The sequence below is a fragment of the Hydrogenophaga sedimenti genome (genome assembly GCF_051857515.1).
Lineage (GTDB): Bacteria > Pseudomonadota > Gammaproteobacteria > Burkholderiales > Burkholderiaceae_C > Hydrogenophaga.
Window position 1 is genome coordinate 385,163 of the sequence record NZ_JBPZHA010000001.1, and the last position, 111,774, is coordinate 496,936.

The window sequence follows — 111,774 nt, forward strand, 5'->3', positions numbered from 1 at the left end:
CGCAATGGCTGCTGGCGGCCGGTGGCGTGCCCACGCTGGGCCTGGGCGCGCTGCACGCGCTGACCATGGGCTTCCTCGGTTCGATCCTGCTGGCCATGGTCACGCGCGTGGCCTGCGGCCACAGCGGCCGCGCGCTGGTGGCCGACGCCACCGTGTGGACCCTGTTCTGGGGGCTGCAGGTGGCGGTGCTGCTGCGCATCGCGGGCACCCTGCCCCATGCCGGCGGCCTCTGGCTGGCCGCGGCCGCGCTGACCTGGGCCGGCGTGGTGCTGGTCTGGGGCGGCCGGCTGGTGAACTGGTTCGGCCGGCCGCGTGCCGATGGCCGGCCGGGGTGACACCCATGGACGCCGGCACGCCCGACCACGCCGCACCCGCCGGCCCCGCCGACTGGGCCGAGTTCGCCGCCGAACTGATGTCGGCGCGCCGCACGGTGCTGCCGTTCCGCCTCGGCGAACCCGGCCCCGATGCGGCGCAGTTGCACAGCATCCTGTCGGCCGCGGCCTCGGCGCCGGACCACCGGAACCTGCTGCCGTGGCGCTTCATCACGGTGCCGGCCGACCGGCGCGAGGCGCTGGCCGAGGTCTTCGTGCAGGCCCTGCTGGAGCGCGATCCGCAGGCCGGGCCGCACGAGATCACCAAGGCGCGCGAGAAGGGTTTTCGCTCCCCGTTCCTTGCCCTGCTGGTGGTCGACGCGACCAAGGGCGACGCCGAGATCGGCCTGGCCGAGCGGCTGATCTCGGCCGGCTGTGCGGCGCAGAACCTGCTGTTGATGGCGACCGCGATGGGCTACGGCTCCGCGCTCACGGCGGGCAAGGCCATCGGGTCGCTGGCCCTGCGCCGCTTCTTCGACCTGGGCGAGAGCGAGCAGGCGGTCTGCTTCCTGAGCCTCGGCACCGCGCTCTCGCACGGCAAATCCAGCGTGCGACCGCAAGTCGGCGACTATGTGACCACCCTGGGCGCCACCGGCGCCCGCTGACCCCCTTTTCCGATCGGACTTTTCATGGACATCAGCACCTTCGACGATCTGCTGGCCGCCGCGCGCGCCCAGCCCCAACCCCAGCGCCTGCTGATGGTGTTCGCGGCCATCGAGCTGCCCGACGACGCCTCGCCCGCCGAGCGCGCCGCCTTCGAAAAAGGCCAGGGCGGCGCGCTGGTGCCGCAGATGTGCGTCGACAAAAGCCCCGACGAGCTGGCCTCGTTCGACCAGCTCAGGCAGGAAGCGGCCGGCTTCGGTCAGCCCTGGGGCATGGTGTTCGCCGCCGCCATGTCGGGCACGGCCGGCAAGCCGCCCACCAGCGCCGATGCCGAGGCGCCACTGAAGAAGATGGTCGAGTCCATCCGCCAGGGCCGCATCCAGACCTACATCCCGTTCGACCCGCAGGGCCGCGCGGTGCTGCTGGACTGACGGCCATGGCCGGCATCCACCTGCACCAGATCACCCAGCCCGGCCAGCAGGCGCCGGGCGTGGGCTTCGAGGCGCCGTTCGAGATGCTCGACGCCTGCCACGAGCGCGTCGAACGCATGCTGGCCCTGCTGGGCAAGCTGCGCGAGCACGTGAAGACGCACGGCCCGGACGCCCAGGCCCGCGACGCCGCGCGCGACGTGATGCGCTACTTCGACCAGGCCGGCCCGCACCACCACGAAGACGAAGAACGCCACGTGTTCCCGCCGCTGCTGGCGCAGCGCGACCCGGCCGTGCTGGCCGTGGTGATCCGCCTCCAGCAGGACCACCGCGAGATGGCGGTGTTGTGGGCGCTGGTGCGGGCGGCGCTGTCGGCGCTGGTCGAGGCCGGCGAAGGCTGGCCGGGGTTTTCACCGGAAGATCAACAACGCTTCGACGCCTACGACGCGCTGTACCGGCGGCACCTGCTGGACGAGAACGGCGTGGCCTATCCGGCGGCGCGGGCGGTCATCCGGGGGGCGGCGCTGGAGGTGATGAGCGCGGACATGATGGCGCGGCGGGGTGTGGTGGGCTGAGACGCGGTCTGGAACTTGCATGTCGGATGCAGGAGCCTTGCCATGACCGACATCGACTTTTCCCGTCTCACCGCCTACCAGCGCTACAAGCTCATGGCCAGCCTGATCGTGCCGCGGCCGATCGCGCTGGTGACCACGCTGGGCGCCAACGGGGTGGTGAATGCGGCGCCGTTTTCCATGTTCAACATGGTGGGCGAGGACCCGCCGCTGGTGATGCTGAGCATCAACCGCCTGCACGACGGGCACCTCAAGGACACGGCGGCGAACATCCTGGCCTCGGGCGAGTTCGTGGTGCACATCGCCGACGAGGCGATGGCGCCGCAGATGCACGCCTGTGGCGCATCACTGCCGCCCGAGGCGAGCGAGCTGTCGGTGACCGGGCTGACGCCGGTGCCGTCCTCGACCGTGAAGCCGCCGCGCATCGCCGAGGCGCCGGTGGCGTTCGAGTGCGTGCTGCACGAGACCATGGAGACCGAGAGCCGCTATGTGTTCTTCGGCCGGGTGCAGTGGCTGGCCGCGCGCAGCGGGCTGGTGGACACGCAGGCCTGGCGCGTGAACCTGCGCGAGTTCCACCCGGTGGGGCGTTTCGGCGCGAGCTTCTACACGCGCTGCGGCGACCGCTTCGTGCTGAACGAGGGCGGCGGGCCGGCCGCGCCGGCCTCGACGCCCATCGACCAGCTCTGATCCCGTCGCGTCGGCCGCTTATTCGGCCGCGCCGATCGTCAGCGCGACCTCGGCCACGCCCGCCACGCGACCGGTGATCTGGTCTCCGGGCACCACCGCGCCCACGCCCTCGGGCGTGCCGGTGTAGATCAGGTCGCCGGGTTGCAGGTGATAGAACAGGGACAGGTCCGCGATGATTTCGCGGATGCCCCAGATCAGCTTGTCCACGCCGGACGATTGCTTCGTCTCCCCGTTGACCTCGAGCGCGATGGCACCGCTCTCGATCACCACGCCTTCCATCGGCACGATCTCGGAGCAGACCGATCCCTGCTCGATGTCCTTGCCCAGGTCCCAGGGGCGGCCCTTGTCGCGCGCGACCAGCTGCAGGTCGCGGCGCGTCATGTCCAGGCCGGCGGCGTAGCCGTAGATCACCTCATGCGCGTCTTCGGCCTTGACGCGGAAACCCACCTTGCCGATGGCCAGCACCAGCTCCATCTCGAAGTGGTAGTTCTTGGACTCGGGCGGGTAGGCCACGGTCGCGCCCGAGGGCGTGAGCGTCTGTGGTGACTTGGTGAAGTAGAACGGGCGCTCGACCGACTTGTCGACCGGCTTGCCCATCTCGACGGCGTGCGCGTGGTAGTTGCGGCCCACGCAGAAGATGCGGTGGATGGGGAAGCGTTCGGTCTTGCCGCGGATCGGCAGGGACTGAATCGCGGGTGGGGTGAAGAGGTAGGTGGGCATGGTCATCTGAGGGAGAGGTGTCTGGGTCGAGAAACACCGCGGAACTGGCTTTGCCAGGCCGCTGGTGTTGCCCCTTGAGGGGTGACGCGCGAAGCGCGGCGCAGGGTGGTCAACGAACTTCGTACACGCCGAGCTTGCGGTGCAGCGGGGATTCGTCGGCGATGAAGACAAACGAGGGCTGGTCGGCCGAGCGGTTGATCAGCGTCACGGGTTCGTAGCCCGGCGTGCAGCAAGTGTCGGCCTCGACCAGCGCGAAGCGCTTGTCGAACACGCACACGTCCACGCCGCCTTCGATCAGGTGGAACACCTGCGAGGGCGAGCGCGCCGGCAGCGTGAGCGTCTGGCCGGGCTTGAGCATCAGTGCGTAGAAGCCCAGGATGTTCTCGGCGTCGTCGCCGGTTTCCGGGTTCACATAGGTCACCTGCACGCCCTCCAGATCGGGCTGGTTGGCGGCCATGGCCAGCAGCGCGGCGCGCGTGTCGACCCAGGGGTAGCGCAGCATGGGGTAGCGCCTGTCGCTGCGGCCGAACACCTGCGTCGGCACCACGCCGGCGCGGGTCCAGGCGCGGTCACCGCTGCCCTGCTTCACTATCTGGCGCGTGCCGTTGATGTGGTAACTCGCTTCCATGTAATAGACCAGCGGCAGGTCCAGCACGTCGAGCCACACCACCGGGTCGGTGCCGTCGTGGCCGTGTTCGTGCCACAGGCCGGTGGGGGTCAGGATCAGGTCGCCGCGGCTCATCGGGCATTTCTCGCCGTCCACCGTGGTCCAGGCGCCTTCGCCCTCGACCACCATGCGCACCGCGTTGGGCGTGTGGCGGTGGCTGGGCGCCCATTCGCCGGGCAGCAGCAGTTGCATGCCCAGGTAGATGGCCGGGCTGGCCTTCATGTTTTCCAGCCCGTGCCCCGGGTTGGCCAGCACCAGCACGCGGCGCTCGGCCTTCTCGATCGGGGTCAGCTCGCCGGCCTTGAGCAGCAGCGGCTTGAGCGTGGCGTAGGGCCAGTGCACGGCCTGCGTGGCGCGCGTCGGCACCCTGGGCGGCAGCACCGCGCGCAAGCTGGGCCACAGCGGCACCAGGTTCAGGTTCTTCAGGTCGTCGCGGTAGTCCTGCGGCAGGTCTTCCAGGCGTCCGAGTTCGTGGCTCATGGGTTGTCTCCTTGCGATCGGCCTGACCCGGCCGCACACTAATAATCAGTGTGCTGATCATAAGAGCGCTGCTAAACTGGGTCAACCGCCGCCCACCCCCCTGTTTTCCCTTGCCATGGACACCCTCGAATCCGCCGGTATCGACATCGATCAGCAGCCCGGCTACGCGATCCGGCGCCTGCACCAGATCTCGGTCGGCATCTTTCTGCAGGAGGCGGGTGAGCTGGGCGTGACGCCGGTGCAATACGCCGCCTTGCAGGTGGTGGGCAACCAGCCCGGCATCGACCAGCGCACGCTGGCCCGCACCATCGCCCTGGATACCTCCACCACCGGCGGCGTGATCGACCGGCTGGAAGCGCGTGGCTGGCTGGAGCGGCGCCTGTCGCCGCAAGACCGGCGCGCCCGCCAGCTCTTTCTCACCGCCGCAGGTGAACAGGCGCTGGCCGATACCATCCCCGCCATGCTGCGCGCGCAGGAGCAGATCCTGGCACCGCTGACCGAGCGCCAGCGTGCGGAGTTCATGCGCCTGCTCATGATCGTCGTGACACAGAACAACGACATGAGCCGCGCACCCGGAGACGCCAGCGTCCGCGCAGCCTGAGTGGTCTCGACCTGGGGGCTGGCGGGCAGGCGCCGTACGCTGTACCGTGGTGGTAACTGGTTTCCTCGATAATTGAAACCAAATTACAGGACGGCGCCACCGACCGGCCTGATTCATCCGCCATCCAGGAGACACACCATGCCCCAACGCGCCACCAAGATCGTCGCCACGCTCGGCCCCGCCTCCAGCGACCCGACCCTGCTCGAAGCCATGATCCGCGCCGGCGTCAACGTCGTGCGCCTGAACTTCTCGCACGGCAAGGCGCAGGACCACATCGACCGCGCCAACCTCGTGCGCGAGGCTGCCCGGCGCGCCGGCCGCGAGGTCGGCATCATGGCCGACCTGCAGGGTCCGAAGATCCGTGTCGGCAAGTTCGCCGAAGGCAAGGTCATGCTCGAACCCGGCCAGCCCTTCGTGCTCGACGCCTCGCGCACCGAGCCGGGCGACATCGCCGGCGTCGGCCTGGACTACAAGGAGCTGCCGCGCGACGTGAAGGCCGGCGACACCCTGCTGCTCAACGACGGCCTGATCGTGATGACGGTCGACAAGGTGGTCGGCGACGCGGTGCACACGACGGTCAAGCTCGGCGGCGAACTGTCCAACAACAAGGGCATCAACAAGCAGGGCGGCGGGCTGACGGCGCCGGCCCTGACCGCCAAGGACATGGAAGACATCAAGACGGCAATGAGCCTGATGGCCGACTACGTCGCGGTGAGCTTCCCCAAGAACGCGACCGACATGGAGCTGGCGCGCCAGCTGTGCAACATGGCCGCCGCCCAGTACAACCACAAGCCTGGCCTGATCGCCAAGATCGAGCGCGCCGAGGCGATTCCCGAACTGGCCAACATCCTCAAGGTGTCCGACGGCATCATGGTTGCCCGCGGTGACCTCGCGGTCGAGGTCGGCAACGCGGCGGTGCCGGGCCTGCAGAAGCGCATGATCAAGCTGGCCCGCGAGATGGACAAGGTGGTGATCACCGCGACCCAGATGATGGAGTCGATGATCGTCAACCCGGTGCCCACCCGCGCCGAGGTGAGCGACGTCGCCAACGCCGTGCTCGACGGCACCGACGCCGTGATGCTCAGCGCCGAGACCGCCGCCGGCAAGTACCCGCTGGAGACGGTGCAACAGATGGCCGCGATCTGCCAGGAAGCCGAGAAGACCGACCACGACCCGCTGGAAGACGACTTCGTCGGCGCGCACTTCACGCGCATCGACCAGGCCATCGCCATGGGCGCGCTGTTCACCGCGCACCACCTCAAGGCCAAGGCCATCGTGGCGCTGACCGAGTCGGGCTCGACCGCACTCTGGATGAGCCGCCACAACGTGCGCATGCCGATCTTCGCGGTGACCTCCAAGCTCTCGTCGCAGCGCAAGATGACCCTCTACCGCAACGTGCGCCCGCTGCTGGTCGACACCAGCGCCGACCGCGACACCGCGCTGGCCGAGGCCGAGGCCGACCTCAAGCAGCGCGGGGTGATGCAGGCCGGTGATGTCTATGCGATCACGGTCGGCGAACCCATGGGCACGCCCGGTGGCACCAACACGCTGAAGATCTGCCGGGCGATGTGACCCTCCCTGCGCCGCTGTCATCGGCGAGCAAGGCGGGGCGCCTTAAAATCCCGAAAGTTACAGACCGGTTACCAACTTTCCCAAGGGGTTTTTCATGGCGCTCGTTTCCATGCGCGAACTGCTCGACCACGCTGCGGCCAACGGCTACGGCATCCCGGCGTTCAACGTCAACAACCTGGAGCAGGTCCAGGCCGTGATGGCCGCCGCCGACGAAGTCGGTGCGCCCGTCATCCTGCAGGCCTCGGCCGGCGCCCGCAAGTACGCGGGTGAAGCCTTCATCAAGCACCTGATCCAGGCCGCCGCCGAGATGTACCCCCACATCCCGCTGGTCATGCACCAGGACCACGGCACCAGCCTCAAGGTCTGCGAAGGCGCCATCGGCCTGGGCTTCGGTTCGGTCATGATGGACGGCTCGCTGATGGAAGACGGCAAGACCCCGGCCAGCTTCGACTACAACGTCGACGTGACCCGCCAGGTGGTGGCACTGGCGCACAAGACCGGTGTCACGGTCGAAGGCGAACTCGGCTGCCTGGGCAACCTGGAAACCGGTGACGCCGGCGAAGAAGACGGCATCGGCGCCGAAGGCAAGCTGGACCACAGCCAGATGCTGACCGACCCCGAAGAGGCGGCCCAGTTCGTCCAGGCCACCCAGCTGGACGCGCTGGCGATCGCCATCGGCACCAGCCACGGCGCCTACAAGTTCAGCCGCCCGCCCACCGGCGACATCCTGGCGATCAGCCGCGTCAAGGAAATCCACGCCCGCATCCCCAACACCCACCTGGTGATGCACGGTTCGTCCAGCGTGCCGCAGGACCTGCTGGCGATCATCAACCAGTACGGCGGCAAGATGAAGCAGACCTACGGCGTGCCGGTCAAGGAAATCCAGGAAGCCATCAAGCACGGCGTGCGCAAGATCAACATCGACACCGACATCCGCATGGCGATGACCGGTGCGGTGCGCAAGTTCATGGCCGAGAACCCCGAGAAGTTCGACGCCCGCGAGTGGCTCAAGCCCGCGCGCGAAGCCGCCAAGGCCGTGTGCAAGCAGCGTTACCTGGAGTTCGGCTGCGAAGGCCAGGGCGCCAAGATCAAGGGCGAGACGCTTTCGGTCATGGCTGCCAAGTACGCCAAGGGCGATCTGGCACAGCAAGTCCGCTGATCCTGCCGCCGGACCGACCTGCGATAATCCGCAGGAATGGTTCACAGCCCGCTGACTGTTCGGTCCGCGGGCTTTTTTCTTGCGTTTTGTCTTCCCGCGACCGACCGATCATGACCACCGCCCTGCACACCTCCGCCCTCAAGTCCCTGCCGCTGCTCGCGCGCGGCAAGGTGCGTGACAACTACGCCGTGGGCGACGACCGCATCCTGATGGTGGCCTCGGACCGCATCAGCGCCTTCGACGTGATCATGGGCGAGCCCATTCCCGGCAAGGGTGCGCTGCTGACCAAGCTCTCGCTGTTCTGGTTCGACCAGCTCGGTCCCAAGGGCCTGAACATCTGCCCCATCCACCTGACCGGCGACGCGCCCGAAAGCGTGGTCTCGGCCGACGAGGTGGCCCAGGTCACCGGCCGTTCCATGCTGGTGCAGCGCTTGAAGCCGATCCCGGTCGAGGCCGTGGTGCGCGGCTACCTGGCCGGCAGCGGCTGGAAGGAATACCAGGAGAGCCGTTCGGTCTGCGGCGTGAAGCTGCCCGAGGGCCTGCAGAACGCCAGCAAGCTGCCCGAGCCGATCTACACCCCGGCGGCCAAGGCCGAGATGGGCGAGCACGACGAGAACATCACCTTCGAGCAGACGGTGGCCATGGTCGGCGCCGACGTCGCCGCGCAGATCCGCGACAAGGCGATTGCGCTGTACAAGGCCGCGGCCGAGATTGCGCTGAAGAAGGGCATCATCATCGCGGACACCAAGTTCGAGTTCGGCCTGGACAAGAACGGCACCGTGGTGCTGATGGACGAGGTGCTCACGCCCGATTCCTCGCGCTACTGGCCGGCCGACCAGTACGCCGTGGGCAGCAACCCGCCCAGCTACGACAAGCAGTTCCTGCGCGACTGGCTGGAGACCGCCAGGGTCAACGGCCAGCCCTGGGACAAGGCGCCGCCCGCGCCGCGCCTGCCGCGCGAGGTGATCGAGAAGACCTCGGCCAAGTACCAGGAAGCGCTCGCGCGCATGCTGGGCTGAGCCTTCCCGCTGCTCCCACCTGCCGCTGATCCGCATGAGCCTGCCCGTCGACGTCGCCTCGGTCACCCACAGCGTGCAGCTGGCGGTGGCGCCGGTGTTCTTCCTGACCGCCGTGGCCGGCATGATCAGCGCGGTGGCCGGACGGCTGGCGCGCATCATCGACCGGGCGCGGATCCTGGAAGAGCGGGTGCGGACTTGCGCCGATCAGGAGCAGATCGGCCGCCTGCTCCAGGAACTGGTGCTGCTGCGCCAGCGCGGGCGGCTGGCGAATTTCTCGATCGGTTGCCTGGCGCTGTGCGGCTTCTTCATCGGCGTCACCATCATCTCGCTGTTCCTGGGGCAGACGTGGGAAATGCAGTGGCCGCTGGTGGCGGTGACCTGCTTCCTGCTGGGCGTGTGCTCGTTCCTCGTGGCCCTGGGCGGCTTCCTGTGGGAAACCGTCCTGGCCACGCACCTGCTGAACTTCAAGGTGCTGGAAATGGACCGCGAGTTCCGCGGCTGAGCGCCGGCTAGGCGCTCTTTCAACCCGCGAAGCCCGCGCCCCAGCGGAACACGCGGTGGGCCCGTGCGCGGGTGGCTTCGATGCGGCGGGCATTGGGCTCGTCGGTCTGCGCCACCCAGCTGCGGGCGTCTTCTGCTGCACGGCCAAAGGCTTCATGTCGCGCGATCAGGCGCTGCAGGCGCAATGCCTCGTCCTCTTCCACATACCAGACTTCGTCGAGCAGGCCGCGCACGTCGCGCCAGCCGGGCTCGTCCATCAGCAGGTAGTTGCCTTCGGTGACGATCAGCGGCACCTGCGGTTCGACCGCGATGGCGTTGGCGATCGGCTCTTCGATTTCGCGGCGGAAGTCGGGTGCGTAGACCGTCACGCCGTCCTCGGGTGCACTCAGCCGCCGCAGCAGCGACACGTAGCCATGGCTGTCGAAGGTGTCGGGTGCACCCTTGCGGTGGGCGCGGCCCAGGCGCTGCAGCTGCACGTTGGCGAGGTGGTAGCCGTCCATCGGCACCAGTTGCGCCGCGCCGCCCAGGTGCTCGCACAGCGCGCGCGCCAGCGTGGACTTGCCCGAGCCGGGAGCGCCGACCAGGCCGAGCAGGAAGCGCCGGCCGGTGTTCAGCCGGGACTTGAGGTGTTCAAGAACCTCGGCCGGGACGGTGACCGAGGGGGGCGTGGAAGGAGTCGTGTCTGGTGGCATGGGCGCCGATTGTCGACCGAGCCACACGGCCCGCCAGCGGCGCAGGGTCTTTACGCGAGTTCGTGACGGTCGGCGGCGGCGTACAGATCTTGCGCGAAGGCGGGATCGCTCTTCTGCAGGTCATCGGCCATGGCGCGCAACTGCTCGGCTTCTTCGAAGCGGGTCAGCGGACGGGCGGGGGTGTTGCGGGTGTCGAACCAGCCAGCGAACATCTCGCGGACGGTGGACAGGAAGTGGGCGGAATGGGAAAAGGCTGCAGTGCTCATGACACGCTCCGGTAGACAACAGTGGGTTTGCTGCACTGCAGTATAGGGTTAACCCTAGGTTTTGTACTGGGGAGTTGCGCCTATTTCCCCGTGCATTTGTCCACCAGGTCACGCTCCGGGCTTCCGAAGCGCCTCAGATTCCGTCGGAAAACCCCGGCGCCAGCGTCTCCCGCAGGTGAGCCACAAAGGCGGTGACCGCCCGGGGCACGTGGGCCGAATACGGGCGGATCGCGTAGAGCTGCTCGGCAAACGCACCCACCGGCTTCCAGTCGGGCAGCACCTGCACCAGCTTGCCCGCCAGCAGGCTGGCCTGGGCCGTGAAGTCCGGCAGCAGCGCGATGCCCAGGCCGCCCAGCGCCGCGTCGCGCAGGGCCTCGCTGTTGTTGGCCGCCAGCGCGCCCGATACCTGCACCGTCATCCGCTCCCGGCCCACCGAGGCTTTCAAGGGCTCCAGCGTCCAGGCCGGTGTGTCCTGCGAGCGCGGGTAGTGCAGGCAGTTGTGGTTCACCAGGTCGGCGGGCGTCTGCGGCGTGCCCTGCCGGCGCAGGTAGGCGCGGCTGGCCACCAGCACCGAGCGCGTGGCGCACAGCGTCCAGGCCACGTGCGTGTCGGGCGGGTGGGCGGTGTGGCGGATGGCGAGGTCGAAGCCCTCGGTCGCCAGCGACGAGAGCCGGTCGGCCATGTCCAGCTCCAGCCGCACCTCGGGGTACTGGCGCAGGAAATCGGGCAGGCGCGGCACCAGCTGCTGGCGCGCAAAGGCCACCGGTGCCGTCACCCGCAGCAGGCCGCGCGGCGCCCCGGCCGCGTCGCGCACCTGGGCGAAGCACTGCGCGATGTGTTCGAACGACGCCCGCGTGTCGTCCACCAGGCGCTGGCCGGCCTCGGTCAGGCGCACGCTGCGGGTGGTGCGCTGCACCAGCGCCACGCCGGCCAGCCGCTCCAGCTCGGCCATGCGCTGGCTCACCGCCGCCTTGCTCACGCCCAGACGCGCGGCGGCGGCTGTGTAGCTGCCCTGCTGGGCCAGCACGTTGAGCCAGTGGAAGTGGCCCCACAGCTCGTTGGTTCTTTCGTGGATCTTCTGCTCGTTCATGGGTTGATTGTTCATCATTCTGAACAATCAATTCAACATTTCGGTCTTGTATCGAACGCCCCCGGTTTCTAGACTGCGTGCATTCATTCACTGGAGACATCCCATGAACGCTCGCCATCCCGCCGTCACCGACATTGCCCACTACATCGGCGGCGCCGTCAGCGCCGGCACCTCCACCCGCGCACAGGACGTCTTCAACCCCGCCACCGGCGCCGTCACCGGCCGCGTGTCGCTGGCCAACGGCGCCGATGTGGATGCGGCCGTGGCCGCCGCGCAGGCCGCGTTCCCGGCCTGGTCTGACACCCCGCCGATCCGCCGCGCGCGCATCCTGTTCAAGTTCCTGGAACTGCTGAACCACCACAAGGACGACCTGGCCCGCATGATCACCGCCGAACACGGCAAGGTCTTCACCGACGCGCAGGGCGAAGTGGCCCGCGGCATCGACATCGTCGAGTTCTCCTGCGGCATCCCCCAACTCTTGAAGGGCGACTTCACCGACCAGGTCTCCACCGGCATGGACAACTGGACCATCCGCCAGGCGCTGGGCGTGGTGGCCGGCATCACGCCGTTCAACTTCCCGGTCATGGTGCCCATGTGGATGTTCCCGGTCGCCATCGCCGCCGGCAACACCTTCGTGCTCAAGCCCAGCCCGACCGACCCGACGCCCAGCCTGTTCATGGCCGAGCTGCTGAAGAAGGCCGGCCTGCCCGACGGCGTGTTCAACGTCGTGCAGGGCGACAAGGAAGCCGTGGACGCGCTGCTGGTGCACCCGGACGTCAAGGCGATTTCCTTCGTCGGCTCCACCCCGATTGCGAATTACATCTACGAAACCGGCGCCCACCACGGCAAGCGCGTGCAGGCGCTGGGCGGTGCGAAGAACCACATGGTCGTGATGCCCGACGCCGACCTGGACCAGGCGGTGGACGCGCTCATCGGCGCGGCCTACGGCTCGGCCGGCGAGCGCTGCATGGCGATTTCCGTGGCGGTGCTGGTGGGTGACGTGGCCGAGAAGATCATGCCCAAGCTGATCGAACGCACCAAGACGCTGAAGGTGCTCAACGGCACCAACCTGGCCGCCGAGATGGGCCCGATCGTGACGCGCGCCGCCTACGAGCGCATCACCGGCTACATCGATGCCGGCGTGATGCAGGGTGCGGACCTGCTGGTGGATGGCCGCCAGTTCGATCCGAAGCAGACCGGCGAAGGCTGCGAGGGCGGTTTCTGGATGGGCGGCACGCTGTTCGACAACGTCACGCCGAGCATGCGCATCTACAAGGAAGAGATTTTTGGTCCGGTGCTGAGCTGTGTGCGCGTGGCCGACTTCGGCGAAGCGGTGCAGCTGATCAACGACCACGAATTCGGCAACGGCACGTCATGCTTTACCCGCGACGGCAATGTGGCCCGCGAGTTCGCGCGCCGCATCCAGGTCGGCATGGTCGGCATCAACGTGCCGATTCCGGTGCCGATGGCCTGGCAGGGTTTTGGCGGCTGGAAGAAGAGCCTGTTCGGCGACATGCACGCGTACGGCGAAGAGGGCGTGCGCTTCTATACGAAGCAGAAGTCGATCATGCAGCGCTGGCCTGAGTCGATAGGCAAGGGCGCCGAGTTTGTGATGCCGACAGCCAAGTAATCCGACTTCTGTCTTTCTGCTGGCCTCGTTGCGCTTTGGCGTGGCGAGGCTTTTTCATTGGCGGCTGGTGTGGCGGGTCTGAGCTGGGGCGGAGGACTGCGCTCATGTCCCCCGGACCGGGCTGTGCCCGGTCCTCCTCCTTTACTTCGCTTCGCCCTCCGCCCCAGTTCAGACCGGGAGACACATTGGCGCGTCCACCGTGGATAGCACGCTTGTCGAGCTTTTGCGGTGTGGCGTTTGGTTCAGTGGGAGGGCTTTGTTTCGGCCCGATGCAGTTGTACGAAATGCCGAACTGTTGTTGCTAGATGAGCCGTTTGGGCTCCCCTTTACCCTGTTTTCCCCGACTGTTTGGCTGCGAGCTGAGCGGCCCTCTTTGCATCCCGCTCTGCCTTTGCCTCCTCAGCCGCTTTCCGCTTCGCGAACTGGCGCACGCCCTCGGCGAAATTCTCTGGGATGTACACGTACTTGATCACCTCATCGATGATTTCGGGATGCAGGAAGAATGGCGAGTTGCCTGCTTCCCAGTCCGGTCGCATCTTCACAGCCTTGCGTCGCGACGGACCGAAGAACAGGTTGTTCCAGATCAGTGCTTCACGCGCCGGGTGATCCTTCTGTTCGATGACCTTTTCCAGGATGCCTCCCGTAATGCATGTTCCCTTTTCATGCTTTTCCTTCGCCCGATGAACGCGATCAAGCTCGTCGGTCAGGAAGTTCACCGTCTTGCCGTACCTGTCAACGGTGTCGTAGTCCAGCGGCTGGCAGTACCTTCTGATTTCCCAGACTGCCCGGTCCAATCGGACAATGTCGAATGGCTCAATGTCGTACGAGACTAGGTAGTACCGATCGTCAGCTCCACAGTCTTCAAGCTTCTGAATGAACTTGACGGTCTCGGCACTGAGATCCAAATCGAACTTGCCGTGCAACTTCATCCTCTCGATGCCGGGAAGCACACTGTGTTTCAACTTTTTGGCATCCACGCGATTGAGCAAGAGAACTCCTTTGACGTATTTCTCAAGGCAGTGCAGGGCCGACCAACGGAAAGGCTGAATCAACCTCGCTCGATACGCCATTCGTGCAGTGATGTAGTCCTTGTCTGCGGTCTCACGAAAACTTCTGATCGCGAAGTCGTTAATCAGGATGTGCATTGGATGAGGCATCGCATCTCTTCTGAAGTCGGTGTCCTAACCAGCGTACAACACGTACATCATCCGCGCCGAAGTGGTTGCTCCAAGCCGAAGTGGGTCAAACCTGAATGGTGAATCTGAGTTCGCGCGAATCCACTCCCGGACCGGCGCGCCAGGGTGTACTGCATAGCGAAGTAAAGGAGGAGACGGCCGAAGGCCGTCGGGGGACATGAGCGGCGCAGGGCACCCTGGTGCATCGGTCCTGCGAACGAAGGGGTTGTTCCCCGCATGTAACCACCAGCTGCGAACGACTGGGTAGAGTCACTGTCCACAACGAACGGAGACCGTCATGTACACCGCCAACGCCTCCCGCTACGACCGCATGCCCTACCGCACGGTGGGCCGCAGTGGCCTGAAGCTGCCCAGCATCACCCTCGGCCTGTGGCACAACTTCGGCAACACCACGCCCATGGAGACGCAGCGCGCCATGCTGCGCACCGCGTTTGACCTGGGCATCACCCACTTCGACCTGGCCAACAACTACGGCCCGCCGGCCGGCAGCGCCGAGACCAACTTCGGCGAACACCTGCGGCGCGACTTCCGGCCCTACCGCGACGAGCTGATCATCTCCACCAAGGCCGGCTGGGACATGTGGCGCGGGCCCTACGGACAGGGCGGCGGCTCGCGCAAGTACGTGCTGGCCAGCCTGGACCAGAGCCTCAAGCGCATGGGGCTGGACTACGTCGACATCTTCTATTCGCACCGCTTCGACCCCGACTCGCCGCTGGAAGAAACCATGGGTGCGCTGGCCACGGCGGTGCAGCAGGGCAAGGCGCTGTACGTCGGCATCTCCAGCTACTCGGCCGGCAAGACGCGCGAGGCCGCGGCCATCCTGCGCAGCCTGGGTGTGCCGCTGCTGATCCACCAGCCGTCCTACAGCCTGCTCAACCGCTGGATCGAGGAAGACCTGCTCGACACCCTGCAGGCCGAGGGCACGGGCTGCATCGCCTTCAGCCCGCTGGCGCAAGGTCTGCTGACGAACAAGTACCTCCACGGCGTGCCGGCCGACGCGCGCATGAACCGCCCCGGTGGCGGTTCGTTCACCGCCGACCACCTGAGCGAGCAGAACCTGGCCCATGTGCGCGCGCTCGACGCGCTGGCCCAGGCGCGCGGCCAGAGCCTGGCGCAGATGGCGGTGGCCTGGGTGCTGCGCCACCCGGGCATGAGTTCGGCCCTGATCGGTGCCAGCAAACCGGAGCAGATCACGGAGCTGGTGGGCGCGCTGGACAAGCTGGACTTCAGCGCCGACGAGCTGGCCGCCATCGACCGCCACGCGGTGGACGGCGGCATCAACCTCTGGAAGAAACCGTCGACCGACCAGCGGCCCTGAGCAGGCGCCTGGCCACTCGCGCCACCGGCACGGCCGTTCAACCTCCTGTAACGTCCGGGCGAAGAACGGTCGGCTATAAGCCGGTCCATGACCTTTTTGACACGGCACCCCCTGGGCCGGGTGGCGCGGCAGGCCCTGCTGTGCGCCTCGGCGGCGCTCCTGGTCGCCTGCGGCGGCAGCCGCCAGGACGCACCGGCCACCGAAACCGCCCAGACGCGGGCGACGGTGGAAGACGGCGCCCGGCTCAACCGGCGGGAACTGGCGGCGGCCGAAGCGCAGGAAAAGCGCAGCGGCCCCATGTTCGCCGCGCTGGACGCCGCGCGCGCCAAGGCCGTGGCCAACGCCGTGCCGGTCTACCGCTTCTTCAACAGCCAGACCAGCGCGCACTTCTACACCACCAGCACGGCCGAGCGCGACCAGATCGTCGCCACCCTGCCGCAGTTCCGCTATGAAGGGGCCGCCTTCCAGGCCATTGCCGCCGCCGGCGCGGGCCTCAGCCCGGTGCACCGCTTCTACAACCTGAACACCGGCGTCCACTTCTACACCATCAGCGAAGAAGAGAAGGCCCAGATCCAGGCCAGCCTGCCGCAGTTCCGCTACGAGGGCGTCGCCTACTACGCGAGCAAGGTGGCGGCGACCGGCTTCATTCCGCTCTACCGCTTCTACCTCTCGGCCAAGGGCTTCCACTTCTACAGCGCCTCGCAGAGCGAGGCGGCGCAGGTCCGCACCACGATGTCGCAGTACGCCGACGAAGGCGTGGGCTATTACGTGCCCGGCACGCCGGAGCAGGTGGCCGGCGTGGCCAACCCGATCCTGTTCGTGACCCAGGTGCCCAACACGGCCGATTTCGCCAACCGCATGTCGAGCTTCGGCAACCACCTGGCCCGGCCCGACCACGCACCGCGCGGCGGCGACCTCTACATCCGCTATCCCGACGGCACGCTGCGCAACCTCACCCGCGAGGCCGGCTACGGCGCCGACGGCATGCAGGGTGCGGGGGCGATCGCGGTGCGCGAACCTTCGGTGCACTGGAGCGGCGGCAAGGCGCTGTTCTCCATGATCGTCGGCGGGCCGTCGGCGCGGTACCAGGTCGGCACCTACTACTGGCAGATCTACGAAGTCAGCGGGCTGGGGCGCAACGAGACCGTCTCGATCCGAAAGATCGCCAACCAGCCAGCGACCTACAACAACGTCTCGCCGTTCTACGGCACCGACGAGCGCGTGCTGTTCACCTCCGACCGGCCGCGTGGCGGCGAGGCGCACCTCTATCCGCAGCTGGACGAATACGAGAGCACGGCGACCGTCACCGGCCTGTGGAGCCTGAACCCCGGAACCGGCGACCTGCGCCTGCTCAACCAGTCGCCCAGCGGTGTGTTCTCGCCCACCATCGACAGCGCGGGCCGCGTCGTGTTCACCCGCTGGGACCACCTTCAGCAGGACCAGCAGGCCGATGCCCAGCGCGCCGGTCAAGCGCAGTACGGCGCCACCACCTACGCCAGCGAAGCGCCGGGCGCGGCCTCGCTGGGCCTGACCGACGAAGCCTTCCCCGAACTGCGCCAGGACCACACCGGCGCGTTCGGCCGGGTCGCCGGCTACACCAACAACTTCTTCACCCCCTGGCAGGTCAACGAGGACGGCAGCGACGAAGAAACCCTCAACCACGTCGGCCGCCACGAGCTCTCGTTCAACTACCTCGGCCAGTCCTTCCTCGACGACCCGGCGCTGACCTACTACGCCAGCTCGGCCTTCCACGCCAACACCAAGAACCTGCGCGGCGACGGTGGCCTGTTCCACCTCCGCGAAGAACCCTCGCGCCCGGGCAACTTCATCGCGACCTACGCGCGCGAGTTCGGCTCGCTGACCACCAACCAGCTGGTGCGCTTCACTGGCGGCGCCGGCGCGAACCCCGACGCGATGGTGGTCACCGACCTCACCGTGCCGTCCCGCAACGACGGCTCGATCGCCGGCGGCCGCTTCCGCAACCCGCTGCCCCTGGTCAGCGGCACCGTGCTGGCCACGCACACGCCGACCGAGGCCGCCACGCCGGCGCAGATGACGCAGTTCCTGATCAAGCCGCTGGTCGCGGGCACGGGCGGCCTGCTGCAGGCCGGCGTCTCGCTCACCGGCGGCATCCGCAAGTCCATCAGCTGGTGGGACCCGGACACGCTGCGCAGCTTCGACGGCCTGGTGTGGGAGCTCGAAGCGGTCGAGGTGGTGGCGCGGCTCAAGCCCGCGACCCGCCAGGCGCCCGCGCTGGCCGCGCCCGAGCGCCAGATCTTCACCGAGGAGGCGGTCGACGAGACCCAGTTGCGCAACTGGCTCAAGGCCAACGACCTGGCCATGATCATCACCCGCAACCAGACCTCGCGCGACCGCGCCGACCAGCAGCAGCCCTACAACCTGCGCGTGCCCGGCGGGGTGAGCACCGTCGCGCCGGGCGGCGGACGGGTCTACGACATCGCGCACTTCCAGCTGTTCCAGGGCGACCAGATCCGCGGCTACAAACACGCCGGCCGCCGCGTGCTGGCCACGCCGATGCACGATCCGAAGGCCAGCCTGCCGGCCAACGCCGGCGGGCCGCTCGGCAGCGTGCGCATCGCCGCCGACGGCTCGACCGCGGCCTTCGTGCCGGCGCGCCGCGCCATGACCTGGCAGACCACCGACGGCGCGGGCAATGCGGTGGTGCGCGAGCGGGTCTGGATCACCTTCCAGCCCGGCGAGGTGCGGCTGTGCGCCTCGTGCCACGGCGTCAACACCAGCAACCAGGCCGGCGGCCTCGCACCCACCAATCCGCCCGAAGCACTGCGCACGCTGCTGCGGTACTGGAAGGCGCTGCCCAGGTGAGGCCCGGGCACCGGCGCTGGCTCCGCGCGCTGCAGGTCTTGCTGCTGTGGTGCCTGGCGCCTTGGGCGCAGGCGACGGTCACGCTCACGCCGGTCTACCGCTTCTACAACCACGGCACCGCAGCCCACTTCTACACCGTCAGCGCCGACGAGCGCGACCGGGTGATGGCCAGCCTGCCGATGTACCAGTACGAAGGCGTGGCCTTCCAGGCCTCGACCACCGCCGACGCCTCGCTCAGCCCGGTGCACCGCTTCTTCAACGCCCGCACCGGCGTGCACTTCTACACCATCAGCGAAGCCGAGCGACAGCGTGTCCAGTCCACGCTGCCCGACTTCCGCTACGAGGGCGTGGCCTATCACGCGGGCACCTCGCCCGGCGCCAACCGCACGCCGCTCTACCGCTTCTATCTGGCCAGCCAGGGTTTTCACTTCTACAGCGCCAGCGCGACCGAGGTCGCGAACATCCGCGCGACCCTGCCGCAGTACGTGTACGAGGGCGTCGCCTACTACCTGCCGGCCAGCGAGGTGATCGCCGGCCTGAACTACCCCTCGAACCACACCTCCTACGACGACCTGCGCTTCAAGTTCACTGGCGCCAGCCTGGTCGACCCGTATCCGGCGACCTACCTCTGGCGCGTCAACCTGCGGCACCAGAACGGCTACTACACGACCTTCTTCTGGGGGCCGGACGGCGGCTTCACCGCGCAGGCCTATTACGGCGCGCACCCGTATCCCGACGGCGGCGGCAGCGAGACCACCACGCACAAGTGGGAGGTGTCGATCGAAGGCGGTGACGACGTGGTCGACCTCAATGGCCACTCCACGGTGGTCAACTACGGCGCCTGGCACACGCAGGCCCTGGTGGTGCGCCGGGTCAACACCGACGAGATCGAAGCGAGCTTCTACTGGAACCTGCCCGACACCAGCAAGGTGATCCGGCACACCACGCTGTATTCGGACTACGCCAGCACCTTCGGCAGCCGGCCCTACGCCGGCATGGCCCTGAGCTTCGGCGACGCGCCCTGGAGCATCGCCAACGAGCGGCTCAGCGGCATCCTGCGCGGCATCCAGATCTATGCGACCGCGCTGTCGACCGCGGACATCCTGGCCGAGGCGGCGGCGCCGCTGAGCACCACCGCCGGCGCTGCCAGCGTCTGGTACCTCAACCTGAACCCGACACCGACCGACATCGCCGACAAATCGGGCCAGGGCCACCACCCGGTCTGGGCCGGCCCGGCGCGCCCGGCGCTGTGGACCGGGCCCTGAGCGCGGGCGCTCAGTTCAGCGCCATGCTGAGCTTGCGGCGGTATTGCGAGACCATCTGCGCCTGCGGGTCTTCCTGCACCGCCGCCTTGCCCGACAGCTCGATGCCGCCGGCGCTCTTGCCCGCGGCGGCCGGGTCGGCCTTGGGCTTGGGCGGGGTCATGAGTTCGAGCAGGCCGACATAGGTCTTGCGCGGGGCCTCGTCGTCCCACTTCTTGTCGCGCATGATGATTTCCAGCAGCTCTTCGAGCGCGGCCGGCCACTCGCCCATGGCGATCAGCACGCGGCTCTTGGCGAAACGGGTCTCGAAGTCGCGCTTGTTCTGGCCGATCAGTTCGTCGAACTTTTCCAGTGGCCACTGGCCCCGCGGGTCGGTGCCGACGAACAGCAGCGCGCTGAGCCACTGGTTCAGGGCGTCAAAACGCAGCGGTACCGGGATGCGCACCAGCGTGGGCGCGAGCGCGGCGTTGGCCTGTTCGAACAGGCCGTGGGCGATGCACTGGCGGACCAGTTCGAAGCGCAGGTCGTCGTTGTCGGGCGCCTGTTCCAGGGCGTGGGCCAGTTTTTCCAGCGCATTGCCGGCATCGGCTTCTTCGCCTTCGCCGCCCTGGGCCAGCATCTGCTGCGCCTCGTCGGCTTCGGCCAGGGCCGCCAGTTCCTCTTCGCTGGGCAGGTGCTTGTCGAGGAAGGCCTTGACCTGGCCCTCGGGCACGGCGCCCATGAAACCGTCCACCGGCTGGCCGTTGATCAGCAGCACGCAGGTCGGGATGCTGCGGATGCCGAAGGCGGCGGCCAGCTGCTGCTCCTGGTCGGAGTCGATCTTGACCAGCTTGAAACGGCCGCCGTAGTCGGCCTCGACCTTTTCCAGGATGGGGCCGATGACCTTGCAGGGGCCGCACCAGGTGGCCCAGAAATCCACCAGCACCGGGGTGTGCATGGAGGCTTCGATGACCTCGGCTTCGAAATTGGCGACGGTGACGTTGATCATGGCGTGGAGCGGCGGAAAGGGCGAAGAGGGGCGCTGACGGGCGCGAAACGTAAAATCCGCACTTTACCGGAGGCGCCTGTCCGCGTCCTCCGGCCTCACCCGAGTCTCCTCCCCACCGCGCCCCGCCGGGCGCATGAGAGCCCTTCCCATGAGCACCCTCCAGGTTGGCGTCGTCATGGGTTCCAGCAGCGACTGGGACACCATGCAGCACGCCGTGCAGATCCTCAAAGACTTCGGCATCGCCCACGAGGCGCGCGTGGTCTCGGCCCACCGCATGCCCGACGACATGTTCGCCTACGCCGAGGCCGCGGTTGGCCGTGGGCTCAAGGCCATCATCGCCGGCGCCGGTGGCGCGGCCCACCTGCCGGGCATGATCGCCGCCAAGACGGTGGTGCCGGTGCTGGGTGTGCCGGTGCAGTCCAAGGCGCTGTCGGGCGTCGATTCGCTGCATTCCATCGTGCAGATGCCCAAGGGCGTGCCGGTCGCGACCTTCGCCATCGGCGCCGCCGGGGCCGCCAACGCGGCGCTGTTCGCCGTGGCCCTGCTGGCCAACGAAGACCCGGCGCTGCGAAAGAAGCTGGAAGATTTCCGCGCCGCGCAGACCGAAGCCGCCCGCAACATGACCCTGCCCGTCTGACCCCATGAGCCTCAAACCCCTCCTGCCCGGCGCCCTGTCCGACCGCGGCCAACAGATGACCCTGGGCGTGATGGGCGGCGGCCAGCTCGGCCGCATGTTCGTGCAGGCCGCGCAGGCCATGGGCTACTTCACCGCGGTGCTCGACCCCGATCCGGCCAGCCCGGCCGGCCTGGTGGCGCATTTCCACATCGAGACCGCCTACGACGACGAACAGGGCCTGGCCCAGCTGATGCAGCGCTGCGACGCCATCACCACCGAGTTCGAGAACGTGCCGGCGCCGGCGCTGATCACCCTGGGCGCGCACCGTCCGGTGGCGCCCTCGGCCAACTGCGTGGCGGTGGCGCAGGACCGCATCCAGGAGAAGGCGCACTTTGTCCAGTGCGGCCCCCTCAGCGGCGTCTACCCGGCGCCGTATGCCGCCATCGAGACGCCCGAGCTGCTCGCCGCGGTGCCGGCGGACCTGCTGCCCGGCATCGTGAAGACCGCGCGCCTGGGTTACGACGGCAAGGGCCAGATCCGCGTGAAGGACCGCGCCGAACTCGCGGCGGCCTGGGAGACGCTGGGCAAGGTGCCTTGCGTGCTGGAAAAGCTGATGCCGCTGCAGAGCGAGTGTTCGGTCATCGTGGCGCGCGGCGCCGACGGCCAGGTGGTTGCCTTCCCGGTGCAGAAGAACACCCACCACGACGGCATCCTCGCCATCACCGAGGTCTACGAAGGCGCGGTGCCGGCCGATCTGGCGGCGCGCGCGCAGGCCAGCACGGTGGCGATTGCCCACCACCTGAACTACGTCGGCGTGCTCTGCGTCGAGTACTTCGTGGTCGACAACGGCGCGGGCGGCAGCGACCTGATCGTCAACGAGATGGCGCCGCGTCCGCACAACAGCGGCCACTACACCCAGAACGCCTGCGACCTCTCGCAGTTCGAGGCGCAGGTGCGCGCCCTGGCCGGCCTGCCGCTGCCCACGCCGCGCCAGCACAGCCCGGCGCTCATGGTCAACCTGCTGGGCGACCTCTGGTTCAAGCCCAACGGCGTGCGCGCCCAAGCCAGCGAACAGCCGGTCGCCCCGCCCTGGGCGCAGGTGCTGGCCCTGCCCGGCACCCACCTGCACCTCTACGGCAAGCTCAGCGCCCGCCCGGGCCGCAAGATGGGCCACCTGAACATCACCGGCGCGAGCGTGGCCGAGGTGCGCGAGACGGCGGCCAAGGTCCTCGCGCTGCTCGGTCTGCAAGGCTTATGACCCCCCCGACGCGCCTGCGGCGCCTCCCCCCGGGGGGCCGCACTGGCGGCCCGGCAAAGCCGGTTCCGCGGTGCGCTGGCCTGTCGTGCCTTTGCCTCTGACGAGACCCTTTCGCTCATGCCTCTTGTTCTGAACGCCAGCGATCCGGCGGCCATCGAAGCGGCCGCACAACGCCTGGCCGCGGGTGGCCTGGTCGGCATGCCGACCGAAACCGTCTATGGCCTGGCGGCCGACGCCGGCCACGCCAGCGCGGTGCGCGGCATCTTCACCGCCAAAGGCCGGCCCAGCGACCACCCGCTGATCGTGCACGTGCCGCCGGCCGACGGCGGCGACTGGCGTGCCGCCGTGGCGCCGCTGGCGCACAGCGTGCCCGATTTCGCCGTGGCGCTCATGAGAGCCTTCTGGCCCGGCCCGCTGACCCTGATCCTGCCGCGCCGGCCCGAGGTGGCAGCGGTGGCGGCCGGTGGCCAGGACTCGGTGGGCGTGCGCTGCCCGTCGCACCCGGTGGCGCAGGCGCTGCTGAAAGCCGCCCGCACGCACGGCGTGCTGGGCGTCGCGGCGCCCAGCGCCAACCGCTTCGGCCGCGTCAGCCCGACGACCGCCGCGCACGTGGCCGAGGAGTTTGCCGACCTGTCGGACGACCAGTTGCTGATCCTGGACGGTGGCGCCTGCCCGGTGGGCATCGAATCGACCATCGTCGACTGCTCGCGCGGCGTGCCGGTGCTGCTGCGCCCCGGCATGGTCACGCCGGCGCAGATCGAGGCCGTGTGCGGCCAGCCGCTGCGCGAGCGCGACGAGGCCGCGCCGCGCGCCTCGGGCACGCTGGAGTCGCATTACGCGCCCAACGCCAGGGTCCGGCTGATGGCGGGCGGGCAGATCCAGGCCGCGCTGGACGTGCTCGGGCCGGACGCGAAACACATTGCCGTGTATGCCCGGACCTCCCTGCGGGCCGCGCGGGCGGTCCTGCAGCGGCGCATGCCGGCGGACGCGGCCGCCTGTGCGCAGGAGCTGTTTGCGGTGCTGCGCGAACTCGACGCGACCGGTGTCAAGCTGATCTGGGTCGAGACGCCGCCCGAAGGTGCCGACTGGGACGGTGTGCGCGACCGGCTGCAACGCGCGGCCGCCTGACGGTCGGGCGGCGCTCAAGAATCCGCGCGGGCGACCGATAGCTCCGGAAAGATGCCCGCAAAGGCGTCGACCGAACTTTCAGAGAGCCCACCGTGAACACGAACACCCATGCCCTGCGCAGCGCCCCGGAGGACAACTTCGTCATCAACGAAGCCACCCGGCACCAGTACTACAGCACCATGCAGGCCGAGGCGTGCGACGAGGACATGCTGGACGCCGCGCTCAACCGCCGCCAAGCGCGGGCCATGATGGCCAAGCGCAGCCACCGGCGGCTGCATGTCTGGCTGGTCCTGCTGTCGCTGGGCGCCCTGGCCGGCCTGGTCTGGGCACTGAACTGAGCTGTCTGGGGCCGGCTCAGTCCTGCCCGGCGGTCCATTCCACCAGCGCATCCAGCGCCGGCCGCGCCGCGACCGCGTTCGGGTGGTTGATGAACCCGACCACCACATAACGCGCGCCGCTGGCCGCGTTCACGTACCCGGCGATGCCGGTCACGTCGCGCAGGGTGCCGGTCTTGAGCCAGGCGTTGCCGTGCGCCAGGCTGTCGGGCGACTTGCCCACGCGCGCGGCCGTGCCCTTGATTCCCGCCACCGACAGCGACTGCACGAAGGTCGCGCCCTGCGGGTGGCGCGCCGCGTGGCGCAGCAGTTCGGCCAGCGAGTCGGCCGTGATGCGTTCGACGCGCGAGAGGCCGGAGCCGTTCTCCATCACCGGTGCCGGCTGGCGGATGCCGAAGGTGTTGCGCCACCAGCGCCCGATGATCTCGCGCGAGCGCTCCAGCCGGCCCTGGCGCTCCAGCGACAGCGGTCCGCGCGGCACGGTCATCGCATCCACCCTGGCCGGTGCCAGCTGGCCCAGCGTGAGGAACACCTGCTGGGCCATCACGTTGTTGCTCCACTGGTTGACGTCGGCAATGATGTCCGACAGTGGCAGCGACCGGGCCTCGTGCACCAGCCGCGCCCTGGCCGGCGTCTGGCCCATCACGACCTTGCCGGTGAGCGCGCCGCCGCTGCTGCGCCAGAGGCCTTCGAGTGCGCGGGCCGCGTAGCTGGCCGGGTCCTGGTAGGCGACCGGCCACTCCTTGTCGCCGCAGCCCTGCGGGTAGCGGCCGGTGAAGCGGATCGCATTGATGTCGTCGAAGCGGGCGCCGATGGATGCGCGCCAGTCGCCGCAGCCGGCGCCGCGCGCCAGCGGCAGCGTGGCGTCGATCGCCAGGCCCGCCATCGGTGGTTCGCTGGTGACGCGGGCCACGCCCGCGGCAGCATCGGCCGAGAACTTCAGCACCACCGACTTGAAGTTGACCAGCAGGGCGTCGGGCACCGCGTTGTAGGGGCGCAGGGCCTCGCCGTCGAAGGCGCCCGGGTCCTTCGGCGGCAGGTCGAAGGCGCTGTTGTCCAGCACCATGTCGCCGAGCACGACCACCACGCCCTTGTCCTGCAGCGCCTGGAAAGCGGCCTGGATGCGTTCAAGCACCAGCTTGGGGTCGCCGCCGCCCTTGATGTAGAGGTTGCCGCGCAGCGTGCCCTTGTCGAGCGTGCCGTCGGTGTAGAAGCGGGTGGTCCAGGTGAAGTTGGGGCCCAGCAGGTCCATCGCTGCGTAGGTCGTCACCAGCTTCATCACCGAGGCCGGGCTGATCACTTCTTCGGCGCGGTGGCGCAGGCGCTCCGGGCCGCTGCCGCTGACCGGCAGCACCAGGGCCGACATGGCGCTGGCCGGCACCTGGGCGCGCTGCAGGGCGGCGGCGACCGGCGGGGGCAGGGTGGTCAGCGCGGGCGCTGCGGCCGCAGACGGTGTCGCCCGCGGGCCGGCGGGCACCTGCGATGGCGCGACAGGGACGGCCTGGCCGCCGGTTGCTGGCACGCCGGGGACGGTCAGCCCCACCTCGGGCTTGAGCCGCAGCTCGCCCGCGCTGAGTTCGCTCTCCTGTGCCGGGGCGGCGGTGGCGATGCACACAAGGATCAGGGACAGGAACGGGAGGCGGGACTGGCTTGGCATGGAGCGGCGATTATGGGTCAGTGACCCTCGCCGATAATCCCCCGATGCCCTCTGACGCACCCCGCCTGCTTGCCATCGATTCCAGCACCGACACGCTGTCGGTCGCGCTGGGTTCGGGCGCACCCGGCGAGGAGCCGCTGGTCTTTGCCGGCCCGGGTGCCGCCCAGTCATCCGCCACCTTGCTGCCGGCCGTGCAGTCGCTGCTGGCGCGCGCCGGCTGGACGCTGGACTCGCTGGACGCCGTGGTGTTCGGGCGCGGTCCGGGCTCGTTCACCGGCCTGCGCACCGCCTGCGCGGTGGCGCAGGGCCTGGCCTATGGCGCGGGTGGCCTGCCGGTGTTGCCGGTGGACACGCTGATGGCACTGGCCGAGGCCGCGCGGGCCATGCGGGTCGGACAGGGTCTGGCGGTGCCGCCCGTGATCGCGGCGCTGCTGGATGCGCGCATGAACGAAATCTATGTGGCGCTCTACGCCTGCGGGCCGGACGGCTTGTCGGCCGAGCCGCTGCGGGCGCCGTGCCTGTGCGCGCCGCAGGAGCTGGCGACCTGGCTGGCCGATTCGCTGCCGCCCGCGCTCTCGCTGGAGAACGGCGACTGCCTGCTGGCGGGCAATGTGTTCGAGGTGTACGGCGAACCCTTGCAGGCCCTGCCCGGCCCCCGGCAGGTCGCCCTGCCGACGGCGGCAGCGCTGCTGTCGCTGGCACCGGCCCTGCTCGCTGCCGGCCGCGCCGTGGACGCGCGCGACGCGTTGCCGCTGTACGTGCGCGACAAGGTGGCGCGGACCACCGCCGAGAGGGAAGCATGAGTGCCGCCGCGCCGTCGCGCGACACCTTCCCGGACCCGGGCGCCGGCTGGCCCGAGGCCGCCGACCGCCAGGGGCAGCGCCGTGTGGCCTTCGTGGGCATGACCGAGGCCGATCTGGAGTCGGTCTGCGAGGTCGAGAAGACCGCCTACGCCCATCCCTGGTCGCGCCGCCATTTCGCCGACTCGTTGTCCAGCGGCTACCCGGCGGTGATGCTGCTGGGCGAGGCCCGGCCCGGCGAGACGCCGTGGCCGGTGCGCGCCGACGGCCGTGTGCTGCTGGGTTATCTGGTGGCCATGCGCGGCGTGGACGAGGTGCACCTGCTCAACATCACGGTCGCCCCGGCGCAGCAGCGGCAGGGCTGGGCGCGCTTCATGCTCGACGCACTGACCCTGTGGTCGCGCGGGCAGGGCGCGCAATGGCTCTGGCTGGAGGTGCGCGCGGGCAATGCCCCGGCCCGCGGCCTTTACAACCGCTACGGCTTCCGCGAGGTCGGCCTGCGCCGCGCCTACTACCCGGCCGGCGGGCTGCAGCGCGAAGACGCGGTGGTGATGAGCCTGGATCTGGCGAACGAACACGGAACCACGGCATGAGCGACACGCAGCCCGACGACACGTTCGAAGACACCTCCTTCGTCCCGCACCTGGACGCGCGCCAGCGCGCGATGCTGGCCGAGATGGGGGTGCGGGTCTGGGCGCCCAGGGCCGAAGCCGCCGTGGCAGGTCCGGCGGCCGAACCTGCGCCGGTGTCTGCACCAGTTTCTGCGCCCGCTGCCGTTGTGCCCGAGCCCGTGGCCGCCCGTGCGGTGCCGCCGGTGACCACCAGCCGCGCGCCGGTTGCTGTGGCGCCGTCACCCGCGCCAGTGCCCGCAGCGGCTCCGGCGGCCGTGCCGGTCGAGCGCCTGCGCCCGGCCGGCGTGGCCGCGATGGACTGGCCCGCGCTGCAGGCGGCGGTGTCGGGTTGCGAGGCCTGCGGCCTGTGCAAGACGCGCCGCAACACGGTGTTCGGCGTCGGCGACATCGGCGCCGACTGGATGATCGTCGGCGAAGCGCCGGGCGAAAACGAGGACCTGCAGGGCGAGCCCTTCGTGGGCGCCGCCGGGCAGCTGCTGGACAACATGCTGCGTGCGGTCGGCCGCAGCCGCGCCGGCGAGGGCGCGAAAGGCGCCTACATCGCCAACGTGCTCAAGTGCCGCCCGCCCGCCAACCGCAATCCGCAGCCGCAGGAGGTCGCGCAGTGCGAGCCCTACCTGGCGCGGCAGGTGGCGCTGGTGAAGCCGAAGATCATCGTGGCGATGGGGCGGTTCGCGGTGCAGTCGCTGCTGCGCACCGACGAGCCGATCGGCCGCCTGCGTGGCCGCGTGCACCGCTACGAAGGCGTGCCGGTGATCGTGACCTACCACCCGGCCTACCTGCTGCGCACCCCGGCCGACAAGGCCAAGGCCTGGGAAGACCTGTGCCTGGCGATGGAGACCGCGGGTCAGTGAACCCCGGGTGCTGCGGCCTTCTGGGGCCACAGCACCGTCAGGATGGCCAGCATCACGAGCACGACGGCCGCCCAGTCCTGCCAGTGCAGCACCTCGCCCAGCCACCAGGCGCCGCTGAACACGCCCAGCACCGGGATCATCATCACCGAGAGCGACGAGGCAATGGGGGGCAGCTCGCGCGCCAGCATCAGCCAGACCACCTGCGCGAACGCGAACACGCCCAGCGCGTTGTAGACGATGGCGCCCCACTGCGCCGGGTTGGGCGCCATCCAGGCGCCGCGCTCGAACAGCACCGACAGCAGGCTCATCCACAGCGTGGTCAGCACCGTCATCCAGAAGCTGATCGTCAGCGTGGGCGCGTCGATGCGCGTGCGGCGCATCAGCTGGGTGCCGATGGCCCAGGTCGCGGCGGCGACCAGCATCATGGCCACGCCCAGCGGCCGGCCCGAGAGCGTGATGAACTCGTGCCAGAGCAGCAGCACCACGCCCAGAGCGGCGGCCGCCACGCCGACCCAGGCGCGCGGGATCAGCCGCTGGCCGAACCAGATCGCGCCGATCACGGCCGAGAACACCGGCATGGTGTAGCCCAGGATGGCCGCGCGCCCGCTGGACAGCGACTGGATCGCCAGGATCGCCAGCGTGTGCCAGAAGAACATGTTGAACACCATCAGCACGGCCAGCTCGCGCCAGTGCGCGCGGGCGATGGTGAACGGTTCGCGCCGCCAGACCATCAGCGCCGCCATCACCGGCAGGCCCAGCCACATGCAGATGGTGCGGAAGGTCAGCGGCGGAAAGCCGGTCACGCCGAACTTCATGATCGGCCAGTTGAAGCCCCAGACCAGCGTGAGCAGGACGAGCAGGATCAGTTGCTGGCGGGACAGGCGCATCCGGGGGATGTTAGCGGCCCGGTTGCGCCGAAGGGGATCAGTTGGGGACAGTGACGGTCGCGGTGTCGCTGTCGGTGGTGTTCGCGTCGGTGTCCACCGCGCGGGCGAAGTACGAGACCGAGCCGGACGCGGTGGTCGGGATCGTGGTCGTGAACTGGTAGGGCGAGGCGTTGAGCGTGCCCAGCAGGGTGTTGGCACTCGAATCGACCCGGTAGAAGCGGACCGCGCTCATGCCCACGTCCGAGCTGGCGACCGCGATCAGCGTGACGGTCGCGCCGGCGGCGGCGCTGGTCGGCGTGACGGCCAGGGTCACGGTCGGGCCGTCGTCGGACGAGCCGCCGCCGCAGCCGGCGAGGGCCAGCGAGAGCATCAGGCCGCAGGCCAGCGCGCCGCGTTGCAGGAGGTGGCGACGGGCCGGGGGAATCGGGTGAGCGGGGGAGGAGGAAAGTGCGGTGTGGGTCATGCGGGCATCGTAGGGAGACGGGCTTCCGTGCGGGTTGCCTCCGTGTATCCGGCCGGTAAACCGGCCGACACGAAAGCGCGACTCCTTAAAATCGCGGCATGACCTTCCTCGACATGCTGGGCGCGGCAGAGCGCCAGAACCAGTCTTTGCTCTGCGTCGGCCTGGACCCCGATCCGGCCAAGTTCCCCGCGGCGATGAAGGGCGACGCCTCGAAGATCTACGACTTCTGCGCCGCCATCGTCGACGCCACGGCCGACACCGTGATTGCCTTCAAGCCGCAGATCGCCTACTTCGCCGCCCACCGCGCCGAAGACCAGCTCGAAAAGCTGATGGCGCACATGAAGCGCGTGGCGCCGCAGGTGCCGGTGATCCTGGACGCCAAGCGTGGAGACATCGGCAGCACCGCCGAGCAGTACGCGATCGAGGCCTTCGAGCGCTACGGCGCCGACGCGGTCACGCTCTCGCCCTTCATGGGCTGGGACTCGGTGCAGCCCTACCTGAAATACGAAGGCAAGGGTGCCTTCCTGCTGTGCCGCACCTCCAACCCCGGCGGCGACGACCTGCAGAACCAGCACCTCGCTTCGGTCGACGGCCAGCCGCGCGTCTACGAACACATCGCCCGCCTGGCCCAGGGACCGTGGAACCTCAACGGCCAGCTTGGCCTGGTGGTCGGCGCGACCTACCCGAACGAGATCGAGCGCGTGCGCGCACTCGCACCGACGTTGCCGCTGCTGATCCCCGGTGTGGGCGCGCAAGGTGGTGATGCGGTTGCCACCATCCGCGCCGGCTACCGCGCCGCGGGCGGCACCACGCAAGGTCCGGTGATCGTCAACTCGTCGCGCGCCATTCTCTACGCGTCCTCGGGCGCCGACTTTGCCCAAGCGGCGCGCGCCGAAGCCCTGCGCACGCGCGACCTGCTGAACGCGGCCAAGGCATGAAGCTCTACATCGCGCCGCGCGCGCCCAACCCGCGCCGGGTGCAGATGTTCCTGGTCGAAAAAGGGATCGATCCGTCCGCGCAGGGCATCGAACTGGTCCACGTCGACCTCAATGCGCAGGAACACAAGAGCGAGGCCTTTCGCGCCAAGAGTCCGCTCGCGCGCATCCCCGCGCTGGAGTTCGACGACGGCCGCGTGCTGACCGAGACGCGCGCGATCTGCACCTGGCTGGAGGGTGCGTACCCCGAGCCCAACCTGATGGGCGCCGACGCGACCGAGCGCGCCTTCATCGAGATGGCCGACCGGCGCGTGGAGTGGTATTTCATGCTGCCGATCGGCAACTGCGTGCGCCACACCCACCCCGGGCTGGCGCCGCTGGAGCAGCCGCAGTTTCCCGAGTTCGGCCGCTCGCAGGGCGAGAAGATGCGCGAGACCGCGGTCTGGCTCGATGGCGAATTGCAGCGCCAGCCCTGGATCGCGGGCGAGCGCTTCACCATCGCCGATATCACGGCGTTCTGCGCGCTGGAGTTCGCGCGCCTGATGCGTTTTCAGGCCGGCGAGCAGGGTTTACCCGCGCTGCAGGCCTGGCGCGACCGGATGGCGCAGCGGCCCAGCGCACGGGTCTGACGGTATTTCTGCACGGCGCCCTGCGGGCTGACGGAAAACCGATCGGGCGGCTGGCTATGATCCGGCCATGTTGTCGACAAAACACCGCTGGGGGGCCGCGTTGCTGGCCGGTTGCATGGGCGCTCCGCTGTGGGCCGCCGACAGGGACTGGCTCACCATCGAGGGCGACTACCTGATCGGCGCCTCGCTGGTCTCGGGCAACGGCCACGTCGGCGATGCGCCGGCGAGCCGCGACATCAAGCCGATGTGGGCCTTCCAGCTCGGTCCGTTCCGCGTCTCGCGTTCGCGTGCCGCCAGCCTCATGCAGGCCGGGCGCGAGAAACTCGAAACCGGCGTGAGTGCCGATTTCGGCATCTTCGACGACTGGCGGGCCAGTGCCTCGCTGCGGGTGGACAACGGCCGCGACTTCGGCGGCGATCCGCGCTACGCCGGCCTGCCGGACGTGCGTTCCACGCTGCGCTGGCGGATCTCCACCGGGTCAGCCATCGGCGAGCGCTGGAGCTGGAGCAGCAGCTACGACCGCGATTTCCTGGGCCGCAATGGCGGTGCGCGCCTGTCGGCCGGGCTCAACTACCGCCTGCCCGTCACCGAAACCAATTACTGGGACTTCGGCATGGGCACCACCTGGGGCGACCGCACCTACCTGCAGACCAACTACGGCATCTCCCAGGACACCGCCGCGAAGACCGGGCGCGCGGCCTACCTGATCGGGGGCGGCTGGGAAAACGTGCGCGCCAGCGCCCAGTACACCCATGTGCTGAACGACCACTGGGTGCTGTTCGGTGGTCTGGATCTCTCGCGCATGGTGTCGTCGCCCGCGAGCAGCCCGCTGGTGGGTCGCAAGACGACCCACTCGATCAGCGCAGGCATCGCCTTCAGAGGCAAGCGCTGATTCTTCAGCGCTTGAGCAGCCGCGCCAGGTAACGCCCGGTGTGGCTGGCCTCGCAGGCGGCCACGGTCTCGGGTGTGCCCTGGGCCACCACCGTGCCACCGCCCGAGCCACCTTCCGGACCCATGTCGATCAGCCAGTCGGCGGTCTTGATCACGTCCAGGTTGTGCTCGATGATGACGATGGTGTTGCCCGCGTCGCGCAGCTGGTGCAGCACCTTGAGCAGCAGCTCGATGTCGGCGAAGTGCAGGCCGGTGGTCGGTTCGTCGAGGATGTAGAGCGTGCGGCCGGTGTCGCGCTTGGAGAGCTCCTGCGCCAGCTTCACGCGCTGCGCCTCGCCGCCGGAGAGCGTGGTCGCGCTCTGGCCCAGGCGCACGTAGGAGAGGCCCACGTCCAGCAGGGTCTGCAGCTTGCGGTGCAGCGTGGGCACGGCGCTGAAGAACCCGGCCGCGTGCTCGACCGTCATCTCCAGGATCTGCGCGATGTTGCGGCCCTTGTACTGGACCTCCAGCGTCTCGCGGTTGTAGCGCTGGCCGTGGCAGACCTCGCAGGGCACATACACGTCGGGCAGGAAGTGCATCTCGACCTTGACCACGCCGTCGCCCTGGCAGGCTTCGCAGCGGCCGCCGGCGACGTTGAAGCTGAAACGGCCCGGCCCGTAGCCGCGTTCGCGCGCGGTCGGCACCTCGGCCATCAGTTCGCGGATGCCGGTGAACAGGCCGGTGTAGGTGGCCGGGTTGCTGCGCGGCGTGCGGCCGATGGGGCTCTGGTCGACGTTGATGACCTTGTCGAAGTGTTCGATGCCTTCGATCGCGTCGTGCTCGGCCGGCTCGTCGTGCGAGCGGTAGAGCGTGCGCGCCACAGCGGCGTAGAGCGTGTCGTTGACCAGGGTCGATTTGCCCGAGCCCGAGACGCCGGTCACGCAGGTCAGCAGCCCGACCGGGAAGGCCACGCTCACGCCCCGCAGGTTGTGGCCGCGCGCGTTGAGCACGCGGATCTCCTGCATGTCGCCCAGGGTCGCTTCGTGCGCGGCCTGCCGTTCGGCGCGGCGTTCGGCGGCCGGGCTCATCGGGAAGCGCGACTTGACGGGGGCGGCCTTGGGCGCTGCCTTGAGCACGGGCAGCCAGGGCGTGCGCCGCGTCGGCACGGCGATCTCCTTGATGCCGCTGAGGTACTGTCCGGTCAGGGAATTCGGGTCGGCCATCACGGCCGCCGGCGTGCCCTGCGCCATCACCTGGCCGCCGTGCACACCCGCGCCCGGGCCGATGTCGATCACGTGGTCGGCGGTGCGGATCATGTCCTCGTCGTGCTCGACCACCAGCACGGTGTTGCCCAGGTCGCGCAGGTGCTGCAGCGTGCCGATCAGGCGGTCGTTGTCGCGCTGGTGCAGGCCGATGCTGGGCTCGTCGAGCACGTACATCACGCCACTCAGGCCGCTGCCGATCTGGCTGGCCAGGCGGATGCGCTGGGCCTCGCCGCCGCTGAGCGTGTCGGCGCTGCGGTCCAGGCTCAGGTAGTTCAGGCCCACGTCGTTGAGGAACTTCAGGCGCTGGCGGATTTCGTTGACCACGCGCGCGGCGATGTCGGCCTTGGCGCCCTGCAGTTCGAGGCGGCGGAAATAGTCCAGCGCCTCGCCCAGCGTGATGTGGCTGACCTTGTAGATCGGCTGGCGCTGTTCGCCGTCGCCGACGAAGACGTGCCGCGCCTCCTTGCGCAGGCGCGTGCCGCCGCATTCGGGGCAGGCCTGGGTGCTGCGGTAGCGCGCCAGTTCTTCGCGCACGTTGACGCTGTCGGTCTCGCGGTAGCGGCGCTCGAAGTTGCGGATGATGCCTTCGAAGGGGTGCTTCTTGGCGACCTTCTTGCCGGCGCGTTCGCCCGATTCGAGGGCGTAGCTGAACTTGATCTCTTCCTCGCCCGAGCCGTAGAGCAGCACCTGCTGGACCCGCTCGGGCAGGCTTTCCCAGGCGGCCTCGGCGTCGAAGCCGTAGTGCGCCGCGAGGCTCTCGATCATCGCGAAGTAGTAGCCGTTGCGGCGGTCCCAGCCCTTGATGGCGCCGCTGGCCAGGCTCAGCGTGGGGAAGGCCACCACGCGCTCGGCATCGAACACCTCGGTGTGGCCGATGCCGTCGCAGGCCGGGCAGGCGCCCAGCGGCGAGTTGAACGAGAACAGGCGCGGCTCCAGCTCGCCCACGGTGTGGGTGCAGACCGGGCAGGCGAACTTGGCGGAGAACGCCAGCTCGGCGCCGGTGTCCATGTCCACCGTCAGCGCGCGGCCCTCGGCCAGCCGCAAGGCGGCTTCGAAACTTTCCGCGAGCCGTTGCCGTTGCGGGTTGGTGCCTTCTTCTTCCGCCGAACGCACCTTGATGCGGTCGATCACGACGTCGATGTTGTGTTTCTCGGTTTTCTTCAGCGCCGGCAGGGCCTCGGCATCGACCACTTCACCACCGATGCGGAAACGCACATAGCCCTGGGCCTGCATCTCGGCGAACAGGTCGGCGAACTCGCCCTTTTTCTCGCGCGCCACCGGCGCCAGGATCATCAGCTTCGTGCCCTCCGGCAGGGCCAGCACGGTGTCGACCATCTGCGCCACGCTCTGTGAGGCCAGCGGCAGGTCGTGGTCCGGGCAGTGCGGCGTGCCGGCGCGGGCGTACAGCAGGCGCAGGTAATCGTGGATCTCGGTCACCGTGCCCACGGTGGAGCGCGGGTTGTGGCTGGTGGCTTTCTGCTCGATGGCGATCGCCGGCGACAGGCCCTCGATCAGGTCCACGTCGGGCTTGTCCATCAGCTGCAGGAACTGCCGCGCGTAGGCCGACAGGCTCTCGACGTAGCGGCGCTGTCCCTCGGCGTACAGCGTGTCGAACGCCAGGCTGGACTTGCCCGAGCCCGACAGCCCGGTGATCACCACCAGCGACTGCTTGGGGATGTCCAGGTCGATGTTCTTGAGGTTGTGTGTGCGGGCGCCGCGCACCGACAAGGTGGTGGCGGTGGGGTGGGCGGCGGGAACGGGGGGCTTGGAATCCACGGGGACGGCGTCAAAAGGGCAACCCGCCATGATAAGCCGCGGAGGATTTTTTTGCCCCCGCGCTGCACCGTCCGGTCGCCGGAGCGCGACCGGACGCCATGCCCGACAATCACGCCTTTGCCCTGTCTGCCAACCCTGCCGTGTCCTCGACCACCGCTTCCCCCGTTTCAACCGACCCGTCCCGCATGACGGGCGACGAGCGCCGCGCCAGTGGTGCACTGGCCCTGGTGTTTGCGCTGCGCATGCTGGGCCTGTTCATCGTGCTGCCGGTGTTCGCGCTCGAAGCCGCGCGCCTGCCCGGCGGTGACGACCCGGCGCGCGTGGGCCTGGCGATGGGGCTGTACGGCCTGACCCAGGCCTTTCTGCAGATTCCCTTCGGCATCGCCTCCGACCGCTTCGGGCGCAAGCGCACCATCGTCGCCGGCCTGCTGATGTTCGCGGCCGGCAGCGCCATCGCCGCCTGGGCGCCCGACCTGACCTGGCTGTCGATCGGCCGTGCGGTGCAGGGCGCGGGCGCGATTTCGGCCGCGGTCACCGCTTTCCTGGCCGACGTCACGCGCGACAGCGTGCGCACCAAGGCCATGGCCCTGGTCGGCGCCAGCATCGCGCTGATGTTCGCGCTCTCGCTGGTGATCGCGCCGCTGCTGGCCGGCTGGGTCGGCCTGCCGGGCATCTTCCTGATGACCTGCACGCTGGCGCTGCTGGGCATCGCCGTGGTGCTGTGGGTGGCGCCGCCGGAACCGGTGGTGCACAAGCCATCGGATATGCAGCAGGTGCGCGGCGGTCTGGCCGAGGTGCTGCGCCACCCCGGCCTGCTGCGGCTGAACCTGGGCGTGTTCGTGCTGCACGCGGTGCAGTTGGCGATGTGGATGGCGGTGCCGGCGTTGCTGGTGGCGGCCGGCCTGCCCAAGGCGGCGCACTGGCAGGTCTATCTGCCGGCGGTGCTGGCTTCGCTGGTCGTGATGGGCGGCGCGCTGTTCCCGATGGAGCGCAAGGGCAGGCTGCGCGCGGCCTTTCTGATCTCGATCGGCCTGATCCTGCTGGTGCAGCTGGGCCTGTGGGCCGTGGCCGGGGCGCAGCCGGGGCTGTGGACCCTGGGCGGCCTGCTGTTCGTGTTCTTTATCGGCTTCAACATGATGGAAGCCAGCCAGCCCAGCCTGGTGTCCAAGCTGGCGCCGGCCCATGCGCGCGGCGCCGCGCTCGGGGTCTACAACACGCTGCAGTCGGTGGGCTTCTTCGCCGGCGGCGCGGTCGGCGGCTGGCTGGCGCGCCACCACGGTCCGACCGGCCTGTTCGCGGTCTGCGCCGCGGCCACGCTGGTCTGGCTGGTGGCGGCCTGGCCGATGCAGGCGCCCGCGCCCGTGAATCCGGCCCGGCGCTGACCGGGCTGGCCCGGCGCCGGGCAGTTGCGGCACAATGCTTGACCGACCGGCGGCCGCTTCTCCCGCGCCGCCCCCCCATTTCTCAGGGCATACCTCATGGCATCCGTCAACAAAGTCATCCTCGTCGGCAATTGCGGCCGCGACCCCGAAATCCGTTACCTGCCCTCGGGCCAGGCCGTTGCCAACGTGAGCGTCGCGACCTCCAGCCGCCGCAAGGACCGCAACAGCGGCGAGACCATCGAAGACACCCAGTGGCACCGCGTCACTTTCTACGACCGCCTGGCCGAAATCGCCGGCGAGTACGTCAAGAAGGGCCGCCCGATCTACGTCGAAGGCCGCCTGAAGTACGGCACCTATGTCGACAAGGCCACCGGCGTCGAGAAGAACACGGTCGACATCATCGCCACCGAACTGCAGTTGCTCGGCGGCCGCGAAGGCATGGGCGGTGGTGACGAAGGCGGTGGCGGTGGTGGCGGCTACAGCCGCCCGGCCGCGGCTCCGCGCGCGGCCGCTCCGGCGGCCCGTCCTGCGCCGGCACCGGCCGCCGCGAAGCCCTCCAGCGGCTTCGACGACATGGACGACGACATTCCGTTCTGAGTCATCCCTGACGCCACGTCCCGATGGCGTGGCCTTCCCAACCCGCCCGGCGCGAGCCCGGCGGGTTTTCTTTCGCCGGTGCGCCAGCCTCAGGCGACGGCCGGTCCGCTTCTGACCGCACAGAGCGGCGGTGAACGCCACACCGCCAGACCGTAGGGGCTGGAGCAGATCGCGTGGCCGGGCTCGGCGCCGCGCTGCAGCGCGGCGTGTCCCCAGGGTGTGCGCCGCACCCGGTCCCGCCGTGCCGCCATGCCCCGGACGTCCATGGCCGCGGCGTGGTCCAGCGCCAGCAGCCATTCGGCGGCGTCGGGGTAGAACGGCGACAGGCTGCTGGCGCGGGCTTCGTCGTCGCCCGCCCAGTCCAGCGCGCGATCGAGCAGGTCCAGCGATTCGCCTGCGCCGGGAATGCCCGCCAGACCGGTGGCGGTCAGCAGCGCCAGCACATTGGTGATCACGGTGCAGTCGACCATGTCCTGCCCTCCGGCCGAACGGCTCCAGGTCGCGAACACGCCCGTGCGCAGCCAGGGTGGGCGCAGGGCGGGCAGGTCGGCGATGCGCCGCGTGCCGATGCGCCGGCAGGCGGTGCGCCGCGCCTCGTGGCGTGTCAGGCGCCCGGCCAGGTACAGCTCCAGCGCCATGATGGCGGTGTCGTCGGCGTCGTCCGGCAGCGGCGGCGCCCAGTGCGGGCGCAGGCCCTGTGGCCAGAACCCGAATCCGCCCTGCGCCGAGCGGCAGCGTTCGAGCACGTCCAGCATGGCGGGCGGCGCGGCCTGGCTCCGGTGCCGCAGCGCGCGCACCGCCAGGGCGGTGGCAAAACCGTTGCGGTCGGGCCGGCGCTGTCCCCGGGCGTGCATCTCGCTCGCGACCAGGCCGGGCAGTGCGGCGGGGTCCGGTGTCATGTGGGTCGCAGGCCGCACTGCAGCCAGCCCGATCCGCCGGCGTCGACTCCCGCCCCCACCATGCCGTTGCGCCAGCGGCCATCGGCCGGGCCGGCGGCCAGGGCCGCATAGACCGCTGCAGGCGCGCCATCCACGGCGGAAAGCAGGGTCTGACGGACCTGCTCGTCGTCGCGGAACACGGCCTTGGCGAAACAGAACCAGGTCAGGGCACGCGGCCGCAGGTCGCCACCGAACACCACGCTCAGGCCGGAGGGGCGCGGCAGATCCTGTCCGCCGCACAGCAGATCCAGGTGCCGCGACAGGGCGGCGCCCGGCACCGGCGTTCCGAACAGGCCCTGGCCAAGGTCCAGCAACCGGCGGCGGTCGAGGTCGGCGCTCTGCGCGTACAGCTCCAGGCTGTGGTCGGCGTTGAGCCCGGCCATGCGCCAGTGCAGGCTGGGGCTGCGCAGCCAGGGCTGAGCCGCGGGCAGCGCGGCGGGCAGGGCCGCACCGGGTGGCACATCGGCATACAGCTTGGTGGCCGGACCGGCGGACGAGAAGCGCGCCCCCAGCCAGGCGCCAAAGCGCAGTTCCTGCCCCTGCTGCAGCGCCAGCCAGGGCGCCAGCGCGGGCAAGGGGTCGTGCGGCCAGCCGAGCTGCCGGGCGGCGAGGGCCAGCCGCCCGGGATCGGGTGCCTCGGGCGGCGCCACCTCCACCGTGTACCGCAGCGCCGTCTCGCGCGAGGACCAGGCGAACTCGATCGGCAGCCCGGTGTTGGTGAGCCGGCTGAAACGCCACGCCACCTCCGGCCAGACCGAGCGGCCGACCAGGCCCAGCTGTGGCCGCAGCGCCGCGCGGGCGGCCGCCACCGCCCCGGGCAGCAAGGGGGCCAGGCGGTCCAGCGTGGCCCCCACCGCGGCGGGGATCGCGGAAGGCGTCGCGGCGGGTCGGGTGGTGGTGGCTGCGGCCGGTCCCATGTCACCGCCTCACAGGCGCACCGGCTGGATCTCTTCCGCCGTGTCCACCCAGGCCCGCTGCTGGAACAGGTTCGGACCGACGAAGGTCAGGCGGAAGCGGTACTGGCGCAGGTTCTTGTCGCGCAAGGCCATGCGCAGCTTCACCGAGTCGGTGGCGGTGCCCGGGATCTCCAGCCGCTCGGTGCGTTCGTACTGGTTGGCGGGATCGCGGTACTCGACGTCGACCAGCACCCGTTGCACGGCGGCGGGGTCGACGGCCGGGATGAACTCGATCCGCAGCGCACCGACGAACAGGTCGTGCACCACGACCTGCGACACCGGCAGGTCGGTGGCGGGCACGCGGGTGACGCTGCCGTCCTTCAGGCGCTGCACCAGCTCCATCGAGACGCCCCGGTCGGCCGGCGCCGGCCTGGCGCCGCGCAGTTTCCAGACCTGCGGCGGGCTGTCGCGGCGCAGCGTGAGCACGGTGCGCGGCTCCGGACTGGCGTAGCCACGGGCCTGGAGGTTGAGCTCCATCGACTCCACCACCTCCCAGTCGATGTCGCCGGCGATGGCGCTGATCTCGCGGAACTCGATGTGTTCGTAGGGGTTCACGAACAGCGTGCGGTCCAGCGTGGCCTGGGCCGGAATGTCGTAGGAGTGGCGGTCGGCGGCCCAGCCCGCCTGCGGATCGAAGTGGAACTGGAAGCCGGCCCGGTAGCCGATGTCGCGCGTGCTGTTGAGAAACACCTTGAAGGTCTCGACCTTGTTCTCGCCCGGCAGGAACACGAAGTCGGCGTGCTTGTGGTCCTGCGGTTTGCCCGGATCGCCGTAGTCCAGCGCGACCTGGGCCGAGGCCAGGCCGATGGGCGCGAAGTCGATCGGCATGCTGGCCTCGACCTTGAACTCGCGGAAGAACGGGTCGTCGAGATCGATCTCCTTGAAGTAGCGCGACTTGTCGCGCAGATCGCCGAGCATGAGGCCGAAGAAGCCTTGTGGCGCGTAGGTGCGGCGGGTCGCTTCGGCGCGGTTGTAGCGCAGGGTGAGCTTCTTGCGCTCTTCCTGGCGCACGAACTTCAGCTTGAAGCTGGCCACCACTGGGAGCGAGCTGCCGCCCTGTGCCGGTGGTGGAGGCGGCGGGGGAGGAGGAGGTGGCGGTGGGGGCGGCGGCGGAGGGGGTGGTGGAGGCACCGTCGACGCGGGCCGCCGCAGCACGCCACGCCAGCGCGAGGGCGTGGTGCCCGCGGTGCGGCCGATGACGTGGGCCACGCGGTTGTCGGGGTCGCCGCCCATCGGGGTGTGGGTGCCGGGGCGGCTGGATGCGGGATGGTCGCCGTTGGCGGTGCCGCCGCTGACCGTGCCGCCGGCGCGCTGCACGACGGCCAGGGCAACCTCGCGGCGGCGCGTGGACAGGCGCAGGTTGTAGGCCTCGCGCTGCGGTTCCGAGAGCCCCGCGGCGTGCTCGTGGCTGGCGTAGGCATCCACCCGCACGTTGCGCGGGGCCGGCAGGCCCTGTATCCAGGCGCGCAGGCGGTCGGCGCCGTGTTCCGGCCCGCTCCAGTTGCCGTCGCCTTCGATGCGCAGGGTTCCCGACGCGTTCTGGAAACGCGGGTCGGTGGTGCTGTTGTCCACGTAGGCGCGGTACTCGGTCGAGGGCGGGTTGACCCGCCAGCCGGCCTCGGCGGGCTTGTCGAAGTCGAAGAACAGGCCGAAGGTCTCTTCGGTGGACTGCGCGGGCCACTCGACCTCGATGGTCTTCTGAGTGGCGGGGTTCACCGTGACCGTGATGCGGCCCGCCGGATCGGGCGCGACCGGGGCGCCGTCCACGCGCACGCTGGCGCCCGCGCCGGTGATGCTGAGCGTCTCGGCCAGACCGCTGGTGGCGGGGGTGTGCGTGACGCCCTGGCCCGCGGGCAGGGGCGTGGGGCTTTGCTGCTCCACGGTGAGCGTGGCGGGCTGCACGCCGCCGGCCGCGGGGCCGGTGCCGGTGGTCGTGCCACCCGGATTGGTGCCGTTGTTTGTGTTGGTGGTGGTGTTGGTGGCGCCGTTGTTCGCACCCCGCAGCAGGTCGCGGCCGGTGGCGATCACCTCGCTCAGCGGGTCGCTGGTGGCCTGCTGTGCGGCGAGCTGGCCCGGGGTCAGCGTGGGCTCGAACCACTTGGACAGCAGGTCGTCCTTGAAGAAATCCAGCGCCCACTTCTCCTGCTCGCGCTCGTCGGCCTCGTCGGTGAAGTTCAGCACCTTGATCTGGATCGCGCCGGTCTGCACCAGCGACTCGAAGGCCGCGTCGATGCCGCCGCGCACGAACTGGTACTGGGCTTCGAGGCTGGCACTGAAGTGGTTGAAGATGCGCTCGAAGTCGGCCGTGATCTCGACGTCGATCGACGGCCGCATCGCCAGGTACTTCATGTTGTAGATCACGCCGATCGGTGCCATGCCGTCGCCGAAGGCCTGCTCCAGGATGGTCGCGCCCTCCTTGGACAGGGCCAGGCTGAAGGCCGCGCCGTTCTCGCTGTCCATCGACGGGACCGACGCGCCCAGGATCAGCTCGACCGCGTTGAAGGCGCCCTCGGGCGGAGCGGTCGCGGCGGTGCCGCCCGAACCCTGCAGGTTCAGCGCCAGGCACTGCACCGTGCCCTCTTCGAACGGCGCCGCCGCCAGGCGCACCGGCGGGGTCACGCCCGGTTCGGCGTTGATGCGGCCGAGGATGCGCGACTCGATCTGCGGCGTGAGCTTCAGTGTGGTCTTGAACATCACGAAGCCGCCGCCGGTCTTCCCGACGTCCACGCTCGCTGCCTTGTATTTCAGGAAGCTGAATTCCGCCAGGTTGTCCGGGCCGGGACGGCGCGCCAGACCGACCGGTCCGGGCAGGTACCAGAACTGGTTCACATCGGCGTGGTCGCGGTAGACGGTGATGCCGTCGACGGTGAGCGGCTTTTCGAGGCTGAGCATGGGAACTCCTCGGTGAGGTTCGGTGAAGCGGCTGGTCGGGTTCAGCGCGAGTCGCGCCAGCCGTCCAGGAAGGTCTCTTCCATGCGGTTGGCCTGGCCGCGCAGCTGCGGCGTCTGCTGCTGGCCGGGGAAGTGCTGGGTCATCAGCGCGGCCACCGAGGTGGTGAGTGAGTCGATCAGGCCGTGGTGGTCGATGCTGAAGTTGCTGGCGTTGACCAGGTCGAGAAAGGACTTGGTCAGCAGGCCGTGGCCGATGGCTTCGGTCTCCATCGCGACCTGGGCGGCCGAGCTGGCGGCGATCAGAGTGGACTTGGCCTGCTGCACCAGGCGGCGCGTGCTGTCTTCCTCCACCACCACGCCGGTGTTGCGGGTGGTCACGCTGCGGATGTTGTTGTCCAGCACCGAGCGGTTGGCCGGCGGCAGGCAGATGCCGCAGGGCAGCAGCGTGCGGCACTGGCCCAGCCGCTGCAGCAGGTCGGTGCTGAACTGCGGCGAGCGGGCGCGGCGCGCGATCTCGCTCTCGTCGTGCATGCCGCCGGAGTGGCAGCTGTCCAGGATGATGGTGAAGTTGGCGACCGAGGGTTCCAGCGAGTCGGCGAGCGAATGGATCTCGTGGTCGCTGATGTGTTGCCCGGAGAACGGGATGATGGTCTCGAACATCTGGGTCGGCACCACGGGATGCGGCGTCCGCCCGCCGTGGCCGGAGTAGTAGAAGCAGATCACGTCGCCCGGCTGCGACTGGGTCACGCAGTAGCGCAGCGCCTGGCGGATGCGGGTCGAGGTGGCGGCACCGTCGGTGAGATAGAAGATGTCCTGCGGCGCGAAGCCGAAGGCGTCGACCAGCATGTGGTACATCGAGGCCGCGTCGGCCACGCAGAAACGCAGGCTGTTGTAGCCCTGCACGGAATAGTCGTTCACGCCGACGACGACGGCTCGCTTGGTGGTCATGGCTGGCTCCTGGATGCGTTGGGGTTCGGGGGGTCTCAGATCACCACGGTGATCACGTCGTCTTCGGTCTCGACCGGTGCCGGGCGCTCGGTGCGCCCGTCGGTGTGGACCACGGTGAGCTGGTGGCTGAAGCGCTTCTTCGACGGATCGGGGGTCGAGAAGCGCACCCGCGCCTCGGTCATCTCGGGCGTCAGGCGCACGCGCTCGTGGCGGGTGTAGTGGTGGGCCGGATCGGCGTAGTTCACGTCCAGCATCGCGGCGCGCACCGTGCTGAAGTCGACGATCGGGAAAATGGTCAGGTCCAGCGAGCCCGGGTAGGGGTCGTCCACGACCACCGAGGTGGCGCGTGTGGTGACCGCGGGCTGTTCGACCACGCTGCCGTCCTTGAGGTGGTGGCGCACCTGGTAGCGCCAGCTGCGCGTGGAGGCCGGCGAGATCCGCAGCTTCCATTCCAGCGCGGCCGGGGTCGCGGCGACGATGCGGCCGCTCTTTTCGCGTTTCCAGCCGCTCGGGTCTTCGTAGGCCATCTCGACCTCGGCGAAGTCGATCACGCCGGGATCGAGGCGGCCGGGTTCGACGCGCAGCTGCAGGAAACCGATCGACTCCATCGGGTTGAGCACCAGGGTGCGGTCGTCGCTGGCCACCACGCGTGGCGCGTCGTGGCTGAAGTGCTCGCCCTCCCAGCCGCTGGTGGGGTCGAAGTGGTACTGCGCCTGCCAGGCGTAGGTCTGGTCCTTGCGCAGGTTGACGACGAACTCCACCGACTTGGCCGCGTGGTCGTCCGCGCTGAACACGAAGTCCTGGCGCCGGTGGTTGTTCGGATCGCCGACCGGTCCGTAGTCCAGCTGCAGGTGGATCTCTTTGAGGCCCAGGCTCTCGAACGCGAACGGCGCCTTGGCCTCGATCTTGAGCGTCTGGAAGAACGGGTCGTCGAGGTCGATCTCCACGAAGTAGGGCGGCCGGTTGAGCTCGCGCGCCATCAGGCCGATGAAGCCCTGCGGTGCGTAGCTGCGCTGCTGGGCTTCGGCGCGGTTGTATTCGAAGGTCGCGGTGCGGCGCTCCTCCTGCCGGATCGAGCGCAGCCGGAACGCGGCCACGGCCTCGTCGCGCCGCGGTGCGCCGGCCGCGGTGCGGTCGGCCGCCGCGGCGACCGGCGTGGCACCGCTGCGCGAGCCGGCGCCGCCGGGCGGCGGGGTGCTGGTCGCCGGTTCGCCCGAACCTTCGGTCGGGCTGCTGCCGGCGCTGGCGCCTTCGGCCGCGCCGGTGGCGCCCAGACCGGTTGCGGCCGGGCCGTGTCCGGTGCCTTCGGTGGGGCTGGGGCCGGGATCGGTGGTGGCGGGTGCCGCGGGCGTGGCGCCCGGGCGTTCGGGGGCCGGCGGTTGTGGCGGGCGCAGCTGCTCGCCCAGGAGGCGCACCTGGTCGAGCGAGGCCGCGGCGGCTGCGGTGGCGGCCAGGGTGCCGGGCGTGAGCGCCGGGGTGAACCAGGTGTTGAGCACCTGGGCCTTGAAGAAGTCCAGCGCTTCCTTGACGCGGGCTTCGTTCTCGGGCGTTCCGGTCATGTCGGCGACCTCGATCTTGATCGCGCCGCTGCGCACCAGCCGCTCGAACCCGGTGTCGATGCCGGCCCGCACAAAGCCCCGCTGGCCGTCGGCCGAGGTGCTGAAGTGGGTGAACACCTGGTTGAAGTCGGCGGTGATCTTGACGTTGAAGGCCGGGCGCAGGCCGGTGTACTTCAGGTCGTAGATCACGCCGATGGGCGTGGTGCCGTCCTTGAGCGCCTTCTCCAGGATGGTCGCGCCTTCGGCCGACAGCTCCAGGCTGAACACGGCGGTGTTGTGGCCGGCCAGCGAAGGTTTTCCCGCGCCCAGGATGCTCTCGACCGCGTTGAACGAGCCTTCGGGTGCGGTCGCCGACGTGGTGGCCCGCGTGCCGCCCGAACCCTGCAGGTTGAGCGCCACGCAGCTGACCGTGCCGTCGTCGAACGGCACCGGCGCCAGGCGGGGCCGGCCGCGGCTGATCGAGGCCAGGCGTTCGACCACCCGGCGCTCCAGGTCGGGGTCCAGCCGGAGCTGGGTCTCGATCATCAGGAAGCCGCCGCCGCGCCGTGCCGAACCGGCGCGGTTCTTGTACTTGAGGTAGGTGAACTGGGTGCGCTGGTCGGCGTCGCGCCGGGCCAGGGTCACCGGTCCCGGCAGGTACCAGAACTGGGACGGATCGGCGTGGTCGCGAAACACCGTGACGCCTTCGATCGAGATCGAACGTGAATCGAGTTGCAGCATGGGAGCCTCGCGGAAGGTCAGTTGGGGATGTGCAGCAGGAGGTCGGTCGCGTTGCTGGCGGTCCAGTCGGTGACCTTGCTGAGGCCGTTCTCGAACAGCCAGCGCACGCTGTACTCGAAGCGCATGCGGTCGGGGTCGAGGTAGTCGTACTCGAACTCGCCCGAGCTCTGGCCGTTCTCGAACACCAGCTCGTCGGCGAACGACAGGCCGCCGGCGAAGTCCTCGAAGCGCAGCGAGACGGTCGCTTTGCGCAGGTGGCGCGGCCCGAAGTCCGCCGGTGCCCGCACGGTGACGATGCGCCGTCCCTTGGCATCGGTCTTGATCGCGATGCGGCTGGCGTTGGTCATCGACTCGGGCAGCTCGACGAAGCGGCTGTCCTTGTATTGCAGGCTGATCCGGTAGAACACCGACTTCAGCGCCGGGTTGCGCAGGTCCACCGCAAAGGCCTTGGAGCTGGCGCCTTCGGTGAAGCTCATCGACTCCTCGACCAGCACGTTGTTGGCCGGGTCCTCGTAGCGGAAGTCGACGAAGGCCTCCTGCACCTGCGTCCAGTCGACGCTGGGCACCACCTGCACCACGCGCCGCGTGGGAAACGGGTTGCGCACCGTGACCTGGGTCTCGTCGCTGGCCTGCCAGCCGTGTTCGACATCGCGGTTGTCGAGCGCGCGGAAGACCTTCTTCACCTCGAAGGTGGTCTTGTCCGGGTCGAGCACGAACATCTTCCAGTTGGCCGAGGGCGCCTCCTTGGTCAGTCGAAGGGTGTCGTGCTGGGCGATCTCGTGGGCGTCGTCGGTGTAGCGCAGCTGCACCTCGACCGAGCTGTAGCGCTCCCAGGGGAAGTTCTCCGCCATCACCGGGACCGTGATCAGGTTGTAGAGGTCGCGCGGCACGATCTCCACGTTGTCGATGTCCACGTTCCAGGGCTTGCTCTTGAGGCGGGCCGGGCGCTTGGTGGCATCGACGTTCTTGAAGGTCACCTCGTATTCCATCGCCACGTCGCGCAGCGGCTTGCCGGCGTCGATCTGGCTGAACCACTCGAACTTGGTCTCCAGCGCCGCGGGCGTCAGCAGCGCGTTCTGCGGCTTGTCGCCGTAGGCCGCCCGCACGTTGATGCTGGCGATGTCGTCGGCGGCCAGGTCGTTGCGCGCGGTGACGCGCAGCTTGCGCTTCTTGAACCATTCGTTGTCGAGCGAGACCTGCTTGACGAAATGGTCCATCGGCACGCGGCCGTCGCGCAGCGTCTTGAACAGCGACTGCAGGTGGCCCTGCGGGTGGATGTGCTTCTTCACCGCCACGCGCTCGGAGAAGTTGACGTTGAGCGCCTTCTTGTCCATGCGCTTGTAGTCCATGCGCTTGTAGCTGAAGCTGGGCATGAGGCCGGCGGCCGGTCCGCCCGCGGCCTGCGCCGACTGGGCGGCGGCGAAGCGGCCCACGGCGTCCATGGCGCGCTCCCAGTCGGGCTTCTTCTCGGGTGTCCAGGGCGGCAGGCTGACGTTGAAGAAGGCCTCGGTGATCATCGAGCGCACCTGGGCCAGCGCGGCGTCGCGCCGGTCGATGATGCCCTTGGTGTCGTCGCCTTCGGCCACGAAGGTGTCGGCTTCGAGCACGATGGCGCGCTTGTCGATCAGCTCGTCGACCGCCTTGCCGATCTCGGTCGAGAAGACCAGGAAGCTGGCCGAGAAGCTCTCGTCCATGTGCTTCTGCACCCGGTCCCAGTCCACCTTGAGGCGGATGTTGTAGGCCGGGCGCAGGCCCAGGAACTCCAGCGAATAGACCACCGCCACCGGCAGGATCTCGCCGTCGAGCACCTGCTGCATGACGGTGAAACCGTCCTGGTCGAGTTGCACCGAAAACGCCGCCTGGTTGTCGCCATAGAGCGAGGGGTTGGCGCTGTGGTCCATCTTCAGCACGAACTGCGGCCCGGCGGCCGTGGCCGGTGTGCCCGTCGGCGGGGGCGCCGCGCTGTCCTTGCCCAGCATCATCAGCCGCACCGTGCCGCCTTCGAGCGGGATCGGGGCGATGCGCGGCGCGTTGCGCAGGTTCTCGGCGTTAGCGATCTCGCGCGCCAGGTCGTCGATCTGGGCCTGGCTCGCGCCCACGTTGCAGTCGAAGTTCAGGAAACCGCCGTTGCCGGCGTCGCCCCGGAAGCCCAGCAGCATGAACTGCGGAATGTCCAGGCCGAGCGCGCTGTCGCGCAGGGTGGTCAGGTGCGGCGCCGTGGGCATGTAGTACCACTGCTCCGGATCGGCGTGGTCGGGGAACACCGACAGGCCGTTGATGGTGCGTGAGCGGGTGTCGAGCAGCAGCATGGCATCTCTCCCGATCAGGCCGGCACTTCGAGGAACAGCGACAGGTCGGACTGGCGGGTCGGCCCCACCACCTTCTTGCTGCCGTCCTTGAGGAAATAGGTGGTGGTGGCTTCGTACTCGGTTTTAGCCGCGTCCTTGAGCGCCACCTTCCAGCTCTTCTCGGTGTCGCCCGCCTTGAAGCGCAGCTCGGTGCGGCTGGTCACGCCGTTGGCCGCGTCTTCGTAGCCGAGCGCCACGTTGACCAGCTTGGCCTTGTCCCAGTCCATCAGGTCGGGCACCACGCTCACCGTGAGGAACTCCACCGTGCCGCTGCCCAGGGTGATGGTGGAGCGCTTGGCCACCGTCTCGGGCAGTTCCTTCATCTTGCCGTCCTTGAACAGCACGGTCGCGGTGTAGCGCACCTCGCCCAGGGCATCGTCGATCACCGGGAAGGTCCAGTCGTCGGCCGGGTTGTCCTTGTTGAGGTTCTTGTTGACGCGCTGGCGGTAGTTGTTGCCCGCGTCTTCGTAGACCGCGTCGACCGTGATGCTGTCGACTTCGTTGACCAGGTCGCCGACCGCGCGGAAGCTGATGGTCTTCATGGCGCTGAACGGGTCGTCGATGTAGAGCTGGTTGGCGGTCTGCTCGCGCACCGGTCCCTTGATCTCGCGACCGTCGACCATCTGGTAGACCACCTGCACCTGGACCGGCCCGGTGCGGCGCTGCTCGATGACCTGGCGCACGCTGAAGGTGTTGCTGGCCTTGGTCATGTTGAACTTGGCCTCGAACGGCCGGGCGCCGCCGGCGTAGCTCACCGTGATCTGGGCGCGGTCGACCTGGCCGAAGTTGATGTCGCCGGGGGCGATGTCCAGGGCCAGGATGCCCAGGTCGTCGACGTTGATGGTGAGGTTGGTGTCGTCGGTCTCGACCTCGGGGCTCCTGAAGACGAAGGCACTGCCCTTGTAGTTGACGGTGTAGGCGTACTTGAACTTGCGGATGCCCTGGTGCACGAAGCACTCGAACTTGGCCACCGCGTCGGGGCTGGTGAAGGTGAACTCCTGCGTCTTGGCGTTGGGGCCGTGCGGGTAGCTGATCTTCACTTCCACGCTGTGGATCGGCAGGTCGGCGAAGCTGGCGTTGACGCGCATGTTGACCTGCACCGTCTTGAGGAACTCGTCGACGCTGAGCTTGCTGTAGTAGTCCTCCCACTTCACCGGCTTGCCGTCGGCGCCCTTGAGCGAGGTGACGGTGGGCAGCTGGCCCTGCGGCGCCTTGTTGGTGATGATGGTCTTGGCCTCGCTCCACTCCACGCGCACGTTGGCGATCTGGCTCTTGTTGATGGTGCGGCGGATGTCCTCGATGTCCTGGCCTTCCTGCAGCGCCTTCACGTTGGGGTCGACCTCGGCGATCTCCTTGAGCAGGTTGCGCTGCACGGCGGCTTCGAGCTGCTTGTTGATCAGCGCACGCACATCGCCCTCGAGCTTGGCGTTTTCCTCGGGCGAGAGGTTGGGGGCCTGGGTGAACTCGAAGTGGGTCTTGGTGACGTCGTTCTTGTAGCGGCTGGAGCTGACCACCTCGGTGTAGCTGTCCTCGCTCCAGAAGTTGTCCTCGGTGTTGATGTCCTGGAAGAAGCTGTAGAACTCGGAGGCGTTCCAGGTGCCCCAGGCGCTCATCTCGGGCAGGCGCACGTAGTGGTCGAGCTTGTAGACCACGGTCACGGCGCTGGCCGATCCGGTGCTCAGGGTCTCCTTGAAGATGGCGGTGCCGAGTTCCGACAGTTCCATCATGAAAGACGCCACGTTGCGGCCGTACAGCGAGGGCTTGCCGGCGCCGCGCACCTTCTCCACCAGGGCGCCGCCTTCGCTCAGCAGCAGCTCCACGGTGCCGCCGGTCCAGAGGATGGGCGCGATCTGGACCTTGGGCGGTGGCACCCCGCGGTTCTTGTATTTCGCGTCGACCTCCTTCTGCAGCTCCGCCGTGATCTTGGCCAGCGCGTCGTCGGGCACGGTGAGCTCGGCGTCGAACGCGACGAAGCCGCCGAACTTCTTGCCGCCGTCCTCGCGCAGCTGCCCGTACTCCACGAAGCGCAGCGCCAGGCCGCCGCTGTCCATGCGCGCGAAGGTGGGGCGGTTGGGGTAGACGTAGAAGGTGTGGTCGTTCTGGTGGTCGCCGTGGACCTGGAAACCCAGCAGTTGGCGAACGTTGTCGAGTTGCATCATGGTGAAAGTCCTCGGTGGGTGGAAGGGACGTGAAGGGGCGGGTCAGGGTTTGGGCAATCCCCACAGCGCGGCATCGCCGAAGCTCTCCGTGGCGGCGGGCCCGGCGGGGCTGGTGGTGTGGGTGGCGGACACGCTGGCGCTGGCTTCGGTGCGCAGGCCGGCGAAGAGGCCTTCGGGGTCGGCGCTGTCGAGGCTGGCCTCGGCGCTGAAGCTCGACTGGGCGTCCAGCGTGCTGTGGTGCACCGGGGCGTGCGCGGCCGTCAGGCGGTAGGCGACGCCCATCCAGCCGGCTTCGCCGGCGGCGGCCTTGAGCAGGCGCTCGGCCTGTTCGGGGCTGAGCATCAGGCTGAACGCGGCCTGGAAGGGGGCGACGCCCGACGAGGCGGTGGTGGCGGCGGTGGTCCACTGGCCGGTGCCGTCACCGAAACGCAGCTCGGCGGTGCCGGCGACCAGGGGCTGCGGCACCAGCGTGATCTGTTCCGGTGCGCAACGCTGCTGCGTGGCCAGCGCGGCGCGGACCCGGTCCTGCGCGGCCTGTGGTGCCTCCCACAGGGCGGTGAACGACAGCATGTTCACGCTGCCGGCCCGGATGAAGCTGAACTGGGCCTGTCCGTCTTCGGTGCGCGCCAGCGAAGGCCGCGCGGGCCGGTAGGCGAAGGTGTTCGGTTCACCGGGCGAGGCGGTGAGGACGAGGCCGTGCATTTCCGCGCTCATGGCGTGCTCCTGGTGGGTGCCTGGCTGCTGCGAAGCTGCAGCGCCTGAGCGGGTGAGAGGGCGGCCGACCAGGCGGTCTGGCCGGCCCAGCGCCAGCGGTAGCCGCTGCGGAACGGGGACAGCGCGGTCCAGCCCCAGTCCGCCGCGGGGGCGACGGGTGTGAGGCGCCACAGGCTGCGCCGGCCGGGCTCCTCGGTGCGGTCCTCGGGCGCCAGCTCGACCAGCACCTGCGGGGCGCCGTCGTCGAATTCGCAGCGCAGGGACAGGGTGCGTGCGCCGCTGCCCTCGAAGCTGAAGGCATCCAGGTAGAGGCCGGCGTCGGTGACGGCCTGTGGGGCGGCGCTGCAGCTGCGGTCGCCGGCCAGGGCGGTCGCGGTCAGCGTGCCGTCCTGCAGGTCGCGGGGCAGGGCGAGGGCCAGGCGGTGGCGCTCACCGTCCACCTGGCCGCGCACGGTCCAGGCCTTGCCGTTGCGCAGCCCCTGGCAATGCACCTCGACGCGCGCCTCGCGCAGCAGGGCCGCGTCGACTTCCACGCACAGCAGGTGCAGACCCAGGGCCTCCGGGCCGATGACCAGGTGGCGCTGGTCGGCGGTCTGCAGCGGTCCCTGCACCAGCTCGGGCTGGTGGCCGTTCAGGACAAACGTGCTGGCCTTCCACTGGTAGTGCAAGGGCTCGTCCGGCGCGAGGCGCAGGTTCAGTGAGAACGGGGCGTCGTCGGCCGGCAGCGGGGCCGACGCCTGGCTGCTGAACGGCCGGGCGGGGGGATGGGGCGGAGCGGTCAGTTCCAGCTGCGTGCGCAGCAGGCCCGCGCGCGGCCCGGGCAGGTTGGGCAATGCGGTGATGGCGTGCCACCCGCTGCCCAGGGCCGGCACGCTGTGGCGGCGCACCAGCGACCCGGCCCATTGCGCCGGCGCCAGCTCGCGCAGCGGCGCCAGCGGGTCGGCCTCGATGGGCAGCAGGCGGGGACAGAGCAGCGGCTCGGCGAGGTTCCACGACACCTGGCCCGGTGGCATGCGGTCGGCGTCGAAGACCAGTCGCGCCCCGCCCGCCGGTTCGTCGGCCGGGCCGGGCCACAGCGCGCCAAAGCGTTCGACCAGCCGGTCCAGCAGCGCCTCGGTGGCCTGCGCCCGGTGGGAGAGCGGCACGTCGCGCAGGGCCGGGAAGCCCAGGGACTCGGGGGCATCGAGCAAGCGGTCGCGCAAGGCGGAGAGCGGTCCGTCGGTTGCCGGCAAGGCGGCACGCAAGGCCGCCGGGTCGACGGCCAGCGTCAGGGGCCAGCGCTCGGCGAGGCCGCGCGCCCGCACCCAGGCCTGCGCGCCCACCGCCAGCAGGCCGGTCTGCAACGCGCCTTCGAACAGCGTGGTGGCCGGGCCATCGAGCCGCAGCGTGAGGCCCATGGCGCGCAGCCCCGCGATGTCCAGGGGCTGCAGGGCCGTCACCTCGGGCGGCAGCGAGAGCGCCTCGGCCGCGTGCAGGCGCAGCCAGGCGGCTTCGGCGGGCAAGGTGCTCAGGCCGGGCGGCGCGTCCGGCGCCAGTTCCCGCAGCGCATCGAGGTCGAAATCGGCCTCGAAGCCCAGCTGCAGCAGCGAGAAGTTTTCCAGGCCGGCGTCGCCGCGGTCCTGCTCGTAGATGTCGAGCCGGAACGAGGCCGTGCGCAGCCGTCGCGGCGCGGCCATGAAGCGCCCGGGCTGTTCGAACACCGCATAGACCGGCCGCCCCGCCCGGTGGGTGGGGGCGTGCCAGTCGGGGCGGCCGGCGAACATCTCAGTTCCCGCCGGTGAAGGGCACGAAGAGCAGACCGAGGTCGCTCTTGCGCCAGCCGTCGCTCTGCTGCGCGCCGGAGCCGAAGACCACGGTCTGGCGGAACTCGTACTGGCCCTCGGTGTCGCGCCGCAGCAGCACGTCCATCAGCGCCACCGGCACGTCCACCGTTTCTTCGAGTTTGGTCGCGCCCAGGCGCACGCTCTTGTTGCCGCGGAACTCGATGATCACCAGCCGGATGGCCTTGTCGGGCGCCTGCGCGCTGGCCAGCACCTCGGCGTCGGTCATGACGGTGATGCTGCGCGCGGTCTCCTGCGCCACGCTGTTGTCGAAGGTCTGTTCGAACAGCGCCTTGGCGTCGGGCACGGCGGTGATGGCCGAGGTGTCGAAGATCGCGTCGGGCACGCTGGCGGGTGCAACGGTCGCCGGCCAGGGCTCGGCCGGAACCACCTGGAACGCGAGTTCTCCGCCGGCGGGCAGCTCGACCGGCTGGCCCAGGTCCAGGCCCTCGGCGCGGGCCGCCACCATGAGGCCGTCGCGGCTCAGCCAGACCGGCAGCGCCGGGATGTGCAGCGTGCCACCGGTCTGGTTCAGCAGCTGCACCGCCACCGATCCGGTGGCCGGGTCGGGGGTCTCGGTGGTCTGGAACAGCTCGCCTTCGAGCGTGTGGAAGTTCAGCTCCACCGGCACCAGGATCTCGCCGCCCAGCCCGGTGGACACGGCCACATTGCCCTGCAGCAGCGCGGCCGACTGCGGCGCCATCAGGGCGGCGAACACGTCCTGGAAGTCGTCGAGGGCGAACCGCTCGCTGAGCTGAAAGCCGTTGGCCAGGTCGACCTGCGCGGCCACCTCGACCGTCTGCAGGCGGCCGCCGCGCGGCAGACCCAGCCGCAGCACCGACGGCGCCAGCAGCGGCTCCAGCGTGATCTCGCCCGGCGGCAGACCGGTGGTGGGCAGCTTGCCCTTCAGAACCTCTTTTGCCAGCAACAGGCGCTTGCCGTCGGTCACGGGCCGCACGTCAGCGATCAGCTCCACGGCCGACTTCGGCGTGGTGGCGGGCGCCGCACCGGGATCGGCCGCCGGTGCGTCGGTCGACTGGTCGACCACGAAGGCCAGCGCGGGCTTGAAGGGTGCGTGTTCGGTGCGCGCCAGCCGGAAGGCGTCGGGCAGGAAGTAGAAGCGGGTGGGGTTGCTGCTGCTCTGCAGGTAGCTGTGGTGGCGCGTGCTGCGCCCCGGGGCGGTGTACGGCACGCTGTGCATCTGCAGGCTGGCCACCGTGCCGGCGCTGGGGCTGCCGCCGGGATAGAGGTAGCCGTGCAGCCCGCTGTCGAACCACAGCGGGATTTCCACCGGCTGGGTCTGGGACTGGGAGCGGAACTGCGGTGGCGGGACGAGCGGCTCGGCGACGATGGTCGCCACCAGCGCCGGATCGATCTGGAACCGCCGGCGCAGCATCACCTGCCGGTCCACGGCCAGGGTCGCGCTGGCCAGGTGCATGGCGGCCCCCGCTTCCATGAGCTGGGGATGGAACACCCCGCCCGGCCGCGGCGGGCGCACCGGTATCGGCCGGGGTGGCCGAGGGGGCGTCGGCACCGGCGGCGCCGGTGGTGGCGGGGCCTCGGCGGGAATCGCGACCGAGACCGTGAAGCTTCTCTGCAGCGTCAGGCTGGCGCCCGCGCTCTGCGCCATGAATGCGCCCAGCAGTTCGTCGCGTTCGGCCAGACCCAGGCGCAGCACCACGACCGGGCCGCGCGCATCGTGGATCAGCTCGCTCGCGGGCAGCCGCCGTTCGATCGACGAGCCGGGCATGCGAAAGTGCAAGGCCGCGCTGAGCTGGTGCGGCAGGACCTGCGCCGTGCGCGCCGCGTCGCCCAGCTCGGGCGCCGCAAAGCCCTCCAGCCCCAGGCTCACCACCCACTGGCCGCTGGCCTGCGGATCGAGCACCACGTTCACGTCGTAGCGTCCCGGGGCGGTGGTCCGCAGCCGGTAGCGCGGCAGGTGGTAGCGCAGATCGCCCGCCGCGCTCTCGAACAGCGTGGTGTCGCCGGGCTGTGCGACGGGGCTGATGGGATTCGGCGAGCTGGCGCGATCAAAGCCGCGCGAGGCCACCAAGTCAAACAGTTCGGGGCGGATGCGGTCCAGGCGCATGCGCGCCATGCCCGGGTCCAGGCGCACGGCGCGCACCACGCCGGCTTCCGGTCGCAGCGGCGCCACCATGACGTGCTGGAGGTCGACAAATCGGTCGGTGGGCATGGCAACAACTCCGGTTGAGAGCACCGCGGGATCAAGCGTGGGCGGATTCTGGAAGTCGTGCCTGTGCGTCACAACCCTACATTGGGGGACGCCGGTGTCAGCGCGTCCACTGGTTGGTGGATGTGGGGCCACCGGTGCGGACCTAGAGTGGCGCCATCACCCACTCCCACGGAGGCAGCGACATGGAACTCTCGGAAATGATTCGCGCCATACAAGACGCCCTGCACATCCAGGTCGACGGCCGCGCGGGCGCGGAAACCTGGGGCGCGATCTACGCGGCCCTGGTCAAACCCACGGTCGATGGCGTGGCGCCCGCAGCGGCGATCTCCAGCGTCGACCCACGCAGCGAGACCAACATCGCGACACTGCAGCCCCAGGTGCAGGGACTGGCCCGCGCCCTGGTGCAGAAGGCCGCGGACAACGGCATCGGCATCAAGGTGCTCAGCGGCACGCGCTCCTACGCCGAGCAGGACGCGCTCTACGCGAAGGGCCGCACCGCACCGGGACCCAAGGTCACCAATGCGCGCGGCGGTTATTCGAACCACAACTTCGGCATCGCCTTCGACATCGGGGTCTTCAGCGGCGGCAAGTTCCTGGCCGACTCGCCCAAGTACAAGGCGGTCGGGGTGCTGGGCATGGAGCTGGGCCTGGAGTGGGGCGGCAACTGGACCTCGATCGTCGACCAGCCGCACTTCCAGCTGCGCCCGGCCTGGGCGGCGGGCATGCCCGAGCGCGACATGCTGGCCGAGCTGCGCGACCGGCAGTCCAGGGGCTCGCCGGTGTTCGCGTAGCGGCAACGGCGTTCGGCCACCCACCTCGGAGCCGGGCGCGGTTTTCTTTTTTTGAGCCACTCGGCGGCGCTGTGCCGAGACCCGTGACAGCGGTGTTTCGGCACAATCGGGCCATGAACGCCACGCCCTCCCTGCTGCCCGCCAACGACCCGCAGCGCGAGCTGCTGCACAACGAGGTGCACGCCCGCCCGCCGGCGCGCATCCGGCTGCCGGCGCTGGTGACCTATGTGGCGCTGTTCAACGAAGGCGTGACGCGCGAGCAGGAGTGCGAACACCTGCGCCGCCTGCCGGGCCAGGAGGCGCTGTCGGCCGATCTTCTGAACGCCAACTTCCTGCGCCTGCGCCTGCCCGGCTACACGCTCAAGTGGGAACGGCACACGGAGTTCACCCGCTACTCGATCGTGCAGCCGCTGCCCGAAGGCGCCGGCCTGGGCGCGAGCAACCCCGACCTGCTGGGCTCGCTGGTGACGCCGCCGGGCTGGCTGGCCGGCCTGCCCGGGCGCACCATCGCGGCCATCCAGCTGGCGATGGTCGAGGGCGAGATCACCTCGCCCCACGACGCACTGGCCCAGGCCCGCCACTGGCTGGGCGACCACACCGTGGTGGCCTCGCTGATGGGCAACCAGGGCCACTCGATGGCGGTGACCGATTTCTGGCTGCGCGCCGACGGCTTCGAGCGCCTGCTGGTGATCGGTCCGCCCGACACCTCCGAGACCCGCGCCGGGCGCATCGCCGCGCGGCTGCTGGAGCTGGAGACCTACCGCCTGATGGCGCTGCGCGGCCTGCCCGCGTCCAAGGCGCTGGGGCCGCTGCTCTCGCGCAGCGAGGGCGCGCTGGCCGACATCACGGCGCAGCTGGAGAACAAGAGCAACTCCGACCAGGCCTTGCTGGACACCCTGATCGGCCTGGCCGCCGGTGTCGAGCGTGCGACCGCCGAACAGAGCTACCGCTTCTCGGCCACGCGCGCCTACGACACCCTGGTGCGCGAACGCATCGCCGAGCTGCGCGAGCAGCCGATCCACGGCACGCGGACGCTGGGCGAGTTCATGCAGCGACGCATGTCACCGGCCATGGCAACGGTGCAGTCGACCGCGCACCGCCTGGCCTCGCTGTCCGACCGCGTCACGCGCACCAGCGCGCTGCTGCGCACGCGGGTGGACATCGCGACCGAGGAGCAGAACCAGCAGCTGCTGGCCAAGCTGACCAAGGGGCAGGAACTGCAGCTGAGGTTGCAGAGCACGGTGGAAGGCCTGTCGATCGCGGCCATCTCGTACTACGTGGTCAGCCTGATCCTCTACCTGGGCAAGGCGGGCAAGGAGATGGGCTTGCCCGTCAAGCCGGAGCTGCTGGCCGGCGCGGCGATTCCGCTGGTGCTGTGGTCGGTCTGGTGGACGACCAAGAAGATCCACGAGAAGCTGCACGCTGAACACTGAACCCCCACGCTCCGCCGCTGCGCGGGTCGCTGCCCCCCGAGGGGGCTGATTCGCCTTGGGGCGGCCCGGCGGCGAATCGTTGTCCCTTCGTCACCGCGTGGGTTTTCCCGGCGGTGCACCGCCGTTCTTCACCCCCGCCCCGCGCACCTCGATGCGCACGCTGTCGAGCAGTTCGCCGCGCGCGTTCACGAGTTCGATGCGGTGCCGGCCCGGCCAGGGCATCCATTGCACTTCCTGCCCCTTGCCCAGCGGCTTGCCGTCCACGCGCCAGCGCACATCGCCGGTCTCGGCCTTGAGGGTCAGGCGCTGGTGGGCCGGCGGAATGTCGGGGTCGATGGCGAGGATGGTGCCGGTGGTCGGGCTGACGATGCGCGGGCGCAGTTCCGGCGCGCCACTGTCTCCGCCCGTGCCCAGCGCGAACAGCGGCTGTTCGGTGCCGGCGATGAACCACTCGCGGCGCGCCGGTTCGAGCTGCTGGCCGAAGCGCACGGTCTGCGCGACCAGCCCGGCGGGTGGCGCCGGCGCGCGGCTGGGCTGGCGCTCGTGCAGCCAGCGCACCAGGCCGGCCCAGACCGGCGCCGCGCCGGTGGTGCCACTGACGTCGCCCATGGGCGCGCCGCTGGCGTTGCCGACCCAGGCGCCCACGGTGTAGCGCTGCGACCAGCCCACGGCCCAGTTGTCGCGCATGTCCTTGCTGGTGCCGGTTTTCACGGCGGTCCAGACGCGCGTGGCCAGCAGGCTGTCGGTGCCGAAGGTGGCGGCGCGGGCGTTGGCGTCCGACAGGATGTCGCCCACGATGAAGGCCGCGCCGGGGTCGAGCACCGGCTCGCTGCGCACCGCGTTGCGCGGGCCGGCCAGCAGCGGCGCGACCGGACCATGGCGGCCCTGGTTGGCCAGGGTGCGGTAGGCGTTGGTGAGTGAAAGCAGGGTGACCTCGGCGCTGCCCAGCGCCAGGCCCAGGCCGTAGTAGTCGCCGCTCTCGCGCAGCGGCAGGCCCAGGCGCAGCAGCTGCGCCGCGAAGTCCTCGGGAGACACCATGGCCAGGGTGCGCACGGCCGGGATGTTGAGCGATGACGCGAGCGCGGTGCGCACCGACACCCAGCCGCGAAAGTTCCGGTCGTAGTTCTGCGGGATGTAGAGGCCGCCGGCGGTCGGGATGTGGGTCGGCGCGTCCTCGATCAACGAGGCCGCGCTCAGGCGCTTCTCGCCGATCGCCTGCGCGTAGAGGAAGGGCTTGAGGGTGGAGCCGGGCTGGCGCAGCGCGGTCACGCCGTCGACCTCGGCCGCCTGGCTCAGCAGGCCCGAGGAGCCGACCCAGGCCAGCACCTCGCCGCTGGTGTTGTCGAGCACGACCACCGCGCCGTCTTCCACGCGCCGGCCCAGCAGCGAGCGCAGTTGCCGTTGCAGCAGCGTCTGCGCCTCGCGCTGCAGCGGCGCCCAGAGCGTGGTGCGGATCTGCGGCGGTGCGGCGCGGGTGCCGGCCTGCTGGCGCCACTCGGCCAGCGCGCGCCGTGTCGCGTGCGGCGCATCGCCTTCGCTGGCGGCCCAGCGCCGTTCGCGCAGCACCGTGCCGCTGAGCAACCGCACCGACAGGCAGTCGGCCTTGGCGCCCTGCGCGCGCGCCATCGCCTGCTGCACCTCGCAGGCGCGTTCGGCCACGCGTTCGGGCGCGGCGTTGGGCGCGCGCACCAGCGCGGCGGTGATCGCGGCCTCGTCGGCATCCAGCCCGTGCGGCGCCTTGGCGAACAGGCTGCGCGAGAGCGCGTCGATGCCCACGAGCTCGCTGCGGAACGGCACCCGGTTGAGATAGGCCTCCAGGATCTGGTCCTTGCGCCAGCGCGTCTCCAGCCACTGCGCCCACACGGCCTGCCCGGCCTTCTGCGTCCAGCTGCGGCCCTGCGTGCCGGCCTTCAGGTCACCGTCCAGCAGGCCGGCGAGCTGCATGGTGATGGTCGAGGCGCCGCGGGTGCGCGTGTTCCACAGGTTGCCCCAGGCGGCCGACGCGACCGCCTGCCAGTCCACGCCCGCGTGCTCGTAGAAGCGCCGGTCTTCGCTGTAGACCAGGGCGCTGCGCAGCGCGGGCGAGACCTCGGACAGCGGAACCCAGGCGCCCTGGCGCACGGAAGGGTCGGTGCGCTGGCGCTGCAGCACCTCGCCGTGGCGGTCGAGAAACAGGGTCTCGGAGGTCGGGTGCGCGGCCTTCACTTCGGCGAAGCTCGGCAGGGCGCTGGCCGGCAGCGCGAAGCTCCCGGCCAGCGCCCCGACCAGCAGCGCCCGTCGTTTCACTTCGCCTCGACCTTCACCGGCGCGTTGGGCAGTTCGCCGAACACCTCGGGCGCGTACATCGCCTCGATGCGCGTCGGCGGCAGCGCGAACGTGCCCACGTTGTTGAGCCGCACCGTGTACTCGGTCTTGAAGCTGCCGGCCGAGAGGTGGTCGTAGTAACTGCGGAAGGCCTCGAAGCTGCGCTCCTCGAACACCGGCCAGCCCTTGCCCGAGCGCTTCTCGCCCGTGGTCGCGATCTCCGAGTCGCGGCCCAGGCCACTGCCCAGCAGGGTCGCACCGCCCGGGATCGGGTCGCTGAGCACGACCCAGGTCATGTCGGTGCTGGCGTTGACCTCGAGGGTGATGCGCAGCACGTCGCCCTTGCTGAACTTGCCGGCGACGGCCTGCTCGACCGGGGTGATGGTCTTCTTCACCGTGTAGCCGGCCGACATCGGCGCCTTGAGCTCGGAGGCCGCGAGCGCCTGCAGCGTGACCCAGGGCTTGCCGCTGCCCTGGTGCGTCACCGCGAGCGACGAGGCGCCGTCCTTGGGCCAGGCGAGGGTCGCGCTGTTGTTGCGCCACGGGCCGGTGGCCACGTTGGGATCGGCCTTGGTCGGGCCGACGGTGGCGAAGCCCGCGGCCACCGGGGCCTTGGGATCGGCGCGGCCGACCTTGCTCCAGTCGACCGCGGCGCTGGTGGCACCGAGCGTGGCGCGCGTGCTGCCGGTGACGGGCACCGCCTCGAAGCGGGCCGAGAACTTCTGCAGCGCCAGGCCGCCCCAGAGGTTGGCGGTGGTGGTCGACCAGGCGCCGCGCTGCTGGCGGCCGATGAAGCCGCTGGCGAGGCGGCCCATGTCGTCCTTCCAGGCCGGGTCGTCCATCACGGCCAGCAGCAGGCGCGCGGTGTTGGCGTCGCTGTTCTGCATCAGCCACCACCACTGGTCGTCGGCCTCGGTGCTGAAGACCAGCTTGCTGCCCTGGTAGGACAGCCGCGCGCGCAGGATCTGGTTCGCTTCGGCCAGCTTCTCGTCCCGCTTGGGAATGTCGTTCACCCGGCGCAGCACATTGAGCCAGTCGATCACCGCGTGCGTGGGCCACTGGTTGGGTGTGATCTCGATGCTCTGCAGCAGGCGCGCATTGGCCTTGCCGTAGCGCGAGAGCGCTTCGACCGCGGCCAGCTTGCGCAGGTTCAGGTCCTTGCGCGGGCTCCAGAAGCTGCGCTCGACCTTGCCGGCGACGAAGTTCTCCAGACCGCGCAGCATGGCCGCGCGCGACGCGTCGGGCAGGGTCCAGGCCGGGTCGAGCGACGCCGCCTCGTGCGTGGCGGCCAGCAGGTAGGCCGTCAGCGTGTCGCTGCCCGAGGGCGCGGCGCCGTCGCGCGGCGGGAAGTAGTTCGCCAGCCCGTCGCTGTCCAGGTAGGTCGGCAACTGCGCGAGCACGGTCTGCCAGAGCTTGGGATCGCGCAGGCCGATGGCCTTGGAGGTCTTCTGCTCCAGGCACAGGAACGGGTAGTTCACGAACCATTCGCGCACCGCCGGCAGGCCTTCGGCCAGCGTCGGCTGCAGGCTCATGCGGATGCCGCCGCGCAGCGCGCCCAGGGCGTCGGTCAGCGCGTCGGCCGGCGTGGCCACTGGCAATGTCAGCGGGCCGTCGAGCTGGGCCAGCGTGGCCTGTCGCACCGTCAGCGGCACGGCCGGCAGCACGCGCTGGCTGAGTTTGACCGCGTCGCGCGCCTTGCCGCCCTGGTCCTGCGCCGTCACTTCCCACAGCAGCGCCTCGAAGCGGCCCAGGCCCAGCGGCACCGGCGCGGTCACCTCCCAGCCCACCTCGCGGGTTTCACCGGCGGGGATCTCGACCGTCTGCGCCGGCGTCTCGACCAGGGTCGCGCGCGCGCTGACGTTGACCTTCATCGGCTGCGCCGTCGTGTTGCGCAGGCTGAACTGCGCCATGAAGCGGTCGCCCTCGCGCACCAGCGGCGGCAGGCCGCTGATGATCTGCAGGTCCTGCGTGGCGCGGAATTTGGTCTGGCCGGTGCCGAACAGGCCCGGGCCCGAGTCGGCCACCGCGACCACCTGGAAGCTGCTGATCGCATCGTTCAGCGGCACGCTCACCGTGGCGCGTCCTTGCGCGTCGAGCACCACCGACGGCTTCCACAGCAGCAGGGTGTCGAACAGCTCGCGCGTCGGGCTGTGGCCGCCGCCACCACCGGCCGAGATCGCCTTGCGGCCGTAGTGGCGCCGGCCGATGATTTCCATCTGCGCGGTCGCCGTCTCGACGGCCCAGTTCCGCCGCTGCCACATGCCGGCCAGCAGGTCCCAGGTCGGGTTCGGGCCGAGTTCGAGCAGGGCCTGATCGACGACGGCGAGCGCCACCTCGGCGTTGGCCGCGGGCTGGCCGTTGGGCAGCTTGGCCTGGATGGTCACCTGCGCCTGGCCGCGCACCGGGTAGGCCTCGCGGTCGGTGCTCACGCTGACCTGGATCTCGTGGGCGGCGGTGCCGATCTTCAGTTCGGCCACGCCCAGGCGGTAGGCCGGCTTGCTCAGGTCGACCATCGCGGTCGGCGCCACGTACTCCTTGCCCTCGTACCAGAAGGCGGTCCACCACTCGCGCGGCGCCTGGTAGCCCCAGGTGAAGAAGCTGTACCAGGGCACCTCGCGCAGCCGCCCGCGCAGCGCCATCACGCTCACGTACACGTTCGGTCCCCAGCCGGGTTCGACCTTGAGGTCGATGGTCGGGTCTTCGCCGTTGAGCTGCACCACCTTGGTGTCGATGATGCCTTCGCGCTCGACGCTGACCAGGGCGGTCGCGAAGCGGAACGGCATGCGCACCTGCAGCCGCGCGGTCTCGCCGGGTTCGTAGCGCTTCTTCTCGGGCACCACGTCCATGCGGTCGTGGTCCTCGCCGCCGAACCAGAGCTCGCCCTGGCGCGTGACGTAGACCGAGGCGGCGCTCTGGTGCGCGTGGCCTTCGCTGTCCTTGGCGACCACGGTCAGCTCGACCTCGCCGGCGTCGTCGAGCTTCGCTTCGCACAGCAGCAGGCCGCGCGCATCGCTCTTGCCCGAGCAGATGCTGCCCAGGTCTTTCGAGGTGGTCTTGTTGTCGTACGTGTAGAAGCCGCCGACCATGCGCTTGCGCGTGGTGGTCGTGGTCTTGACCGAGGCGCGCACCTCCAGCGCCACATTGGCCGCCGGCTTGCCCTCCAGGGTCAGCGCCAGCGCCTGGAAGCGCGCCTGCTGCCGGGTCGAGACCCAGCCTTCGGTCTTGATGCCGGCGACCACGGCGGCGGGCCAGAGCGTGGTGACGTGGCGCAGGGTCTGCGTCTCGCCGTTGGGGTCGGCGTAGCTGGCCTCGATCAGCAACTGCTGCGGCGAGGTGACGGCCGGCAGGTCCTTGATCTCGGTGCGGCCGCGGCCGTTCTTGTCCAGCGTCAGCGGCAGCTTGTCGGCGACCAGCTTCTGCGCCGCGTCGGCGCCGTCTTCGCCATCGTCGTGGCCGTCTTGCGCGCGGTTCGCGGCGCGCGGCGGGTCGAAGCTGAAGCCCTCGTAGCCGGGGAACGAGAGCGACTTGCGGCGCATCAGCGCCGAGACCTGGGTCGCGAGATGGCCCGCGCTGCCGCCCGAGAGATAGCTCACCTGCAGGTCGACCGGCGTGCTGGTCGCCGCCACCAGCGGCTTCTTGTCGTTGGCGCCGAGCTGGCCCTGCAGCACCGGCAGCCGGAACTCCTCGACCCGGAACTGCGCGCTGTCCAGGATCTCGGTGCCCTGGCGGCCCAGCGACTGCGAGAGCTGCACCGTGTAGACGCCCAGCCGCGCCGAGGGCGGGATGGCGAACTCGCTGGTCGCGCTCAGGCCACCGGTCGCGGTCTTGCGCCAGGCCACGGGCTGGCGGAACTCCTGGCCGCTGCCCTGGTGGGTGACGATGAGTTCGCCACTCTTGAGGTCGGGCACATGGAAGCCCTTCATGTCCTCGGTGCGCAGGAAGTGCTTCATCGACAGCGTCTCGCCCGCGCGCAGCAGGGCGCGATCCAGCACGGTGTGGGCGCGCTGGGTGGCGCTGGAGAGGTCGCCGGTCGGCAGGTCGAAGCGCCAGGCCTCGATGCCGCGGTTCCAGTCGCTCCAGGTGAAGGCCAGGTCGTCCACGCCGTCGGCCGATTTCGCGCGCGCGCTGACGAACCAGGCGCCGCCGCCTTCCTCCGCGTCGCCTTCCGCCTGGCCGTTGTTGCACATCGGTGCCCGCGCCGGCACACCGTCGAGCTTCACCACGCCCTGCGCATCGGTCTGGCCCTTGGCGACCAGCTTGCCGCGGCAGTCGGACACCTGCACCGCCGCACCCGCGACCGGCTTGCCCTTGTCCAGCGTCGTGACCCAGGCCAGCGCGTTCTCACGCCCGAGCTTGAAGTGCACGCCCAGGTTGGTCACCAGCGCCGAGCTGCGCACATACATCGTGCGGCCCTCGCCGTGGCGCTCATCGAGCAGCGAGCGGCCCAGCCGCGGCGAGGCGATCTCGACCACGTGGAAGCCCGGCTGCAGCGGGATGCCGACCACCTCCATCGGCCGCGGATCGCCTGCGGGCGCCTTCGGCAGGTCCAGCGGCTTCACATTCGGCAGGCCCTGCAGCAGGCCGAGCATGCGCGACTCGACCCAGTTCTTGTTGTCCTTGTCGATCACCTTGGGCAGGGGCGTCTTCGCCCACTGCGCGGCCAGCTTGCGCTCCACCGTGCCTTCGTGGAAGGTGGTCACGCGTTGGTACCAGGCAATGATCTCGGCGTCGCTGGAGAGCTTGAGGTCGCTGACCTTGCTGCCGCTGACCGCGAGGCCCAGCGCCTTGAGTTCGGGCTCGACGTTGCGCACCGTGATCGGCAGCAGCGCCGCGCCGCCGGGCTCGGCCAGCCGCTCGACCACGCCGAAGGGCGCGGCCGCGAACTTCACCAACGGCGGCATCAGGCCGGTCGCGACCTTGAGCGGGAACTGGCTGGCGTTGGCGGGCGCGCGGCCCGAGGCGTCAACCAGGCCCTTGGGCAGCTCGACCGTGTAGCTCGCCTTCTCGGTCAGCGTGGGCGCGAAGTCCACGCCGTCGACCGCGTCGTCCCCTTGTGCGCCGTCGTCGAGTTTGGGTGTCAGGGCCTCGCCGCCGGCGGCGGGCCTGAGCCGGACCTCCAGCGCCTGTTTCGCGGTGACCGGGGCGTTGAAGCGCAGCGACATGCCACGCAGTGGCAGGCAGGGCGACTGCGCGTTTTCGCGCTCGCAACTGAACGTGACCTTGAAGGGCTCACGCACGGTGAAGTTCAGGCGCTGGTCCTGCCGGGTCGCGACGCCGTTGGGTGTGGCCACGCCCTTGCCCAGCACCAGCCGCAGCTTGGCGGCGGGCGTGAGCTGGCGCTGGCAGGCGAGGGCGACGACCTGATCGGCCGGAATGTCCTTGCGGTCCCAGCCGCGCGCCTTGATCAGTTGCTCGCGCTCGCCGCCGGTGATCAGCTTCACGGCGATGCGTTCGCCCAGCCCGTCCATGCCGCACCAGGCGTTGGCCTGGACGCTCTCGGGCGCGACCGCACCGTTGAAGCGCAGCAGGAAGTACTGGCTCTCTTCGATGGTCTGGCCATCGGACGGCGCGCTTTGGCGCACCGTCGGGCCACCGGTCTCAAAGGCGAAGTGCTGTCTGCCGGCCAGCGGCTTGCCGTCGACCGCGACGAAGCCCGGCGCGACCTGGAGCGTGCACTTCACGCCCGGTGGCAGCGGCTGCTGGAAGTCGTAGACCCAGGCGCGGTCGTTGATCCAGCGGCCCGTGCCGGCCGAGGCCTGGGGTTCGTTGCAGCTCAGCTGCAGCGGCGCGGCCGCGTTGGGGCTGCCGAAATTCACCGCGGAGGCGTCGAACTTCGCGACCACCTGCCGCACCCTGGCGACCTCGCCCTGCGGGCTCAGGTCGGTGATCTGCACCGCCGATGCCGGGCCGGCCCACGCCAGCCCCAGCCCCATCCACACCAGCGCCCTGCGCACCCGGAACACCATGCTGTTTCCCCATCCTGTTTTCGAATGGGCGCAAGCCTAACGCAGTTGCCCGCGCGCGGGCAGGTTCATCGGACCACCCTCCGTGCTGCGCACTGCGGGGCTGAGCGCCTTGGGAACGGCCTGGCGGCGCTCATTCCAGGGACTTGAGCTTGCGGTAGAGCGAGCGTTCGCTGATGCCCAGCTGGGCCGCGAGCGCGGCGCGGTTGCCCCGGTGGGCCGCGACGATGGCGCGCAGCGCCTCGCGGCCGGCGGCACGCACCGTCTCGCCGGCCGAGGCCGTGTCGTGCGCCACCGGCGCCGGCGCGCCGCGCACCGGCAGGCGGCCGGTCGCGATCGCCTCGTCGACGTGCGCCGCCTCGATCACGTCGCCGTCGCAGAGCAGGGCGGTGCGTTCCAGCAGGTTGCGCAGTTCGCGCACATTGCCCGCGAAGGGCTGGGCGTCGAGCCGTGCCAGCGCCGCGGGCGAGATCACCAGCCGGCGCGGCGCCGCGACACGTTCGAGCAGGGCCGGCGCCAGCAAGGCCATGTCGCCGCGGCGCTCGCGCAGCGGCGGCAGCAGGATCGGGAAGGTCGAGAGCCGGTGGTACAGGTCTTCGCGGAACTTGCCCTCGGCGATCAGGCGGTCGAGGTCGCGGTGGGTGGCGGAGACCACGCGGATGTCGGCGTGGCGCAGTTCGGTGCTGCCCACGCGCCGGTAGGTGCCGGTCTCCAGCAGGCGCAGCAGCTTGACCTGCATCGGCAGCGGGATGTCGCCCACCTCGTCGAGGAACAGGGTGCCGCCGCTGGCCGCTTCGACCAGGCCGCCCTTGGCCGCGGTGGCGCCGGTGAAGGCGCCGCGCTCGTGACCGAACAGCTCCGACTCGAACAGGGTCTCGGGCAGGCTGGAGCAGTCGACCGCGACCAGCGGCTTGCCGGCGCGCGGGCTGGCCTCGTGCACGGCGCGCGCCACCAGCTCCTTGCCGGTGCCCGATTCGCCCAGCAGGAGCACCGTGGCGCGCGAGGGCGCGACCCGTGCCACCAGACCCAGCATGCGCTGGAAGGCCGGCGAGCGCCCGATCAGGCCCTGGCTGGCGGGCTGGCTCTGCGCGACCTTCAGCGGCTCCATCTTCTCGACGTAGAAGGCCGGCTGCCCGTCCGCGCCGGGCAGCGGCGAGAGTTCGATGTTCACGTACTCCTCGCCCTGGCGCGTGTGGTGCAGGTGCAGCACGCGCTCGCGCTGGCCCGAGATCTTCGACTGCGCCAGCGGGCAGGATTCGCCGGCCTGGTCGCAGGGCACGGAGAAGTGGTGCGAGACCTCGTAGCAATGCCGGCCGACGATGCTGCGATCGGGGCTGAACTGGCGCCGGTAGGCGGCGTTGGCGGCCAGGATGCGGTACTGCGCGTCGAACAGGATGTGCGGTTCGGGCAGGCCTTCGAGAAAGGCGGTGAGTTCGGGCAGGGGTTTCATCGGGGTACCCGGTGGGGTAGTGTTGCCTGACATTGTCTGCCAGATCTGGCGGACAGGCCATGGCCCGGCGCCCGGTGCGTGACAGGCTTCGACGGGCAAGTGCTTGTCGCCACGGGGTTTTTCCGGCCCGGCGGGGTGGCACGGTTCTTGGACAGCAGATGGCCGTGAACCTGTTCCGCATCCTTCATGACGAACGCCTGGGCGAGCTGAGCTACCTGCTGGCCGACCCGGTGGCGGGCGAGGCGGTGCTGATCGATCCGCACAGCCGCGACCTGCCGGTGCTGAGCGCGATGCTGGGCGAAAGCGGCCTGAGGCTGCGCTGGGTGCTGCGCACGCATGGGCACGATGGTGCGATGCCCGGCGAGTTCGACCGGCTGGCGGCGCTGCGGGTGCCGGTGGTGCAGGGGCTGGCGCGCGAGGGCGCCTGGCGGCCCGCGCCGGACGAACGCCTTCCCTTCGGCGGCGACAGCGTGCAGGTGCTGCAGACACCGGGCCACACCGCCCACTGCCTGAGCTTCGCCTGGCGCGACCGCGTGTTCTGCGGCGGCCTGCTGGCCGGGCTGACCTGTTCGCACCAGCCGCTGCCGGTCGACCCCGGTGCGATGTGGGACAGCGTGACGCAACGCCTGTTCACCCTGCCCGACGAGACCCTGCTGTTCAGCGCCCACGCGCGGCGCGCGCGCGCCGTCGGCACGGTGCTGGAGGCGCGCCGCTGGCACCCCTGGTTTGCCCGCCGCTCGCGCGACGGCTTCCTCTCGCACATCGCCCGTCTGCAAGAACGCGCCGATGCCGCCCGCTGGCCCTTGCCACCCCTGACCCCCGTGCCGACACCATGAGCCTTGCCGCCATCCCCCACCCCGATCACCTGCCGCTGGTGCGCGACGAACTGGACCTGCTGGCCGACCTGGTGCCGCTGGCCGGGCAGCGCATCCTGGAACCGGGCTGCGGCAATGCCCGGCTGGCGCGGACGCTGCTGGAGCGCTTTCCTGGCAGCGAGGTGGTGGGGCTGGAGGTGGATTCGGTGCAGCATGGCAAGAACCTCGCCGCACCACAGGATCGGCTGCTGTTTCTCGCCGCCAGTGCCGAAGCCGTGCCGTTTCCGCGCCGCAGCTTCGACGGCGCGCTGATGCTCAAGAGCCTGCACCATGTGCCCGTTCCGGCGATGGACGCGGCGCTGGCCGAGGTGGCGCGGGTGCTGCGGCCGGGCGGCTGGTTTTACGTGAGCGAGCCGATCTACGGTGGCACGCTCAACGACATCGTGCGCCTCTACAACGACGAGGGCGTGGTGCGCGCGGCGGCGCAGGCCGCGCTGGACCGTGCGCTGGCTGCCGGCAGGGACTGGCTGGCGGTGGAGGAACGCTGCTTCGCCCAGGTGGTGCGCTTCGCCGACTGGCCCGACTTCGCCCGGCGCATGCTCTATCCGAGCTTCGTCGAGCTGCAGATCACACCCGCCATCGAGGCGCGTGTGAAGACGGCCTTCGAGGCGCAGTGCGGGCCGGAAGGGGTGCGTTTCATGCGCCCGATGCACGCGCGCCTGCTGCGCCGCAAGCCCTGACGCCGGGCGCGCGGATCAGGCCGGCGCGTTGGCCGCCTCGGTGTGGATCACGCCACCGCCCAGGCAGACCTCGCCGTCGTACAGCACCGCGCTCTGGCCCGGCGTCACCGCCCATTGCGGCTCGTCAAAGCGCAGCGTGAAGGCGCCGTCCTCGCCCTGGAAGGCGCAGCCGGCGTCGGCCTGGCGGTAACGGGTCTTGGCCGCGATGTGGCTGTCGGCCGGGGCGTGGCCCGCGACCCAGCTCAGGTCCTCGGCGCGCAGGCTGGGCGCCAGCAGCCAGGGATGGTCGTGGCCCTGCACGACCCAGAGGATGTTTTTCTCCACGTCCTTGCGCGCGACGAACCAGGGCGCGTGTTCCGCGCCGCCCTTCTGCGCGCCCTTGGCTTTCACGCCGCCGATGCCCAGGCCCTGGCGCTGCCCCAGCGTGTAGAACGACAGGCCCACGTGCTGGCCAATCGTGCGACCCGTCGGGTCCTTGATCGGCCCCGGTTCCTTGCTGATGTAGCGGTTGAGGAAGTCGCGGAACGGCCGTTCGCCGATGAAGCAGATGCCCGTGCTGTCCTTCTTCTTGGCGTTCGGCAGCTGGATTTCGGCCGCGATGCGGCGCACCTCGGTCTTGGGCAACTCGCCGACCGGGAACAGCGTCTTGGAGAGCTGCGCCTGGTTCAGCCGGTGCAGGAAATAGCTCTGGTCCTTCAGCGGGTCCAGGCCCTTGAGCAGTTCGTGTTTGCCGGTCGCTGCGTTCAGCCGCACGCGGGCGTAGTGGCCGGTCGCGATCTTCTCGGCCCCCAGGCGCATCGCGTGGTCGAGGAAGGCCTTGAACTTGATCTCGGCGTTGCAGAGGATGTCGGGGTTGGGCGTGCGGCCGGCCGAGTATTCGCGCAGGAACTCGGCGAACACGCGGTCCTTGTATTCAGCGGCGAAGTTGACGTGTTCGATGTCGATGCCCAGCACATCGGCCACCGAGGCGGCGTCGAGAAAGTCCTGCCGCGTCGAGCAGTATTCGTCGTCGTCGTCGTCTTCCCAGTTCTTCATGAAGATGCCGATGACTTCGTGGCCCTGCTGTTTGAGCAGGTACGCGCTCACCGCGGAGTCCACGCCCCCGCTCAAACCGACCACCACACGTTGCTTGTTCGCCATCCGGCGATTATCCCGCGCGGGCCTGACCACGCTGCTGCGGACAGGGCTTGACCCCGTGGAGTGTCCGCGCGTTGTCTGCCGTTGGCGCTACTCCGCGGTGAAGGTCTTGGTTTTGGTCTCGGTGCTGCCGTCCGAGGCAACCGTTGTTTGGGTGTTGGTGAGGCGGGTGGGCCAGCCAGACCGGAGGTCCATCACGAACTCGTCGGTGATATGGCCGGACATCGGGAGCCCGCCGGCGAAGGCTTCGCCTGGCATGCCGGTCGGCTTGCCACTGAAGTCCTCTGCAGCCTTGATCTGGTAGGACTGGTCCCATTGGATGGTCGCCAGACCCTTGTCGTTGTCCAAGGACTTCAGCGTGGCCCGTGTCTGGCCCTGGAACTGCAACCCAGGCGCTGCCTCCCTGGTAGGCACTGAGATCTCGATCGGTTCATCGGCGGAATAGTCCAAACCCAGAGGCTGAAACAGCAGCCCGATGTCTCGCAGGACGGTGGCCTTGATGTCTTCTTCTGTCGATAACCGCTGCTTGAGGTGAGCGACTGCCTGGTCGATCATCGGGTCAGGCCCATGCCGCTTTTGCAGGTGATCAGACAGCAGCTCAAGCGCCTTTAGGCCTTCGGTGCGAAGGTCTTCCCAGTTGCGAACGCGCTGGACCTCCCCGTCCGGGCTCACCTCCAGCAGGGCAAGCTTCGTTGTCGAAAGACCATTTCCCGCGATGAACTTCTCGGACTCGATGTCTTGGTCGGGAAACATCGGCTCTTCCACCCGCAGCAGGAAGCCGTTGTCCGAGGCCTCCGCAACACGGATGAGCACCTTGCTGTGGTCTGTGAACACCTTGCCTTGTTTGGCTCGGGTCTTCGTGATGGCGTAGCTCACCTGTGAGCCCGCTGCCCAATGGGGGCGCAGGTTGACTTGTGCATCTGCTGCCTGGGTCGCCGACGCCAACACCGTCAGGCCGACGCCTGCCAGAACTCTGGAGAGGTACGCAAAGGTGCGCGGTGTGGTTGCCATGTGCGATCCCTGAAATTTTTTAAGTTGGAGGCGAGCCGTTGAGGGCTCGCGGTTTGCATTCGCCATTCTGCTGCAGCGCAGACCGGCTGCTTTGTCGTTCACACCGGCCAGAGGGGTGTCTCGAACGACGCCACGAGAAAGTCGATCAGCCGCCGCACCTTGGGAGCGACGTGCTTGCGTGTGGGGTAGACCGCGTGGATGCCGATGTCGAGCGAGCGGAACTGCGGCATCAGCTCCACCAGCGTGCCGGCCGCGATGTCGGGGCCGACCAGGAAGTCCGGCTGCAGGATGACGCCCTGGCCCGCCAGCGCGCCGCTGCGGCAGGTTTCGCCGCTGTTGCTGCGAAAGCGCGGGTTGACGTTGACCACCACCTCGCCCTCGGCACCGGTGAAGCGCCAGTGGTCACCGGTCGAGAGCAGGGTGTAGGTCAGCACCGCGTGCCGGGCCAGCTCGGCCGGGTGCTGCGGTGTGCCGTGCCGCGCCAGGTAGGCGGGCGACGCGCACAGGACCAGGCGGCTGCGGGCCAGCGGCCGGCTGACCAGCGACGAGGCCTGCAGCAGCCCGATGCGCACCGCCAGATCGAAGCCTTCTTCCACCAGGTCCACCGCACGGTCGGACAGCGACACCTCCAGCGACACCCGCGGGTGCTGCGCCATGAACACCGGCCACAGTGGCGCCAGGTGCCGCTCGCCAAAGGTGACCGGCACGCTGAGCTTGAGCAGGCCGGTGGCCTCGCCGCTGCGCGAGCTGACCTCGGCCTCGGCTTCGTCCACCTGCGCCAGCAGCTCCTTGCAGCGCGCGTGGAACACCTCGCCGTCGCCGGTGAGCGAGAGCCGGCGCGTCGTGCGCTGCAGCAGGCGCACGCCCAGCCGGGCTTCGAGTTCGTTCACATGGCGCGAGACCGCGGGCTTGGACATGGCCAGCGCATCGGCCGCGCCGACGAAGCTGCCTGCGTCCACCACGGCGGCGAAGGTGCGCATTTCCAGGAATTTGTCCACGGCAGGCCTCGGTGGGGGGTGTGGGTAATTTGTTCCGAATATCGGAACAGTCAATGACGATGAAGGCAGTTTATCTGCTGATGGTTGATCAATAAAGTACCACCCATGCCCTGCAACACCGCGGGGCCCCACCCCGGGCCAGATGGCCCACAGCCAAGGAAATCGCTATGAAAACCCTCGTCATCGGTGCCGGCAACATGGGCTCGGCCTTCGTCAAACAACTGGCCGCCGCCGGCCACAGCGTCAGCGTCACCGCCCGCGATGCCGTCAAGGCCGCCGCGCTGGCCGCGCAGTTCCCCGGCGTGCGCGCCGTCGCCCCGGCCGGTGCCGCGGCCGACGCCGACGTGGTGGTCCTCGCCACCGGTTACGCCGACGCCGTGGCCGCGCTGCAGGGCGTGGGCGGCCTGGCCGGCAAGGTGGTGGTCGACATCACCAACCCGCTGACCGCCGACTACATGGGCCTGACCCTGGGCCACAGCACCTCGGCCGCCGAAGAGATCGCCCAGGCCGTGCCCGACGCGCTGGTCGTCAAGGCCTTCAACACCTTGTTCGCGCAGGTGCTGTCGTCTGGCGCCGACTTCGGCCACGGCCAGACCGCCAGTGTCTTCGTCGCCAGCGACAGCGCGCCCGCCAAGGCGGCCGTCACCACGCTGGCCCAGAGCCTGGGCTTCGCCACGGTGGACGCCGGCGGCCTGAAGAACGCGCGCTACCTGGAGCCGCTGGCCGGTTTGAACATCTACCTGGGCTACGGCGCCGGCCTGGGCACGTCCATCGCGCCCACCTGGATCCACAAGGTCTGAACGCAGACCAACACCCTCTTCGTTCCCTCACTGAAAGCCCATCATGAACACCCGTTTCACCACCACCGTCGCTGCCGTCCTGCTCGCCTTGTCAGCCACCGGCGCGGCGCAGGCCGAAACCCCCAAGGCCCACGCCCACAAGGCCGCCGCCCCCAGCCCCGCCATGGTCCCCGCCCTGCTGGCCGAACTGGCGAAGTACCAGGCCGACGAGAAGCGCATCGCCCAGAACCTGCAGACCTTTGACAACCTCGACTTCGACGTCTTCACGAACCAGAAGTGGGACCGCCTGCACGAGAGCCACGCCAAGGACATCGTGGTGCACTGGCCCGACGGCCACAGCACGACCGGCATCGACGTGCACATCGCCGACCTCAAGGCCATGTTCGTCTACGCGCCCGACACGCGCATCCAGACCCACCCGGTCAAGTTCGGCCAGGGCGAATGGACCGGCGTCATTGGTGTGATGGAAGGCACTTTCACGAAACCGATGCCCATCGGCGAAGGCCAGTTCATCCAGCCCACCGGCAAGGCCTTCAAGCTGACCATGGCCACCATCGGCCACTGGAAGGGCACGAGCATGGACGCCGAGTACCTGTTCTGGGACAACGCCACCTTCATGAAGCAGCTCGGCCTGGGCCAGTGACGCCCTGACCCGTCAAGGAATTTGACCGCGGCGACCGTGCGTTTCGAACGGTCGCCGCCGGTCCCGCTCTTACAGTTTGTGGAGCAGGCGGCCCACGCCGCCGTTCACGCCTTTCAAGGAATCCACCATGTCTTCCCGCTGGCCCTCCCTGTTCATTTCCCACGGATCGCCGATGTTCGCGCTCGAGCCCGGCCTGGCCGGTCCGGCGCTGACCGCGCTGGGCCAGACGCTGCCGCGTCCGAAGGCGGTGCTGGTGGTGTCGCCGCACTGGATGACGCGCGAGCCGCGCGTGGCGACCACGCCGCGCCCGCAGACCATCCACGATTTCGGCGGCTTCCCGCCCGCGCTCTATCAGCTGAGCTACCCCGCGCCCGGTGCGCCCGACGTGGCGCAGCGCGCGATCGAGGTGCTGCGCGCCGCCGGCTACGCGGCCGAGGCCGATGCGCAATGGGGTCTGGACCACGGCGCCTGGGTGCCTCTGATGCACCTGTTCCCCGGCGCCGACATTCCGGTGTTCCAGGTCTCGCTGCCGGCGCGCCTGGACGGTGCCAAGGCCTATGCCTATGGCCAGGCGCTGGCGCCGCTGGCCGACGAAGGCGTGCTGGTGATCGGCTCGGGCAGCCTGACGCACAACCTGTACGAAGTGCGCTTCGACGACCCCGACGCGCCGGCCGACGACTACGCCGTCGAGTTCGCGCACTGGGTCGGCAACGCCGTCACCAGCCGCGACCACGCGCGCCTGCAGCAGACCATGGCGGTCGCGCCGCACGCGCAGCGCGCCCACCCGACGGCCGAACACCTTTGGCCGCTGATGGTGGCGGCCGGGGTGGCCGGCGATGAAGCCCCGGGTGTGCGCATCGATGGCGGCATCACGCACGGCGTGCTGTCGATGGATGCGTACCGCTTCGGCGTGGTTCCCGAGACGGTGGAGGCCTGAACATGGACACCCGCACCGAAGCGCCCGCGGGCGACATCGTCCTGCACCGGCCCACGGCGCCCGCGCGCCAGCTGGTGCTGCTGTTCCACGGCGTGGGCGCCAGTCCCGAAGGCTTCCAGGCGCTGGGCCCGGCGCTGGCCCGCGACGACCGCTGGGTGGTCGCGGTGCGCTCGCCGTTCGCCTCCGACTTCGGCGCGGGCTGGCAGTGGTTCTCGGTGCAGGGCGTGACCGAGGCCAACCGCGCCGGCCGCATCGCCGAGGTCATGCCGCGCTTTGCCGGGACCGTGCAGCGCTGGCAGGCGCACACCGGCCTCACGCCGGCGCAGACCGTGCTGGCGGGCTTCTCGCAGGGCGCGATCATGTCGCTCGAATCGACGCAGGTGGGCGAGCCGCTGGCCGCGCGCGTGGTGGCCATGTCGGGCCGCTTTGCGGAGCCGCCGCGGCAGGCGCCCGCCGGTGTCGTCTGGCGCTTCATCCACGGCGACCAGGACCCGGTGATCGACGCCGCGCACAGCACGCAGGCCGCGGCACAGCTGCAGGCGCTGGGCGGCGACGCGCACGCCGACCTGCTGCCCGGCCTGGGCCACGGCATCGACCAGCGTGCGCTGGCCCTGCTGGTCGCGGCGCTGGACCAGGGGCCTGGGACATGAACACGCCCACGCCACCGGCCACGCTGCGCCTGTCGGTCGGCCCGCGCCAGACCCTGGCCGAGTGGGGCGACGACGGCCGCCGCAGCCTGCCCGTGGGCACGGCCGTGCTCTGGCCGGCGAGCGCGGCCGGTCCGTCGGCGATCGCGATCGAGAACGCGATCCAGGTGGTGGAAGACCAGATCGAGGGCCTGGTGCCGCGCGTGCCCCGGGGCGGCCGGCTGGTGGTGAGCGCCGACACCCTGGCGCCGCTGCAACGCGGTGGTGCCATTGCCGGGCTGGCGCAAGGGGCCATTGCGCTGTCCCAGATCGAGCGCGAGTACCAGTCGCTGGCCGCGCGGGCGGTCGGTGCGCCCTCGGCGCGCGGCAGCGGCTTCGACGACCCTGCGGGAGACGCGGTGGTGCTGATCTTGCGCGAGGTGATGCACCACCTGGGCTTCGACGCGCTGCACGCCGCAGCCTGAGCGCGTCGCACCGGCGTCGCCGGTGTCACGGGACTTTCACGGTATTGACTTATGCTGGGCTTTGCCGGATTCTGCGTCTGGCTGTTCCCCCGCCGGCCGCACCGCGGCAACGGCTGTTCCACCCAAGTCATCCCTTCTCTGAAAGCGAAACTCCCATGAAGAGCAAGATCTCCCGCGTGGCCCTGGCCGCGCTGATGCTGGTTGCCGGTGCTGCCCATGCCGAAGACAAAGTCCTGCGTCTGCTGACCTGGGCCGACTACGCGCCCAAGGACGTGGTGGAACAGTTCACCAAGGAGACCGGCATCAAGGTCGAGATCACGCTCTCGAACAACGAAGAGATGATTTCCAAGCTGCGCGCCACCGCCGGCGCCGGCTTCGACCTGGCCCAGCCCAGCCAGGACCGCATCGCCGGCCCGCAGACCGAGTTCGGCATCTACAAGCCGATGGACCTCACCAAGATCAAGGGCGAGCAGTTCATCCCCTCGATGCTCGAGGCCACGCGCATCAACACCACCGTCGCCGGCAAGGTCTACGCCGTGCCGCACATCTGGGGCACCGACGGTCTGGTGATCAACACCAAGACCTCCAAGGCCACCGACTACACCGACCTGTGCGCGGCCGACAACGCCGGCAAGGTGTCCATGCGCCTGAAGCGCCCGACCCTGATCGCGTTCGCCTTCGCGTCCGGCAAGAACCCGTTTGCGCTCTACAGCGACGCCAAGGCCTACGGCGCCCTGATGGACGAGGTCGGCAAGACGCTGACCGAATGCAAGAAGAACGTGAAGTTCTTCTGGGACGGCAAGGACCAGCTGCTGGCCGGCATGCGCGCGGGCGAGCTGACCACCGCCATGATGTGGGACACCGGCGGCTGGGGTCTGAACAAGACCCACCCGGACATCAAGTTCATCGCACCCAAGTCCGGCGCGCTGGGCTGGGTCGATACCTTCGCCATTCCCGCGAAGGGCAAGAACGACGAGGCGGCCTACGCCTGGATCAACTTCAACATGCGCCCCGAGATCGCCGCCAAGGTGGCGACCGCCGCCGGCAACTTCACGGCCGCCAAGGGCGGTGACGCCGGCATGGACCCGGTGCTCAAGAAGCAGTTCGCCGACAGCTTCCCCGAAGCCGCGCTGAAGAACATCAAGTGGTACCCGGCCGTGCCCGCCGGCATCGAGGACATCGAAGGCCGCGTGCTCGACCGCGTCAAGGCCGCCAAGTAAGCCGATGCCAGCCGCTCCCGCCGTGACCGCTTCGCAGGCGGACCGCGCGGGCGCCTTCGATCTCGAGATCCAGACCGTCCGCAAGCGCTACGGCGCTTTTGCGGCGGTCGACGACCTGAGCTTCGGCGTCCGCCAGGGGTCTTTCTTCTCCATCCTCGGGCCCTCGGGCTGCGGCAAGACCACGCTGCTGCGCATGATCGCGGGCTTCATCGAGCCCGACGCCGGCGACATCCGCATCAAGGGCGCATCGATGAATGGCGTGCCGCCCAACAAGCGGCCGGTGAACATGGTGTTCCAGCACCTGGCGCTGTTCCCGATGATGACGGTGGGCGAGAACATCGCCTATGGCCTGGAGCGGCGCGGCGTGAAGGGTCCGGCCGCGAAGGCCAAGGTGACCGACATGCTGCGGCGTGTCGGCCTGCCGGGCAGCGAAGGCAAGCGCATCGACCAGCTCTCGGGCGGGCAGAAGCAGCGCGTGGCGATCGCGCGCTCGCTGGTGCTCGAACCCGCGCTGCTGCTGCTGGACGAGCCGTTGGGCGCGCTGGACCTGAAGCTGCGCGAGCACATGAAGGTCGAGCTCAAGCAGTTGCAGGCCGAGGTCGGCACCACCTTCGTCTACATCACGCACGACCAGTCGGAAGCGCTGGTCATGTCGGACCAGGTCGCGGTGATGAACCACGGGCGCTTCGAGCAGCTCGGTTCGCCGCAGGACCTGTACTACCAACCCAAGACCGCCTTCGTCGCGGGCTTCGTCGGCAACAACAACCGCTTCGAAGGCCGCATCGAGTCGCGCAACGGCGAGCAGGTGCTGCTGCGCACGGCCGGTGGCCTGGGCCTGTGGTCGCAGCGCGTGGGCGCGGTCGACGTGGGGCAGGAGGCGCTGCTGTTCATCCGCCCCGAGGCGATCGAGATCGGGCGCAGCGCGCGCGAATTGCCGGCGGGCGAGCCGGCCTGGACCGCGACGGTGCAGAGCGTGCTGTTCGATGGCGGCAATTCCACCGTGCAGGTGCGCGAAGACAAGAGCGCCACCGCGCTGCAGATCGCGCTGCCGCTGACCGGGCGCCTGGCCGACCTGCGCCATGGCGAGACGGTGTGTTTCTCCTACCAGCCTGCGCAGGCCTGGTGTTTTGCGGCCTGAGCCGATGAACGACATCGCGACCCACCGCCGCTGGATGCTCGCGCTGCTGCTGGCGCCGGCCCTGCTCTGGCTGGGCGGTCTGGTGGTGCTGCCGCACGTCGAGCTGGCCCTGCTGTCGCTGCAGGCGCGCGTGGGCCCCGGCGAATACGCGTTCAGCCTGAACCAGTTTCGCACCTTCGTCGACGAACCGCTGTACTGGAACACCTTCGTGCGCACGGCGGTGATGTCGGTGCTGGCGACGGTGTTCACGCTGCTGCTGGCCTTTCCCGCCGCCTGGTACATCGCCAAGGTCGCCAAGGGGCGGCTGAAGATGGTGATGCTGGTGCTGTGCCTGCTGCCGTTCTGGGTCAGCGAGATGGTGCGCACCCTGGGCTGGCTGATCCTGCTGCGCGAGACCGGCGTGGTTTCGCGCCTGCTGCAGGCCACGGGCCTGGCGAACCAGCCGGTCGAGTTGCTGTACCACGACGCCACCATCCTGGTGGGCCTGGTCTACGCCTCGCTGCTGTTCATGGTGATCCCGCTGGTGAACAGCCTGGAGAGCCTGGACGACAGCCTGATCGAGGCCGCCTACGACCTGGGCGGCAGCACCGCCAACATCGTGCGCCGCATCGTGATCCCGCACGCCGCGCCGGGCATCGCCGCCGGCTCGATCGTGGTCTTCATGCTCTGCCTGGGCAACTACCTCACGCCCACGCTGCTGGGCGGCAAGGACTCGCTCTGGTTCACCGAGCAGATCTACACCCAGTTCATCACCCGCTTCAACTGGAACCAGGGCGCGGCCTTCGGCTTCCTGCTGCTGTTCCTCTCCAGCCTGCTGGTGTGGGCGGGTCTCCAACTCACTGGTCAGCGCTTCGGTGCGGTGATGAAAGCATCATGATTCCGAGCCTTCCCCGCCCTGCGGTCCAGCGCTTCGGCCTCGGCGCCTTCGTGGGCGTGTTCTTCGTCTTCCTGTTCGTGCCGCTGGTGGTGGTCGCGGTGTTCGCGTTCAACAACGCCGACTACCCGACGCCGCCCTGGATGGGCTTCACGCTCGACTGGTTCACCGCAGGAGGAGGGAAACGCACCGGCCTGCTGCACGACGCCGAGCTGATCAAGGCGATCGGCGTGAGCGCCTGGGTGGCGGTCTGGGTGACCTTGCTGTCGGTGCTGGTCGGCACCTGCAACGCCTTCCTGCTGGAGCGCTTCGAGTTCCCCGGCAAGAGCGCGGTGGCACTGCTGAGCATGGTGCCGCTGGTGATCCCGGGCGTGATCCTGGGCATCTCCATCCTGGCCTTTGCCAGCCGCATCGCCAACTTCGCCGACGCGACCTGGGGGCTTGAACTCGACTTCCTGCGGCCCGGCCTGCCGCTGGTGATCCTGGGGCAGTTCTGCTACATCGTGACCATCGCGACGCTGACGGTGTCGGCCAGCCTGCGCCGCTTCGACCGCACGCTCGAGGAGGCCGCCTTCAACCTCGGCGCCAGCCGCGCCGCGGTGCTGTGGACCATCACGCTGCCTTACCTGCGCCCGAGCATGGTCGGTGCCGCGGCGATGGCCTTCCTGATGTCGTTCGAGAACTTCAACACCACGCTGATGCTGGTCGGCTCCGACGCGCCGCTGACGGTGCTGATGTACGGCCGCATGCGCGAGGGCGCGACGCCGGTGCTCAACGCGGTCAGTCTGTTCCTGATGGTGGCCTCGGCCCTGCTGGCGGTGCTGCTGATGTGGCGCAGCGGTCGCGAGGGCCGGCCTGAGACGGCCTGAAGGCGTCTTCACAGAAGGAAACAACTTCACACAGGCCGCTTAAGGTCCATTTCATGTGGGCCCCGTTCAATACATCCACCAGCAGTTGCTGGGATGTCATTGAAAGGGATATTCATGAAGTCGATCGTTGTTTCCGCCGCTCTCCTGGCCGTCGCCGGCATGGCTTTTGCCGAACCTTCCTGCAACGTGCCCAAGGAAAAGTGGATGCCCGAAGCCCAGTTCAAGAAGCAGGTTGAAGAACAGGGCTACAAGATCAAGACCTTCAAGGTCAACAAGGGCAACTGCTACGAGGTGTATGGCGAGAAGGACGGCAAGAAGGTGGAGCACTGGTTCTCCCCCGACACCGGCGCCCAGGTGACGAAGTAAGTCTCGCACGCCGATGAGCCCCGTGTCTTCGAACGAAACCAGCCGCCCGGTCTGGGACCGGTTTGTCCGGGCCTTCCACTGGACCCTGGTGAGCTGCGTGCTGCTCAACTATTTCGTGCTTGAAGAGGGCGATCCGCCCCACGAGTGGGCCGGCTATCTGGCCGCCGCATTCGTGGTTGCGCGGGTCGTCTGGGGCTTCATCGGTTCGCGCCATGCGCGCTTTTCCGATTTTTTCCCGACGCCTTCGCGCCTGCGGCATCACTTGCAGGCCATGCGGTCGGGCCGTCCGGATCACCACTGGGGCCACAACCCGCTGGGTGCCCTGATGATGTTCCTGCTCATGGGCCTGGTGATCGCCCTGGGCGTCACCGGCTGGATGCAGGGCACCGATGCCTACTTCGGTGAAGAGTGGTTGCAGGAGCTGCACGAGGTGCTGGCCCATGCGCTGCTGATCTCGGCCGGCCTGCACGCCGCCTCCGCCATCGTCATGGGGCGCATCGAGCGCACCCGGCTGGTCAAGGCCATGGTGACCGGCACCAAAGAACGCTATTGATCTACGGCGTGGCACACTGCCGCGCACCATGCTCCGCATCGATCCCGCCGACGTCGAGTTCACCGCCATCCGTGCGCAGGGGGCGGGCGGCCAGAACGTCAACAAAGTCTCCAACGCCGTGCACCTGCGGTTCGCGGTGCACGCCTCGTCGTTGCCGGAGCTGGTCAAGCAGCGTCTGCTGGCCACCAGCGATCAGCGCATCACGACCGAGGGCGTGATCGTCATCAAGGCGCAGACCAGCCGCAGCCTGGAGCAGAACAAGGCCGAGGCGCTGGCGCGGCTGCAGGCCATGGTCGATGCGGCGGCCACCGTGCCGGTCACCCGCAAGCCCACCAAACCCACCCGCGCGTCGAAAGAGCGGCGGCTGCAGGCCAAGTCCGGCCGCTCGACCGTCAAGCAGCTGCGGGGTTCGGTGCGTGGTCTCGACTGAGCCCGCCAGCGCTCAGCGCGCCTGGTAGATCGACAGGTCGGTGGTGACCGCGTCCAGCGGCAGGCGCCGGCCGGCCAGGTGGTCCTCGATGCAGCGCAGCACCAGCGGGCTGCGGTGGCGGTCGGCGCTCGCGCGCAGCTCGTCGGGCGTCATCCACAGCGTGCGCACGATGCCGGTGTCGAGCGTCCGGTCCGGATCGAAGGCGCCCAGTTCACCGCAGAACGCAAAGCGCAGGTAGGTGATGTCCTCGGCCGTGCTTGCGCGCTGGAAGCGCGAGAGGTAGATGCCGACCAGGGCGGTCGGCGTGAACGCGTGCGCCGTTTCTTCCAGTGTCTCGCGCGCCACACCCTGCTCGGGGCTTTCGCCCGGATCGAGGTGGCCGGCCGGGTTGTTCAGGCGCAGGCCCTCGGGCGTTTCTTCCTCGACCAGCAGATAGCGCCCGTCGCGCTCGATGATCGCGGCCACGGTGACGCTGGGTTTCCATCGGGTGTTCATGGGCCGATTATCCCGGCGGGTGTTCCGGCTTGTTCCTTGACGCGGGAGGTCTTGCCGCATGATGAAATTCCGACGCATATGGGGGGCCGCCGAGGCCGCTGGAGCCGGTGCAAACCCTTGTGTGACATGGGTTTGTGCCCGGAAGGGGCACGAAGGCCGTCGGTTAAGCTGGCGCGCTACCCGCCGGTCCGATGGCGAGGAGGGATCAACAGAACATGAATCAACAACGACGAATGGCCGGATGGACGGTCAAGACACTGGTGGGATGCTGGGCGGTTCTGGGGGCGCTGACCGCCCAGGCCGCCGGCTTTTCGGTGGGTCGGGTGGACATCGAGTTCGCCGACGGGGGCTGGAAAGAGCTGTCCTTGCCGGACCAGGAGGTCGCTTTTGGTGGCGACAAGTCGGGCGCCCTGGGCGTCGAGTCCAAGCTGTACCTGCGCGGCGCACCCGATGGCGATGACCAGATCCTGGTGATCGTGGGCGCCCATTCCGAAGGCATGGGTGGTGGCCGCGCGGCCCGCATGACCTACTCGCCCCAGTGCCGCTCGGATGAGCAGAACTACCGCGAGGGCAACGAAGGATTCCGGGAGTCGTTCGCGCAATGTCTGACGGTCACCCCGCCTTACTACAGCGAAGGCGTGTTCAAGGCCCTGGCGCCCGAGGTCCTGGCCTTGCAGGCGTCGGGCGTGGTGTCGGCCCGGCGCCCCGTCTACACGGTGTGGAGCCGCCATGCCATCTCCACCGGCTCGTTCGTGGACGTGCGCGTGTTCGTGATCTCGCCCATCGGCGTCGACAAGGCCGCTGTGGAGGACCCGCTGCCCAAGGGGGTGCTGCCCGAGCATGTGGTCTGGGGCCGGCAGCTCAAGGATGCGGTCAAGAGCAGCGTGTATTCGCTGTCCGGCCGTCTCGTGGTGCCACCGATCCGGCTGAAATCACCGGCGTCCGGTGCCGCGGGCGGTGGCGGCTGAGCGGCCGACGCCGAGCATCCGCCCCACGCCCTCCATTCCGTTTTCAACATCCTGCATCGAGGACCTCTCCATGACTTCTGGCGCATCGACCGAAACCGCGGCAGCCAGCGCAGCCGCCCCGACGCCGCAGCGCATCGGCGTGCCGCGCGAAATCTTCCCCGGCGAAAAACGCGTGGCCACCGTGCCCGACGTGGTGGCCAAGCTGGTCAAGCTGGGCTTTGCCGTGGTGGTGGAGCGCGGCGCGGGCGAACTGGCGCAGCTCGGCGATGACGATTACCGCGAGGCCGGCGCCAGCATCGCCGGCTCGGCCGCGGAACTCTGGAACAGCGCTGACATCGTCTTCAAGGTGCGCCCGCCCACGCCGGACGAGGTGGCGCTGATGCACGCGGGCCAGACGCTGATCGGCTTCATCTGGCCGGCCCAGAACCCGGACCTGATGCAGCAGCTGGCCGCGAAGAAGGTGACGGCGCTGTCGATCGACGCACTGCCGCGCACGCTCAGCCGCGCGCAGAAGATGGACGCGCTGACTTCGATGGCCGGCGTCAGCGGCTACCGCGCGGTGGTCGAGGCGGCCAACGCCTTCGGCCGCTTCTTCAACGGCCAGATCACGGCCGCGGGCAAGGTGCCGCCGGCCAAGGTGTTCATCGCCGGCGCCGGTGTGGCCGGTCTGGCCGCCATCGGCGCGGCCGCCAGCCTGGGCGCCATCGTGCGCGCCAACGACACGCGCGCCGAGGTGGCCGACCAGGTGGTCTCGCTGGGTGGCGAATTCGTCAAGGTGGACTACGAGGAAGAAGGCTCGGGCGGCGGCGGTTACGCCAAGGTCATGAGCGAAGGCTTCCAGCAGGCCCAGCGCGAGATGTACGCCAAGCAGGCGCGCGAGGTGGACATCATCATCACCACCGCCCTGATCCCCGGCAAGCCCGCGCCCAAGCTGATCACCGCCGAGATGGTGAAGAGCATGAAGCCCGGCAGCGTGATCGTCGACATGGCGGCCGAGCAGGGCGGCAACTGCGAACTGACCGTGCCCGGCGAGGCGGTGGTGCGGCACGGCGTGACCATCGTCGGCTACACCGACCTGGCTTCGCGCATGGCCCGCCAGTCGTCCACGCTGTACGGCACCAACCTGTTCCGCCTGACCGAGGAGCTGTGCAAGACCAAGGACGGCGTGATCAACGTCAACATGCAGGACGACGCGATCCGTGGCCTGACCGTGGTCAAGGACGGTGAAATCACCTGGCCCGCGCCCGCGCTGGTCGCCGCGCCCAAGCCGCCACCCAAGCCCGCCGTGGCGGCCGCGCCCAAGGCGTCGGCCCACGGCCCCGGCGAACCGATGTCGGCCAAGACCCTGGCCATCGTGTTCGGCGTCGGTGCGGTGCTGTTCGCGCTGGTCGGCCTGTACGCGCCGGCGGCCTTCCTGTCGCACTTCACCGTCTTCGTGCTGGCCTGCTTCATCGGCTACATGGTGGTGTGGAACGTCACGCCCTCGCTGCACACGCCGCTGATGAGCGTGACCAACGCCATCTCGTCGATCATCGCGATCGGCGCGCTGATCCAGGTCGCGCCACCGCTGGACGCGGCCGGTGTCGCCGACCGGCCCAACAGCCTGATCCTGGGCTGTGCCGTGGTCGCCCTGGTGCTCACCGCCGTCAACATGTTCGGCGGCTTCGCCGTCACCCGCCGCATGCTGGCGATGTTCCGCAAATAAGAAGAGGACGAACCCCATGACCTCCAGCCTGGCCACCGTGTCCTACATCGGCGCGACCATCCTGTTCATCCTCAGCCTGGGCGGCCTGTCCAACCCCGAGACGGCCCGGCGCGGCAACCTGTTCGGCATGGTCGGCATGGCCATCGCCGTGCTCGCCACCGTGCTCGGCCCGCGCGTCACGCCGGCCGGCATTCCCTACATCGTCGGCGCCCTCGTGCTCGGCGGCGCCATCGGCCTCTTCGCCGCGAAGAAGGTGCAGATGACGCAGATGCCCGAGCTGGTCGCGCTGATGCACAGCCTGGTCGGCCTGGCGGCCTGCCTGGTGGGCTTTGCCAGCTACGTCGACACCTCGACCGTCTTTCCCTCCGAAGCCGAGAAGGCCATCCACGAGGTGGAGATCTACATCGGCATCCTGATCGGCGCGGTCACTTTCTCGGGCTCGCTGATCGCATTCGGCAAGCTCTCGGGCCGCATCGGCGGCAAGCCGCTGCTGCTGCCGGGTCGCCACTTCCTCAACCTCGCCGGCCTGCTGGTCGTGCTCTGGTTCGGCCGCGCCTTCCTGCACGCGCCGGACATCCAGGCCGGCATGACGCCGCTGATCGTGATGACCGTGATCGCGCTCCTGTTCGGCGTCCACATGGTGATGGCCATCGGCGGTGCCGACATGCCGGTGGTGGTCTCGATGCTCAACAGCTACTCGGGCTGGGCCGCCGCGGCCACCGGCTTCATGCTCAGCAACGACCTGCTGATCGTGGTCGGCGCGCTGGTGGGCTCGTCGGGTGCCATCCTCAGCTACATCATGTGCCGCGCGATGAACCGCAACTTCCTCAGCGTGATCGCCGGTGGCTTCGGCGGCGGTGCGCCGGCACCCAAGGCGGCAGCTGGCGCTGCGGCCGAACCGCAGGGCGAGGTCTCGCCGATCGGCGCGGTCGAGACCGCCGAGCTGCTGCGCGAGTCCAAGAGCGTGATCATCGTGCCGGGCTACGGCATGGCGGTGGCCCAGGCCCAGCACACAGTGTTCGAGATCACCAAGCTGCTGCGCGAGAAGGGCGTGAACGTGCGCTTCGGCATCCACCCGGTGGCTGGCCGCATGCCGGGCCACATGAACGTGCTGCTGGCCGAGGCCAAGGTGCCCTACGACGTGGTGCTGGAGATGGACGAGATCAACGAGGACTTCCCGGAGACCGACGTCACCATGGTCATCGGCGCGAACGACATCGTGAACCCCGCCGCGCAGGACGACCCGACCAGCCCGATCGCCGGCATGCCGGTGCTCGAAGTCTGGAAGGCCCGCACCAGCATCGTCATGAAGCGCTCCATGGCCAGCGGCTACGCCGGCGTTGACAACCCGCTGTTCTACAAAGAGAACAACCGCATGCTGTTCGGCGACGCCAAGAAGATGCTGGACGAAGTGCTGGGCGCCTTGCGGGGCTGAGCACGCGCCGATCCGGGGACCGGGCCGCCGTCCGATCCGGTTTCCGATGCAAGGCCCGGCCCGTCCGGGCCTTGTCGTTTGCGGGACTCCTGTTCCCGCCGCTGAGTCACTTTTGATAGCGGTCAAGTCTCGGAAAATGCGGGACCAGCGCCATGCGTCAGAATCGCGTCAGGGAAAACACGCGCTCCGCTTCGGAGCCGGAACGGGAGAATGCACGATGCACCACCACCAGATCCTGGAGACCCTTTCATGACTGTATCGACCCAGGCGTCCGCCGCTCGTCCCTGGCTGGGGGCGTACCCGGAAGGCGTGCCGGCCGACATCGATGTCGAGCAATACCCTTCGCTGGTGCACCTGCTGGAGGAGAGCTTCCAGAAGCACGCGGCCCAGGCGGCCTACAGCTTCATGGGCAAGGACGTGAGCTACGCCCAGGTCGACAGCCTGTCGCAGGCGTTCGCCGCCTATCTGCAGGGCCTGGGCCTGGTCAAGGGCGACCGCGTGGCGATCATGATGCCCAACGTGCCGCAGTACCCGGTGGCGGTCGCGGGCATCCTGCGCGCCGGCTTCGTGGTGGTGAATGTCAACCCGCTCTACACCGCGCGCGAGCTGGAGCACCAGCTCAAGGACTCGGGCGCCAAGGCCATCGTCATCATCGAGAACTTCGCCTCGACGCTGGAGCAGTGCATCGGCGCGACACCGGTCAAGCACGTGGTGCTGGCGGCCATGGGCGACCTGCTGGGCCTGATCAAGGGCGGCATCGTCAATTACGTGGTGCGCAACGTCAAGAAGATGGTGCCGGCCTTCGACCTGCCGCAGGCGGTGCGCTTCAACGAGGCGATTGCGCGGGGCACGCGCGGCAGCCTCAAGCGGCCCGACATCCGGCCCGACGATGTGGCCGTGCTGCAGTACACCGGCGGGACCACGGGCGTGTCCAAGGGCGCGGTGCTGCTGCACCGCAATGTGCTGGCCAACGTGCTGCAGTCCGAGGCCTGGAACGCGCCGGTGATGAGCAAGGTGCCGGCCGGCGAGCAGCCCACCAGCGTCTGTGCCCTGCCGCTGTATCACATCTTCGCGTTCACCGTGAACATGATGCTGGGCATGCGCACCGGCGGCAAAGTGATCCTGATCCCCAACCCGCGCGACCTGCCGGCGGTGCTCAAGGAGCTCTCCAGACACACCTTCCACAGCTTCCCGGCGGTGAACACGCTGTTCAACGGCCTGGCCAACCACCCCGACTTCGGCACCGTCAACTGGCGCAACCTCAAGGTCTCGGTCGGCGGTGGCATGGCGGTGCAGGGCGCGGTCGCCAGGCTGTGGCTGGAGAAGACCGGCTGCCCGATCTGCGAAGGCTATGGCCTGTCGGAGACCAGCCCGTCGGCCACCTGCAACCCGGTGACCAACACGGAGTTCACCGGCACCATCGGTGTGCCGCTGCCCAACACCTGGCTCAAGTGCCTGGACGACGAGGGCCACGAAGTGCCGCAGGGCCAGCCGGGTGAAATCGCGATCCAGGGCCCGCAGGTCATGGCCGGCTACTGGCAGCGGCCCGACGAGACCGCCAAGGTCATGACCGCCGACGGCTTCTTCAAGACCGGCGACATCGGCATCATGGATGCGCGCGGCTACTTCAAGATCGTGGACCGCAAGAAGGACATGGTGCTGGTCAGCGGCTTCAACGTCTACCCGAACGAGATCGAGGACGTCGTGGTGCAGCTGCCGGGCGTGATGGAGTGCGCCGTGGTCGGCGTGCCCGACGAGAAGTCCGGCGAGGCGGTCAAGCTGGTGATCGTGAAGAAGGACCCGTCGCTGACCGAAGCGCAGGTGCGCGACTTCTGCAAGGCCAACCTGACCGGCTACAAGCAGCCCAAGCTGGTCGAGTTCCGCGAAGAGATGCCCAAGACACCGGTGGGCAAGATCCTGCGCAGGGAACTGCGCGACAAGAAGTAGCCACGTCGGCTGCGACACAATGACGGGGCGGCTTCGGCCGCCTTTGTCATTTCCGGAGCCCTCGCATGACCAGAACCGCCATCGTCGCCGCCCTGCGCGACGAACTCGCCAGCGTGCTGGCGCTGATGCCCGACGAGCAGAAGCAGGTGGTCGGCGGGCGCGAGTTCTGGGTCGGTCATCTGCACGGTCAGGACGTGGTCGCGGTGCTCTCGGGCATCGGCAAGGTGGCGGCCGCCACGACCGCGGCGCTGCTGATCGAACGCTTTGGCGTGCAACGCATCGTCTTCACCGGCGTGGCCGGTGGCCTGGGGCCGGGCGTGAAGGTCGGCGACGTGGTGCTGGCGCGTGGCTTCCTGCAGCACGACATGGACGCCTCGCCACTGTTCCCGCGCCACGAGGTGCCGGGTTACGGCCGTGCGCGGTTCGAGGCCGATGCTGCGCTGGCCGACGCGCTGGAGCTGGCCTGCGAGCGCATGCTGCACAGCCTGCCGCAGCAACTGGACGCCACCACCGTCGAGGCCTTCGGTCTGCAGGCACCGAAGCTGCACCAGGGCCTGCTCATCAGCGGCGACCGCTTCGTCGCCACCACCGCCGAGAGCCAGACCCTGCAGCGCGAGTTGCCGGACGCGCTGGCGGTGGAGATGGAAGGCGCGGCCTTCGCGCAGGTCTGCCACGACTTCGATGTGCCGCTGGCGGTCGTGCGCACGATCTCCGACCGCGCCGACGACGCGGCGCATGTGGACTTCCCGCGCTTTCTGCGTGAGGTCGCCAGCCGCTACAGTGCGGCGCTGATGGACACCCTGTTGCGCGCATGAATCCTCCGCATCTCCTGATCGCCGGCACCGGAAAGCTGGCGCGTGAACTGCTGACCAGTCTGGCGCCGCAGGCGCAAGCGTGGAGCGACCGCGACGCCCTGAGTGCGCCGGTGGCGCAGGCGGTGGTGCACGCCGGCTCGGGGCGCGAGCTGCCGGAGATCCTCCGGTTCTGCCGCGAGCGCTCGGTTCCGTTGGTCGAACTGTCCACCGGGACGGACGTGGCCCGTCTGGCCCAGGGCGTGCCGGTGGTGGTGTGCGCCAACGCCAACCTGCTGATGCTCAAGTTCATGGCCATGCTCAGCCGCAGCGGGCCCTGGTTTCGCCACGAATCCGTCCGCCTGACCGAATCGCACCAGGCCGGCAAGACCTCGGTGCCAGGGACCGCGGTCGCCATGGCCGCGTCGCTGGGCCTGTCGCCGCAGGCCATCGTCTCGGTCCGCGATCCCGGGCAGCAGTCGCTGGCGCTGGGCATTCCCGCTGAAGACCTGGGCCGCCACGCCTTTCACCGCATCGAGATCGGCGAGGGCGATTGCCGCCTGCGGCTGGAGACCCTGGTGACGGGCGCTTCACCCTATGCCGACGGCGTCCGGCGCATCGTCGAGGCGACGCTGGCCCATCCGCTGGAGCCGCGCTGCCACGATGTGGTGGAGTTCATCGAAAACGGCTGGCTGTAGCCGGCCTCACTTCAACCAGCCGCGCTTCCTGAAGTACAGCATCGGCACCACGGCCGACAGCACCATCAGCCCCAGCGCGAACGGGTAGCCCCATTTCTGGCTCAGCTCGGGCATGTACTGGAAGTTCATGCCGTAGAGGCTGGCGATCAGGGTGGGTGGCAGCAGCGCGACGCTGGCCACCGAGAAGATCTTGATGATCTTGTTCTGGTTGATGTTGATGAAACCGACCGTGGCGTCCATCAAGAAGTTGATCTTGTCGAACAGGAAGGCGGTGTGGCCGTCCAGCGAGTCGAGGTCGCGCAGGATCTGTCGCGCGTCCTCGAACTGCTCGGCATTCAGCATGCGGCTGCGCATCAGGAAGCTCACGGCCCGGCGCGTGTCCATCACGTTGCGGCGGATGCGGCCGCTCATGTCCTCGTGGCGCGCGATCGCGGCCAGCACTTCGCCGGCCTTGTTGTCGGTCACATCGCCGGCGAGCACCTGGCGGCTGACCTGTTCGAGGTCGTCGTAGATGTCTTCGAGCGTGTCGGCGCAGTATTCGGCGTCGGCGTCGAACAGCATCAGCAGCACGTCCTTGGCGTTCTCGATCAGGCCGGGCATGCGGCGCGCGCGCATGCGCAGCAGGCGGAACACCGGCACGTCCTCGTCGTGGATCGAGAACAGCACGCCCTGGCTCTTGAGTTCGGCGTTGTGCTCGTTGAGGATGAAGGCCACACGGATCGCGCGCGGGTCTTCGTCGTCGTCGATCAGGAAGTCGGAACGGATGTGCAGCTCGCCGTTGTCTTCCTCGAAGAAGCGGGCCGATTCCTCGATGTCCTCGTCCATCGCGTCTTCCGGGATGGACAGGCCGAAGTGCTGCTTGACCCAGCGCCGCTCTTCCGGCGTGGGGTTTTCGAGGTCGACCCAGATGGGCTTGAAGCGGGTCAGCTCTTCGAGCGACTCGATTTCTTCCTGGAACAGGCGGCCGTTGGCCAGGGTGAAGACGTTGAGCATGGGGGCTCCCGGACGGGGTCTGGCGGGGCCGGGCACCGTGGTGCACCGGCGGGCGGATCGGGCGGCGCTTTCAGCCGGCCGGCCGCCTGGGCATCAGACGAACGCGGGGAGGGCTGAAAGCACACAACTGGGAGGTGTGCTTTCCATGAGAGGCTCTCGAAATCGGGAAGCGCCAATTATGGCACCGCGTCGTGTCGGGGCTTCGTGTTGTCCGCGGTGAAAAAGGCCTTCAGTTCGGCCTGTCGGCGCCAGGCGTCGTGCTCGCCCAGCTCCATCAGGGCGTTGACGAAGGGCGGTTCGAACATCAGGTAGCTGGCCAGCGAGGCCGCGCTGCCGGCGGCGCCGTGTCCGGTGTCCAGCGCGCCCAGGCCGATCAGGGTGTTGCGGGTCGGCGCGGGCAGGCAGGCGATGTGTTTGCGGGTGAGTTCGTCGAGCGAGAAGCTGGGTTGCAGCGCGAGCACCTGCACCGGGCGGTAGGGCAGCGCGGCGGCCAGTTCGGGGGGCAACTGGGCCACGGTCTGGCTCACGCGCTGGGTCTGCTCGACGTCGGCCATCAGGGTGTCGTGGAACACACTGGCCATGGCGTGGCCGGCAATCGTGCCGGCGGTGGGCTCCTCGGCCATGCGGGCCGCCATGCCCGAACGCTGCGGCTGGCCGACGCCAATCGTCAGGATGCGCCGGGCGCCGAACTGGATCGCTGGCGACAGCGGCGAGAGCTGGCGCATCGAGCCATCGCCGAAATGCTCGCGGTGGCCGTCGACCCAGAGCGGCACGGCCGGGAACAGGAAGGGAATGGCGCTGGAGGCCATCAGGTGTTCGATGGTGATCGGCTGGAAGTCGGCGCGCCGGCCCGGGCGGTGCCAGGGTGTCATCGGCGAGCCCGGCCGGACCTGGCAGAAGGTCCAGTGTTCGCCGGTGGAATAGCTGGACGCCGTCACACCCAGCGTCTCGATGTGGCGCTCGGCCAGGTTGCGCTCCAGCGCGCGCAGGTCGATCGCCTGGTGCAGCGTGGCCACCAGCGGCAGGGTGTCGAGCAGGGCGCGGTGGCGGCGCACCTGGCGCGCCAGCGTGAGACCGGCGAACAGGCGGCTGGCGCGCACCCAGCGTGGCGCTTCGAGGTGGTAGACCTTGCGGGAACTCAGCGTGCTCCAGAACGCGGTCAGGTCGTGGAAGGCCATCAGGCCCTGGTTGGCGTGGCTGGCCAGAAAGGCCGCATTGAGGGCGCCGGCGGAGGTGCCCAGCAGCCAGCGGAACGGGAAGGCCGGTCCGGGCACCTTGCCCTCGGCGCGCCAGTGCAGATGCATCATGGCCAGCGCCTTGAGCACGCCGGCCTGGTAGGCGGTGCGGGCGCCGCCGCCCATGAGCACCAGTGCACAGCCACCCGGGTCGGGCGGTGCCTGGGCCGGGCTCATGAGGTTGTGGGTGATCAGCGTATCGAGGGACACCGTGCCGCGATCATGGCACAGGGATTGAGCGGTCTGATGGGCTGAAGATCGCTGCCCCGGTCGTTCGTTCGACTGCACGGCCCATCCCCGTGTGAGTGCCTAGGTTCGCTTTTATGCCCATTGCTGCAGTGCAGGCTTGCGCCCCGGCGAATTCGTGGGCATAGTGGGCTCAAGACATCCCCTCGGCCGCAGGGGGTCTGCCCCCGGCGGCTTGTGTCAACCCGGAGCATTAGGAGGCTCTTGTATGAACCTGACGATCAGCGGTCACCATCTTGAAGTCACGCCCGCCCTGCGCGGCTACGTCACTTCCAAGCTCGAACGCATCTCCCGACACTTCGACCAGGTGGTCGACATCAAGGTGCTGCTGACAGTGGACAATCTGAAGGAAAAGGACATGCGGCAGAAGGCCGAATGCAACATCCACGTCAAGGGCAAGGATCTGTTTGCCGAAAGCGCGCATTCCGATCTGTATGCCGCCGTGGACGAACTGGCCGACAAGCTCGACCGCCAGGTGCTGCGCTACAAGGACAAGGCCCAGGACCACCACCACGATTCGGCCAAACGTCTCATGTGAACCCTTGGGATGCCCGCCGGCGGTTCGGCGGGCTTGCTGCGATGCAATAAGCCGCTTGGAAAGTCAAGCGGCTTTTTTGTGCCTGTTGTCTAGGCAAGGACCGGCAACTCGGCATAATTTGCGCTCCGAAGAGGCTTCAATGAACCGACTATCCGTGATTTTGCCCGCCACGCAGGTGCTCGTTGGCGTGGATGCGACCAGCAAGAAGCGCGCTTTCGAAGAAGCGGGCCTGCTGTTCGAGACCCTGCATGGTCTGAACCGGGCGCTGATCACCGACAGCCTGTTTGCCCGCGAACGCCTGGGGTCGACCGGCCTGGGCCATGGCGTGGCGATTCCGCATGGCCGCATCAAGGGCCTGAAGCAGCCGCTGGCTGCGGTGTTCCAGCTGGCCAACCCGATCGGCTTCGATGCGCCGGACGAGCAGCCGGTGCAGCTGATGATCTTCCTGCTGGTGCCCGAGGCGGCGACGCAGAAACACCTGGAAATCCTGTCCGAAATCGCCGAGCTGCTGAGTGACAGCCAGTTGCGCGAGCAGATGAAGAACTCCACCGATGCGGCCGCACTGCATGCGCTGATCACCGGCTGGCAGTCGGCCCACGCGGCCGCATAAGACTTGTTGACCCCCACGCCCCACCACTGCGCGGGTCGCTGCCCCCCGAGGGGGTTGGGCCTGCCTTGGGGCGGTCCGGCGGCTGGCCCCGCCACCATCGCCCGATGAAACCAACTGTTGTCAGTGCAGACGTTCTTTTCGAAGACCACCGCGATGCGCTGAAGTGGCAATGGGTGGCCGGCCTCGGAGCGTCGGAGCGGCGCTTTGACGAGGTCGCGATCCGTGAGGCCCGTTCGGGCGCCGACCTGGTCGGTTACCTCAACTACATCCATCCCTACCGCGTGCAGGTGTTCGGCGAGCGGGAGATGGCCTATCTCACCAGCCCGAGCGACGAGGACAACCGCCGCCGCATTGCGCGCATCGTGACGCTGGAGCCGCCGGTGCTGATCGTGGCCGACGGGCAGGCGGTGCCCGATGCGCTGATGGCCATGGCCGAGCGGGCGCAGATCCCGATGTTCGCGACGCCCGAACCGGCGGCGTTCGTCATCGATGTGCTGCGCGCTTACCTTTCGCGACACTTTGCCGACCGGTCCTCCATGCACGGGGTGTTCATGGACATCCTGGGCATGGGCGTGATGATCACGGGCGAGTCTGGACTGGGCAAGAGCGAGCTGGGGCTGGAGCTGATTTCGCGGGGCCACGGCCTGGTGGCCGACGATGCGGTGGACCTCTACCGCATCAACCAGACCAGCGTCGAAGGGCGCTGTCCCGAGCTGCTGCAGAACCTGCTGGAGGTGCGTGGCATCGGCCTGCTGGACATCAAGGCCATCTTTGGCGAGACGGCGGTGCGGCGCAAGATGCGCCTGCAGCTGATCGTGCACCTGGTCCGCAAGGAGACCATGGAGCGCGACTACGACCGCATGCCGCACGAGCCGCTGTACCAGGACGTGCTGGGCGTGCCGGTGCGCAAGGCGGTGATCCAGGTGGTGGCCGGGCGCAACATTGCCGTGCTGGTCGAGGCGGCGGTGCGCAACACCATCCTGCAGATGCGGGGCATCGACACCTACCAGGAATTCGTCTCCCGCCACCGCGCCGCGATGCTGCGGGGAGAGTAGCCAGGGTCATCCCCGCGCCGCCTGCGGCGTCACCCCCAAGGGGCCACTCCTGTGGCCCGGCGAAGCCGGTTCCACGGAGTTCTGGCCTGGCGAATTTCAGCCCTTGTTGTGTGTGCGGTGCGGGCAGTCGGTCTTGCTGCAGGTCGCGTAGAGAGAGAGCGCGTGTTCCTGCAGCACGAAGCCGCGGGCCTTGGCGATCTGTTGCTGCCGCTTTTCGATTTCGGGGTCGAAGAATTCCTCGACCCGCCCGCAGTCGACGCAGACCAGGTGGTCGTGGTGCTGACCTTCGTTGAGTTCGTAGACGGCCTTGCCCGACTCGAAATTGCTGCGCGAGAGCAGGCCGGCCTGCTCGAACTGCATCAGCACCCGGTAGACGGTGGCCAGGCCAATGTCGGAGTGGTCCTCCAGCAGCACGCGGTAGACGTCCTCGGCCGTCATGTGGCGCCGCTTCGCGTTCTGGAAGACTTCGAGAATCTTCAGCCGCGGCAGCGTGGCCTTGAGCCCGGTGCTCTTGATTTCATCGATGTTGGACATGGCGGATGGCGGCGGCTGGCGACGGGTTTGCGGAAGGCGTCGAACCACCCCCCGGGGCTACAATGGCCGGATCATATCGTCAGCGCGCTTCGGCGGCAGACAAACCCCGTCGGGTCCTGCGGTCGGACGCGCCTTTTCACATTGGCTGACATGCGCCCATTTCTCTTTTCTTCCGCGACCTGGCCGCTGATGGCGCGTCGGTTCCGTGACCGGCTGCGTACTCCCCTGGTGGTGGCCGCGTGTGTGGCGGTGGTGGCGTGTTCCGGCGTTGGCAGCGTGGTCACGCCCTACAAGATCGACATTCTCCAGGGCAACGTGGTCACGCGCGAGCAGGCCCAGGCCCTGCAGCCGGGACAGGCGCGCGACCAGGTCAAGGCGGTGCTCGGATCGCCGCTGCTGACCAGCGTGTTCCACGGTGATCGCTGGGACTATGTCTTCACCCTCCAGCGCCAGGGGCAGCCGCCCCAGCAGCGCCGCCTGACCGTGTTCTTCAAGGGCGATGTGCTCGACCGCGTCGAGTCCGACGAGCTGCCCAGCGAATCGGACTTCGTGTCGTCGCTGGACTCGCGCCGCAAGCTGGACAAGGCGCCGCCGCTCGAAGCCACCGAAGAGCAACTGAAGAATTTCCAGAGCCGCAATGCCACCGCGGCGCCGTCCTCGCCTGTCACCGCGCCCGCCGCACCGGCCACGAGTTATCCACCACTGGAAACCCCGGGGGCCAGCCGATGAGCGCCGCGGTCACGAACCCGCACCGGGTGTGTGTCGCCGGTGCCAGCGGCCGCATGGGCCAGATGCTGGTCGAGGCCGTGCAGGGCAGCGGGGACTGCGTGCTCTCGGGTGCACTGGACATCGCTGCCAGCCCCGCCATCGGGCTCGACGCCGGCGCCTTTGCCGGTCGCAACACCGGCGCGACAATCACTGCCGATCTGGCCACAGGCCTCTCCGGCAGCCAGGTGCTGATCGACTTCACGCGCCCCGAAGGCACGATGGAGCACCTGCGGGCCTGCGTGGCCGGCCGGGTCAATCTGGTCATCGGCACCACCGGTTTCAGCGAGGCCCAGAAGGCCGAAATCGCCGAAGCGTCGAAGTCGATCGCCATCATGATGGCGCCCAACATGAGCGTGGGCGTCAACGTCACGCTCAAGCTGCTGGAGATGGCGGCCAGGGCGCTGTCCACCGGCTACGACATCGAAATCATCGAGGCCCACCACCGCCACAAGGTCGACGCGCCCAGTGGCACGGCGCTCAAGATGGGCGAGGTGGTGGCCACGGCGCTGGGCCGCGACCTCAAGGACTGCGCGGTCTATGCCCGCGAGGGCGTGACCGGCGAACGCGATCCGTCGAGCATCGGTTTCGCGACCGTGCGTGGTGGCGACATCGTGGGCGACCACACCGTGCTGTTCGCCGGCACCGGCGAGCGCATCGAGATCACACACAAGTCCAGCAGCCGCGCCACGTACGCGCAGGGCAGCCTGCGTGCGGTGCGGTTCCTGGCCGGCAAGTCCAGTGGCCTGTACGACATGTTCGACGTGCTCGGCCTGCGCTGAGCGGCCATCGGTTCATCAGGGGGATTCAACACATGGGTGGCGTCTGGCAAACCATCTGGCAGGGCGATGCAATCAGCCGCAGCGTGGCGGTGCTGCTGCTGGCGATGTCCGTGGCCAGCTGGGTCGTGATTCTGTGGAAGGGCTGGCTGCTGCGCCGGGCCGTGGCCGATGTGCACACCTCGACCGCGGCCTTCTGGCAGGCCGGCAACCTCGACGAGGCACAGCAGCGCCTCAAGACCTTTGATGCCCGTGGCCTGGTGCTGCCGCTGCTGGACGCCGCGCGCACCATCGAGCAGGCATCGCCGCAGACCCTGGCCGCCGCCGGTGACCGTTCGCAGCAGCTCACCCGTGTGTTGCGCGACGCCCTGCACGCGGTGCTGCACCGCCTGCAATACGGCCAGGTGCTGCTGGCCACGGTCGGCTCGACGGCGCCCTTCGTGGGCCTGCTGGGGACGGTCTGGGGCATCTACCATGCGCTGACGGAAATCGGTGTCGACGGCAAGTTCCGCATCGAGCAGGTGTCCGGGCCGGTGGGCGAGGCACTGGTGATGACCGCGGCTGGCCTGGCCGTGGCGATTCCGGCCGTGCTGGCCTACAACGTGCTGGGCCGCCAGATCGCCCGCATCGAGGCCGATCTGGAGGGCTTTGCGCGCGACCTGCGCGAGCTGCTGCTGCACGCCGGGGGCGCGAAATGAGTTTCGGCCGGCTGGAGAAACCGGCCCGCCACGAACCGATGAGCGACATCAACGTCACGCCGCTGGTCGACGTGATGCTGGTGCTGCTGGTGATCTTCATCATCACCGCGCCGCTGATGTCCAGCCGCCTGGAGCTGGAGCTGCCCAAGGCGGAAGAACAGGTCACCAAGGCCGAGGAACCGGCCGCCTTCGTCTCGATCAGTGTCGATGCCCAGGGGCAGGTGTTCTGGGACGAGCAGCCGATCGATGCCGCCACGCTCAAGCAGCGGCTGGAGCAGACCGCGCGCCGCGACCCGGAAACCGAACTGCAGCTGCGCGCCGACACGGCCGTGCCCTATGGGCGCATGCTGCAGCTGATCGGCCAGGCACAGGCGGTCGGGCTCTCGCGCATCGGCTTCGTGGCAGACCCCGCGACCGGCGCGTCCAACGCACCTGCGTCCAGTCGCTGATCCACCGGGCGCAAGCCCTAAAATCGGGGGCGACGCAGCACGCTGCCTGCCCCCAATCTGCCGGTGTCCCCGGCCCCCAGTTCCATGCAAGACAAATACGCCCACCAGGACGTCGAGCGCGCCGCGCACGCCCACTGGACCGCCACCGACGCCTACCGCGTCACCGAAGACCAGAGCAAGAAGAAGTTCTACGCCTGCTCCATGCTGCCGTACCCCAGCGGCAAGCTGCACATGGGCCACGTGCGCAACTACACGATCAACGACATGCTCACGCGCTACCTGCGCATGAACGGTCACAACGTGCTGATGCCCATGGGCTGGGACGCCTTCGGCCTGCCGGCCGAGAACGCGGCGCTCAAGAACGGCGTGCCGCCGGCGAAGTGGACCTACGAAAACATCGCCTACATGAAGAAGCAGATGCAGGCGATGGGGCTGGCCATCGACTGGTCGCGCGAAGTCGCCACCTGCTCGCCCGAGTACTACAAGTGGAACCAGTGGCTGTTCCTGAAGATGCTGGACAAGGGCATTGCCTACCGCAAGACCCAGATCGTCAACTGGGACCCGGTGGACCAGACCGTGCTGGCCAACGAGCAGGTGATCGACGGCCGCGGCTGGCGCACCGGCGCGCTGGTCGAGAAGCGCGAGATCCCGGGCTACTACCTGAACATCACGTCGTACGCGGACGAGCTGCTCACGCACGTGCAGCTGGGCAATGACAAGGCCACGCTCAACGGCTGGCCCGACAAGGTCCGCCTGATGCAGGAAAACTGGATCGGCAAGAGCGAGGGCGTGCGCTTCGCCTTCACGCACGACATCCAGGCGGCCGACGGTTCGCTGATCGGTGACGGCAAGATGTACGTGTTCACCACGCGCGCCGACACCATCATGGGCGTGACCTTCTGTGCGGTGGCCGCCGAGCATCCGCTGGCCCACCACGCCGCGTTGAGCAATCCCGCGCTGGCCGCCTTCATCGAAGAGTGCAAGACCGGTGGCACCACCGAAGCCGAACTGGCCACGCAGGAAAAGAAGGGCATGGCCACCGGCCTGTTCGTCACCCATCCGCTGACCGGCGCGCAGGTCGAGGTCTGGGTCGGCAACTACGTGCTGATGAGCTACGGCGACGGCGCCGTGATGGGCGTGCCGGCGCACGACGAGCGCGACTTCGCGTTCGCGCTGAAGTACCAGCTGAAGATCCAGCAGGTGGTGGCGGTCGACGGCGAGACCTTCTCGACCGACGCCTGGGCCGAGTGGTACGGCGACAAGCTCAAGTGCGTCTGCGTGAACTCGGGTGTGCTGGACGGTCTGAACCAGAAGGCGGCGGTGAACAAGGTGGCCGAGCTGCTGGCTGAAAAAGGCCTGGGCGAGAAGAAGACCACCTTCCGCCTGCGCGACTGGGGCATCAGCCGCCAGCGCTACTGGGGCACGCCCATCCCCATCATCCACTGCGAGGCCTGCGGCCCGGTGCCGGTGCCCGAGAAGGACCTGCCGGTGCGCCTGCCCGAGGACCTGGTGCCGGACGGCAGCGGCAACCCGCTGAACAAGTGCGAGGCCTTCCTCAAGGTCGACTGCCCCTGCTGCGGCAAGCCCGCGCGGCGCGAGACCGACACCATGGACACCTTCGTGGACTCGTCCTGGTACTTCATGCGCTACTGCGACCCGAAGAACAGCGAGCAGATGGTCGCGGGCGGTACCGACTACTGGATGAGAGACCAGAATGCCGCCACCGGCGGCAGCGGCATGGACCAGTACATCGGCGGCATCGAACACGCCATCCTGCACCTGCTGTACGCGCGCTTCTGGACCAAGGTCATGCGCGACCTGGGCCTGGTCAAGGTCGACGAGCCCTTCACCAAGCTGCTGACGCAAGGCATGGTGCTCAACCACATCTACTCGCGCCGCACCGACAAGGGTGGCAAGGAGTATTTCTGGCCGCAGGATGTGGAGCATGTGCTGGACGAGGGTGGCAAGGTCGTCGGTGCGAAGCTGATCAAGGCGGTCGGTGATCTGCCGGCGGGCACGGCGATCGACTACGAGGGCGTGGGCACCATGTCCAAGTCCAAGAACAACGGCGTCGACCCGCAGGACCTGATCGAGAAGTACGGCGCCGACACCGCGCGCCTGTACACCATGTTCACCGCGCCGCCCGAAGCCACGCTGGAGTGGAACGACGCGGCCGTGGAAGGCAGCTACCGCTTTCTGCGCCGCGTCTGGGGCTTCGGCCACAAGCTCAGCGCGGTCGGTGGGCTGGGCGCGCTGGCGGCCGGCGTGTCGGGCCAGAGCCTGTCCAAGGCGGCCAAGGCGCTGCGGCTGGAGATGCACACCGTGCTCAAGCAGGTGGACTACGACTACCAGCGCATGCAATACAACACCGTGGTCTCGGGCGCGATGAAGATGCTCAACGCGCTGGACGACTTCAAGGGCGACGGCAGCGAGGGCGACAACGCCGCGCTGGCGGAGGGCTTCGGCATCCTGCTGCGCGCGCTGTACCCGGCCTGTCCGCACATTGCCCACAGCCTGTGGACCGAACTCGGCTACGCCGCCACCGCGGGCGACCTGCTGGACGCGCCCTGGCCCAAAGCCGACGAGGCCGCGCTGCAGCGCGACGAGATCGAGCTGGTGCTGCAGGTCAACGGCAAGCTGCGCGGCAGCGTGACCGTGCCGGCCGGCGCCGACAAGGCCGCCATCGAGGCCGCGGCCCTGGCCAGCGAAGCGTTCCAGAAGGCTGCCAATGGCGCCGCCCCCAAGAAGGTGGTGGTGGTGCCGGGTCGCCTGGTGAACGTGGTGGTATAAAACTTCGATTCCCGTCGCATGTCCCCTTCCAACTGAGCGAGACCCCAAGCCATGGCTGCTGCTGTCCTGAAATCCCCGGCCCGTCGGGCCGCTCTGCGCGGTGCGGCGATGGCCGGTCTGGCCCTGGGCCTGACCGGTTGCGGTTTTGCCCTGCGCCAGGCGCCGAAGTTTGCGTTCGAGTCGGTGCAGGTGACCGGGCTGGAAAACACCTCGATGTCGCGCGCATTGCAGCAGGCCATGCTGGCCTCCGGCATCCGGGTGGTGAACAGCTCTTCCGTCGCACAGACGGCGGCCCAGACCGGCGCGCCGGTCGCACCGCAGGTGGTGCTGCACGTGATCACCGATCAGCACGAGCGGGTGGTGTCCGGACAGAACGAGTCGGGCGAGGTGCGCGAGCTCACGCTCAAGGCGCGCTTCCGTTTCCGCCTGGCCACGCCGGCCGGCAAGTACCTGCTGGAAGAAACGGAACTGCTGCTGGAGCGCGACATCAGCTTCAGCGAAACAGCCGCGCTGGCCAAGGCCGCCGAAGAAACCATGATGTTCCGCGACATGGATGGCGACATCGTGCAGCAGGTGGTGCGCCGCCTGGCCGCCGTCAAGTCGCTCTGAGTCCATGCAGCTCGCCGCCCCGCAACTGGCCGGGCATCTGCAAAAAGGGCTGCGTTCCCTCTACACCCTGCACGGCGACGAACCGCTGCTGATCCAGGAGGCGGCCGACGCGATCCGTGCCACTGCGCGCGCGCAGGGGTACACCGAGCGCACGGTGCACACCGTGGCCGGCGCACATTACGACTGGAGCGCGGTGCTGGCCAGCGGCGGCTCGATGAGCCTGTTCGCCGACAAACAGCTGATCGAGGTCCAGATTCCGTCGGGCAAGCCGGGCAAGGACGGCTCGCAGGTGCTGCAACAGATCGCCGAAGCGGCGCAGGACAACGACACGACGCTCACGCTGGTGTTGCTGCCGCGGCTGGACATGGCGACCCAGAAGGGCGCCTGGTTCGGCGCACTCGACAGTTTCGGCGTGACCCTGCGCGTCGATCCGGTCGAGCGTCAGGCGCTGCCGGCCTGGATCGCCCAGCGCTTGCAGGCCCAGGGCCAGCGCGTGGCCGCGGGCGAGGAGGGCCAGCGCACGCTGCAGTTCTTCGCCGACCGTGTCGAGGGCAACCTGCTGGCGGCACACCAGGAAATCCAGAAGCTCGGGTTGTTGTACCCGGCCGGCGAGCTGGGCTTCGAGCAGGTCGAGAACGCCGTGCTCAATGTCGCGCGCTACACGCCCTTCAAGCTGGCCGAGGCGGTGCTGGGCGGGCAGGTGCTGCGGGTGCAGCGCATGCTCGACGGCCTGCAGGCCGAAGGCGAAGCGGCGGTGCTGGTGCACTTCGCGCTGGCCGAAGACATCCGCACCCTGCACCGGGTGCGCGGAGCGATGGACGCCGGCCGGCCGTTGCCGATGGCGCTGCGCGAGAACCGCGTCTGGGGCCTGAAGGAAAAGCTGATGGAACGGGCGTTGCCGCTGATCCGGCCGGGCCTGCTGGCGCAGTGGCTGCAGGACGCGCACACGGTGGACGGCATCGTCAAGGGGCTCAAGCAGCCCGACTGGCCGGCCGATCCGTGGGACGCGCTGCACCGCATGGCGTTGCGGGTCGCCAGAGAACTCACCCCCCTGCGCGGCTGACGCGGTTTTGGGCATGGTGCGAAAATCGCTGCCATGAACGCGACCTCCACCTCCGAACTGATGAATACCCTGGGCAGCCAGGCCAAGGCCGCCTCGGCGCTGATGGCCAGGGCCGGTGCGGCGACCAAGCTCAAGGCCTTGCGCGAGCTGGCGCGTCTGCTGCGCGAGAACGTGGCGCCGCTGCAGGTGGAGAACGCCAAGGACCTGGAGCGCGCCCGTGCCGCGGGCCTGGCCGAACCGATGGTCGACCGGCTCAAGCTGACGCCCAAGGTGCTGGAAACCTGCGCCGAGGGCTGCGAACAGCTGGCGGCGATGGCGGACATCATCGGCGAGATCTCGGGCATGAAACAGATGCCCAGCGGCATCCGGGTGGGCCAGATGCGGGTGCCGATCGGCGTGTTCGGCATGATCTACGAGAGCCGCCCGAACGTGACCATCGAGGCCGCCAGCCTGAGCATCAAGAGCGGCAACGCCTGCATCCTGCGCGGCGGCTCCGAGGCCATCGACTCCAACCGCGCGCTGGCCGCGCTGGTGCAGCAGGCCCTGGTGGCCGCCGGTCTGCCGGCCGACGCGGTGCAGCTGGTGCCCACCACCGACCGTGCTGCGGTGGGCCAGCTCATCACCATGCCGCAGTATGTGGACGTGATCATCCCGCGCGGCGGCAAGGGCCTGATCGAGCGCATCAGCGCCGAGGCCAAGGTGCCGGTCATCAAGCACCTGGACGGCAACTGCCACACCTACGTGGACGACCCCTGCGACATCGCCATGGCGGTCAAGGTGGCCGACAACGCCAAGACCCAGAAGTACAGCCCCTGCAACGCCACCGAGAGCCTGCTGGTGGCGCGTGGCGTGGCGAAAGATTTCCTGCCGAAGATCGGCGCGGTCTACGCCGCCAAGGGCGTCGAAATGCGCGGTTGCCCCGAGGCGATGGCGATCCTGGCCGCCGTGCCGGGTGCCCAGGTCAAGGCGGCCAGCGAGCAGGACTGGAGCGAGGAATACCTGGCGCCCATCGTCAGTGTCAGGCTGGTCGACGGCGTCGACGAGGCGATCACCCACATCAACCGCTACAGCAGCCACCACACCGACGCCATCCTCACCACCGACCACATGCACGCCCAGCGCTTCCTGCGCGAGGTCGATTCGGCCAGCGTCATGGTGAATGCGAGCACCCGCTTCGCGGACGGCTTCGAGTACGGGCTGGGGGCGGAAATCGGCATCAGCACCGACAAGTTCCACGCCCGCGGTCCGGTGGGCGTGGAAGGCCTGACCTCGCTCAAGTACGTGGTGCTGGGCGAGGGCGAAATCCGCACCTGAGCGGGCTTGCAAGCCGGGCCGCAGGCCCCATCTCCCACCTTTGGTCGCCCCGGCCGGTCCCTACAATGGGCCGGTCGTTCTCTTCTTTGCGCAAAGGTTTCCCCCATGGTTCCGCACCTCGTCACGGCATTGACCGGTCCGATCAACGAGCTGGAACAGCGGATTCTCGAGTCCACGCCAGTGATCGAGCGCTGGTTCCGGCTGGAGTGGATGGAGCACACGCCGCCGTTCTACAGCTCGGTGGACGTGCGCAACGCCGGCTTCAAGCTCGCGCCGGTCGACACCAACCTGTTCCCGGGCGGCTGGAACCACCTGACGCCGGAGATGATGCCGCTGGCGGTGCAGGCGGCGATGGCGGCGATCGAGAAGATCTGCCCCGAGGCCAAGAACCTGCTGCTGGTGCCCGAGAACCGCACCGACTCCTTCTACCTGGCCAACCTGGCGCAGCTGCAGCGCGTCTTCTACCAGGCCGGCCTGAATGTGCGCCTGGGCTCGCTGTCCAACGACATCAAGGCGCCCACGACCTTCGACCTGCCCGACGGCAACACGGTCACGCTCGAACCGCTGATCCGCAGCAAGCGGCGCCTGGGGCTCAAGCATTTCGACCCCTGCACCATCCTGCTCAACAACGACCTGAGCGCGGGCGCACCGGGCATCCTCGAAGACCTGCACGAGCAGTACCTGCTGCCGCCGCTGCACGCCGGCTGGGGCGTGCGCCGCAAGAGCAACCACTTCAAGGCCTACGAAGAGGTCGCCAAACGCTTCGGCAAGCTGCTGGGCATGGACCCGTGGCTGATCACGCCGATGTTCAATCAGTGCGGCGAAGTGGACTTCGGCGCGAAGAGCGGGCTGGAATGCCTGGCCAGCAACACCGACGCGCTGCTGGCGCGCATCCGCCGCAAGTACAAGGAATACGGCATCAACGAAAAGCCGTTCGTCGTCATCAAGGCCGACAACAGCCATCCGGCGCTGGGGCAGCTGACCGTGCGCGACGCCAAGGAGCTGGACGCGGCCTGGTTCCAGGCGCGCGCCAAGGCGGTCGCGGGGCAGGCGATCGGCGAGGTGATCATCCAGGAAGGTGTGCTCACCAACGAGCGCATCAACGCGGCCGTGGCCGAGCCGGTGGTCTACATGATGGACCGCTACGTGGTGGGCGGCTTCTACCGGGTGCATGCCAGCCGCGGCACCGACGAGAGCCTGAGCGTGCCGGGATCGAGCTTCGTGCCGCTGGCGTTCGAGCAGAGCGCCCAGTTGCCGCAGCCCGGCGCCAAGCCGGGTGCCAGCGTGCCCAACCGGTTCTACATGTATGGCGTGATCGGCCGGCTGGCCATGCTGTCGGCCGCCTACGAACTCGAAGCCACCGATCCGGACGCCGAACAGTACGACTGATGGAAGTTGTTGCGCCGCAACATGGCGCGGCGGACTTCTCGATTCGAGCCAAATCCCTACTGGCGCCATAGGGGGCTCAAGCGCAGAATCGGCACCTTCCAGACAACGGGTCCGGTCCAGGCGGGTCGGACGGTTTTGTGTCATCGAACAAGTCGTCGCTTGCTGCGCTCACTCTGGGCGCCATCGGGGTGGTTTATGGCGATATCGGCACCAGCGTGCTGTATGCCATCAAGGAAATCTTCGGATCCGGCCATGTTCCCTTCACCCACGCCAACATCTACGGTGTCCTGTCCATTGTTTTCTGGACGCTGACGGTCATCGTCTCGCTCAAGTACGTCACCCTGGTGCTGCGCGCCGACAACCACGGTGAAGGTGGCCTGATCGCCATGCTGGCGCTGGCTTCGCAGGCGGTCAAGGACCGCCCCGAACTGCGCCGCTGGCTGCTGGCGATCGGCATCTTCGGCACCTCGCTGTTCTATGGCGACGGCGTCATCACACCGGCGATCTCGGTGCTGTCGGCGGTCGAAGGTCTGGAGGTGGTGTCGCCCCACTTCAAGCAGTACGTGGTGCCGATCACCCTGGTGGTGCTGTTCGCGCTGTTCTTCGTGCAGAAGCGCGGTACCGGCGGCATCGGCAAGTTCTTCGGTCCCATCACCCTGGTCTGGTTCTTCTCGATCGCGGCGCTGGGCATCTATCACATCCTCGGACACCCGGAAATCCTGGGCGCCCTCAGTCCGCACCACGCCGTGCTGTTCGCCTGGAACAACCCGGGCATCACCTTCATCATCCTGGGTGCGGTCGTGCTGTGCGTGACCGGCGGCGAGGCGCTGTACGCGGACATGGGTCACTTCGGCAAGAAGCCGATCCGCGTGGCCTGGTTCTCCATCGTCATGCCCTGCCTGACGCTCAACTACTTCGGCCAGGGCGCGCTGCTGCTGGCCGACCCCGAGGCGGTCAAGAACCCGTTCTTCAACATGGCGCCCGACTGGGCCCTGCTGCCGCTGGTGGGGCTGGCGACCATGGCCACGGTCATCGCCTCGCAGGCCCTGATCTCCGGTGCGTTCAGCGTGACCAAGCAGGCGATCCAGCTGGGCTACCTGCCGCGCCTGAACATCCGCCACACCAGCGTGCACGACACCGGACAGATCTACATCCCGTTCGTCAACTGGGGCCTGTTCACCGCCATCGTGCTGGCGGTGGTGATGTTCAAGTCGTCGTCCAATCTGGCGGCCGCCTACGGCATCGCCGTGACGCTGGACATGCTGATCACCACCGTGCTGACCTTCTACGTGATCCGCTACGGCTGGAAGTACCCGCTGCTGCTGTGCCTGGCCGCGACCAGCTGGTTCTTCGTGGTCGACCTGGCCTTCTTTGCCTCGAACCTGCTCAAGCTGTTTGCCGGCGGCTGGTTCCCGCTGGCCATCGGCGGCGTGGTGTTCACGCTGATGATGACCTGGAAGCAGGGCCGCTCGCTGATGGCCAAGGCGCAGCACGCCGAGGCGATCGAGCTCGACAGCTTCCTGGAGGCCGTGTTCATGGCGCCGCCGGCCCGTGTCGAGGGCACGGCCGTGTTCCTCACCGCCGAGACCGGCACCGTGCCCAACGCCCTGCTGCACAACCTCAAGCACAACAAGGTGCTGCACGCGCAGAACCTGTTCGTCACCGTGCGCAGCCACGAGGTGCCGTGGATCGGGCTGGACAAGCGGCTGGAGGTCAAAGCGCTGGGGCACGACTGCTGGGAGGTGGTGATCCACTACGGCTTCAAGAACGACCCCGATGTGCCCAAGGCACTGGCGCTGATGCGCGGGCGTGGCTGCGAGCTGGATCCGATGCTGACCAGCTACTTCCTCTCGCGCGACCTGGTGGTGCCCACCCTGGGCAGCGGCATGGCGTTCTGGCGCGAAAAGATCTTTGCCCAGATGCACCACAACGCCGGCGCTGCGGCCGAGTTCCTGAACCTGCCGAACAACGCGGTGATTGAACTGGGATCGAAGCTGGAAATCTAGCCCTGGCCGGCGGTCGCGGGCGACGGGGTGGCGCGCAGGCGAAACCCCAGTGCCGCCAGCGCCGCCAGCATGATCAGCACCAGCACGCCCAGCAGAGGAACGACGGCCTGCAGGGGGGCGCCCATCTGGTTCAGCCGCAGCGAGGCCTGGATGCCGGCCGTGCTGGGCGCCAGCCAGCGAAGCCATTGCAGCGGCCCGGGCAGGGCCTCGGCCGGCCAGGAAAACCCGGCCAGGAAGGCCAGCGGCAACGCGGTGAACAACAGCACCTGCAGCGCCCGTTCCCGGTTGCCGAACCAGCTGCCCAAGGCCGCGCCCAGGGCACAGACCGCTGGCACGTAGCACAGCAGCAGCAACAGCGCACCGGCCGGATGGCCCCCGCGCGGGAAGTCCTGCCACAGGAACACCCAGCCAAAATAGAACAGCCCGTTGGCCCAGCCGAGGCTGCACAGCGCCAGCAAGCGGCCCGCCCAGTCGGCGGCGGTGGCGCGCAGCCGCCCCTGCTCCACCCAGGTGCCCGTCAGCATGGCCACGCCCATCAGCAAGGTCTGCTGCAGGATCAGCAAGGCGACCGCAGGCACCACGTAACTGCCGTAGCCCTCCGTCGGGTTGAACAGCGGGACCGTCTGCAGATTGACCGGGCTTCGGCTGGCCTTGGCCTGAGCCAGGGGCTGACCCCGTGCCTGCAGGCGGCGGATCTCCACGCCCGCGGACACGGTGCCCACCGACTCGGCAAAACCGTAAAGGACCGCCTTGTTGAGCAGCGCGTAGGCCCCGTTGGCTTCGATGCTGACCACGGCCTTCTCTCCCCGCACGACGTGGCGCTTGAGGTCGCGGGGCAACACCGCGTAGCCTTCGATTTCGCCGTCCAGCAAGGCTCGTCGTGCGCTCTGTTCGTCGGCGGTGACGCGGCGCAGCTCGATGCGCGGACTGGCCGCGGCGTAGCGGGCGATCTGGCGCGACAGGCTGCTGCCGTCCAGGTCCACGAGCGCCACCGGGACCCGCGTCACGGCCTGGTCTGCGTAGGGCCAGGGATAGAAGAAGGCGTACAGCACCGGCGCGGCTACCAGCAGCAGCAGCACGCCGCTGTCGCCCAGCAGCTGGCGCCAGGTGGCCACGAAGCCCGCGGCGAGCTGTCGCAGCTTCGGGGCGTCTGCGGCCATCAGCGCTTCCCCCATTGGGCCGGCTGGCGGCTGAGCCGGTCCAGCAGCGGCGCACTCAGGCCGAGCAAGATGGCCGCTGCCAGCAGCAGCGCGCCCAGCGTGGGGGCGCTTGCGCGCAGCGGTGCCGCCATCTGCAACTGTTCCGTCTGCAGGCGGATGTAGTGGGTGTAGGGCAGCGCCTGGGCCCACATGCGCGCCGTCACCGGCATGGCCAGCAGAGGAAAGCCCACGCCGCTGAACGCGAACGCCGGCGCCGTGATGAAGCCGGTGGCGGACAGCGCCGTGCGCAGGGACCGCGTGGCTGCCGCCGCCAGGGCGCCCAGCGCGAGGGACAGGGCCAGCAGGGCCAGAAGGCCCAGCCAGACCCAGACCAGTGAGCCCGGCGGGTGCCAGCCTCGGCCCAGCGTCAGCCACAACAGGGCCAGGGACGCTACGCAGCCCAGCGAGAACATCGGCCAGGCCAGCTTGCCCAGCAGGGCCCCCAGCGCGACGCGCGGGCCGCCCGCGGGGTCGATCCATTCGGCCAAGGTGCCGTCGCGCAGCTCGCGGCCCACGGTCCAGGCCCCCGCGGTCATCGCCAGGATGTGCAGCAGCGCCGGGATCAGGGCCGCAGCGAGGAACTGCTCGTAGTTGAGCGAGGGGTTGAACAGGGTGACCAGGTCGGCCCGGACCGGTTCGACCGCCACCCGCACCGTGTTCGATGCTTCTCCACGCCGGTTGCGGGTGGCCATCTCCACCCCGGCCGACAGCGTGCCGACCACGCTGCGCACGTCGCGCTGGATCAGGCTGGAATGCGTGCCCAGCTGGGCGTTGTGCAGCAGTTCAACCTGGGCCGCGCGCCCCAGCCTGATCTGCCGGAACAGGCCCTCGGGAATGACGACCACCGCGTGGACATGCCCGGCGCGCAGCGCCGCACCGACCTCTGCCCGGTCGGTCAGGGCTTGCGTCACCTGAAGGCCGGGCGCGGCCTCCAGCATGCGCACCAGCTGGCGCGAGAGCGAGGAGTGGTCCTGGTCGAGCACGCCGATGGGCAGCCGCGTCGGCAGGCCGGCCGAAAAAATCCACCACAGCAGCAGCACGCCGGCCAGCGGGACCCAGCTGATCATGGCCAGATCCCAGGGGCTGGCACGCAGGCGCCGGCCTTCGCGGTGCGCGGCGCGGCAGAACTGGCTGGCCAGGCCCATGCGGTGCTGCCGGTTCAGTTCACCAGCACGCTCATGCCGGGGCGGGCGCCGTCGACCGGGGCCAGCGGCCGGGCGCGGACTTCGAAGGTGCGCACGTCAAAGCCCTGACCGGCGCGGGTGGCCCGCCAGGTGGCGAAATCGGGCAGCACGCTGCTCATGTAGACCTTGAAGCGCACCGTCCGCCCTGCCAGCGCGGGCAGGGTGGCCTCGAATTCGCTGCCGATGGCAAACCGGGCCAGCTGGTCCTCGCGCAGATTGAGCACAACCCACTGGTCCTGCAGGTCGACCACCGTGACCACGGCCACGCCCTGCGGCGAGAGTTCGCCCGGCCGGGCCAGCACCTTGGCCACTTCGCCGGCGACCGGGCTGGGCAGGCTGGTTTCGGCCTGTGCCGCCTGCACCTCGGCCACCACGCCCGCCACCTGGCGCGCCTGCGCCGCGGCGGCGGTCTTGTCTTCTTCGCGCGCCCCGGCGCGCGCCAGGTCGTACTGGGCGCGTGCCGCCAGGGCCTGGTCTCGGGCCGCCTTGTGGTTGGCTTCCGCCTCATCGCGCTTCTGGGCCGCCACCAGGCCATCGCGGGCCAGACCCTCGACGCGGCGGAACGACTTTTCGGCCAGCTCGGCCGCCGCCTGGGCACGCTGCCAGTTCAGCCGGGCCATTTCGATTTCCTGGGGCCGTGCGCCGTGTGCGGCCTTGCTGGCCACGGCCTGTGCGGCCTGCTGTGCCGCGGTCGCCTGGGCGAGTTTGGCCGCGACCTCCGGGCTGTCCAGGCGCAGCAGGGGGGTCCCCGGCTGCACCTTGTCGCCCTCCCGGACCAGCACCTCGGCAATGCGCGCCGTGATCTTGGGTGCAACGTCGGTTTCGCGCGCTTCCATCTGGCCCTGGAAAGAGACCGGCGCCGGTTGGGCGGCGCGCCAGAAGCCGTAGCCGAGCGCCGCCAGCGCGGCGCCTGCCATCAGCGCCAGTCCGAGGGAACGCCAGGTCTGCTGTTTCATGTCATTGCACTTTCACGTCGGCGCGGGCCATGTAGGCCGGAAATTCATCGGACTGCCCGCTCGATTCGAGCAACTGGGCCAGGGCCGTGACATAGTCGTTGGCGGCCTGGGCCTGCTCGGTCTGCACCTTGGCCAGGTTGACCTGGGCGTCGATCAGGTCCAGCGGGGTGCTGGTGCCCTCCCGCAGGCCCGCCTGCCGAAGTCGCAGCACCTCCTGCGCCAGTTCGATGCCTGCGGCCATCGCCAGGAACTGCCGGCGGGCCTGTTCCACCGCCAGCCAGTTCTTCTCCACCAGCAGGGCGATGTCGTTGCGCGCCTGGGCGTCGCTGCGTTCGGCCTGCTCGACCTGCTGCAGCGAGGCGTCCGACAGCGCGCGCCGGTCCAGCCCGTCCCACAAGGTGTAGCGTACCCCGATGCCGGCCACCCAGTTGGCCTGGCCGGTGCGCAATTCCCGCTGGCCAAAGGCAAACACCTGCGGGCGCCGCCCGGCTTCACCGGCGGCGTGCAGCTGGAGAGCCTCCTGCCTCTTGGCGGTGACCAGGGCGAGCCCCGGATGGCGCTGCAGCGCCGCGTCGACGAAACGGGCCAGCGGCTCCAGCGGCTGGCTGTTCACGAACAGCGGGCTGCTGGGGCGGACCGGCCCGTCGTGGTGGATCAGGCGCGCCAGCGCGGTGGCCGCCAGATCGGCGTCGTCGCGCGCCTTCTGGGCGTTGCGCCGGGCGTCTTCCAGCGCGCTGAGGGCCTGCAGCCGCTCAACACGCGAGATCACGCCGGCCTCCAGCATGCGCTGGGCAGACCGGTCGTGCCGGGAGATGGTGTCCAGCGCCGATTCGCGCAGAATGGCCGCGCGGGCGGCCAGTTGGGCGCCGAAATAGCGTTGCACCAGCAGGGTGGACAGTTCGGCGCTGGTGCGACCGGCGTCCGCGCGCGCTTCATCGGCCCGGGCCGTGGCCAGCCCGTGCGCTGCCTCGTTCAGTCCACCGGTGTACAGCGGCCATACCAGCGACACCGAAGCGCTGCTGCCAGAGTCCTGCCGGTTGACGGTGTAGGGCGAGGGCAAGGTGGGCAGCGGCAGCGGGATCGGCAGCAGTTCCTCGATCTGGCCGATGCGCTGGTTCACCGTCTGGGTGTCCAGTCGCAGGTTGGCGTTGTAGGCATAAGCCGTGCCGGAGAGGCTCACCACCGGCCCGCCCAGGCCGGCCACGCCGTCGGCCCGCAGCGCCGCGCTGCGGGTCGCGGCCTGGGCCGCGGCCAGCCGGTCCGAGCGCTGTATCAGCTGCTGCCGGGCGGCCTCGAAACCCAGCCCTTGTGGGTCGGGTGCGGTTTGCGCATCCACGGATCGGGGGTCTGCCAGCAGAAGCAGGGTGGCAAGGACCAGAGGCTGGCCGAGCCGGCGGAGGGGTCTTGGGGTGCCGTTCATGAATGCGGTGTCGGGACTCCGTGGACCGGAGCATTTGATGACATTGTTGTCCAATTGTGACCAGCGGGGCCATCGTGCTGGCGCCTGCGCGTCAGCACAGTGCCCGGCACAATCGCCGGATGTCGTTTTTTCGTGACCTGAACCTCTCGGCCGCCACGGCCGGTTTCGTGGCGGTGCTGGTGGGTTTCACCAGCTCGGTCGCCATCGTGTTCCAGGCCGCGCAGGCCTTCGGCGCCACGCCCGAGCTCATCACCTCCTGGATGTGGGCGCTGGGTCTGGGCATGGGGCTGTGCTCGGCCATTCCCTCGCTGATCCTCAAGAAGCCCGTCATGGTGGCGTGGAGCACGCCGGGCGCGGCCGTGCTGGCCACGGCCGGGCTGGCGGGCGGTTTCACCATGGCGCAGGCGGTGGGGGCGTTCATGGCCTGTGCGGTGCTGATCGTCCTGTCCGGCGCGACCGGCCTGTTCGAGCGGCTGATGAACCGCATCCCGATGGCGATCGCCTCGGCCTTGCTGGCCGGCGTGCTGGCGCGCTTCGGCTTGCAGGCCTTTGCCGCCGCGCAGACCGCGCTGCCGCTGGTGGCGCTGATGCTGATGGTCTACTTGCTGGGGCGGCGGCTGCTGCCGCGCTACGCGGTGCCGCTGACATTGCTGGCGGGCGTGGCCTGGGTGGTGGCCAAGGGCCAGTTCAACGCGGGCGCGCTGGTGCTGCAATGGGCGGTGCCGGTGTTCACCGCGCCCGAGTTCACGTTCAGCGCTTTCGTCAGCCTGGCGCTGCCGCTGTTCGTCGTCACCATGGCCTCGCAGAACCTGCCCGGCGTGGCGGCCATCCGCGCAGCGGGCTACGACATGCCGATCTCGAAGATCATCACCATGACCGGTGTCGCCACCCTGGTGCTGGCGCCCTTCGGCGGCTACGCGCTCAACCTCAGCGCCATCACCGCCGCCATCTGCATGGGCGAAGAAGCGCATGCCGACAAGGGCAAGCGCTACACCGCGGCCGTGGCCTGCGGCCTGATCTACATCGCCATCGGGCTGGTGGGCGCAGCGGTCACCGGCTTGCTGCTGGCCTTCCCCAAGGAACTGGTGCTGGCCATCGCCGGCCTGGCTTTGCTGGGCACCATCGGTGGCGGCCTGCACACGGCCCTGCGCGACGACCAGCACCGCGAGGCGGCCCTCATCACGTTCCTCGTCACCCTCAGCGGCGTGGTGATCGCCGGCATCGGCTCGGCCTTTTGGGGTGTGGTCGCCGGCGCGATTGCGCTGTTTGTGCAACAGTACGGGTCCCGAAAGAACGCCCCATGAACATCCTCTTCGTCGCCGATCCCCTGGCGTCCTTCAAGACCTACAAGGACACCACCTTCGCCATGATGCGCGAGCTGCAGAAGCGCGGCCACAGCATCGCCGCCACCGAGCCCCAGCACATGGCCTGGCGCAGCGGCGGTCTGGTCAGCGCCACGGTGCGCCGCATCCGCCTGACCGGCGATGCGCACGACTGGTTCAGCGTCACCGGCGAGGCGGTCGAAGCGCTCAAGGACTTCGACGCCGTGGTCATGCGCAAGGACCCGCCCTTCGACAGCGAGTTCTTCTACTGCACCCACCTGCTGGAGCAGGCGCAGCGCGAAGGCGCGCGCGTGTTCAACCGGCCATCCGCCCTGCGCGAGCATCCCGAAAAGCTCGCGCTGATGGAGTTCGCGCAGTTCGCACCGCCCACGCTGGTGACGCGTTCGCCCGAGCACATCCGCGCCTTCCACGCCGAGCACCGCGACATCATCCTCAAGCCGCTGGACGGCATGGGCGGCATGGGCATCTTCCGCGTCGGCGCCGACGGCATGAACCTGGGCTCCATCATCGAGACGCTCAACCAGGGCGGCGCCACCAGCGTGATGGTGCAGCGCTACCTGCCCGAGATCGTCGACGGCGACAAGCGCCTGCTGCTGATCGGCGGCAAGGTCGCACCCTTCGTGCTGGCGCGCATTCCGCAGGGCAACGAGGTGCGCGGCAACCTGGCGGCCGGTGGCAAGGGCGTGGCCCAGCCGCTGTCCGACGAGAACCGCGCCGTGGCCGAAGCCATCGCACCCGTGCTGGCCGCGCGTGGTCTGCTGCTGGTGGGACTGGACATGATTGGCAACAAGGTCACCGAGATCAACGTCACCAGCCCGACCTGTTTCCAGGAGATCCACGACCAGACCGGCTTCGATGTGCCGGCGATGTTTGTGGACGCGCTCATGCAGGCACTCAAGGTGCCCGCATGAGCGACGCCCCGAAGCCACTCGACGATCCGGCGCCGGGCCGCCCCAAGCCGGATCAGCCCCCCGGGGGGG

99 protein-coding genes (2 of these 99 only partly in view) are annotated in these 111,774 nt (G+C 69.1%); 64 read left to right on the forward strand and 35 right to left on the reverse strand.

The genetic code is table 11. The features are described 5' to 3' along the window. The 5 genes in view from ACS5NL_RS01830 to ACS5NL_RS01850 are tightly spaced (at most 42 nt apart) and all read left to right on the forward strand, a layout consistent with a single transcriptional unit that may run on beyond the window. On the forward strand, positions 1–335 hold the end of the coding sequence (locus tag ACS5NL_RS01830) for an NnrS family protein (protein WP_439351860.1). Its footprint begins 919 nt before the window's first position; only the last 335 of its 1,254 coding nucleotides appear in the window; its start codon lies beyond the left edge, outside the window; the stop codon is at positions 333–335. Positions 336–340: 5 nt separating this feature from the next. After that, positions 341–976 (forward strand): nitroreductase family protein, encoded by a 636-nt coding sequence (locus ACS5NL_RS01835; protein WP_439351861.1) that lies wholly within the window; start codon positions 341–343, stop codon positions 974–976. A 24-nt stretch (positions 977–1,000) separates the two neighbouring features. Then, the gene (locus ACS5NL_RS01840; protein WP_439351862.1) at positions 1,001–1,405 is read left to right on the forward strand and encodes a ribonucleotide reductase subunit alpha; all 405 of its coding nucleotides are present in this window, start codon (positions 1,001–1,003) and stop codon (positions 1,403–1,405) included. Between the two features lie 5 nt (positions 1,406–1,410). Then, positions 1,411–1,977 carry a hemerythrin domain-containing protein gene (locus tag ACS5NL_RS01845; RefSeq protein ID WP_439351863.1) on the forward strand — a complete coding sequence of 189 codons (567 nt, stop codon included), beginning with the start codon at positions 1,411–1,413 and terminating at the stop codon, positions 1,975–1,977. A gap of 42 nt (positions 1,978–2,019) precedes the next feature. Next, positions 2,020–2,661 carry a flavin reductase family protein gene (locus ACS5NL_RS01850; RefSeq protein ID WP_439351864.1) on the forward strand — a complete coding sequence of 214 codons (642 nt, stop codon included), beginning with the start codon at positions 2,020–2,022 and terminating at the stop codon, positions 2,659–2,661. A gap of 18 nt (positions 2,662–2,679) precedes the next feature. Here ACS5NL_RS01850 and ACS5NL_RS01855 read toward each other — a convergent pair whose 3' ends face one another. Together ACS5NL_RS01855 and ACS5NL_RS01860 are read right to left on the reverse strand one after the other, a co-directional pair. After that, on the reverse strand, positions 2,680–3,387 hold the full coding sequence (locus ACS5NL_RS01855) for a fumarylacetoacetate hydrolase family protein (RefSeq protein WP_439351865.1): 708 nt from the start codon (positions 3,385–3,387) through the stop codon (positions 2,680–2,682). A 103-nt stretch (positions 3,388–3,490) separates the two neighbouring features. After that, a complete protein-coding gene (locus ACS5NL_RS01860; protein ID WP_439351866.1) occupies positions 3,491–4,528 on the reverse strand; it encodes a cupin domain-containing protein in 1,038 nt (345 codons plus the stop codon). A 115-nt stretch (positions 4,529–4,643) separates the two neighbouring features. Here ACS5NL_RS01860 and ACS5NL_RS01865 point away from each other — a divergent pair, with 115 nt between their 5' ends. The 5 genes from ACS5NL_RS01865 to ACS5NL_RS01885 all read left to right on the forward strand — a co-directional run bounded on the left by ACS5NL_RS01865 (position 4,644) and on the right by ACS5NL_RS01885 (position 9,381). Beyond that, positions 4,644–5,129 carry a MarR family winged helix-turn-helix transcriptional regulator gene (locus ACS5NL_RS01865; protein ID WP_439351867.1) on the forward strand — a complete coding sequence of 162 codons (486 nt, stop codon included), beginning with the start codon at positions 4,644–4,646 and terminating at the stop codon, positions 5,127–5,129. A 138-nt stretch (positions 5,130–5,267) separates the two neighbouring features. Further along, positions 5,268–6,701 (forward strand): pyruvate kinase, encoded by a 1,434-nt coding sequence (gene pyk / locus ACS5NL_RS01870; protein ID WP_439351868.1) that lies wholly within the window; start codon positions 5,268–5,270, stop codon positions 6,699–6,701. Between the two features lie 94 nt (positions 6,702–6,795). Next, on the forward strand, positions 6,796–7,860 hold the full coding sequence (fba, locus tag ACS5NL_RS01875; protein ID WP_439351869.1) for a class II fructose-bisphosphate aldolase: 1,065 nt from the start codon (positions 6,796–6,798) through the stop codon (positions 7,858–7,860). Between the two features lie 110 nt (positions 7,861–7,970). Then, positions 7,971–8,879, forward strand: a complete 909-nt coding sequence (locus tag ACS5NL_RS01880; RefSeq protein WP_439351870.1) for a phosphoribosylaminoimidazolesuccinocarboxamide synthase — start codon at positions 7,971–7,973, stop codon at positions 8,877–8,879. 34 nt (positions 8,880–8,913) lie between these two features. Further along, positions 8,914–9,381 carry a DUF2721 domain-containing protein gene (locus tag ACS5NL_RS01885; protein WP_439351871.1) on the forward strand — a complete coding sequence of 156 codons (468 nt, stop codon included), beginning with the start codon at positions 8,914–8,916 and terminating at the stop codon, positions 9,379–9,381. 19 nt (positions 9,382–9,400) lie between these two features. Here ACS5NL_RS01885 and ACS5NL_RS01890 read toward each other — a convergent pair whose 3' ends face one another. The 3 genes from ACS5NL_RS01890 to ACS5NL_RS01900 form a co-directional block, all read right to left on the reverse strand. Then, positions 9,401–10,072 (reverse strand): nucleoside/nucleotide kinase family protein, encoded by a 672-nt coding sequence (locus ACS5NL_RS01890; RefSeq protein WP_439351872.1) that lies wholly within the window; start codon positions 10,070–10,072, stop codon positions 9,401–9,403. Positions 10,073–10,122: 50 nt separating this feature from the next. Then, positions 10,123–10,338 (reverse strand): hypothetical protein, encoded by a 216-nt coding sequence (locus tag ACS5NL_RS01895; RefSeq protein ID WP_439351873.1) that lies wholly within the window; start codon positions 10,336–10,338, stop codon positions 10,123–10,125. A gap of 133 nt (positions 10,339–10,471) precedes the next feature. Further along, positions 10,472–11,428 carry a LysR family transcriptional regulator gene (locus tag ACS5NL_RS01900; protein ID WP_439351874.1) on the reverse strand — a complete coding sequence of 319 codons (957 nt, stop codon included), beginning with the start codon at positions 11,426–11,428 and terminating at the stop codon, positions 10,472–10,474. Between the two features lie 103 nt (positions 11,429–11,531). Between ACS5NL_RS01900 and ACS5NL_RS01905 the strand changes: the two genes are divergently transcribed. Continuing rightward, positions 11,532–13,058, forward strand: coding sequence for a CoA-acylating methylmalonate-semialdehyde dehydrogenase (locus tag ACS5NL_RS01905; RefSeq protein WP_439351875.1), 1,527 nt, complete (start codon positions 11,532–11,534; stop codon positions 13,056–13,058). Between the two features lie 326 nt (positions 13,059–13,384). Here ACS5NL_RS01905 and ACS5NL_RS01910 read toward each other — a convergent pair whose 3' ends face one another. Continuing rightward, the gene (locus ACS5NL_RS01910; protein ID WP_439351876.1) at positions 13,385–14,203 is read right to left on the reverse strand and encodes a hypothetical protein; all 819 of its coding nucleotides are present in this window, start codon (positions 14,201–14,203) and stop codon (positions 13,385–13,387) included. 328 nt (positions 14,204–14,531) lie between these two features. Between ACS5NL_RS01910 and mgrA the strand changes: the two genes are divergently transcribed. From mgrA to ACS5NL_RS01925, 3 genes are all read left to right on the forward strand, one after another. After that, positions 14,532–15,572, forward strand: coding sequence for an L-glyceraldehyde 3-phosphate reductase (mgrA, locus tag ACS5NL_RS01915; RefSeq protein ID WP_439351877.1), 1,041 nt, complete (start codon positions 14,532–14,534; stop codon positions 15,570–15,572). Between the two features lie 87 nt (positions 15,573–15,659). Beyond that, positions 15,660–18,416 carry an HzsA-related protein gene (locus ACS5NL_RS01920; RefSeq protein ID WP_439351878.1) on the forward strand — a complete coding sequence of 919 codons (2,757 nt, stop codon included), beginning with the start codon at positions 15,660–15,662 and terminating at the stop codon, positions 18,414–18,416. Continuing rightward, positions 18,413–19,681: a hypothetical protein gene (locus tag ACS5NL_RS01925; RefSeq protein ID WP_439351879.1), complete on the forward strand. Its 1,269-nt coding sequence runs from the start codon at positions 18,413–18,415 to the stop codon at positions 19,679–19,681. The genes ACS5NL_RS01920 and ACS5NL_RS01925 overlap by 4 nt, the downstream gene beginning before the upstream one ends. A gap of 10 nt (positions 19,682–19,691) precedes the next feature. On the opposite strand, the gene trxA is transcribed toward ACS5NL_RS01925, so the two are convergent. Then, complete coding sequence (gene trxA / locus ACS5NL_RS01930) at positions 19,692–20,666, reverse strand: thioredoxin (protein ID WP_439351880.1); 975 nt, start codon at positions 20,664–20,666, stop codon at positions 19,692–19,694. Between the two features lie 148 nt (positions 20,667–20,814). On the opposite strand from trxA, the gene purE reads away from it, so the two are divergent. The 4 genes from purE (at position 20,815) to ACS5NL_RS01950 (ending at position 24,006) form a co-directional block, all read left to right on the forward strand. Next, positions 20,815–21,303, forward strand: coding sequence for a 5-(carboxyamino)imidazole ribonucleotide mutase (gene purE, locus ACS5NL_RS01935; RefSeq protein WP_439351881.1), 489 nt, complete (start codon positions 20,815–20,817; stop codon positions 21,301–21,303). 4 nt (positions 21,304–21,307) lie between these two features. Beyond that, complete coding sequence (locus ACS5NL_RS01940) at positions 21,308–22,540, forward strand: 5-(carboxyamino)imidazole ribonucleotide synthase (RefSeq protein ID WP_439351882.1); 1,233 nt, start codon at positions 21,308–21,310, stop codon at positions 22,538–22,540. Between the two features lie 117 nt (positions 22,541–22,657). Beyond that, positions 22,658–23,668: an L-threonylcarbamoyladenylate synthase gene (locus ACS5NL_RS01945; RefSeq protein ID WP_439351883.1), complete on the forward strand. Its 1,011-nt coding sequence runs from the start codon at positions 22,658–22,660 to the stop codon at positions 23,666–23,668. Positions 23,669–23,760: 92 nt separating this feature from the next. Next, positions 23,761–24,006, forward strand: a complete 246-nt coding sequence (locus ACS5NL_RS01950) for a hypothetical protein (protein ID WP_439351884.1) — start codon at positions 23,761–23,763, stop codon at positions 24,004–24,006. Positions 24,007–24,022: 16 nt separating this feature from the next. Here ACS5NL_RS01950 and dacB read toward each other — a convergent pair whose 3' ends face one another. After that, complete coding sequence (dacB, locus tag ACS5NL_RS01955) at positions 24,023–25,660, reverse strand: D-alanyl-D-alanine carboxypeptidase/D-alanyl-D-alanine endopeptidase (RefSeq protein WP_439351885.1); 1,638 nt, start codon at positions 25,658–25,660, stop codon at positions 24,023–24,025. Positions 25,661–25,704: 44 nt separating this feature from the next. Between dacB and tsaB the strand changes: the two genes are divergently transcribed. Genes tsaB through ACS5NL_RS01970 form a run of 3 tightly spaced genes read left to right on the forward strand, consistent with a single transcriptional unit; the run spans position 25,705 to position 27,946 of the window. Next, positions 25,705–26,463 carry a tRNA (adenosine(37)-N6)-threonylcarbamoyltransferase complex dimerization subunit type 1 TsaB gene (tsaB, locus tag ACS5NL_RS01960; protein ID WP_439351886.1) on the forward strand — a complete coding sequence of 253 codons (759 nt, stop codon included), beginning with the start codon at positions 25,705–25,707 and terminating at the stop codon, positions 26,461–26,463. Beyond that, on the forward strand, positions 26,460–27,053 hold the full coding sequence (rimI, locus tag ACS5NL_RS01965; RefSeq protein WP_439351887.1) for a ribosomal protein S18-alanine N-acetyltransferase: 594 nt from the start codon (positions 26,460–26,462) through the stop codon (positions 27,051–27,053). Before tsaB ends, rimI begins: the two co-directional genes overlap by 4 nt. Further along, positions 27,050–27,946, forward strand: coding sequence for a uracil-DNA glycosylase (locus tag ACS5NL_RS01970; protein WP_439351888.1), 897 nt, complete (start codon positions 27,050–27,052; stop codon positions 27,944–27,946). Before rimI ends, ACS5NL_RS01970 begins: the two co-directional genes overlap by 4 nt. On the opposite strand, the gene ACS5NL_RS01975 is transcribed toward ACS5NL_RS01970, so the two are convergent. Together ACS5NL_RS01975 and ACS5NL_RS01980 are read right to left on the reverse strand one after the other, a co-directional pair. Continuing rightward, positions 27,940–28,833, reverse strand: coding sequence for a DMT family transporter (locus ACS5NL_RS01975; RefSeq protein WP_439351889.1), 894 nt, complete (start codon positions 28,831–28,833; stop codon positions 27,940–27,942). The genes ACS5NL_RS01970 and ACS5NL_RS01975 overlap by 7 nt on opposite strands. A 37-nt stretch (positions 28,834–28,870) precedes the next feature. Next, positions 28,871–29,296, reverse strand: coding sequence for a hypothetical protein (locus tag ACS5NL_RS01980; RefSeq protein ID WP_439351890.1), 426 nt, complete (start codon positions 29,294–29,296; stop codon positions 28,871–28,873). A gap of 98 nt (positions 29,297–29,394) precedes the next feature. Here ACS5NL_RS01980 and pyrF point away from each other — a divergent pair, with 98 nt between their 5' ends. The 3 genes from pyrF (at position 29,395) to ACS5NL_RS01995 (ending at position 31,752) form a co-directional block, all read left to right on the forward strand. After that, positions 29,395–30,234, forward strand: a complete 840-nt coding sequence (gene pyrF / locus ACS5NL_RS01985) for an orotidine-5'-phosphate decarboxylase (protein WP_439351891.1) — start codon at positions 29,395–29,397, stop codon at positions 30,232–30,234. Further along, positions 30,231–30,860, forward strand: coding sequence for a glutathione S-transferase family protein (locus ACS5NL_RS01990; RefSeq protein WP_439351892.1), 630 nt, complete (start codon positions 30,231–30,233; stop codon positions 30,858–30,860). Before pyrF ends, ACS5NL_RS01990 begins: the two co-directional genes overlap by 4 nt. A 67-nt stretch (positions 30,861–30,927) precedes the next feature. Further along, positions 30,928–31,752, forward strand: coding sequence for a MipA/OmpV family protein (locus ACS5NL_RS01995; RefSeq protein ID WP_439351893.1), 825 nt, complete (start codon positions 30,928–30,930; stop codon positions 31,750–31,752). Between the two features lie 4 nt (positions 31,753–31,756). Here ACS5NL_RS01995 and uvrA read toward each other — a convergent pair whose 3' ends face one another. Then, positions 31,757–34,801 (reverse strand): excinuclease ABC subunit UvrA, encoded by a 3,045-nt coding sequence (gene uvrA, locus ACS5NL_RS02000; protein WP_439351894.1) that lies wholly within the window; start codon positions 34,799–34,801, stop codon positions 31,757–31,759. 155 nt (positions 34,802–34,956) lie between these two features. On the opposite strand from uvrA, the gene ACS5NL_RS02005 reads away from it, so the two are divergent. Together ACS5NL_RS02005 and ssb are read left to right on the forward strand one after the other, a co-directional pair. Next, positions 34,957–36,153, forward strand: a complete 1,197-nt coding sequence (locus ACS5NL_RS02005) for an MFS transporter (RefSeq protein ID WP_439352037.1) — start codon at positions 34,957–34,959, stop codon at positions 36,151–36,153. A gap of 96 nt (positions 36,154–36,249) precedes the next feature. Beyond that, positions 36,250–36,750, forward strand: coding sequence for a single-stranded DNA-binding protein (gene ssb, locus ACS5NL_RS02010; protein ID WP_439351895.1), 501 nt, complete (start codon positions 36,250–36,252; stop codon positions 36,748–36,750). A gap of 89 nt (positions 36,751–36,839) precedes the next feature. On the opposite strand, the gene ACS5NL_RS02015 is transcribed toward ssb, so the two are convergent. Genes ACS5NL_RS02015 through ACS5NL_RS02060 form a run of 10 tightly spaced genes read right to left on the reverse strand, consistent with a single transcriptional unit; the run spans position 36,840 to position 53,997 of the window. Further along, positions 36,840–37,649 (reverse strand): hypothetical protein, encoded by an 810-nt coding sequence (locus tag ACS5NL_RS02015; protein WP_439351896.1) that lies wholly within the window; start codon positions 37,647–37,649, stop codon positions 36,840–36,842. After that, positions 37,646–38,605, reverse strand: coding sequence for a hypothetical protein (locus ACS5NL_RS02020; protein ID WP_439351897.1), 960 nt, complete (start codon positions 38,603–38,605; stop codon positions 37,646–37,648). Before ACS5NL_RS02020 ends, ACS5NL_RS02015 begins: the two co-directional genes overlap by 4 nt. A 9-nt stretch (positions 38,606–38,614) precedes the next feature. Next, positions 38,615–41,536 (reverse strand): hypothetical protein, encoded by a 2,922-nt coding sequence (locus tag ACS5NL_RS02025; RefSeq protein ID WP_439351898.1) that lies wholly within the window; start codon positions 41,534–41,536, stop codon positions 38,615–38,617. Positions 41,537–41,577: 41 nt separating this feature from the next. Then, complete coding sequence (locus ACS5NL_RS02030; RefSeq protein ID WP_439351899.1) at positions 41,578–42,483, reverse strand: caspase family protein; 906 nt, start codon at positions 42,481–42,483, stop codon at positions 41,578–41,580. Between the two features lie 35 nt (positions 42,484–42,518). Continuing rightward, entirely contained in the window at positions 42,519–44,762 is a 2,244-nt protein-coding gene (locus ACS5NL_RS02035) for a TrbL/VirB6 family protein (protein WP_439351900.1), read from the reverse strand. Between the two features lie 17 nt (positions 44,763–44,779). After that, on the reverse strand, positions 44,780–47,071 hold the full coding sequence (locus tag ACS5NL_RS02040; protein WP_439351901.1) for a hypothetical protein: 2,292 nt from the start codon (positions 47,069–47,071) through the stop codon (positions 44,780–44,782). Between the two features lie 14 nt (positions 47,072–47,085). Beyond that, the gene (locus tag ACS5NL_RS02045) at positions 47,086–49,269 is read right to left on the reverse strand and encodes a hypothetical protein (RefSeq protein WP_439351902.1); all 2,184 of its coding nucleotides are present in this window, start codon (positions 49,267–49,269) and stop codon (positions 47,086–47,088) included. Positions 49,270–49,311: 42 nt separating this feature from the next. After that, the gene (locus tag ACS5NL_RS02050; protein WP_439351903.1) at positions 49,312–49,983 is read right to left on the reverse strand and encodes a hypothetical protein; all 672 of its coding nucleotides are present in this window, start codon (positions 49,981–49,983) and stop codon (positions 49,312–49,314) included. Continuing rightward, complete coding sequence (locus ACS5NL_RS02055) at positions 49,980–51,746, reverse strand: hypothetical protein (protein ID WP_439351904.1); 1,767 nt, start codon at positions 51,744–51,746, stop codon at positions 49,980–49,982. Before ACS5NL_RS02055 ends, ACS5NL_RS02050 begins: the two co-directional genes overlap by 4 nt. A 1-nt stretch (position 51,747) precedes the next feature. Further along, the gene (locus ACS5NL_RS02060) at positions 51,748–53,997 is read right to left on the reverse strand and encodes a hypothetical protein (protein WP_439351905.1); all 2,250 of its coding nucleotides are present in this window, start codon (positions 53,995–53,997) and stop codon (positions 51,748–51,750) included. 182 nt (positions 53,998–54,179) lie between these two features. Between ACS5NL_RS02060 and ACS5NL_RS02065 the strand changes: the two genes are divergently transcribed. Further along, positions 54,180–54,788, forward strand: a complete 609-nt coding sequence (locus ACS5NL_RS02065) for a M15 family metallopeptidase (RefSeq protein ID WP_439351906.1) — start codon at positions 54,180–54,182, stop codon at positions 54,786–54,788. Between the two features lie 113 nt (positions 54,789–54,901). Beyond that, positions 54,902–56,221: a DUF3422 family protein gene (locus tag ACS5NL_RS02070; protein ID WP_439351907.1), complete on the forward strand. Its 1,320-nt coding sequence runs from the start codon at positions 54,902–54,904 to the stop codon at positions 56,219–56,221. 90 nt (positions 56,222–56,311) lie between these two features. Here ACS5NL_RS02070 and pbpC read toward each other — a convergent pair whose 3' ends face one another. From pbpC to ACS5NL_RS02085, 3 genes are all read right to left on the reverse strand, one after another. Beyond that, entirely contained in the window at positions 56,312–58,507 is a 2,196-nt protein-coding gene (gene pbpC, locus ACS5NL_RS02075) for a penicillin-binding protein 1C (RefSeq protein WP_439351909.1), read from the reverse strand. Then, positions 58,504–64,491: an alpha-2-macroglobulin family protein gene (locus ACS5NL_RS02080; RefSeq protein ID WP_439351911.1), complete on the reverse strand. Its 5,988-nt coding sequence runs from the start codon at positions 64,489–64,491 to the stop codon at positions 58,504–58,506. The genes pbpC and ACS5NL_RS02080 overlap by 4 nt, the downstream gene beginning before the upstream one ends. Positions 64,492–64,621: 130 nt before the next feature. Beyond that, positions 64,622–65,938, reverse strand: coding sequence for a sigma-54 interaction domain-containing protein (locus tag ACS5NL_RS02085; protein WP_439351913.1), 1,317 nt, complete (start codon positions 65,936–65,938; stop codon positions 64,622–64,624). A 158-nt stretch (positions 65,939–66,096) separates the two neighbouring features. Between ACS5NL_RS02085 and ACS5NL_RS02090 the strand changes: the two genes are divergently transcribed. Together ACS5NL_RS02090 and ACS5NL_RS02095 are read left to right on the forward strand one after the other, a co-directional pair. Beyond that, complete coding sequence (locus tag ACS5NL_RS02090) at positions 66,097–66,774, forward strand: MBL fold metallo-hydrolase (RefSeq protein ID WP_439351915.1); 678 nt, start codon at positions 66,097–66,099, stop codon at positions 66,772–66,774. Then, the gene (locus ACS5NL_RS02095; protein WP_439351917.1) at positions 66,771–67,493 is read left to right on the forward strand and encodes a class I SAM-dependent methyltransferase; all 723 of its coding nucleotides are present in this window, start codon (positions 66,771–66,773) and stop codon (positions 67,491–67,493) included. Before ACS5NL_RS02090 ends, ACS5NL_RS02095 begins: the two co-directional genes overlap by 4 nt. A gap of 15 nt (positions 67,494–67,508) precedes the next feature. Here ACS5NL_RS02095 and mnmA read toward each other — a convergent pair whose 3' ends face one another. From mnmA to ACS5NL_RS02110, 3 genes are all read right to left on the reverse strand, one after another. Then, complete coding sequence (gene mnmA, locus ACS5NL_RS02100; RefSeq protein ID WP_439351919.1) at positions 67,509–68,633, reverse strand: tRNA 2-thiouridine(34) synthase MnmA; 1,125 nt, start codon at positions 68,631–68,633, stop codon at positions 67,509–67,511. An 87-nt stretch (positions 68,634–68,720) separates the two neighbouring features. Next, positions 68,721–69,641 (reverse strand): hypothetical protein, encoded by a 921-nt coding sequence (locus ACS5NL_RS02105; RefSeq protein ID WP_439351920.1) that lies wholly within the window; start codon positions 69,639–69,641, stop codon positions 68,721–68,723. A gap of 98 nt (positions 69,642–69,739) precedes the next feature. Further along, positions 69,740–70,621 (reverse strand): LysR family transcriptional regulator, encoded by an 882-nt coding sequence (locus tag ACS5NL_RS02110; protein WP_439351921.1) that lies wholly within the window; start codon positions 70,619–70,621, stop codon positions 69,740–69,742. A gap of 185 nt (positions 70,622–70,806) precedes the next feature. Here ACS5NL_RS02110 and ACS5NL_RS02115 point away from each other — a divergent pair, with 185 nt between their 5' ends. The 12 genes from ACS5NL_RS02115 (at position 70,807) to arfB (ending at position 79,580) form a co-directional block, all read left to right on the forward strand. Next, positions 70,807–71,439: an NADPH-dependent F420 reductase gene (locus ACS5NL_RS02115; protein WP_439351923.1), complete on the forward strand. Its 633-nt coding sequence runs from the start codon at positions 70,807–70,809 to the stop codon at positions 71,437–71,439. 43 nt (positions 71,440–71,482) lie between these two features. Next, entirely contained in the window at positions 71,483–72,082 is a 600-nt protein-coding gene (locus ACS5NL_RS02120; protein WP_439351924.1) for an ester cyclase, read from the forward strand. A gap of 127 nt (positions 72,083–72,209) precedes the next feature. After that, complete coding sequence (locus ACS5NL_RS02125; RefSeq protein ID WP_439351926.1) at positions 72,210–73,019, forward strand: dioxygenase family protein; 810 nt, start codon at positions 72,210–72,212, stop codon at positions 73,017–73,019. A 2-nt stretch (positions 73,020–73,021) separates the two neighbouring features. After that, a complete protein-coding gene (ypfH, locus tag ACS5NL_RS02130) occupies positions 73,022–73,669 on the forward strand; it encodes an esterase (RefSeq protein WP_439351927.1) in 648 nt (215 codons plus the stop codon). Next, positions 73,666–74,130 (forward strand): hypothetical protein, encoded by a 465-nt coding sequence (locus ACS5NL_RS02135; RefSeq protein ID WP_439351929.1) that lies wholly within the window; start codon positions 73,666–73,668, stop codon positions 74,128–74,130. Before ypfH ends, ACS5NL_RS02135 begins: the two co-directional genes overlap by 4 nt. Positions 74,131–74,285: 155 nt before the next feature. Then, positions 74,286–75,350 (forward strand): extracellular solute-binding protein, encoded by a 1,065-nt coding sequence (locus ACS5NL_RS02140; RefSeq protein WP_439351930.1) that lies wholly within the window; start codon positions 74,286–74,288, stop codon positions 75,348–75,350. A gap of 4 nt (positions 75,351–75,354) precedes the next feature. After that, on the forward strand, positions 75,355–76,488 hold the full coding sequence (locus ACS5NL_RS02145) for an ABC transporter ATP-binding protein (RefSeq protein WP_439351931.1): 1,134 nt from the start codon (positions 75,355–75,357) through the stop codon (positions 76,486–76,488). A 4-nt stretch (positions 76,489–76,492) separates the two neighbouring features. Further along, entirely contained in the window at positions 76,493–77,365 is an 873-nt protein-coding gene (locus ACS5NL_RS02150; RefSeq protein ID WP_439351933.1) for an ABC transporter permease, read from the forward strand. Further along, positions 77,362–78,231: an ABC transporter permease gene (locus ACS5NL_RS02155; RefSeq protein WP_439351934.1), complete on the forward strand. Its 870-nt coding sequence runs from the start codon at positions 77,362–77,364 to the stop codon at positions 78,229–78,231. The genes ACS5NL_RS02150 and ACS5NL_RS02155 overlap by 4 nt, the downstream gene beginning before the upstream one ends. Positions 78,232–78,345: 114 nt before the next feature. Then, positions 78,346–78,597, forward strand: coding sequence for a PepSY domain-containing protein (locus ACS5NL_RS02160; RefSeq protein WP_439351935.1), 252 nt, complete (start codon positions 78,346–78,348; stop codon positions 78,595–78,597). Positions 78,598–78,610: 13 nt separating this feature from the next. Further along, positions 78,611–79,150, forward strand: a complete 540-nt coding sequence (locus ACS5NL_RS02165; protein ID WP_439351936.1) for a cytochrome b/b6 domain-containing protein — start codon at positions 78,611–78,613, stop codon at positions 79,148–79,150. Between the two features lie 28 nt (positions 79,151–79,178). Beyond that, positions 79,179–79,580 (forward strand): alternative ribosome rescue aminoacyl-tRNA hydrolase ArfB, encoded by a 402-nt coding sequence (gene arfB / locus ACS5NL_RS02170; RefSeq protein ID WP_439351937.1) that lies wholly within the window; start codon positions 79,179–79,181, stop codon positions 79,578–79,580. Positions 79,581–79,592: 12 nt separating this feature from the next. Here the strand turns inward: arfB and ACS5NL_RS02175 are convergent, their stop codons facing one another. Beyond that, positions 79,593–80,075 (reverse strand): NUDIX hydrolase, encoded by a 483-nt coding sequence (locus ACS5NL_RS02175; RefSeq protein ID WP_439351938.1) that lies wholly within the window; start codon positions 80,073–80,075, stop codon positions 79,593–79,595. 215 nt (positions 80,076–80,290) lie between these two features. Between ACS5NL_RS02175 and ACS5NL_RS02180 the strand changes: the two genes are divergently transcribed. The 6 genes from ACS5NL_RS02180 (at position 80,291) to ACS5NL_RS02205 (ending at position 87,619) form a co-directional block, all read left to right on the forward strand. Then, entirely contained in the window at positions 80,291–81,043 is a 753-nt protein-coding gene (locus ACS5NL_RS02180; RefSeq protein ID WP_439351939.1) for a hypothetical protein, read from the forward strand. Between the two features lie 70 nt (positions 81,044–81,113). Further along, a complete protein-coding gene (locus ACS5NL_RS02185; protein WP_439351940.1) occupies positions 81,114–82,748 on the forward strand; it encodes a Re/Si-specific NAD(P)(+) transhydrogenase subunit alpha in 1,635 nt (544 codons plus the stop codon). A gap of 16 nt (positions 82,749–82,764) precedes the next feature. After that, a complete protein-coding gene (gene pntB / locus ACS5NL_RS02190) occupies positions 82,765–84,183 on the forward strand; it encodes a Re/Si-specific NAD(P)(+) transhydrogenase subunit beta (RefSeq protein WP_439351941.1) in 1,419 nt (472 codons plus the stop codon). Positions 84,184–84,432: 249 nt separating this feature from the next. After that, on the forward strand, positions 84,433–86,130 hold the full coding sequence (locus ACS5NL_RS02195; protein ID WP_439351942.1) for a long-chain-fatty-acid--CoA ligase: 1,698 nt from the start codon (positions 84,433–84,435) through the stop codon (positions 86,128–86,130). A gap of 65 nt (positions 86,131–86,195) precedes the next feature. Next, on the forward strand, positions 86,196–86,945 hold the full coding sequence (locus tag ACS5NL_RS02200) for a 5'-methylthioadenosine/adenosylhomocysteine nucleosidase (RefSeq protein WP_439351943.1): 750 nt from the start codon (positions 86,196–86,198) through the stop codon (positions 86,943–86,945). Then, on the forward strand, positions 86,942–87,619 hold the full coding sequence (locus ACS5NL_RS02205) for a dihydrodipicolinate reductase (RefSeq protein ID WP_439351944.1): 678 nt from the start codon (positions 86,942–86,944) through the stop codon (positions 87,617–87,619). The genes ACS5NL_RS02200 and ACS5NL_RS02205 overlap by 4 nt, the downstream gene beginning before the upstream one ends. 6 nt (positions 87,620–87,625) lie before the next feature. On the opposite strand, the gene corA is transcribed toward ACS5NL_RS02205, so the two are convergent. Then, entirely contained in the window at positions 87,626–88,612 is a 987-nt protein-coding gene (gene corA, locus ACS5NL_RS02210) for a magnesium/cobalt transporter CorA (RefSeq protein ID WP_439351945.1), read from the reverse strand. 176 nt (positions 88,613–88,788) lie between these two features. Then, positions 88,789–90,057, reverse strand: a complete 1,269-nt coding sequence (locus ACS5NL_RS02215) for a patatin-like phospholipase family protein (RefSeq protein WP_439351946.1) — start codon at positions 90,055–90,057, stop codon at positions 88,789–88,791. 244 nt (positions 90,058–90,301) lie between these two features. Here ACS5NL_RS02215 and hpf point away from each other — a divergent pair, with 244 nt between their 5' ends. From hpf to hprK, 3 genes are all read left to right on the forward strand, one after another. Continuing rightward, positions 90,302–90,631 carry a ribosome hibernation-promoting factor, HPF/YfiA family gene (gene hpf, locus ACS5NL_RS02220; protein WP_439351947.1) on the forward strand — a complete coding sequence of 110 codons (330 nt, stop codon included), beginning with the start codon at positions 90,302–90,304 and terminating at the stop codon, positions 90,629–90,631. Between the two features lie 139 nt (positions 90,632–90,770). Next, positions 90,771–91,241, forward strand: a complete 471-nt coding sequence (locus ACS5NL_RS02225) for a PTS sugar transporter subunit IIA (protein ID WP_411367826.1) — start codon at positions 90,771–90,773, stop codon at positions 91,239–91,241. Positions 91,242–91,345: 104 nt separating this feature from the next. After that, positions 91,346–92,296 (forward strand): HPr(Ser) kinase/phosphatase, encoded by a 951-nt coding sequence (gene hprK / locus ACS5NL_RS02230; protein ID WP_439351948.1) that lies wholly within the window; start codon positions 91,346–91,348, stop codon positions 92,294–92,296. Positions 92,297–92,392: 96 nt separating this feature from the next. Here hprK and fur read toward each other — a convergent pair whose 3' ends face one another. Next, positions 92,393–92,830, reverse strand: a complete 438-nt coding sequence (gene fur, locus ACS5NL_RS02235) for a ferric iron uptake transcriptional regulator (protein ID WP_439351949.1) — start codon at positions 92,828–92,830, stop codon at positions 92,393–92,395. 150 nt (positions 92,831–92,980) lie between these two features. Between fur and ACS5NL_RS02240 the strand changes: the two genes are divergently transcribed. The 10 genes from ACS5NL_RS02240 to ACS5NL_RS02285 all read left to right on the forward strand — a co-directional run bounded on the left by ACS5NL_RS02240 (position 92,981) and on the right by ACS5NL_RS02285 (position 104,692). Continuing rightward, entirely contained in the window at positions 92,981–93,559 is a 579-nt protein-coding gene (locus tag ACS5NL_RS02240) for an outer membrane protein assembly factor BamE (RefSeq protein WP_439351950.1), read from the forward strand. Beyond that, positions 93,556–94,377, forward strand: a complete 822-nt coding sequence (dapB, locus tag ACS5NL_RS02245; RefSeq protein WP_439351951.1) for a 4-hydroxy-tetrahydrodipicolinate reductase — start codon at positions 93,556–93,558, stop codon at positions 94,375–94,377. Before ACS5NL_RS02240 ends, dapB begins: the two co-directional genes overlap by 4 nt. Before the next feature lie 32 nt (positions 94,378–94,409). Beyond that, positions 94,410–95,072 (forward strand): MotA/TolQ/ExbB proton channel family protein, encoded by a 663-nt coding sequence (locus ACS5NL_RS02250; protein WP_439351952.1) that lies wholly within the window; start codon positions 94,410–94,412, stop codon positions 95,070–95,072. After that, positions 95,069–95,521, forward strand: a complete 453-nt coding sequence (locus ACS5NL_RS02255; RefSeq protein WP_439351953.1) for an ExbD/TolR family protein — start codon at positions 95,069–95,071, stop codon at positions 95,519–95,521. Before ACS5NL_RS02250 ends, ACS5NL_RS02255 begins: the two co-directional genes overlap by 4 nt. Before the next feature lie 84 nt (positions 95,522–95,605). Then, on the forward strand, positions 95,606–98,311 hold the full coding sequence (gene leuS / locus ACS5NL_RS02260) for a leucine--tRNA ligase (RefSeq protein WP_439351954.1): 2,706 nt from the start codon (positions 95,606–95,608) through the stop codon (positions 98,309–98,311). Positions 98,312–98,362: 51 nt separating this feature from the next. Then, the gene (locus ACS5NL_RS02265; RefSeq protein ID WP_439351955.1) at positions 98,363–98,920 is read left to right on the forward strand and encodes an LPS-assembly lipoprotein LptE; all 558 of its coding nucleotides are present in this window, start codon (positions 98,363–98,365) and stop codon (positions 98,918–98,920) included. A gap of 4 nt (positions 98,921–98,924) precedes the next feature. Next, a complete protein-coding gene (holA, locus tag ACS5NL_RS02270; RefSeq protein ID WP_439351956.1) occupies positions 98,925–99,983 on the forward strand; it encodes a DNA polymerase III subunit delta in 1,059 nt (352 codons plus the stop codon). Between the two features lie 33 nt (positions 99,984–100,016). Next, entirely contained in the window at positions 100,017–101,297 is a 1,281-nt protein-coding gene (locus ACS5NL_RS02275; protein ID WP_439351957.1) for a glutamate-5-semialdehyde dehydrogenase, read from the forward strand. 105 nt (positions 101,298–101,402) lie between these two features. After that, on the forward strand, positions 101,403–102,686 hold the full coding sequence (gene gshA, locus ACS5NL_RS02280; protein ID WP_439351958.1) for a glutamate--cysteine ligase: 1,284 nt from the start codon (positions 101,403–101,405) through the stop codon (positions 102,684–102,686). Positions 102,687–102,823: 137 nt separating this feature from the next. Next, complete coding sequence (locus ACS5NL_RS02285) at positions 102,824–104,692, forward strand: potassium transporter Kup (protein ID WP_439351959.1); 1,869 nt, start codon at positions 102,824–102,826, stop codon at positions 104,690–104,692. Here ACS5NL_RS02285 and ACS5NL_RS02290 read toward each other — a convergent pair. Genes ACS5NL_RS02290 through ACS5NL_RS02305 form a run of 4 tightly spaced genes read right to left on the reverse strand, consistent with a single transcriptional unit; the run spans position 104,689 to position 109,367 of the window. Then, positions 104,689–105,852, reverse strand: coding sequence for an ABC transporter permease (locus ACS5NL_RS02290; RefSeq protein WP_439351960.1), 1,164 nt, complete (start codon positions 105,850–105,852; stop codon positions 104,689–104,691). The two genes, ACS5NL_RS02285 and ACS5NL_RS02290, sit on opposite strands and share 4 nt — an antisense overlap. Further along, a complete protein-coding gene (locus ACS5NL_RS02295; RefSeq protein WP_439351961.1) occupies positions 105,852–107,036 on the reverse strand; it encodes an ABC transporter permease in 1,185 nt (394 codons plus the stop codon). Before ACS5NL_RS02295 ends, ACS5NL_RS02290 begins: the two co-directional genes overlap by 1 nt. A gap of 14 nt (positions 107,037–107,050) precedes the next feature. Beyond that, positions 107,051–107,992, reverse strand: coding sequence for an HlyD family secretion protein (locus tag ACS5NL_RS02300; protein ID WP_439352038.1), 942 nt, complete (start codon positions 107,990–107,992; stop codon positions 107,051–107,053). A 40-nt stretch (positions 107,993–108,032) separates the two neighbouring features. Next, a complete protein-coding gene (locus ACS5NL_RS02305; protein ID WP_439351962.1) occupies positions 108,033–109,367 on the reverse strand; it encodes a TolC family protein in 1,335 nt (444 codons plus the stop codon). Positions 109,368–109,570: 203 nt separating this feature from the next. On the opposite strand from ACS5NL_RS02305, the gene ACS5NL_RS02310 reads away from it, so the two are divergent. The 3 genes in view from ACS5NL_RS02310 to ACS5NL_RS02320 are tightly spaced (each overlapping or abutting the next) and all read left to right on the forward strand, a layout consistent with a single transcriptional unit that may run on beyond the window. Then, a complete protein-coding gene (locus tag ACS5NL_RS02310) occupies positions 109,571–110,755 on the forward strand; it encodes a benzoate/H(+) symporter BenE family transporter (protein WP_439351963.1) in 1,185 nt (394 codons plus the stop codon). Beyond that, positions 110,752–111,705 carry a glutathione synthase gene (gshB, locus tag ACS5NL_RS02315; RefSeq protein ID WP_439351964.1) on the forward strand — a complete coding sequence of 318 codons (954 nt, stop codon included), beginning with the start codon at positions 110,752–110,754 and terminating at the stop codon, positions 111,703–111,705. The genes ACS5NL_RS02310 and gshB overlap by 4 nt, the downstream gene beginning before the upstream one ends. Further along, positions 111,702–111,774: the 5' portion of a VF530 family protein gene (locus ACS5NL_RS02320; protein ID WP_439351965.1), read on the forward strand. It continues 284 nt past the right edge of the window; the window shows 73 of its 357 coding nt (coding positions 1–73); its start codon is at positions 111,702–111,704; the stop codon falls past the right edge of the window. The genes gshB and ACS5NL_RS02320 overlap by 4 nt, the downstream gene beginning before the upstream one ends.

What these genes read in the sequence shown, in the direction of transcription:
- ACS5NL_RS02105 (WP_439351920.1), bottom strand. Translation starts at nt 69,641, where the DNA reads ATGGCAACCACACCGCGCACCTTTGCGTACCTCTCCAGAGTTCTGGCA.
- ACS5NL_RS02250 (WP_439351952.1), top strand. Translation starts at nt 94,410, where the DNA reads ATGGGTGGCGTCTGGCAAACCATCTGGCAGGGCGATGCAATCAGCCGC.
- ACS5NL_RS02085 (WP_439351913.1), bottom strand. Translation starts at nt 65,938, where the DNA reads ATGAAACCCCTGCCCGAACTCACCGCCTTTCTCGAAGGCCTGCCCGAA.
- ACS5NL_RS02120 (WP_439351924.1), top strand. Translation starts at nt 71,483, where the DNA reads ATGAACACCCGTTTCACCACCACCGTCGCTGCCGTCCTGCTCGCCTTG.
- ACS5NL_RS02045 (WP_439351902.1), bottom strand. Translation starts at nt 49,269, where the DNA reads ATGATGCAACTCGACAACGTTCGCCAACTGCTGGGTTTCCAGGTCCAC.
- ACS5NL_RS02240 (WP_439351950.1), top strand. Translation starts at nt 92,981, where the DNA reads ATGCGCCCATTTCTCTTTTCTTCCGCGACCTGGCCGCTGATGGCGCGT.
- ACS5NL_RS02145 (WP_439351931.1), top strand. Translation starts at nt 75,355, where the DNA reads ATGCCAGCCGCTCCCGCCGTGACCGCTTCGCAGGCGGACCGCGCGGGC.
- ACS5NL_RS02135 (WP_439351929.1), top strand. Translation starts at nt 73,666, where the DNA reads ATGAACACGCCCACGCCACCGGCCACGCTGCGCCTGTCGGTCGGCCCG.
- ACS5NL_RS02300 (WP_439352038.1), bottom strand. Translation starts at nt 107,992, where the DNA reads ATGGCAGGCGCCGCGCTGGCGGCGCTCGGCTACGGCTTCTGGCGCGCC.
- ACS5NL_RS02140 (WP_439351930.1), top strand. Translation starts at nt 74,286, where the DNA reads ATGAAGAGCAAGATCTCCCGCGTGGCCCTGGCCGCGCTGATGCTGGTT.
- mnmA (WP_439351919.1), bottom strand. Translation starts at nt 68,633, where the DNA reads ATGGCGAACAAGCAACGTGTGGTGGTCGGTTTGAGCGGGGGCGTGGAC.
- ACS5NL_RS02155 (WP_439351934.1), top strand. Translation starts at nt 77,362, where the DNA reads ATGATTCCGAGCCTTCCCCGCCCTGCGGTCCAGCGCTTCGGCCTCGGC.
- ACS5NL_RS02110 (WP_439351921.1), bottom strand. Translation starts at nt 70,621, where the DNA reads ATGCGCACCTTCGCCGCCGTGGTGGACGCAGGCAGCTTCGTCGGCGCG.
- mgrA (WP_439351877.1), top strand. Translation starts at nt 14,532, where the DNA reads ATGTACACCGCCAACGCCTCCCGCTACGACCGCATGCCCTACCGCACG.
- ACS5NL_RS01865 (WP_439351867.1), top strand. Translation starts at nt 4,644, where the DNA reads ATGGACACCCTCGAATCCGCCGGTATCGACATCGATCAGCAGCCCGGC.
- pyrF (WP_439351891.1), top strand. Translation starts at nt 29,395, where the DNA reads ATGACCTTCCTCGACATGCTGGGCGCGGCAGAGCGCCAGAACCAGTCT.
- ACS5NL_RS02035 (WP_439351900.1), bottom strand. Translation starts at nt 44,762, where the DNA reads ATGCTGCAACTCGATTCACGTTCGATCTCGATCGAAGGCGTCACGGTG.
- ACS5NL_RS02255 (WP_439351953.1), top strand. Translation starts at nt 95,069, where the DNA reads ATGAGTTTCGGCCGGCTGGAGAAACCGGCCCGCCACGAACCGATGAGC.
- ACS5NL_RS01920 (WP_439351878.1), top strand. Translation starts at nt 15,660, where the DNA reads ATGACCTTTTTGACACGGCACCCCCTGGGCCGGGTGGCGCGGCAGGCC.
- hpf (WP_439351947.1), top strand. Translation starts at nt 90,302, where the DNA reads ATGAACCTGACGATCAGCGGTCACCATCTTGAAGTCACGCCCGCCCTG.
- ACS5NL_RS02185 (WP_439351940.1), top strand. Translation starts at nt 81,114, where the DNA reads ATGACTTCTGGCGCATCGACCGAAACCGCGGCAGCCAGCGCAGCCGCC.
- ACS5NL_RS02295 (WP_439351961.1), bottom strand. Translation starts at nt 107,036, where the DNA reads ATGGGCCTGGCCAGCCAGTTCTGCCGCGCCGCGCACCGCGAAGGCCGG.
- tsaB (WP_439351886.1), top strand. Translation starts at nt 25,705, where the DNA reads ATGCCCTCTGACGCACCCCGCCTGCTTGCCATCGATTCCAGCACCGAC.
- arfB (WP_439351937.1), top strand. Translation starts at nt 79,179, where the DNA reads ATGCTCCGCATCGATCCCGCCGACGTCGAGTTCACCGCCATCCGTGCG.
- ACS5NL_RS01970 (WP_439351888.1), top strand. Translation starts at nt 27,050, where the DNA reads ATGAGCGACACGCAGCCCGACGACACGTTCGAAGACACCTCCTTCGTC.
- ACS5NL_RS01910 (WP_439351876.1), bottom strand. Translation starts at nt 14,203, where the DNA reads ATGCACATCCTGATTAACGACTTCGCGATCAGAAGTTTTCGTGAGACC.
- fur (WP_439351949.1), bottom strand. Translation starts at nt 92,830, where the DNA reads ATGTCCAACATCGATGAAATCAAGAGCACCGGGCTCAAGGCCACGCTG.
- ACS5NL_RS01845 (WP_439351863.1), top strand. Translation starts at nt 1,411, where the DNA reads ATGGCCGGCATCCACCTGCACCAGATCACCCAGCCCGGCCAGCAGGCG.
- ACS5NL_RS01895 (WP_439351873.1), bottom strand. Translation starts at nt 10,338, where the DNA reads ATGAGCACTGCAGCCTTTTCCCATTCCGCCCACTTCCTGTCCACCGTC.
- ACS5NL_RS01900 (WP_439351874.1), bottom strand. Translation starts at nt 11,428, where the DNA reads ATGAACGAGCAGAAGATCCACGAAAGAACCAACGAGCTGTGGGGCCAC.
- ACS5NL_RS01890 (WP_439351872.1), bottom strand. Translation starts at nt 10,072, where the DNA reads ATGCCACCAGACACGACTCCTTCCACGCCCCCCTCGGTCACCGTCCCG.
- ACS5NL_RS02050 (WP_439351903.1), bottom strand. Translation starts at nt 49,983, where the DNA reads ATGAGCGCGGAAATGCACGGCCTCGTCCTCACCGCCTCGCCCGGTGAA.
- ACS5NL_RS02055 (WP_439351904.1), bottom strand. Translation starts at nt 51,746, where the DNA reads ATGTTCGCCGGCCGCCCCGACTGGCACGCCCCCACCCACCGGGCGGGG.
- ACS5NL_RS01905 (WP_439351875.1), top strand. Translation starts at nt 11,532, where the DNA reads ATGAACGCTCGCCATCCCGCCGTCACCGACATTGCCCACTACATCGGC.
- purE (WP_439351881.1), top strand. Translation starts at nt 20,815, where the DNA reads ATGAGCACCCTCCAGGTTGGCGTCGTCATGGGTTCCAGCAGCGACTGG.
- hprK (WP_439351948.1), top strand. Translation starts at nt 91,346, where the DNA reads ATGAAACCAACTGTTGTCAGTGCAGACGTTCTTTTCGAAGACCACCGC.
- ACS5NL_RS02165 (WP_439351936.1), top strand. Translation starts at nt 78,611, where the DNA reads ATGAGCCCCGTGTCTTCGAACGAAACCAGCCGCCCGGTCTGGGACCGG.
- ACS5NL_RS01980 (WP_439351890.1), bottom strand. Translation starts at nt 29,296, where the DNA reads ATGACCCACACCGCACTTTCCTCCTCCCCCGCTCACCCGATTCCCCCG.
- ACS5NL_RS02030 (WP_439351899.1), bottom strand. Translation starts at nt 42,483, where the DNA reads ATGACCACCAAGCGAGCCGTCGTCGTCGGCGTGAACGACTATTCCGTG.
- ACS5NL_RS02040 (WP_439351901.1), bottom strand. Translation starts at nt 47,071, where the DNA reads ATGCTGCTGCTCGACACCCGCTCACGCACCATCAACGGCCTGTCGGTG.
- ACS5NL_RS02195 (WP_439351942.1), top strand. Translation starts at nt 84,433, where the DNA reads ATGACTGTATCGACCCAGGCGTCCGCCGCTCGTCCCTGGCTGGGGGCG.
- ACS5NL_RS02065 (WP_439351906.1), top strand. Translation starts at nt 54,180, where the DNA reads ATGGAACTCTCGGAAATGATTCGCGCCATACAAGACGCCCTGCACATC.
- ypfH (WP_439351927.1), top strand. Translation starts at nt 73,022, where the DNA reads ATGGACACCCGCACCGAAGCGCCCGCGGGCGACATCGTCCTGCACCGG.
- ACS5NL_RS01860 (WP_439351866.1), bottom strand. Translation starts at nt 4,528, where the DNA reads ATGAGCCACGAACTCGGACGCCTGGAAGACCTGCCGCAGGACTACCGC.
- corA (WP_439351945.1), bottom strand. Translation starts at nt 88,612, where the DNA reads ATGCTCAACGTCTTCACCCTGGCCAACGGCCGCCTGTTCCAGGAAGAA.
- gshA (WP_439351958.1), top strand. Translation starts at nt 101,403, where the DNA reads ATGGTTCCGCACCTCGTCACGGCATTGACCGGTCCGATCAACGAGCTG.
- ACS5NL_RS02025 (WP_439351898.1), bottom strand. Translation starts at nt 41,536, where the DNA reads ATGCTCAGCCTCGAAAAGCCGCTCACCGTCGACGGCATCACCGTCTAC.
- dapB (WP_439351951.1), top strand. Translation starts at nt 93,556, where the DNA reads ATGAGCGCCGCGGTCACGAACCCGCACCGGGTGTGTGTCGCCGGTGCC.
- fba (WP_439351869.1), top strand. Translation starts at nt 6,796, where the DNA reads ATGGCGCTCGTTTCCATGCGCGAACTGCTCGACCACGCTGCGGCCAAC.
- ACS5NL_RS02275 (WP_439351957.1), top strand. Translation starts at nt 100,017, where the DNA reads ATGAACGCGACCTCCACCTCCGAACTGATGAATACCCTGGGCAGCCAG.
- ACS5NL_RS02175 (WP_439351938.1), bottom strand. Translation starts at nt 80,075, where the DNA reads ATGAACACCCGATGGAAACCCAGCGTCACCGTGGCCGCGATCATCGAG.
- ACS5NL_RS01885 (WP_439351871.1), top strand. Translation starts at nt 8,914, where the DNA reads ATGAGCCTGCCCGTCGACGTCGCCTCGGTCACCCACAGCGTGCAGCTG.
- ACS5NL_RS02150 (WP_439351933.1), top strand. Translation starts at nt 76,493, where the DNA reads ATGAACGACATCGCGACCCACCGCCGCTGGATGCTCGCGCTGCTGCTG.
- trxA (WP_439351880.1), bottom strand. Translation starts at nt 20,666, where the DNA reads ATGATCAACGTCACCGTCGCCAATTTCGAAGCCGAGGTCATCGAAGCC.
- ACS5NL_RS01850 (WP_439351864.1), top strand. Translation starts at nt 2,020, where the DNA reads ATGACCGACATCGACTTTTCCCGTCTCACCGCCTACCAGCGCTACAAG.
- ACS5NL_RS02020 (WP_439351897.1), bottom strand. Translation starts at nt 38,605, where the DNA reads ATGGGACCGGCCGCAGCCACCACCACCCGACCCGCCGCGACGCCTTCC.
- ACS5NL_RS02265 (WP_439351955.1), top strand. Translation starts at nt 98,363, where the DNA reads ATGGCTGCTGCTGTCCTGAAATCCCCGGCCCGTCGGGCCGCTCTGCGC.
- ACS5NL_RS02200 (WP_439351943.1), top strand. Translation starts at nt 86,196, where the DNA reads ATGACCAGAACCGCCATCGTCGCCGCCCTGCGCGACGAACTCGCCAGC.
- uvrA (WP_439351894.1), bottom strand. Translation starts at nt 34,801, where the DNA reads ATGGCGGGTTGCCCTTTTGACGCCGTCCCCGTGGATTCCAAGCCCCCC.
- ACS5NL_RS01835 (WP_439351861.1), top strand. Translation starts at nt 341, where the DNA reads ATGGACGCCGGCACGCCCGACCACGCCGCACCCGCCGGCCCCGCCGAC.
- ACS5NL_RS01840 (WP_439351862.1), top strand. Translation starts at nt 1,001, where the DNA reads ATGGACATCAGCACCTTCGACGATCTGCTGGCCGCCGCGCGCGCCCAG.
- ACS5NL_RS01990 (WP_439351892.1), top strand. Translation starts at nt 30,231, where the DNA reads ATGAAGCTCTACATCGCGCCGCGCGCGCCCAACCCGCGCCGGGTGCAG.
- ACS5NL_RS02080 (WP_439351911.1), bottom strand. Translation starts at nt 64,491, where the DNA reads ATGGTGTTCCGGGTGCGCAGGGCGCTGGTGTGGATGGGGCTGGGGCTG.
- ACS5NL_RS02090 (WP_439351915.1), top strand. Translation starts at nt 66,097, where the DNA reads ATGGCCGTGAACCTGTTCCGCATCCTTCATGACGAACGCCTGGGCGAG.
- ACS5NL_RS01995 (WP_439351893.1), top strand. Translation starts at nt 30,928, where the DNA reads ATGTTGTCGACAAAACACCGCTGGGGGGCCGCGTTGCTGGCCGGTTGC.
- holA (WP_439351956.1), top strand. Translation starts at nt 98,925, where the DNA reads ATGCAGCTCGCCGCCCCGCAACTGGCCGGGCATCTGCAAAAAGGGCTG.
- ACS5NL_RS02205 (WP_439351944.1), top strand. Translation starts at nt 86,942, where the DNA reads ATGAATCCTCCGCATCTCCTGATCGCCGGCACCGGAAAGCTGGCGCGT.
- ACS5NL_RS02180 (WP_439351939.1), top strand. Translation starts at nt 80,291, where the DNA reads ATGAATCAACAACGACGAATGGCCGGATGGACGGTCAAGACACTGGTG.
- ACS5NL_RS01940 (WP_439351882.1), top strand. Translation starts at nt 21,308, where the DNA reads ATGAGCCTCAAACCCCTCCTGCCCGGCGCCCTGTCCGACCGCGGCCAA.
- ACS5NL_RS02060 (WP_439351905.1), bottom strand. Translation starts at nt 53,997, where the DNA reads ATGCCCACCGACCGATTTGTCGACCTCCAGCACGTCATGGTGGCGCCG.
- ACS5NL_RS02095 (WP_439351917.1), top strand. Translation starts at nt 66,771, where the DNA reads ATGAGCCTTGCCGCCATCCCCCACCCCGATCACCTGCCGCTGGTGCGC.
- ssb (WP_439351895.1), top strand. Translation starts at nt 36,250, where the DNA reads ATGGCATCCGTCAACAAAGTCATCCTCGTCGGCAATTGCGGCCGCGAC.
- pyk (WP_439351868.1), top strand. Translation starts at nt 5,268, where the DNA reads ATGCCCCAACGCGCCACCAAGATCGTCGCCACGCTCGGCCCCGCCTCC.
- ACS5NL_RS02310 (WP_439351963.1), top strand. Translation starts at nt 109,571, where the DNA reads ATGTCGTTTTTTCGTGACCTGAACCTCTCGGCCGCCACGGCCGGTTTC.
- ACS5NL_RS01880 (WP_439351870.1), top strand. Translation starts at nt 7,971, where the DNA reads ATGACCACCGCCCTGCACACCTCCGCCCTCAAGTCCCTGCCGCTGCTC.
- gshB (WP_439351964.1), top strand. Translation starts at nt 110,752, where the DNA reads ATGAACATCCTCTTCGTCGCCGATCCCCTGGCGTCCTTCAAGACCTAC.
- ACS5NL_RS02125 (WP_439351926.1), top strand. Translation starts at nt 72,210, where the DNA reads ATGTCTTCCCGCTGGCCCTCCCTGTTCATTTCCCACGGATCGCCGATG.
- ACS5NL_RS02160 (WP_439351935.1), top strand. Translation starts at nt 78,346, where the DNA reads ATGAAGTCGATCGTTGTTTCCGCCGCTCTCCTGGCCGTCGCCGGCATG.
- ACS5NL_RS02290 (WP_439351960.1), bottom strand. Translation starts at nt 105,852, where the DNA reads ATGGCCGCAGACGCCCCGAAGCTGCGACAGCTCGCCGCGGGCTTCGTG.
- ACS5NL_RS02005 (WP_439352037.1), top strand. Translation starts at nt 34,957, where the DNA reads ATGACGGGCGACGAGCGCCGCGCCAGTGGTGCACTGGCCCTGGTGTTT.
- ACS5NL_RS02015 (WP_439351896.1), bottom strand. Translation starts at nt 37,649, where the DNA reads ATGACACCGGACCCCGCCGCACTGCCCGGCCTGGTCGCGAGCGAGATG.
- leuS (WP_439351954.1), top strand. Translation starts at nt 95,606, where the DNA reads ATGCAAGACAAATACGCCCACCAGGACGTCGAGCGCGCCGCGCACGCC.
- ACS5NL_RS01945 (WP_439351883.1), top strand. Translation starts at nt 22,658, where the DNA reads ATGCCTCTTGTTCTGAACGCCAGCGATCCGGCGGCCATCGAAGCGGCC.
- ACS5NL_RS01855 (WP_439351865.1), bottom strand. Translation starts at nt 3,387, where the DNA reads ATGACCATGCCCACCTACCTCTTCACCCCACCCGCGATTCAGTCCCTG.
- ACS5NL_RS02115 (WP_439351923.1), top strand. Translation starts at nt 70,807, where the DNA reads ATGAAAACCCTCGTCATCGGTGCCGGCAACATGGGCTCGGCCTTCGTC.
- ACS5NL_RS02225 (WP_411367826.1), top strand. Translation starts at nt 90,771, where the DNA reads ATGAACCGACTATCCGTGATTTTGCCCGCCACGCAGGTGCTCGTTGGC.
- dacB (WP_439351885.1), bottom strand. Translation starts at nt 25,660, where the DNA reads ATGCCAAGCCAGTCCCGCCTCCCGTTCCTGTCCCTGATCCTTGTGTGC.
- ACS5NL_RS01975 (WP_439351889.1), bottom strand. Translation starts at nt 28,833, where the DNA reads ATGCGCCTGTCCCGCCAGCAACTGATCCTGCTCGTCCTGCTCACGCTG.
- ACS5NL_RS02070 (WP_439351907.1), top strand. Translation starts at nt 54,902, where the DNA reads ATGAACGCCACGCCCTCCCTGCTGCCCGCCAACGACCCGCAGCGCGAG.
- pntB (WP_439351941.1), top strand. Translation starts at nt 82,765, where the DNA reads ATGACCTCCAGCCTGGCCACCGTGTCCTACATCGGCGCGACCATCCTG.
- rimI (WP_439351887.1), top strand. Translation starts at nt 26,460, where the DNA reads ATGAGTGCCGCCGCGCCGTCGCGCGACACCTTCCCGGACCCGGGCGCC.